103 protein-coding genes and 6 tRNA genes (2 of these 109 running past the window's edge) are annotated in these 114,573 nt (G+C 63.8%); 69 read left to right on the top strand and 40 right to left on the bottom strand.

Features of this window, described 5'->3' with window-relative positions; all coding sequences use genetic code 11:
- The 5 genes from ilvC to PSO31014_RS02885 all read left to right on the top strand — a co-directional run.
- A protein-coding gene (ilvC, locus tag PSO31014_RS02905; RefSeq protein WP_150550210.1) for a ketol-acid reductoisomerase crosses the window boundary here: on the top strand, positions 1–672 show its 3' portion. It extends 345 nt beyond the left edge of the window; only the last 672 of its 1,017 coding nucleotides appear in the window; the start codon falls outside the window, past its left edge; its stop codon occupies positions 670–672.
- Positions 673–1,046: 374 nt separating this feature from the next.
- Positions 1,047–1,682, top strand: coding sequence for a phosphatidylserine decarboxylase (locus tag PSO31014_RS02900; RefSeq protein WP_150550209.1), 636 nt, complete (start codon positions 1,047–1,049; stop codon positions 1,680–1,682).
- 157 nt (positions 1,683–1,839) lie between these two features.
- Positions 1,840–2,718, top strand: coding sequence for a CDP-diacylglycerol--serine O-phosphatidyltransferase (gene pssA, locus PSO31014_RS02895; protein ID WP_150550208.1), 879 nt, complete (start codon positions 1,840–1,842; stop codon positions 2,716–2,718).
- 194 nt (positions 2,719–2,912) lie between these two features.
- The gene (gene lysM, locus PSO31014_RS02890) at positions 2,913–3,395 is read left to right on the top strand and encodes a peptidoglycan-binding protein LysM (RefSeq protein ID WP_150550207.1); all 483 of its coding nucleotides are present in this window, start codon (positions 2,913–2,915) and stop codon (positions 3,393–3,395) included.
- Positions 3,396–3,818: 423 nt separating this feature from the next.
- A complete protein-coding gene (locus tag PSO31014_RS02885; RefSeq protein WP_150550206.1) occupies positions 3,819–5,363 on the top strand; it encodes a 2-isopropylmalate synthase in 1,545 nt (514 codons plus the stop codon).
- 107 nt (positions 5,364–5,470) lie between these two features.
- Here PSO31014_RS02885 and PSO31014_RS02880 read toward each other — a convergent pair whose 3' ends face one another.
- Positions 5,471–6,052 carry a hypothetical protein gene (locus PSO31014_RS02880; RefSeq protein ID WP_246176191.1) on the bottom strand — a complete coding sequence of 194 codons (582 nt, stop codon included), beginning with the start codon at positions 6,050–6,052 and terminating at the stop codon, positions 5,471–5,473.
- Between the two features lie 142 nt (positions 6,053–6,194).
- Here PSO31014_RS02880 and PSO31014_RS02875 point away from each other — a divergent pair, with 142 nt between their 5' ends.
- From PSO31014_RS02875 to PSO31014_RS02845, 7 genes are all read left to right on the top strand, one after another.
- A complete protein-coding gene (locus tag PSO31014_RS02875) occupies positions 6,195–7,469 on the top strand; it encodes a branched-chain amino acid ABC transporter substrate-binding protein (protein WP_150550205.1) in 1,275 nt (424 codons plus the stop codon).
- Between the two features lie 297 nt (positions 7,470–7,766).
- Positions 7,767–8,036: a 30S ribosomal protein S15 gene (gene rpsO / locus PSO31014_RS02870; protein ID WP_017233294.1), complete on the top strand. Its 270-nt coding sequence runs from the start codon at positions 7,767–7,769 to the stop codon at positions 8,034–8,036.
- A gap of 331 nt (positions 8,037–8,367) precedes the next feature.
- Positions 8,368–10,524 carry a polyribonucleotide nucleotidyltransferase gene (gene pnp, locus PSO31014_RS02865; RefSeq protein WP_150550204.1) on the top strand — a complete coding sequence of 719 codons (2,157 nt, stop codon included), beginning with the start codon at positions 8,368–8,370 and terminating at the stop codon, positions 10,522–10,524.
- 183 nt (positions 10,525–10,707) lie between these two features.
- Positions 10,708–10,783, top strand: a tRNA-Ala gene (locus PSO31014_RS02860).
- A 163-nt stretch (positions 10,784–10,946) separates the two neighbouring features.
- A tRNA-Glu gene (locus PSO31014_RS02855) sits at positions 10,947–11,022 on the top strand.
- Positions 11,023–11,120: 98 nt separating this feature from the next.
- A tRNA-Asp gene (locus PSO31014_RS02850) sits at positions 11,121–11,197 on the top strand.
- A gap of 99 nt (positions 11,198–11,296) precedes the next feature.
- Positions 11,297–11,373, top strand: a tRNA-Asp gene (locus PSO31014_RS02845).
- 253 nt (positions 11,374–11,626) lie between these two features.
- Here PSO31014_RS02845 and PSO31014_RS02840 read toward each other — a convergent pair.
- From PSO31014_RS02840 to wrbA, 7 genes are all read right to left on the bottom strand, one after another.
- Positions 11,627–12,976: an MATE family efflux transporter gene (locus tag PSO31014_RS02840; protein ID WP_150550203.1), complete on the bottom strand. Its 1,350-nt coding sequence runs from the start codon at positions 12,974–12,976 to the stop codon at positions 11,627–11,629.
- A gap of 35 nt (positions 12,977–13,011) precedes the next feature.
- Complete coding sequence (locus PSO31014_RS02835; protein WP_150550202.1) at positions 13,012–14,742, bottom strand: ArnT family glycosyltransferase; 1,731 nt, start codon at positions 14,740–14,742, stop codon at positions 13,012–13,014.
- A 307-nt stretch (positions 14,743–15,049) separates the two neighbouring features.
- Entirely contained in the window at positions 15,050–15,316 is a 267-nt protein-coding gene (locus PSO31014_RS02830; RefSeq protein ID WP_017233299.1) for a type B 50S ribosomal protein L31, read from the bottom strand.
- 186 nt (positions 15,317–15,502) lie between these two features.
- A complete protein-coding gene (locus PSO31014_RS02825) occupies positions 15,503–16,354 on the bottom strand; it encodes a M90 family metallopeptidase (RefSeq protein ID WP_150550201.1) in 852 nt (283 codons plus the stop codon).
- Between the two features lie 98 nt (positions 16,355–16,452).
- The gene (locus tag PSO31014_RS02820) at positions 16,453–17,874 is read right to left on the bottom strand and encodes an FAD-binding oxidoreductase (protein WP_150550200.1); all 1,422 of its coding nucleotides are present in this window, start codon (positions 17,872–17,874) and stop codon (positions 16,453–16,455) included.
- A gap of 65 nt (positions 17,875–17,939) precedes the next feature.
- Positions 17,940–18,323: a DUF2069 domain-containing protein gene (locus PSO31014_RS02815; protein ID WP_150550417.1), complete on the bottom strand. Its 384-nt coding sequence runs from the start codon at positions 18,321–18,323 to the stop codon at positions 17,940–17,942.
- 162 nt (positions 18,324–18,485) lie between these two features.
- Positions 18,486–19,073 carry an NAD(P)H:quinone oxidoreductase gene (wrbA, locus tag PSO31014_RS02810; RefSeq protein ID WP_150550199.1) on the bottom strand — a complete coding sequence of 196 codons (588 nt, stop codon included), beginning with the start codon at positions 19,071–19,073 and terminating at the stop codon, positions 18,486–18,488.
- Between the two features lie 349 nt (positions 19,074–19,422).
- Here wrbA and PSO31014_RS02805 point away from each other — a divergent pair, with 349 nt between their 5' ends.
- Positions 19,423–20,739 carry a YihY family inner membrane protein gene (locus PSO31014_RS02805; protein ID WP_150550198.1) on the top strand — a complete coding sequence of 439 codons (1,317 nt, stop codon included), beginning with the start codon at positions 19,423–19,425 and terminating at the stop codon, positions 20,737–20,739.
- Here the strand turns inward: PSO31014_RS02805 and PSO31014_RS02800 are convergent.
- Genes PSO31014_RS02800 through PSO31014_RS02790 form a run of 3 tightly spaced genes read right to left on the bottom strand, consistent with a single transcriptional unit; the run spans position 20,729 to position 23,204 of the window.
- Entirely contained in the window at positions 20,729–21,052 is a 324-nt protein-coding gene (locus PSO31014_RS02800; RefSeq protein WP_150550197.1) for an Mpo1-like protein, read from the bottom strand. The genes PSO31014_RS02805 and PSO31014_RS02800 overlap by 11 nt on opposite strands.
- Before the next feature lie 32 nt (positions 21,053–21,084).
- Positions 21,085–21,900: an alpha/beta fold hydrolase gene (locus PSO31014_RS02795; RefSeq protein ID WP_150550196.1), complete on the bottom strand. Its 816-nt coding sequence runs from the start codon at positions 21,898–21,900 to the stop codon at positions 21,085–21,087.
- Entirely contained in the window at positions 21,897–23,204 is a 1,308-nt protein-coding gene (locus PSO31014_RS02790; protein ID WP_150550195.1) for an O-acetylhomoserine aminocarboxypropyltransferase, read from the bottom strand. Before PSO31014_RS02790 ends, PSO31014_RS02795 begins: the two co-directional genes overlap by 4 nt.
- Positions 23,205–23,616: 412 nt before the next feature.
- Here PSO31014_RS02790 and PSO31014_RS02785 point away from each other — a divergent pair, with 412 nt between their 5' ends.
- The 3 genes from PSO31014_RS02785 to aroC all read left to right on the top strand — a co-directional run bounded on the left by PSO31014_RS02785 (position 23,617) and on the right by aroC (position 27,271).
- Positions 23,617–24,072, top strand: a complete 456-nt coding sequence (locus PSO31014_RS02785) for a CBS domain-containing protein (RefSeq protein WP_130026274.1) — start codon at positions 23,617–23,619, stop codon at positions 24,070–24,072.
- Complete coding sequence (locus PSO31014_RS02780) at positions 24,069–25,988, top strand: MFS transporter (protein WP_150550194.1); 1,920 nt, start codon at positions 24,069–24,071, stop codon at positions 25,986–25,988. Before PSO31014_RS02785 ends, PSO31014_RS02780 begins: the two co-directional genes overlap by 4 nt.
- Positions 25,989–26,167: 179 nt before the next feature.
- Complete coding sequence (aroC, locus tag PSO31014_RS02775; RefSeq protein ID WP_150550193.1) at positions 26,168–27,271, top strand: chorismate synthase; 1,104 nt, start codon at positions 26,168–26,170, stop codon at positions 27,269–27,271.
- A 93-nt stretch (positions 27,272–27,364) separates the two neighbouring features.
- On the opposite strand, the gene PSO31014_RS02770 is transcribed toward aroC, so the two are convergent.
- On the bottom strand, positions 27,365–29,035 hold the full coding sequence (locus tag PSO31014_RS02770) for an electron transfer flavoprotein-ubiquinone oxidoreductase (RefSeq protein ID WP_150550192.1): 1,671 nt from the start codon (positions 29,033–29,035) through the stop codon (positions 27,365–27,367).
- Between the two features lie 178 nt (positions 29,036–29,213).
- Here PSO31014_RS02770 and PSO31014_RS02765 point away from each other — a divergent pair, with 178 nt between their 5' ends.
- From PSO31014_RS02765 to PSO31014_RS02755, 3 genes are all read left to right on the top strand, one after another.
- Positions 29,214–29,990, top strand: a complete 777-nt coding sequence (locus tag PSO31014_RS02765) for an SDR family oxidoreductase (protein ID WP_150550191.1) — start codon at positions 29,214–29,216, stop codon at positions 29,988–29,990.
- A gap of 179 nt (positions 29,991–30,169) precedes the next feature.
- Positions 30,170–31,234 (top strand): TRAP transporter substrate-binding protein DctP, encoded by a 1,065-nt coding sequence (gene dctP, locus PSO31014_RS02760; RefSeq protein WP_150550190.1) that lies wholly within the window; start codon positions 30,170–30,172, stop codon positions 31,232–31,234.
- Positions 31,235–31,416: 182 nt separating this feature from the next.
- Positions 31,417–31,830 (top strand): acyl-CoA thioesterase, encoded by a 414-nt coding sequence (locus PSO31014_RS02755; protein WP_281349028.1) that lies wholly within the window; start codon positions 31,417–31,419, stop codon positions 31,828–31,830.
- 53 nt (positions 31,831–31,883) lie between these two features.
- On the opposite strand, the gene PSO31014_RS02750 is transcribed toward PSO31014_RS02755, so the two are convergent.
- Positions 31,884–32,429 (bottom strand): PAS and helix-turn-helix domain-containing protein, encoded by a 546-nt coding sequence (locus PSO31014_RS02750; protein WP_130026269.1) that lies wholly within the window; start codon positions 32,427–32,429, stop codon positions 31,884–31,886.
- A 228-nt stretch (positions 32,430–32,657) separates the two neighbouring features.
- Between PSO31014_RS02750 and PSO31014_RS02745 the strand changes: the two genes are divergently transcribed.
- The 17 genes from PSO31014_RS02745 (at position 32,658) to PSO31014_RS02665 (ending at position 51,192) form a co-directional block, all read left to right on the top strand.
- Complete coding sequence (locus PSO31014_RS02745; protein WP_017233315.1) at positions 32,658–33,356, top strand: CoA transferase subunit A; 699 nt, start codon at positions 32,658–32,660, stop codon at positions 33,354–33,356.
- 23 nt (positions 33,357–33,379) lie between these two features.
- Positions 33,380–34,018 (top strand): CoA transferase subunit B, encoded by a 639-nt coding sequence (locus PSO31014_RS02740; protein ID WP_017233316.1) that lies wholly within the window; start codon positions 33,380–33,382, stop codon positions 34,016–34,018.
- A 251-nt stretch (positions 34,019–34,269) separates the two neighbouring features.
- Complete coding sequence (locus tag PSO31014_RS02735) at positions 34,270–35,148, top strand: alpha/beta fold hydrolase (protein ID WP_150550188.1); 879 nt, start codon at positions 34,270–34,272, stop codon at positions 35,146–35,148.
- A gap of 66 nt (positions 35,149–35,214) precedes the next feature.
- The gene (locus tag PSO31014_RS02730; RefSeq protein ID WP_017233318.1) at positions 35,215–35,571 is read left to right on the top strand and encodes a RidA family protein; all 357 of its coding nucleotides are present in this window, start codon (positions 35,215–35,217) and stop codon (positions 35,569–35,571) included.
- A gap of 48 nt (positions 35,572–35,619) precedes the next feature.
- Positions 35,620–37,917 (top strand): RelA/SpoT family protein, encoded by a 2,298-nt coding sequence (locus PSO31014_RS02725; protein ID WP_281349027.1) that lies wholly within the window; start codon positions 35,620–35,622, stop codon positions 37,915–37,917.
- A 74-nt stretch (positions 37,918–37,991) separates the two neighbouring features.
- Positions 37,992–38,068 (top strand) — tRNA-Val (locus PSO31014_RS02720).
- Positions 38,069–38,305: 237 nt separating this feature from the next.
- Complete coding sequence (gene thrS, locus PSO31014_RS02715) at positions 38,306–40,213, top strand: threonine--tRNA ligase (RefSeq protein ID WP_150550187.1); 1,908 nt, start codon at positions 38,306–38,308, stop codon at positions 40,211–40,213.
- A 28-nt stretch (positions 40,214–40,241) separates the two neighbouring features.
- Positions 40,242–40,784, top strand: coding sequence for a translation initiation factor IF-3 (infC, locus tag PSO31014_RS02710; protein ID WP_150550415.1), 543 nt, complete (start codon positions 40,242–40,244; stop codon positions 40,782–40,784).
- 176 nt (positions 40,785–40,960) lie between these two features.
- Complete coding sequence (rpmI, locus tag PSO31014_RS02705) at positions 40,961–41,158, top strand: 50S ribosomal protein L35 (RefSeq protein ID WP_150550186.1); 198 nt, start codon at positions 40,961–40,963, stop codon at positions 41,156–41,158.
- A gap of 25 nt (positions 41,159–41,183) precedes the next feature.
- Positions 41,184–41,543, top strand: a complete 360-nt coding sequence (gene rplT, locus PSO31014_RS02700) for a 50S ribosomal protein L20 (protein WP_010806048.1) — start codon at positions 41,184–41,186, stop codon at positions 41,541–41,543.
- A gap of 151 nt (positions 41,544–41,694) precedes the next feature.
- Positions 41,695–42,708, top strand: coding sequence for a phenylalanine--tRNA ligase subunit alpha (gene pheS / locus PSO31014_RS02695; RefSeq protein ID WP_017233323.1), 1,014 nt, complete (start codon positions 41,695–41,697; stop codon positions 42,706–42,708).
- 86 nt (positions 42,709–42,794) lie between these two features.
- Positions 42,795–45,233: a phenylalanine--tRNA ligase subunit beta gene (pheT, locus tag PSO31014_RS02690; protein ID WP_150550185.1), complete on the top strand. Its 2,439-nt coding sequence runs from the start codon at positions 42,795–42,797 to the stop codon at positions 45,231–45,233.
- Positions 45,234–45,295: 62 nt separating this feature from the next.
- A complete protein-coding gene (locus PSO31014_RS02685; protein ID WP_150550184.1) occupies positions 45,296–45,688 on the top strand; it encodes an integration host factor subunit alpha in 393 nt (130 codons plus the stop codon).
- 78 nt (positions 45,689–45,766) lie between these two features.
- Positions 45,767–46,153: a MerR family transcriptional regulator gene (locus PSO31014_RS02680; protein WP_150550183.1), complete on the top strand. Its 387-nt coding sequence runs from the start codon at positions 45,767–45,769 to the stop codon at positions 46,151–46,153.
- Between the two features lie 306 nt (positions 46,154–46,459).
- Positions 46,460–48,688, top strand: a complete 2,229-nt coding sequence (locus tag PSO31014_RS02675) for a bifunctional diguanylate cyclase/phosphodiesterase (RefSeq protein WP_150550182.1) — start codon at positions 46,460–46,462, stop codon at positions 48,686–48,688.
- Positions 48,689–49,141: 453 nt separating this feature from the next.
- Positions 49,142–50,725, top strand: a complete 1,584-nt coding sequence (locus PSO31014_RS02670) for a sensor domain-containing diguanylate cyclase (protein WP_150550181.1) — start codon at positions 49,142–49,144, stop codon at positions 50,723–50,725.
- Positions 50,726–50,949: 224 nt separating this feature from the next.
- On the top strand, positions 50,950–51,192 hold the full coding sequence (locus tag PSO31014_RS02665) for a hypothetical protein (protein ID WP_240755986.1): 243 nt from the start codon (positions 50,950–50,952) through the stop codon (positions 51,190–51,192).
- 64 nt (positions 51,193–51,256) lie between these two features.
- Here PSO31014_RS02665 and PSO31014_RS02660 read toward each other — a convergent pair whose 3' ends face one another.
- The 3 genes from PSO31014_RS02660 to PSO31014_RS02650 form a co-directional block, all read right to left on the bottom strand.
- Positions 51,257–51,451, bottom strand: a complete 195-nt coding sequence (locus tag PSO31014_RS02660) for a rubredoxin (protein ID WP_150550180.1) — start codon at positions 51,449–51,451, stop codon at positions 51,257–51,259.
- A gap of 190 nt (positions 51,452–51,641) precedes the next feature.
- Positions 51,642–51,953: a hypothetical protein gene (locus tag PSO31014_RS02655; protein WP_017233331.1), complete on the bottom strand. Its 312-nt coding sequence runs from the start codon at positions 51,951–51,953 to the stop codon at positions 51,642–51,644.
- A gap of 447 nt (positions 51,954–52,400) precedes the next feature.
- Complete coding sequence (locus PSO31014_RS02650; protein WP_150550179.1) at positions 52,401–52,727, bottom strand: hypothetical protein; 327 nt, start codon at positions 52,725–52,727, stop codon at positions 52,401–52,403.
- Between the two features lie 869 nt (positions 52,728–53,596).
- Here PSO31014_RS02650 and PSO31014_RS02645 point away from each other — a divergent pair.
- A complete protein-coding gene (locus PSO31014_RS02645) occupies positions 53,597–53,830 on the top strand; it encodes a DUF3717 domain-containing protein (RefSeq protein ID WP_150550178.1) in 234 nt (77 codons plus the stop codon).
- 11 nt (positions 53,831–53,841) lie between these two features.
- Here the strand turns inward: PSO31014_RS02645 and PSO31014_RS02640 are convergent, their stop codons facing one another.
- From PSO31014_RS02640 to PSO31014_RS02620, 5 genes are all read right to left on the bottom strand, one after another.
- The gene (locus tag PSO31014_RS02640; RefSeq protein WP_150550177.1) at positions 53,842–56,472 is read right to left on the bottom strand and encodes a sensor domain-containing protein; all 2,631 of its coding nucleotides are present in this window, start codon (positions 56,470–56,472) and stop codon (positions 53,842–53,844) included.
- A 120-nt stretch (positions 56,473–56,592) separates the two neighbouring features.
- A complete protein-coding gene (locus PSO31014_RS02635) occupies positions 56,593–56,811 on the bottom strand; it encodes an RNA-binding S4 domain-containing protein (RefSeq protein WP_017233336.1) in 219 nt (72 codons plus the stop codon).
- 67 nt (positions 56,812–56,878) lie between these two features.
- Positions 56,879–57,460 (bottom strand): TMEM175 family protein, encoded by a 582-nt coding sequence (locus PSO31014_RS02630; RefSeq protein WP_150550176.1) that lies wholly within the window; start codon positions 57,458–57,460, stop codon positions 56,879–56,881.
- Positions 57,461–57,494: 34 nt separating this feature from the next.
- On the bottom strand, positions 57,495–58,586 hold the full coding sequence (locus PSO31014_RS02625) for a GGDEF domain-containing protein (protein WP_217424901.1): 1,092 nt from the start codon (positions 58,584–58,586) through the stop codon (positions 57,495–57,497).
- Between the two features lie 209 nt (positions 58,587–58,795).
- Entirely contained in the window at positions 58,796–59,362 is a 567-nt protein-coding gene (locus PSO31014_RS02620; protein WP_150550175.1) for a flavin reductase family protein, read from the bottom strand.
- Between the two features lie 302 nt (positions 59,363–59,664).
- On the opposite strand from PSO31014_RS02620, the gene PSO31014_RS02615 reads away from it, so the two are divergent.
- The 3 genes from PSO31014_RS02615 (at position 59,665) to PSO31014_RS02605 (ending at position 61,850) form a co-directional block, all read left to right on the top strand.
- Positions 59,665–60,681, top strand: a complete 1,017-nt coding sequence (locus PSO31014_RS02615; RefSeq protein ID WP_150550174.1) for a DUF72 domain-containing protein — start codon at positions 59,665–59,667, stop codon at positions 60,679–60,681.
- Positions 60,682–60,811: 130 nt separating this feature from the next.
- Complete coding sequence (locus PSO31014_RS02610) at positions 60,812–61,117, top strand: panthothenate synthetase (RefSeq protein ID WP_150550173.1); 306 nt, start codon at positions 60,812–60,814, stop codon at positions 61,115–61,117.
- A 241-nt stretch (positions 61,118–61,358) separates the two neighbouring features.
- On the top strand, positions 61,359–61,850 hold the full coding sequence (locus PSO31014_RS02605; protein ID WP_150550172.1) for a cupin domain-containing protein: 492 nt from the start codon (positions 61,359–61,361) through the stop codon (positions 61,848–61,850).
- A 79-nt stretch (positions 61,851–61,929) separates the two neighbouring features.
- On the opposite strand, the gene PSO31014_RS02600 is transcribed toward PSO31014_RS02605, so the two are convergent.
- Positions 61,930–63,057: an aminotransferase class V-fold PLP-dependent enzyme gene (locus PSO31014_RS02600; protein WP_150550171.1), complete on the bottom strand. Its 1,128-nt coding sequence runs from the start codon at positions 63,055–63,057 to the stop codon at positions 61,930–61,932.
- A 287-nt stretch (positions 63,058–63,344) separates the two neighbouring features.
- Here PSO31014_RS02600 and PSO31014_RS02595 point away from each other — a divergent pair, with 287 nt between their 5' ends.
- Entirely contained in the window at positions 63,345–63,983 is a 639-nt protein-coding gene (locus PSO31014_RS02595) for a glutathione S-transferase family protein (protein ID WP_150550170.1), read from the top strand.
- Positions 63,984–64,059: 76 nt separating this feature from the next.
- Here the strand turns inward: PSO31014_RS02595 and PSO31014_RS02590 are convergent, their stop codons facing one another.
- Positions 64,060–64,536 (bottom strand): OsmC family protein, encoded by a 477-nt coding sequence (locus PSO31014_RS02590; protein WP_150550169.1) that lies wholly within the window; start codon positions 64,534–64,536, stop codon positions 64,060–64,062.
- A 29-nt stretch (positions 64,537–64,565) separates the two neighbouring features.
- Positions 64,566–65,435, bottom strand: coding sequence for an IclR family transcriptional regulator (locus tag PSO31014_RS02585; RefSeq protein WP_017233345.1), 870 nt, complete (start codon positions 65,433–65,435; stop codon positions 64,566–64,568).
- A gap of 297 nt (positions 65,436–65,732) precedes the next feature.
- Between PSO31014_RS02585 and PSO31014_RS02580 the strand changes: the two genes are divergently transcribed.
- The 7 genes from PSO31014_RS02580 to PSO31014_RS02550 all read left to right on the top strand — a co-directional run bounded on the left by PSO31014_RS02580 (position 65,733) and on the right by PSO31014_RS02550 (position 72,660).
- The gene (locus PSO31014_RS02580; protein ID WP_150550168.1) at positions 65,733–66,833 is read left to right on the top strand and encodes an ABC transporter ATP-binding protein; all 1,101 of its coding nucleotides are present in this window, start codon (positions 65,733–65,735) and stop codon (positions 66,831–66,833) included.
- Positions 66,826–67,731, top strand: coding sequence for an ABC transporter permease (locus PSO31014_RS02575; RefSeq protein ID WP_150550167.1), 906 nt, complete (start codon positions 66,826–66,828; stop codon positions 67,729–67,731). The genes PSO31014_RS02580 and PSO31014_RS02575 overlap by 8 nt, the downstream gene beginning before the upstream one ends.
- A gap of 43 nt (positions 67,732–67,774) precedes the next feature.
- On the top strand, positions 67,775–68,569 hold the full coding sequence (locus tag PSO31014_RS02570) for an ABC transporter permease (RefSeq protein WP_150550166.1): 795 nt from the start codon (positions 67,775–67,777) through the stop codon (positions 68,567–68,569).
- 23 nt (positions 68,570–68,592) lie between these two features.
- Positions 68,593–68,988, top strand: coding sequence for a (2Fe-2S)-binding protein (locus PSO31014_RS02565; RefSeq protein WP_150550165.1), 396 nt, complete (start codon positions 68,593–68,595; stop codon positions 68,986–68,988).
- Positions 68,981–70,405: an FAD/NAD(P)-dependent oxidoreductase gene (locus tag PSO31014_RS02560; RefSeq protein WP_150550164.1), complete on the top strand. Its 1,425-nt coding sequence runs from the start codon at positions 68,981–68,983 to the stop codon at positions 70,403–70,405. Before PSO31014_RS02565 ends, PSO31014_RS02560 begins: the two co-directional genes overlap by 8 nt.
- Positions 70,398–71,534, top strand: a complete 1,137-nt coding sequence (locus PSO31014_RS02555; RefSeq protein ID WP_150550163.1) for an NAD(P)/FAD-dependent oxidoreductase — start codon at positions 70,398–70,400, stop codon at positions 71,532–71,534. Before PSO31014_RS02560 ends, PSO31014_RS02555 begins: the two co-directional genes overlap by 8 nt.
- 79 nt (positions 71,535–71,613) lie before the next feature.
- Positions 71,614–72,660 (top strand): ABC transporter substrate-binding protein, encoded by a 1,047-nt coding sequence (locus tag PSO31014_RS02550; protein ID WP_150550162.1) that lies wholly within the window; start codon positions 71,614–71,616, stop codon positions 72,658–72,660.
- A gap of 157 nt (positions 72,661–72,817) precedes the next feature.
- Here the strand turns inward: PSO31014_RS02550 and PSO31014_RS02545 are convergent, their stop codons facing one another.
- Positions 72,818–73,213 carry a BLUF domain-containing protein gene (locus PSO31014_RS02545; protein ID WP_150550161.1) on the bottom strand — a complete coding sequence of 132 codons (396 nt, stop codon included), beginning with the start codon at positions 73,211–73,213 and terminating at the stop codon, positions 72,818–72,820.
- Positions 73,214–73,323: 110 nt separating this feature from the next.
- Between PSO31014_RS02545 and PSO31014_RS02540 the strand changes: the two genes are divergently transcribed.
- A complete protein-coding gene (locus tag PSO31014_RS02540; RefSeq protein ID WP_150550160.1) occupies positions 73,324–74,073 on the top strand; it encodes a YoaK family protein in 750 nt (249 codons plus the stop codon).
- 35 nt (positions 74,074–74,108) lie between these two features.
- Here PSO31014_RS02540 and PSO31014_RS02535 read toward each other — a convergent pair whose 3' ends face one another.
- Positions 74,109–74,354 (bottom strand): hypothetical protein, encoded by a 246-nt coding sequence (locus PSO31014_RS02535; RefSeq protein ID WP_017233355.1) that lies wholly within the window; start codon positions 74,352–74,354, stop codon positions 74,109–74,111.
- Between the two features lie 284 nt (positions 74,355–74,638).
- On the opposite strand from PSO31014_RS02535, the gene PSO31014_RS02530 reads away from it, so the two are divergent.
- Together PSO31014_RS02530 and PSO31014_RS02525 are read left to right on the top strand one after the other, a co-directional pair.
- Positions 74,639–76,645, top strand: coding sequence for a DUF2849 domain-containing protein (locus PSO31014_RS02530; RefSeq protein WP_150550159.1), 2,007 nt, complete (start codon positions 74,639–74,641; stop codon positions 76,643–76,645).
- Positions 76,635–77,111 (top strand): DUF934 domain-containing protein, encoded by a 477-nt coding sequence (locus PSO31014_RS02525; protein ID WP_150550158.1) that lies wholly within the window; start codon positions 76,635–76,637, stop codon positions 77,109–77,111. Before PSO31014_RS02530 ends, PSO31014_RS02525 begins: the two co-directional genes overlap by 11 nt.
- Positions 77,112–77,332: 221 nt before the next feature.
- On the opposite strand, the gene PSO31014_RS02520 is transcribed toward PSO31014_RS02525, so the two are convergent.
- Positions 77,333–77,409: transfer RNA gene (locus tag PSO31014_RS02520), tRNA-Pro, on the bottom strand.
- A 234-nt stretch (positions 77,410–77,643) separates the two neighbouring features.
- On the opposite strand from PSO31014_RS02520, the gene PSO31014_RS02515 reads away from it, so the two are divergent.
- The gene (locus PSO31014_RS02515; RefSeq protein WP_150550157.1) at positions 77,644–79,332 is read left to right on the top strand and encodes an AMP-binding protein; all 1,689 of its coding nucleotides are present in this window, start codon (positions 77,644–77,646) and stop codon (positions 79,330–79,332) included.
- A gap of 62 nt (positions 79,333–79,394) precedes the next feature.
- Here the strand turns inward: PSO31014_RS02515 and PSO31014_RS02510 are convergent, their stop codons facing one another.
- Positions 79,395–80,168, bottom strand: coding sequence for a sulfite exporter TauE/SafE family protein (locus PSO31014_RS02510; RefSeq protein WP_150550156.1), 774 nt, complete (start codon positions 80,166–80,168; stop codon positions 79,395–79,397).
- 260 nt (positions 80,169–80,428) lie between these two features.
- Here PSO31014_RS02510 and gshA point away from each other — a divergent pair, with 260 nt between their 5' ends.
- On the top strand, positions 80,429–82,003 hold the full coding sequence (gshA, locus tag PSO31014_RS02505) for a glutamate--cysteine ligase (RefSeq protein ID WP_281349034.1): 1,575 nt from the start codon (positions 80,429–80,431) through the stop codon (positions 82,001–82,003).
- An 83-nt stretch (positions 82,004–82,086) separates the two neighbouring features.
- Here gshA and PSO31014_RS02500 read toward each other — a convergent pair whose 3' ends face one another.
- From PSO31014_RS02500 to PSO31014_RS02485, 4 genes are all read right to left on the bottom strand, one after another.
- Positions 82,087–82,410, bottom strand: a complete 324-nt coding sequence (locus tag PSO31014_RS02500) for an AzlD domain-containing protein (RefSeq protein WP_150550154.1) — start codon at positions 82,408–82,410, stop codon at positions 82,087–82,089.
- Positions 82,407–83,120, bottom strand: coding sequence for an AzlC family ABC transporter permease (locus PSO31014_RS02495; RefSeq protein WP_150550153.1), 714 nt, complete (start codon positions 83,118–83,120; stop codon positions 82,407–82,409). Before PSO31014_RS02495 ends, PSO31014_RS02500 begins: the two co-directional genes overlap by 4 nt.
- Positions 83,121–83,329: 209 nt before the next feature.
- The gene (locus PSO31014_RS02490) at positions 83,330–85,837 is read right to left on the bottom strand and encodes a penicillin-binding protein 1A (RefSeq protein WP_425494834.1); all 2,508 of its coding nucleotides are present in this window, start codon (positions 85,835–85,837) and stop codon (positions 83,330–83,332) included.
- 267 nt (positions 85,838–86,104) lie between these two features.
- Complete coding sequence (locus tag PSO31014_RS02485; protein WP_150550152.1) at positions 86,105–86,407, bottom strand: hypothetical protein; 303 nt, start codon at positions 86,405–86,407, stop codon at positions 86,105–86,107.
- 213 nt (positions 86,408–86,620) lie between these two features.
- On the opposite strand from PSO31014_RS02485, the gene PSO31014_RS02480 reads away from it, so the two are divergent.
- Both PSO31014_RS02480 and PSO31014_RS02475 read left to right on the top strand, forming a co-directional pair.
- A complete protein-coding gene (locus PSO31014_RS02480; RefSeq protein WP_150550151.1) occupies positions 86,621–88,243 on the top strand; it encodes a methyl-accepting chemotaxis protein in 1,623 nt (540 codons plus the stop codon).
- A 131-nt stretch (positions 88,244–88,374) separates the two neighbouring features.
- The gene (locus tag PSO31014_RS02475; protein ID WP_150550150.1) at positions 88,375–88,782 is read left to right on the top strand and encodes a hypothetical protein; all 408 of its coding nucleotides are present in this window, start codon (positions 88,375–88,377) and stop codon (positions 88,780–88,782) included.
- Positions 88,783–88,908: 126 nt separating this feature from the next.
- Here PSO31014_RS02475 and PSO31014_RS02470 read toward each other — a convergent pair whose 3' ends face one another.
- Both PSO31014_RS02470 and PSO31014_RS02465 read right to left on the bottom strand, forming a co-directional pair.
- Positions 88,909–90,633: an NADPH-dependent assimilatory sulfite reductase hemoprotein subunit gene (locus PSO31014_RS02470; protein WP_150550149.1), complete on the bottom strand. Its 1,725-nt coding sequence runs from the start codon at positions 90,631–90,633 to the stop codon at positions 88,909–88,911.
- Between the two features lie 89 nt (positions 90,634–90,722).
- Positions 90,723–92,564 (bottom strand): assimilatory sulfite reductase (NADPH) flavoprotein subunit, encoded by a 1,842-nt coding sequence (locus PSO31014_RS02465; protein WP_150550148.1) that lies wholly within the window; start codon positions 92,562–92,564, stop codon positions 90,723–90,725.
- 402 nt (positions 92,565–92,966) lie between these two features.
- Here PSO31014_RS02465 and PSO31014_RS02460 point away from each other — a divergent pair, with 402 nt between their 5' ends.
- The 4 genes from PSO31014_RS02460 to zapE all read left to right on the top strand — a co-directional run bounded on the left by PSO31014_RS02460 (position 92,967) and on the right by zapE (position 99,898).
- Positions 92,967–95,828: a 2-oxoglutarate dehydrogenase E1 component gene (locus PSO31014_RS02460; RefSeq protein WP_150550147.1), complete on the top strand. Its 2,862-nt coding sequence runs from the start codon at positions 92,967–92,969 to the stop codon at positions 95,826–95,828.
- 90 nt (positions 95,829–95,918) lie between these two features.
- Positions 95,919–97,181, top strand: coding sequence for a 2-oxoglutarate dehydrogenase complex dihydrolipoyllysine-residue succinyltransferase (gene odhB / locus PSO31014_RS02455; protein WP_150550146.1), 1,263 nt, complete (start codon positions 95,919–95,921; stop codon positions 97,179–97,181).
- A gap of 97 nt (positions 97,182–97,278) precedes the next feature.
- A complete protein-coding gene (lpdA, locus tag PSO31014_RS02450) occupies positions 97,279–98,706 on the top strand; it encodes a dihydrolipoyl dehydrogenase (RefSeq protein ID WP_150550145.1) in 1,428 nt (475 codons plus the stop codon).
- Between the two features lie 94 nt (positions 98,707–98,800).
- Positions 98,801–99,898 (top strand): cell division protein ZapE, encoded by a 1,098-nt coding sequence (gene zapE, locus PSO31014_RS02445; protein WP_150550144.1) that lies wholly within the window; start codon positions 98,801–98,803, stop codon positions 99,896–99,898.
- Positions 99,899–99,907: 9 nt separating this feature from the next.
- On the opposite strand, the gene PSO31014_RS02440 is transcribed toward zapE, so the two are convergent.
- Positions 99,908–100,234 carry a hypothetical protein gene (locus PSO31014_RS02440; protein ID WP_150550143.1) on the bottom strand — a complete coding sequence of 109 codons (327 nt, stop codon included), beginning with the start codon at positions 100,232–100,234 and terminating at the stop codon, positions 99,908–99,910.
- 219 nt (positions 100,235–100,453) lie between these two features.
- Here PSO31014_RS02440 and PSO31014_RS02435 point away from each other — a divergent pair, with 219 nt between their 5' ends.
- Together PSO31014_RS02435 and PSO31014_RS02430 are read left to right on the top strand one after the other, a co-directional pair.
- On the top strand, positions 100,454–101,104 hold the full coding sequence (locus PSO31014_RS02435) for a DUF2939 domain-containing protein (protein WP_150550142.1): 651 nt from the start codon (positions 100,454–100,456) through the stop codon (positions 101,102–101,104).
- Between the two features lie 176 nt (positions 101,105–101,280).
- Entirely contained in the window at positions 101,281–101,763 is a 483-nt protein-coding gene (locus tag PSO31014_RS02430; protein ID WP_150550141.1) for a DUF2147 domain-containing protein, read from the top strand.
- A 444-nt stretch (positions 101,764–102,207) separates the two neighbouring features.
- On the opposite strand, the gene PSO31014_RS02425 is transcribed toward PSO31014_RS02430, so the two are convergent.
- The 5 genes from PSO31014_RS02425 to PSO31014_RS02405 all read right to left on the bottom strand — a co-directional run bounded on the left by PSO31014_RS02425 (position 102,208) and on the right by PSO31014_RS02405 (position 107,607).
- A complete protein-coding gene (locus PSO31014_RS02425) occupies positions 102,208–103,440 on the bottom strand; it encodes a collagen-like triple helix repeat-containing protein (RefSeq protein ID WP_150550140.1) in 1,233 nt (410 codons plus the stop codon).
- 40 nt (positions 103,441–103,480) lie between these two features.
- On the bottom strand, positions 103,481–104,212 hold the full coding sequence (locus PSO31014_RS02420; protein WP_150550139.1) for a MarR family winged helix-turn-helix transcriptional regulator: 732 nt from the start codon (positions 104,210–104,212) through the stop codon (positions 103,481–103,483).
- 67 nt (positions 104,213–104,279) lie between these two features.
- Entirely contained in the window at positions 104,280–105,500 is a 1,221-nt protein-coding gene (locus tag PSO31014_RS02415) for a collagen-like triple helix repeat-containing protein (protein ID WP_150550138.1), read from the bottom strand.
- A 39-nt stretch (positions 105,501–105,539) separates the two neighbouring features.
- A complete protein-coding gene (locus PSO31014_RS02410) occupies positions 105,540–107,258 on the bottom strand; it encodes a collagen-like triple helix repeat-containing protein (protein WP_150550137.1) in 1,719 nt (572 codons plus the stop codon).
- A 28-nt stretch (positions 107,259–107,286) separates the two neighbouring features.
- Positions 107,287–107,607: a hypothetical protein gene (locus tag PSO31014_RS02405; RefSeq protein ID WP_150550136.1), complete on the bottom strand. Its 321-nt coding sequence runs from the start codon at positions 107,605–107,607 to the stop codon at positions 107,287–107,289.
- Positions 107,608–108,531: 924 nt separating this feature from the next.
- Here PSO31014_RS02405 and PSO31014_RS02400 point away from each other — a divergent pair.
- From PSO31014_RS02400 to PSO31014_RS02365, 8 genes are all read left to right on the top strand, one after another.
- Positions 108,532–108,717, top strand: coding sequence for a Flp family type IVb pilin (locus tag PSO31014_RS02400; RefSeq protein WP_150550135.1), 186 nt, complete (start codon positions 108,532–108,534; stop codon positions 108,715–108,717).
- Between the two features lie 142 nt (positions 108,718–108,859).
- Complete coding sequence (locus PSO31014_RS02395; protein WP_246176190.1) at positions 108,860–109,063, top strand: Flp family type IVb pilin; 204 nt, start codon at positions 108,860–108,862, stop codon at positions 109,061–109,063.
- 13 nt (positions 109,064–109,076) lie between these two features.
- Positions 109,077–109,556 (top strand): prepilin peptidase, encoded by a 480-nt coding sequence (locus PSO31014_RS02390; protein ID WP_150550134.1) that lies wholly within the window; start codon positions 109,077–109,079, stop codon positions 109,554–109,556.
- A gap of 220 nt (positions 109,557–109,776) precedes the next feature.
- The gene (locus tag PSO31014_RS02385) at positions 109,777–110,253 is read left to right on the top strand and encodes a TadE/TadG family type IV pilus assembly protein (protein WP_150550133.1); all 477 of its coding nucleotides are present in this window, start codon (positions 109,777–109,779) and stop codon (positions 110,251–110,253) included.
- Positions 110,254–110,411: 158 nt separating this feature from the next.
- Positions 110,412–111,434: a Flp pilus assembly protein CpaB gene (gene cpaB / locus PSO31014_RS02380; RefSeq protein ID WP_150550132.1), complete on the top strand. Its 1,023-nt coding sequence runs from the start codon at positions 110,412–110,414 to the stop codon at positions 111,432–111,434.
- Between the two features lie 128 nt (positions 111,435–111,562).
- Positions 111,563–112,897: a type II and III secretion system protein family protein gene (locus PSO31014_RS02375; RefSeq protein WP_150550411.1), complete on the top strand. Its 1,335-nt coding sequence runs from the start codon at positions 111,563–111,565 to the stop codon at positions 112,895–112,897.
- Between the two features lie 77 nt (positions 112,898–112,974).
- Positions 112,975–114,315, top strand: coding sequence for a CpaE/TadZ family protein (locus tag PSO31014_RS02370; RefSeq protein ID WP_150550131.1), 1,341 nt, complete (start codon positions 112,975–112,977; stop codon positions 114,313–114,315).
- Position 114,316: 1 nt separating this feature from the next.
- Positions 114,317–114,573, top strand: the start of a protein-coding gene (locus tag PSO31014_RS02365; RefSeq protein WP_150550130.1) for a TadA family conjugal transfer-associated ATPase. Its footprint extends 1,117 nt past the window's final position; only the first 257 of its 1,374 coding nucleotides appear in the window; the start codon lies at positions 114,317–114,319; the stop codon falls past the right edge of the window.

Raw genomic sequence — 114,573 nt, 5'->3', positions numbered from 1 at the left:
GTGATTCCGCGCGCTGACCTCGACGTCATCATGATCGCCCCGAAGGCCCCGGGCCACACGGTGCGCTCGACGTACTCGCAAGGCGGCGGCGTGCCCCACCTGATCGCCGTGGCACAGGACAAGTCGGGCGCCGCGCGCGACATCGCCCTGTCGTACGCTGCCGCAAACGGCGGCGGCCGTGCCGGCATCATCGAGACGAACTTCCGCGAAGAGACGGAAACCGACCTGTTCGGCGAGCAAGCCGTGCTGTGCGGCGGTACCGTCGAGCTGATCAAGGCCGGTTTCGAGACGCTGGTCGAAGCCGGTTATGCGCCGGAAATGGCCTACTTCGAGTGCCTGCACGAACTCAAGCTGATCGTCGACCTGATCTACGAAGGCGGCATTGCCAACATGAACTACTCGATCTCGAACAACGCCGAGTATGGTGAGTACGTCACCGGCCCGCGCGTCGTGACCGAAGAGACGAAGAAGGCGATGAAGCAGTGCCTGACCGACATCCAGACCGGCGAATACGCCAAGTCGTTCATTCTGGAAAACAAGGCAGGTGCCCCGACCCTGATCTCGCGTCGTCGTATCACGGCCGAGCACCAGATCGAGCAAGTGGGCGGCAAGCTGCGCGCAATGATGCCGTGGATCGCCAAGAACAAGCTCGTCGACCAGTCGAAGAACTAAGTACGACGCGCCGCAAGATGCGTACGCCCGGCGGCTTGCGGGCGTCGCGCCGGCGGCGCACGGCAGGCGGCTTGGGCGCGTCAAGCGCATCGCGCGTTTGATCGCCGGAACCGCCGCGCCTGGCCGCCCGTTTTGCTGTAGCTGTCGCTATGGCAAGGCGGGCGGCTTTTTTCGTTGCGCCCCCGTATCGACCGTGAACTGGCGCCGTGGCGCCTCCATGTGGCCGGTTTTGCCGTGATGATGGCGATCTGTCGATTGGGGAAAATGTGTCGCCGCGCCGCGCGCATTGCTACAATGCCGCCACGTCACGGTTTGGCCCAATGCAGGCCGACCCGCTCACTCAACCGTTTTACCAAGGACGCGAGTTCAATCGCATGAATTATCCTCACCCGATCATTGCCCGCGAGGGCTGGCCCTTCCTGGGTATCGCCGTCGCCGTGGCGCTCGTCGTGCACTTCATGGCCGGCGTGCTGTGGGCCGCGCCGTTCTGGGTGATCGCCCTGTTCGTCCTGCAGTTCTTCCGGGATCCGCCGCGACAGGTGCCGCAGCAGGCCGGCGCCGTGCTCTCGCCCGCCGACGGCCGCATCGTGGCCATCGAAACCACGCAAGATCCGTACGCCGGCCGTGAAGCGCTGAAGATCAGCGTGTTCATGAACGTTTTCAACGTGCACTCGAATCGTGCCCCGGTTGACGGCACGGTGACCAAGGTGGAATATTTCCCGGGACGTTTCTTCAACGCGGATCTCGACAAGGCATCGCTCGAAAACGAGCGCAATGCGCTGGTGATCGACGTGGGTGGCCAGATCGTCACGAGCGTGCAGGTCGCAGGACTCATCGCGCGCCGGATTTTGTGCTACGCAAAGGTGGGCGATACGCTTTCGCGCGGTCAGCGTTACGGTTTCATTCGTTTCGGTTCGCGGGTCGACGTGTACCTGCCGCTGGGCTCGCGTCCGCGCGTGACCATCGGCGAGAAGGTGTCGGCCACCTCGACGATCCTCGCCGAGCTGTAAGCCGGTCGAGCCCGCGGACCGTGGCCGTGTACGGCGGCGCGACCTCCTGTCGTGCTTCACCGTGTCGCGGCCTGCAACGGCTTTCGCTTCTTGCGTTCCAATAGCGGTGATCCGTTGCGGGTTCGCCCGCCGCCATAGCATCGTCCAGGAGGTCCGGATGCCGGAAAACCGTCGCGGCCGCTTGCGCAACAATGTCAGGCATCTCTCGGCGATCAGCCGTCATAACCATTCATCCATAGAGCCATTGATGAACGAAGACCACGACCAGGGTGTGGAGGACGATCTGCCGGTGCGCCCGCGCAATCGCGGCATCTACCTGTTGCCGAACGCCTTTACGACCGCCGCGCTGTTCTGCGGCTTCTTCGCGATCGTGCAGGCCATGAACGATCGTTTCGAGCAGGCCGCCATCGCGATCTTCTTCGCCATGGTGCTCGATGGCATGGACGGGCGCGTGGCGCGTATGACCAACACGCAGAGCGCGTTCGGCGAGCAATACGACTCGCTCTCGGACATGACCTCTTTCGGCGTAGCGCCGGCGTTGGTGATGTACGAATGGATTCTCCACGAGATCGGCAAGTGGGGCTGGCTCGCGGCGTTCGTCTATGTCGCCTGCGCGGCCTTGCGGCTGGCGCGCTTCAATACGAATATCGGCGTGGTCGACAAGCGCTTCTTCCAGGGGTTGGCGAGTCCGGCGGCGGCGGCGCTGATTGCCGGTTTCGTGTGGATTACGATCGACAATAAATTGCCGGTCAACGTTTTCTGGATGCCCTGGGTGGCGTTCGGGCTGACGATCTACGCCGGGATGTCGATGGTATCGAATGCGCCGTTCTATAGTGGCAAGGCGCTCGATGTGCGCCAGCGGGTGTCATTCGGTGTGGTGCTGCTCTTCATGGTCGGCTTCATTCTCGTGTCGTCCGACCCGCCGCTGGTGCTCTTCGGCATGTTCTGCCTGTACAGCGTTTCCGGCTATGTGCTCTGGGCCTTCCGCTTCCTGAAGGGGCGCCGGCAGCGCATTTTCGGCGACGTCGACGAATAGCGGTGGCAAAACAAGGGGCGTCTCGGTGCGCCCCTTGTCACATTCGCCCGTCAGGCTTTCCGGGCGATGCTTTGCACTGATGCTGTAGTCTTGCGTGTGCAGGCGCGGAAGTTTCCCCCTGGCCCGGGCGGGTCGTGGTAACGCTGAGCCGACCCGGTGCCGTTTCCATAGTTCGACGTGACGAAGGAGCAAGCATGGGCATTCTGGACTTTGTGAAAGAAGCCGGCGAGGCATTGTTGGGTGGTCAGGCGCAAGCCGAGGCGCCCGCGCCGGGGCCTGACGCGGACGAAGCCAACCGCAACGCGGCCGACGCCATTGAGGCGTATATCAAGACGCAGAACCTCGATGCGACCGGTCTGACCGTCACGTTCGACGGCGCGTCGCGCACGGTGACGGTGTTCGGCGTGGCCCCGGATCAAGCGACGAAGGAAAAGATCCTGCTGTGCTGCGGCAACGTGAAGGGCGTCGAGAAGGTGGACGACCGGATGTCGGTGTCGACGGCGTCGACCGAGGCGACGTTTCACACCGTGGAGAAGGGCGACACCCTGTCGGCGATCTCGAAGAAGGTCTACGGTGACGCCAACCGATACAACACCATCTTCGAGGCCAACAAGCCGATGCTCTCCAGCCCGGACCGAATCTATCCGGGACAGGTGTTGCGCATTCCGGTAGCCTGATCGGCACTTGTCTCGTGATAACCAGCCCGGCGCCGTGCCGGGCTGTTCATTTGCGTCGCGGGCGGGTCTCAGGCGCGCGAACGCCTGTCTGCATGCGGCTTGCAGGCCGCGCCGCGCGTTGCGAAATCACCCGATTGCGACTATATTGGCGCTCATGATTTCAGGCGCCACCCCGGCTTCGGGCCGTCCTCTCGCACCGCCCACGCTACGCCGTTGCCCCGTCCGCGGGCCGGCCATGCCTGCGCGCGTCGCGCGCTGATTCCCTCCCGGTAGTTGCCCGCCCGTTCGACGCTCTGTCTGCCCGTGTTGCCTGCTGCGTGAGCACAGTGTCGTGGGCGGCGAGGCGTCCTTCGGCATGCGAATGCGACGCCCCCGAACATCAAGAACAAACTGAACCCTACAAGATCCCCACAGGAGAAAGTCATGGCCGACAAGCTGATCATTTTCGATACGACCTTGCGCGACGGTGAACAGTCGCCCGGCGCGTCGATGACGCGTGATGAGAAGATTCGCATCGCCCGTCAGTTGGAGCGTTTGCGCGTGGACGTCATCGAAGCCGGCTTCGCCGCCAGCTCGAACGGCGACTTCGAGGCCATCCGGGACATTGCCGGCATCATCAAGGACAGTACCGTCTGCTCGCTTGCGCGTGCCAATGACCGCGATATCGCGCGCGCCGCCGAGGCCCTCAAGGGCGCGAACTCGTCGCGTATCCATACGTTCATCGCCACGTCGCCGCTGCACATGGAGAAGAAGCTGCGCATGAGCCCGGATCAGGTGTTCGAGCAGGCGAAACTCGCGGTGCGGTATGCGCGTCAGTTCACCGACAATATCGAATTTTCACCGGAAGACGGCAGCCGCTCCGAGCTGGATTTCCTTTGCCGCGTGCTGGAAGCCGTCATCAACGAAGGCGCGACGACCATCAACGTGGCCGATACCGTCGGTTATGGCGTGCCGGAACTCTACGGCCAACTCGTGCGCACGCTGCGCGAGCGTGTGCCGAATTCGGACAAGGCGGTCTGGTCGGTGCACTGCCACAATGACCTGGGCATGGCCGTGGCGAATTCGCTGGCGGGTGTGCAGTTGGGCGGGGCGCGTCAGATCGAGTGCACGATCAACGGTCTGGGCGAGCGCGCGGGCAATACCGCGCTCGAAGAAGTCGTGATGGCGATCAAGACCCGCAAGGATTACTTCGGCCTGGAACTCGGCATCGACACGACGCAAATCGTGCCCGCGTCGAAGCTCGTCTCGCAGATCACCGGCTTCAGCGTTCAGCCGAACAAGGCCGTGGTGGGCGCCAACGCCTTCGCGCACGCCTCGGGCATCCACCAGGACGGTGTGCTCAAGGCGCGCGATACCTACGAGATCATGCGGGCGGAAGATGTGGGCTGGACCGCCAACAAGATCGTGCTCGGCAAGCTCTCGGGCCGTAACGCCTTCAAGCAGCGCCTTCAGGAGCTGGGCATCGAGATGGCGTCGGAGCAGGACGTGAATGCGGCGTTCGCCCGCTTCAAGGAACTGGCTGACCAGAAGTCCGAAATCTTCGACGAGGACATTCTGGCGATCGTCTCGAACGAAGCACAGGCCGACAGCAGCGAGCATTTCCATCTCGTGTCGATGGCGCAGCACTCCGAGACGGGCGAGCGCCCGAGCGCCCGCGTGGTCTTCACCGCGCAGGGCAAGGAACTTATGGGAGACGCCGAGGGGAACGGCCCGGTCGACGCCGTGCTCAATGCCATCGAATCGCAGGTGCAAAGCGGCGCCGAGCAACTGCTGTATTCGGTGAACGCGATCACGACGGGTACGCAATCGCAGGGGGAGGTGACGGTGCGACTGTCGAAGGGCGGGCGCATCGTGAATGGCGTGGGCACGGATCCGGACATCGTCGCGGCGTCTGCCAAGGCCTATCTGTCCGCGCTCAACAAGCTGTATTCGAAGGCCGAGAAGCTCAACCCGCAGTTGACGCCGTAATTCGGGGCGCAGTGGCGCCCTTGACGACCGCGGCATTGACGTGAGAACGCCCGCATCCGGAAATCCGGCGTGCGGGCGTTTTGCTGTGGATGGCGTTTGAAGTACGATCAGAACAGGTCGTGGTTGAACTTCTCGTGCAGCGGATCGGGGCTGATCTGGGTGGTCTTGACGATGCCGTTCGCATCGAAGTAGAAGTTCATCATCGAGTACCAAACGTCGTCTTGCTTGAAGCGATAGGACCAGACTTCGCGCTTCATGAGCGGAAAGTACGACGTTTCGACCGGCTCGCCGAAGTGATGAAGCACGTCGGTTTTCGTCCACTTGTCGATCTCGACCTTGTTGAACTCTGGCGTCGAGAGTACTTGAGCGGTGCCGAGCAGACGGCCTTGTGCGTCGAAGTCGGCGGCGATCGTCTCTTCGCCGAACGGCTTGGTCGGGTAGAGCCAGCGGGTCACGCCGGGGGCGAGCGGATAGACTTCCCTCGGTTTGCCCAGCCTTGCCTGCACCTCGGCCTGCGACGTGTTGGGAGAAAATGTTTGCCACGGGGGGGTGTAGCAGCCGCTCAGCGATAGCGCGAGTGCACCGCCCAAGAGCCAGCGCAGTACTGCGGCGGGGCGTGAAGCGCCGGAAAATACGGAGGAGGTGTTCGGGGGGGCGATGCCCGCGCGTACCCGAGTCGAATCAGTCATGAATGGCCTCGCGTCAGAGGAAGACGGCCGCAGAGCGGCATGCCGATAGCATACCGCCGTGTGACGCGTCCCGGGGCAGGTCGGCTTGCCGGGGGCGGGTGGGGACGTTATGATTCGCGCCGACACAGTCTCAGAGGCTTCGATGAAAGTTCATGTCTTGCTGGCGCGCTTGAGCGCGGTGTTCTGCGCCGCCGGCCTGCTGGCCGCGACCAGCCTTGCTCACGCGGCACCGCCGATCCGGCTGGCGCTCATCGAGGGGATGAGCGGCCCCTTCGGCAATGCGGGCGCCATGGTCGAGCGCAATTTGCGCTTCGCGATCGAGCGCGTGAATGCGCGCGGTGGGGTGAAGTTGCGCGACGGCGCCCATCCGTTCGAGTTGACGGTGTTCGACAGCAAGGGTGGCGTCGAAGACAGCCTGGTGCAACTCAAGGCCGCCGGCGATCTGGGCATTCCGTTCGTCTTCCAGGGCAACAGTTCGGCCGTTGCGTCGGCATTGATCGATGCCATTAACAAGCGCAACGCACGCGAGCCCGGGCAGCGCATGCTGTTCTTCAATTACTCGGCCGTCGACACGGCGCTCACCAACGAGCAGTGCAGCTTCTGGCATTTCGCCTTCGACGCCAATGCCGCCATGCGCATGCAGGCGTTGACCGAGGCCATCAAGCAAGACCCGAGCATCCAGAAGATCTACCTGCTCAACCAGGACTACAGCTTTGGCCGGCAGGTCGCCGGGCTCGCCCGTCAGATGATTGGCGCGAAGCGCCCGGACGTGCAGATCGTGGGTGAACAGTTCAGCCCTGTGGGGCGCGTGAAGGATTTCACGCCCTATCTTGCGCGCATTCGCGCGGCAGGCGCCGATACGGTGGTGACGGGGAGTTGGGGCAACGACCTGACCTTGCTCGTCAAGGCCGCGCGCGAACAGGGGATGGAGCTCAAGTTCTACACGTTCTATGGCAACGCCCTCGGTGCGCCGGCCGCACTGGGCGAGGCGGGAGTTGGCCGCGTGTACGCCGTGGCCGAATGGCACCCGAACGTGGGCGGCGAGGCGTCGGATGCGTTCTACAAGGCGTTCCGTGCGCGTTATCCGGAGGCGCGCGACGACTATGCGCTGCTGCGCATGAGCGTGATGGTCGACATGATTGCCGCATCGCTCGAACAGGCCGGTACCACCGATGTGACGACCGTGGCGCGGGCGCTGCAGAATCGCCGGATTCGCGAGGCGCCGGTCGATGCATGGATGCGTCCGAACGACCATCAGATGATCGAGCCGTTATACGTGTCGGTCATGCGCCGCGCGGGCGAGCCGGGGGTGAAGTTCGACAACGAAGGCTCGGGCTTTGGATTCAAGACGGTGCTCGAGCTGCCCGCCAGCAAGGTGGCGTTGCCGAGCACTTGCCGGATGGCCCGCCAGCGGTGAGCGCCCGGGAAGGCAGGCAGGGCCGGCGTGATGGAAGTGAATAATTGGTCGAAATTTTCCGGATAATTCGTTGAAATATTCCAGATTATTCGGCTCGATTCCCGGTTTTTGGCGCGCAAAGCGTTCGCTCGGCCCCCGTCTGAAGCGGCGTGGCGAGGAAAAGTATGGCGCCCGGTGGGCAACTCCCGTATAATCGCGCACTTGCAGTTTTGTTTATGTGCGGCAATGCCGCGCATGTTTTTGTAAGTTCACGGCACGGCCATTCTTCCGTGACCGCGTGTATCCAAAGGAAAGCAAATGACTACCGCAATGACCAAAAAGTCGGACGTCGTGGCGCAATTCGCCCGTGCCGCTAACGATACCGGCTCCCCCGAAGTGCAAGTTGCGCTGCTCACCACGCGCATCAACGAACTGACGCCGCACTTCAAGGCGCACATGAAGGATCACCACAGCCGCCGCGGTCTGCTGCGCATGGTGAGCCGTCGCCGCAAGCTGCTCGATTACCTCAAGGGCAAGGACGCAGATCGTTACCGCGCCCTGATCGAGAAGCTGGGCCTGCGTAAGTAAGCGATTACGATTACGACGAGATGCCTGTATCAGCGTGCTGATGCAGGCATTTTGTTTTTGGGCGCTCCCTGACGGATGCTCTGAGAATGTCTGTCAGGGAGCGAACCTCACCGTTGGGCTGGGTTCTCCCGGTTCCCACAGTTCCCACTTTATGGGGCCTCGTCGATAAGCAGGGCTTGTGTCATTCCAGCGTCGCCCGAGCGATGCAAGTGCCTACGCGCCAAGGTGCCGGGCAACGCTGGAATGGCATAACACTCCCCCCTGCGAGGCGTCGGGATCACCCCGGCAGCGATATCGCGCCGCTGCTGCATTCGCGCGATTCGATATAGGAGTGCAAATGTTCAATAAAGTCGTCAAGTCTTTCCAATGGGGACAAAACACGGTTCGCATGGAGACGGGTGAGATTGCTCGCCAGGCATCCGGTGCCGTGCTCGTCGACATGGACGATACGGTCGTGCTGGCCACGGTTGTGGGCTCGAAGAGCGCCAAGTCGGGCCAGGATTTCTTCCCGCTGACCGTCGACTATCTGGAAAAGACTTACGCCGCCGGCAAGATCCCGGGTGGCTTCTTCAAGCGTGAAGGCCGTCCGTCGGAAAACGAAACGCTGACGTCGCGCCTGATCGACCGTCCGATCCGCCCGCTCTTCCCGGAAGGCTTCTACAACGAAGTCCAGGTTGTTGTGCAGGTCGTGTCGCTGAACCCGGAAGTGCCGGCGGATATCCCGGCCCTGATCGGTGCTTCGGCCGCGCTGTCGATCTCCGGTCTGCCGTTCAACGGCCCGGTCGGCGCCGCCCGCGTGGCCTACGTTGACGGTCAGTACGTGCTGAACCCGTCGCGTGAGCAAATCGCCCAGTCGAAGCTCGACCTCGTCGTTGCCGGTACGGAGCAAGCCGTGCTGATGGTCGAATCGGAAGCGAAAGAGCTGCCGGAAGACGTGATGCTGGGCGCTGTGGTGTTCGGTCACGATCAAATGCAAACGGCGATCAACGCCATTCACGATCTGGTGCGCGACGCAGGCAAGGCCGAGTGGGATTGGGCCCCGGCCGCGAAGAATGAAGCGCTGATCGCACAAGTGTCGGCACTGGCGGACGCCTCGCTGCGCGCCGCTTACCAGACGCGCGAAAAGCAAGCGCGTACGCAACAACTGCGTGCCGTGACCAGCGACGTCATCGCCAAGCTGGGCGAAGCGGCGAGCGCCAAGGGCGAAGCTGCGCCGGACAACATCGAAGTGGGCAACATCCTGTTCGATCTGGAAGCCAAGATCGTGCGTAGCCAGATTCTGGCTGGCGAGCCGCGTATCGACGGCCGCGACACGCGCACCGTGCGCCCGATCTCGATCCGCACTGGCGTGCTGCCGCGTGCCCACGGCTCGGCGCTGTTCACTCGTGGCGAAACGCAGGCCCTCGTGGTGGCCACGCTCGGTACCAAGAGCGACGAGCAGATCATCGACGCGCTGCAAGGCGAGTACCGTGATCGCTTCATGCTGCACTACAACTTCCCGCCGTTCTCGACGGGTGAAACGGGTCGCGTGGGTTCGCCCAAGCGTCGCGAAATCGGTCACGGCCGTCTGGCCAAGCGCGCTTTGGTGGCGTGCCTGCCGGGCGCCGACGATTTCGGTTACACCGTGCGTGTGGTGTCGGAAATCACCGAATCGAACGGTTCGTCGTCGATGGCCTCGGTGTGCGGCGGTAGCCTCGCCATGCTGGATGCCGGTGTGCCGCTGACCGCGCCGGTCGCCGGTATCGCCATGGGCCTGATCCTCGAAGGCAACAAGTTTGCCGTGCTGACCGATATTCTCGGCGACGAAGATCACCTGGGCGACATGGACTTCAAGGTGGCGGGTACGTCGAGCGGCGTCACCGCACTGCAGATGGACATCAAGATCCAGGGCATCACGAAGGAGATCATGCAGGTCGCCCTGGCGCAAGCCAAGGAAGGCCGTCTGCATATTCTCGACAAGATGGCGCAAGCGCAGTCGGGCGTGCGTACGGAGCTGTCGGAATTCGCGCCGCGCATGGTCACCATCAAGATCAACCCGGAAAAGATCCGCGACGTGATCGGCAAGGGCGGTTCGGTGATCCGTGCACTGACGGAAGAAACCGGCACGAGCATCGATATCTCGGACGACGGCGTGGTGACGATTGCCAGCCCGAGCGCCGAAGGCATTGCGGAAGCGAAGCGTCGCATCGAGTTGATCACCGTGGAAGTCGACGTGGGCCAGGTGTACGACGGTACCGTGCTGAAGCTGCTCGAGTTTGGCGCGATCGTGTCGGTGCTGCCGGGCAAGGATGGTCTGCTGCACATTTCCGAAATCGCCAACGAGCGTATCAAGGACATCAACGAGTACCTCAAGGAAGGCCAGGCGGTACGCGTGAAGGTGATCCAGCAGGACGACAAGGGTCGTCTGCGCCTGTCGCACAAGGCGCTGACGGACGAAGAAAAGCAGGGTAGCCCGGCGCTGGTCAAGCGCGAAGGCGACGTCCAGTAATTCCGGTGTCGGTATGAGGTTCGGCGGCGCGCGTTGGCGTGTCGCTGTGCCAACGAAGACGGCGACGCTTGCGCGTCGCCGTTTTTTTATCCATCGCACGGATCGGCAAAATAATGCGGAAAAAATGCGAGAAGGGTATTTACAGGAAATGGGTTTGTCTTTAGAATCTCACTTCTCTGTTCGGGGGGTATAGCTCAGCTGGGAGAGCGCTTGCATGGCATGCAAGAGGTCAGCGGTTCGATCCCGCTTACCTCCACCACGGATTCCGAGGCTTGATTTTCACGCGCATCGAACAAGCAAGATTCTTGCAAAAACGATGCAAATCACTTGAAAATAAAGCTTCACAAGCGAAGAAATGTTGTTTAGAATAGCGTTCTTCGCGAAATGCAGTAAAGCGGAACAGACAAGATTGTGACGATTTTGTCCCCTTCGTCTAGAGGCCTAGGACATCACCCTTTCACGGTGAGTACAGGGGTTCGAATCCCCTAGGGGACGCCAGAATTGGTGCCGGTAGCGAGTCGGTATCAGTTTGAAAATGCCATGCGGTTGGTGGCGTAAAGCCCGCTGAAAGTTTGGCGGGTTTTTTTGTCGGTTTTGGAGCGGTAGTTCAGTTGGTTAGAATACCGGCCTGTCACGCCGGGGGTCGCGGGTTCGAGCCCCGTCCGCTCCGCCAAAACCTAAGCAGTTCGGCAATCTGCGCGTAACAACGCTGCAGTGTCGAATCGCTAGCAGGAAAGCAAAGTGAATCACATCACGATGCTGCAGCAAGTTTGGAGCGGTAGTTCAGTTGGTTAGAATACCGGCCTGTCACGCCGGGGGTCGCGGGTTCGAGCCCCGTCCGCTCCGCCAAACGAAGAAAGCCCAGGCTGATGCCTGGGCTTTTTTTATCTCTCGACGTTCATCATTTCGAGTCCTGCAACGGGGCTTTCAGGGCGTTTCGATACCGTTTTCTTCCCATGTATGTCGCCCTGAAAGTGCGTGCGGATTTTTCGCGCGATTTCTCGAAAATGTGAAAATCGTGCGCATTGATGCTGGGCGTGGATCGCGTGCGGTAAGCCATCGTGCCGTGGCGATGTCCCGAGTTGGCCGGAGGCGAGTGGGATCAGCCTTTGACGCGTACGATCCAGCGCAGATAGAGCAGCAGGCCGAAAGCGGCGACCGCCAGGCTCGCGCTGTTGGCGAACCAGAATCCTGCGGCGCCATGTAGCCACGCCGGGGACAGTCCGCCGACATCGAAGCCCAGCACATAACCGCCCCCCAGTCCGACGCCCCAGAGCGATACGGCATAGATGACGGTCGGGATCACGGCAACTTTCCATGCGCGCAACACGAAGACGGCGCTCACCTGCAAGGCATCGAATACGTGATAGCAGGCGACGATGGCGAGCAACGGCGTCGCGACCGCCGCGACCAGTGGATCTGACGTATAAGCCGCCAACACCCACGGCCGGCAGAGTCCCATGACGGTCGCCAGCAACACGCCCAGCAGGCCGGCAAACTCGACGCCGCGGCGTCCGACGCGGCGCGCCAAGCGAAAGTCACGCTTGCCGATGGCCTGCGCGGTGAGCGTCGCCGTCGCAATCGCAATCGACATCGGCAGCATGTACATGAGCGCGCCGAGGTTCGCGGCAATCTGGTGACCTGCGAGTGTCACGTCGCCCAGGCGTGCAATGAAGATGGCCATGAACGAGAACGCCGTCACTTCGATCAGGTAGCTCAGTCCCATGGGGATGCCGAGTTTGAGCAGCGCGCGAATTGCTGGCCAGTGCGGCCAGCAGAATCGGGAGAAGATGGCGAAGTCACGCAACTTCGCGTGGCGCGCCATCAATGTGAGCCCGAGCGCACATGACACCCAGTTGATAGCGGTTGTGGCAATGGCGCAGCCGGTGCTGCCGAGTGCCGGGATGCCCAGCCGTTCGACGCCGTAAATCAGCGCCAGATTCAGCGGGACTTTCAAGGTCAGCCCCGTCACCTGAATGGCCATGACGATGCGTGGCTGTGCCACGGCGGTGGACAGCGAGGAGTACACACGAAAGAGCAGCGCGGCGGGCAGGCCGAACGCGAGAATCTGGAGATAGGCGCTCGCGCGCGCTTCGAGTTCGGGGGACGCTTCAGAGAGTCGCAGAATGAACTGCGGATGCGATAGCAGCAGGACACCCGGCACGGCGAGGAACCCGGCGAGCCAGAACGCCTGACGCACTTCCTCGCCGATGCTTTCGCGCTCTCCCGCCCCGAAGCGCTGCGCGGCGATCGGGGAGAGCGCCACGAGCACGCCCATCAGGCCGACATACACCGTGATGTAGATCGACCCGCCGAGTGCGAGCGATGCGAGATCGAACGCCGAGGCGCGACCAACCATTGCCGTGTCCATCACCCCGAAGGCGATGACGGCCAACTGGCCGATGAGCACCGGCCAGGCCAGTTCGGCAATGCGTTTGATGTCGTGCCACATGGCGTTGCGCGAGCGTCGCTAGGGATGGGGGGGGGTTAGCGCGGACGCGCCCCGCGTCGCCCCGGACGCTCCTGCAATACATAGAGGCGGAAGCGCTCGTCACGGTCGGCTGCGCGGCGGCCTTCCCAGAGCTGACGCCATTCGTAGGGCGCCAGCGACAGCGGTTCGCTGTAGTCCTGCGAGTCTTGACGCAACAGGACGTCGCAATCGTCGTTGGCCGTGCCGAAGCGCATCTTGCCGAAGTAGGCGAACGACGCGAGCTGCGCGTCGCCGACGCGGGCCGTACGAATGCACGTGTAATCGGCCGGCAGATGGGCGGCGATCTGTGCCGCCACGTCGCGATAGGTTCTGCCGTAGTTCACGACGGGCAGCCACAGCGTCATGAGCAATACCCACATGAGGGTCGTGCCGCCGGACGATAGCACCACGCTTCGCCACATGACTTTCGGGCTGCGCGACACGCGCCACGCCACCAGTGCGACCCAGGCGCCCGTGACGATCAGGGCGCTGATCAGCGTGACCCAACTGAACTCGGGGGCGAAGCCCGGGACCAGGCGCCGCAGATTGCGCGCCGTGGAGGCCGGGAAGCCGGTGATGCCGGCGAGCCAGACGATCCAGACGAAGCCTGCCAGCACGGTAAACGACAGCACGGCGAACCAGTCGATAGCGTTGACCGTGCCGCGCTTGAGGGTGGGCAGGCCGAAAGCGGCGATGATCGACAGCGCGGGCAGCGCCAGCATGAAGAGCTGATTGCCCTGATGCGCCTGCAGCACGATCAGCACGAGAATCACGACTGCAAAGGCCAGGGGAATCGCGATGTGCGGTGCGCGTCGCATGCCGCGCCACGAGTAGAGCGACCACGCGGCGAGCGGCCATGCGGGCCAGGCAAACAGCGCCAGGTTCTTGGCGATGTAGCTCAGCGAGGCGAGCGTCGGGCCGCTGAAGGTGTCCATGCCGATATCCGTCCACTCGCCGAGCCATTGGCGTGCGCCGCTGGCAAATTTGAGTGCCGCAAGCGGCCACGTGCACGCGATGAGCAGCGTCACCGGGGTGGAGATCAGCAGCAGCATGCGCAAGGGCAGGGCGCGGCAGACAATGGCTGCCGCAATCCCCGCGAACCAGAGCGAGAGCGTCATCAGCGGCGAGGACGCGAGCGCCATGCCACCCAGGGCGAGGCCGAACCAGACGGCGCCCTGGCGCGGTTTGTCGAGGCTGCGTACGAGGCCGTAAATCGCCATCGAGATGAGGGTGAGCTGTCCGACGGCGGCCGTAGTCTCGTGCCCGCGCTCGGCCAGCCCGAAGCAGGCCAGCAGAATCAGCAGGGCGCCGTCCGCGAGCGTGCGTCCATAGTCGCGCGGTTCTGGCTCGCCACCAAAGGCGTATTTGAACGGTTGCACTTCGGGGCGGCGACCCAGCAGATAGGTGCCGTACCAAATGAACGTGCAGGTGGCGTAGAAGCACAGCCCGGTGACAATGCGCGCGGCGTCGGGCGCGTCGAGCCACGAGAAGGCGCGTATGGCGAGCGCACCAAGCCACGAGACGAGCGGGCCGGTGTCGTAAATGGGTTTGCCGGCGATGTTCGGCAGTAGCCAGTCGGACAACTGACCGTGCGCCATCGTCCACATGACGCCGAAACCTGCGGCGTCTTCGTTCTTCCACGGATCGCGACCGAACAACCCCGCCAGCACATAGATGACACAAATGGCGATCAGCAGCGAACGCGGTAGCGCGCTGGTGGCGGAGGCGGTGATGCGAACTCGTTTCATAGGCCGGACGACAGGATCGGCACGGCGGCCGGATCGGGGAGACTCAGAGGGCGAGCCGGAACGGGCTCGAAGGTGAAACTCGGGGTGCTGCTCAGGGCGAAACTAAGGGAAAACTCGGGGAAATCGGAAAAACCGACAGTATGACAGTAACCCGTGCGGTGGCGCAGGCCAGACCCAAGAAAAAAGGGCAGCCTGAGCTGCCCCTTTCCAATGCTTTCTCCAACGCCGGGGTGTTGCCCCCGAGGTGCTGACCCGTCAGTGTCTGCCGGGCCCCGCATCGCGTTGTGTGGCGCGTCGCCGATAAAACTTAGGCGATCTTGCCGCCGGCGCGGTTGCCGAACTTCTGGCGGAACTTGTCGACGCGGCCAGCCGTGTCCATGATGCGTTGTTCGCCGGTGTAGAAGTTGTGCGAAGCCGACGACGTTTCGATCTTCACGAGCGGGTAGCTCTTGCCATCCTTCTCGGCCGTTTCCTTGGTGTGGATCGTCGAGCGGGTGATGAATTCGAAGTCGACGCCGGGCGTCATGTCGCGGAACAGGACTTCGCGGTATTCGGGGTGAATGCCTTCTTTCATGATGTACCTTGGGTTAGGTCGGTAGCCAGTCTGCGCGGGAGGAGGTTCGCCCGAGGTCGTTACCCCAGGAGGCACCCCGTTGGTCCGCTAACGCCATCGTCGCCATGCGACGGGAGGGACGTCAACCACTTTCCGGGTGAGTAAAACGCGCATTATGCCATGAAAACAATGACTTTCGCAACGTTTTCACGGGGCGCTGGCGGGCGTGGTCGCCGCTGTGTCGGGCGTAGCGTCGCCGGTGCCGGCGCTCACCGCCGGATCTTGCAGGAAATAGCGCGAGAACAGCGCGTACAAGGCGGGATAGGCGTCGCGGAAGGCCTCCGGGGCCACAAAGAACGCCTCGGCGCAAACGGCGAAGAACTCCGATTCGTGTTCGGTGGCGTAGGGGTCGAGCAGCGACGACGAGGCAAACGCGTCCCAGTGGGCATCGGAAACGTTGGATACATCGTGGCAGAACGCCTCGTATGCGGGATCGAAGACGTCACACCAGGCTTCGGGCGTGAGCTCGCCATGCACGCGCCGCAGCATCGGCGGCACGCCGTCGGCCTCGCCGCCTTCCATGTCGATCTTGTGGACGAACTCGTGAATCACCACGTTGTACGCCAGGACATCGCTCGCTTGCACGTCCTGCCATGACAGAACGACAGGGCCGCCTTCCCACGCTTCGCCGCTCGCCTCCTGAGCGATGTCGTGCACCACGCCTGCTTCGTCTTGCACGGTTTTACGAATCAGGAACTCGCCGGGATACAGCACGATACCCGACCAACCGCGATACAGCGCGCTCGGCAGATTGAGAATCGGCAGGCAGGCCTGCGCGGCCACCGAGACACACATCGCTTCGGTCAACGGCAGGTCGTGCGCCGTCGAAAAGTGTTTGCGGCCAAGGAAATCGGTCGCGAGCGCCCGCAGCTTGTCGAGGTCGGCCGCGCTGCGGCGTGTCAGGAATGGCAGGGCGCCGACCACCTCGTGCCAGACGGCATCGTCGATCGTGGGGCGTGCGCGGGCGCGTCGGAGGCGGGCGAGCAGGGTTCGGAGCATGAGGAGCGAAGTCGGATGTTTTGACGCAGTCGCGGTGAATGTCAGGACCGGTCGGCGGGGCGGTGGATGCCATGGTGGGCGACGCGCGGCGGCGGCACTCAGTCCGGCAGCACCTTGCCCGGATTCATCAGCCCGAGCGGGTCGAGGGCTGTCTTCAGCGTGCGCATCAGCGCGAGTTCGATCGGAGACTTGTAATGCGCCGAGGCATCGCGTTTGAGTTGCCCGAGGCCATGCTCCGCGCTGATGGTGCCGTGATGGGCATGCACGCTGTCGTGCACGGCGGCGGTGACGGCCGTCTGATACTGGTGAAGGAATTGGGCGGGATCGACGCCCTCGGGCGCCATCACGTTGTAGTGCAGATTCCCGTCGCCCAGATGCCCGAAGGTGACCATGCGGGCGCCGGGCGCCAGGCGCTGCACGATCGGGTCGGTGGCTTTGAGAAACGCAGGCACCTGCGACACCGGCACGGCGATGTCGTGCTTGATGTTCAGCCCCGTGGCCGACTGCGCCAGCGGAATGCTCTCGCGCAAGTGCCAGAGCGCATTCGATTGCGCCAGGCTGTTCGCGACAATGGCGTCGCGCACGATCCCCTGATCGACGGCCGCGCTCAGCAAGCGCTCCAGCAGATCGCGCGCGTGCGCTTCACTCTCGTTGTCCGACAGTTCGAGCAGCACAGTCTGGGCATGCGGTTGCGCGAACGGATAACGCTGCTGAGGGAAGACTTGCGCCACGAGTTGAAGGCAGAAGTGAGACATCAACTCGAAGCCCGTGAGCAGCGGGCCAGCCATGCGTTGCGCCAGATTCAGGAGGGCCAGGGCGTGCGCCGGGCTGTCCAGGGCGGCGAGCGCCGTCATGCGCGTCACGGGCTGTGCGAAGAGCTTGAGTGTCGCCGCGGTAATCAGCCCGAGTGTGCCCTCCGCACCGATAAACAGATCGCGGAGATCGTAGCCGGTGTTGTCCTTGCGCAGGCCGCGCAAGCCCTCCCACACTTCGCCTTGCGGCGTGACCACCTCGAGGCCGAGGCACAGTTCGCGCGTATTGCCGTATCGCAAGACGGCGGTGCCGCCGGCATTTGTCGCGAGATTGCCGCCGATCGTACAACTGCCCTCGGCGGCCAGGCTCAGCGGGAAGAGGCGCTCCGCGCTAGCGGCCGCTGCCTGCACGTTCGCCAGCAGACAGCCGGCCTCGGCAGTCAGGGTCATGTTCTCGGCATCCACCTGTCGGATGCGATCGAGACGGCGCAAGCTGATGAGCACCTGACGCCCGCTCGTGTCGGGCGTCGCGCCGCCGGCGAGGCCCGTGTTGCCGCCTTGCGGCACCATCGGCACGCCGTGCCTGACACACAGGCGCACGAGGGCGGCGACCTGTGCGGCGTCGGCGGGGCGAAGCACGGCGAGGGCGCGTCCGGTGTAGCGTTTGCGTTGATCGGTGAGGTAGGCGCCCGTGTCCGCGGCCTCGAGCAGAACGTGGTCACGGCCCAGCAGGTCACGGCACGCGGTGAGGAAGGAGGAGTCGTTCATGTCAAGGGGCGTCACACGATTCGCGCGATCCAAGGTTGGGTAACGCTGAGTCTCGCGGGCAGGCGCTAACGCGCGGCTGCGGCGCGGGCTTTCGCGGCTCGCTTGAAGGGCCGCAGATAAAAGATCGTCGAGAAGAAAAAGACGACGGACAGCGCCGTCTCGATCCACGCGAGCGAGGCCGACGCGCCCGTGTCCGTCATGCCGCGCACGACGCCTTCGGCAAGAAACAGCAGGATGAACATGCTCGACCACTGCAACGTATACAGGTTGCCGCGCAGCACGCCGCGCAGCGGCAGCAGCAACAGCAACGCCTTGAGTACCAGCCACGAGCCGCCGGGACGTAGCGGCGCGAGCCACAACTCCCAGGCGAGCGACAGTGCAATCAACGCCAGCAGGCTCGTTACGCTGGTCAGCCGCAACCCACGGGCCCCGCCGGAGGCGGCTGGCATCGGCGGTGACGTGCGTGGGGGCTGCGCGTGCGCACGCTGGGCATCGGTGCTTGGGGGCATGTCGGGCGGTGTAGCAGTCATGGGCTTGTCGTGAGGGCCGGCGTTACTGCGGGAAAGCGAGCTGCCGCGCGCCGGGGGCGGCGTGTTGCGCGGCGCAGTCTCTCATTCTGCCAGTTTGTGCGCGGCGCGGGCGAGTCGTGCGCCGAGCGCCGAGGCCAACTGACGCTCGTCGGCCGAGAGCGGATTGCCGTCATGCGCGAAATGGGTGGCGCCGTAGGGCGAGCCGCCGGTGCGTGTGCTGGAGAGCGCGGGTTCGGAATAGGGCAGCCCCATCAGCAACATGCCGTGGTGCAGCAACGGGATCATCATCGACAGCAGCGTGCTTTCCTGGCCGCCATGCAGGCTGGCGCTCGACGTGAACACGCAGCCCGGCTTCCCGGCCAGGGCGCCCGAGAGCCACTGCGGCGTGGTGCCGTCGAGAAAGTACTTCAGCGAGGACGCCATATTGCCGAAGCGCGTTGGCGACCCGAGCGCGAGTCCCGCGCATTCTTCCAGATCGCGCAATTCGACGTAGGGCGGGCCACTGTCGGGAATGTCCGGTGCACTCGCTTCGCATACCGTGGAAACCGCGGGGACGGTGCGCACTCGGGCCTGCGCGCCGGGCACGCTGTCAATGCCGGCCGCGATGCATTGGGCGAGTTGTGCCGTGGTGCCGTGGCGGCTGTAGTACAGGACAAGGATTTCAGTCATGAAGTCGAATCGGCAGGACGGTGGTGGTGGCCAGGGCGATGTCGCGCCGAGGACACCAGGTCGCGATATCAACGGGACTGGCTGCGCCTTGCGACATTGCACGTCGGCCGGTAAAGCGGGAACGCCGGCGTGCGTCGTAAGGCGGCAAACCTACCCGAGCCTTTGGCCTTGGGCGAAACTCGATTGAAAAAGGAACGAAAAAGGAACGAAAAAGGAACGGAAAAGTGCGGGTATTATAGGGCGTTCCTATTGGCGTAACGGCTTAACCGCTTAACCGCGTGACCCCGTAACGGATCGCGTGGGATGAACGGTGGTCAGCCTCGCCAGCCCTTCCCCTTAGGAGCCCGATTTGCTCAGACTGCCCCGCATCAACTGGAACAACGTTCGCCAACTGCTGAGATACGCGCTTGCGCGGGCGCAGGACGACCGGATTCCGCAAGTGGCGGCGAGCCTGACGTTTACCTCGATCCTCTCGATCGTGCCGCTGTTCGCGGTGACATTCGCGCTGTTCACCGCCTTTCCGATTTTCAACACGTTTCGCGACGCCTTGCAGGGCTTCCTGATCGAGCACCTGATGCCCGAGAGCGTCAATGCCCAGATATTCAATTACCTGAACCAGTTCGCATCGAAGGCGAAAGGCCTGACGGCGTTCGGTTTGATCGGGTTGCTGGTGACGGCGGTGCTTACGTTAATGACGATCGAGTCGGCGTTCAACGTGATCTGGCGTGTGCGACGTCCGCGACCGATCGCACAGCGTCTGCTGATTTACTGGAGTCTGCTCACGCTGGGGCCGCTGTTGATCGGTGTGAGTCTGTCGATCAGTTCGTACGTCTTCACGCAATCGATGTCGCTGGTGAGCACGCTGCCGCCTGTCGTTACGTCGTTGCTCAGCCTGATTCCGCCGGCGCTGACCAGCGTGGTGTTCATGCTGATGTACCTCTACATGCCGAATTGCAAGGTGGACTGGCGCGACGCGCTGGTTGGGGGTGTCGTGGCGGCGCTGGCGTTCGACCTGACCAAGCGGGGCTTCGGCATGTACATCCGGCAGTTTCCGACCTACACGGCCGTGTATGGCGCATTTGCGGCGGTGCCGATCTTCTTGCTCTGGATCTACCTGTCGTGGCTGGTGGCGCTGATCGGCGCGACGATCACGTCGGTCCTGCCCGCGCTGCGTCTGGGGCATTTCCAATACCCCCGCTTTCCGGGGAGCGATCTGCTCGACGGCCTGACGCTGATCCACTTGCTCAATCTGGATCGGGAAGCGGGCGGTACGGGGCGCACGATGGCGCAACTGGCGAGTACGATGCGCACGAGCCTCGATCATGCCGGTGACTTGCTCGCTCGGCTTGAGCGCATGGGTTGGGTCGGACGGCTGACGATGCAGCCACCGGTGGAGCGTTGGCTGCTGCTCGCGAACCCGCGTACGACGACCCTGGCGCCACTGGTCGCGCAACTGGCCCTCAACGTCGACGAGCTGGCGCGACAAATGGAGCGTCACGCGCTCGATGGCGCGCACGTTGCCGACATTCTGCGCGAAGGGAAATGGGACGTGCCCCTGGCCGACGCGCTACCGCGCGATGTCACACCGGACGACGACGGTGACGACGCGTCGCGTCTTGGCGTGGATCACGAGGGCCACGAGCCCGAAGCCGGCGCTAGAGCTTGATACGGCCGAGACAGATATCCCGAAACATGACCCAGTCGCCCATCAGGCTGTAGATCGGATGGCGGAAGGTGGCGGGCCGGTTCTTCTCGAAAAAGAAATGGCCGACCCACGCGAACGCGTAACCGCACACGACTGCCGCGAGCAGCCACCACGGGTTGCCTGTCAGGACGAGCGCTGCCAGCAAGGCGATCACGCCCCATGAGCCGACGAAATGCAGACGGCGGCAGACGGCGTTGCGGTGCTCACCGAGATAGAAGGGGTAAAAGTCCGCAAACCGGTGAAACGCCGGCGACTTATCGTGCCCAGGGGGCATGGCAAACCTCCTGCATTGGGAAGGTGACGTGCTCAGTCTCGCATGAATTGCACAAGCGCATCGAGCAGGGCGTCCGGCTGCTCGGTCATGATCGCATGGCCTGCATTGACGACCTTGACCGAGACCGGTGCGCCGGCGTCGCGCAACGCATCGAGCAGGGCGTGCGCCGCGCGCGGTGGCGTCATTTGATCGCGCTGTCCCAGCACGGCGAGCACCGGACATCGAACGAGCGCGGCCGCCTCCATCCCCCGATCGTAGCGATTGCACGCCTCGAAGTCGGTGAGAAACACCTTGGCGGGATTGCGTTGCGACACGCGCTCCATCAAGCGTTGATTGACACCCCATGTCCAGAAACCCGGGCCGGGCGCCGAGGGCTTGGCGGCCAGCGTGCTGTGCGACCAGGCGTTGACGAGGGCGATGGCCTCCGGCTCACGTTCGGCGGCGGCTTCGAGGAGGACGTCGGAGACTTTCATTGGGTAAGCGGTGCCCACCAGGGCGATACGGGACACCCGCTCGGGATGGCGGGCGGCGGCGTCCAGTGCAATCAGCGACCCCATGCTGTGCCCGACCCAGGTTGCTTGTCCGATGCCGGCGGCATCGAGCACGGCGAGCACGCGATCGGCCATCGCCTCAATGGTCTTCAATGGCGCGCCCGTGCTGCGGTGATGTCCGGGCAGGTCGAGCGCGAGTACGTTCATGCCGTGATGGGCAAGGTATCGGCTCTGCAACCCCCACACGCTGTGATCGTGCTGTGCGCCATGCACGAAGACGACCGTCGGCAGCGCGGGATCCATCGATTTGCCGGCGGTGTAGGCGTAGACGTTGTTGCCGTTGATGTCGAAGTTCATCGCGCGTGTCCCTTGGCCGTGGATTTGGTTGCCGCCTTCAGGCCACGTTTGAGATCCTGGATCAGGTCGTCGGGGTCTTCCAGACCGATCGACAGGCGTACGGTGCCTTCTCCGATGCCGGCCGCCGCGAGCGCCGCAGCGTCCATGCGGAAATGCGTGGTGGAGGCCGGGTGAATGACCAGCGAGCGTGCGTCGCCGACATTGGCCAGATGCGAGAAAAGCTGCAGCGATTCAATGAAACGACGCCCGGCCTCCCGATCTCCCTTCAGATTGAAGCTGAAGACCGCACCCGCGCCGCGCGGGAGCAGTCGCTTGGCCAATGCGTAGTCGGGATGCGACGCCAGTTCGGGGTAGGCGACGCTTGCCACGGCCTCGTGCCCCGCCAGGAACGCCACCACCCGACGTGCGTTGTCGACGTGTCGCGCCATGCGAAGCGGCAACGTTTCGATGCCTTGCAGCAGTTGCCATGCCGCCTGCGGATGCAGGCATGCGCCGAAGTCGCGCAAGCCTTCGCGTCGCGCGCGCAACAGGAATGGCGCGACCGAACTCTCCTCGGCGAAGACCATGCCGTGGAAGCCTTCGTACGGTTGGGTCAGTTCGGGAAATTTGCCGCTTCGCTCGAAGTCGAACGTGCCCCCGTCGATCAGAATGCCGCCGATGGTCGTGCCATGCCCTCCGAGGAACTTGGTGGCCGAGTGGTAGACGATATCTGCGCCGTGATCGAAGGGCTGGATGAGCCACGGCGTGGTGAACGTGCTGTCGACCATCAGGGGCACGCCCGCGTCGTGAGCGATCTCAGCGACCCGGGAGATGTCGAGGACGTCGAGCCCTGGATTGCCAAGCGTTTCGCCAAAGAACAGCCGGGTCTCGGGGCGCACGGCGGCGCGCCAGCCGTTCAGGTCGCCAGGACGCACGAAGGTGGTCTCGATGCCGAAGCGGCGCAGCGTGTAATGCAGCAGATTGTGCGAACCACCGTACAGCGCGCTGGACGCCACGATGTGCGAGCCCGCCCCCATCAGGGTGGCGATGGCCAGGTGCAGCGCGGCCTGGCCGCTAGCCGTGGAGATGGCGCCGACGCCGTTTTCCAGCGCGGCCATGCGCTCTTCGAAGACGGCATTGGTCGGGTTGGAAATGCGCGAATAGACATGGCCGGCGCGTTCCATGTTGAAAAGCGCGGCCGCCTGGTCGGCGTCGGAGAAGACAAACGACGTGGTCTGGTAGATCGGTGTGGCGCGTGCCCCGGTGGCGGGGTCGGGCGCGGCCCCGGCGTGCAGGGCAAGCGTGTCGAAGTGCGGGACTGACATGTCGGAGAGGGCCTCTCGGTTGGCTTGACGTTGACTTGACGGCGACTTGGCGCTGGCGTGTGATGCGGACATCACGTCTGCGGCAATCCTAGCACCACAGTCATGCAACTCGACAGGCGCTGCCGCTCTCGCCGGCAAAATGCCGGTGCTGTCTGATTTCTGAGGTGCGGCGATGTCCGATCGATCCCCGGAATCGGCCGAAAACCCTCGTCGCACGGACATTCGCGCGTCTTGTTCCTTTCCTTTTCAGACGCTTTCCGATAGCATCTTTCGAACATGATCTAATCACAATAACGAGGGGGACAGCGGCGCGCGCGCCGGCGATCCGTCTCGAACGCCGAAGTCTGGCAAATGCGTCCGGTGGCATCGTCCTGCCGCGGTTGCCCGAGCATCTCAACGAGGAGTGTGTGCCATGCGTGTGTCTGACATCCTGAAAGTAAAGGGCAACACCCTTTTCACCGTGACTCCGGAGACGTTGCTGGCCCAAGCCGTCGACACGATGGCGGAGCATGACATCGGTTCGCTCGTCGTGATGGAGTTTGGCGATCTCGTGGGGATGCTCACGTTCCGCGAAATCATCAATACGATCAGCGAGAACGGCGGTACGGTCGGCAGTTCCACAATTCGCAAGGTCATGGACGACCATCCGCTCACCTGCACGCCGGAGACGGATGTCGACGAAGTGCGGCGCATGATGCTCGAGCGTCACGCCCGTTATTTGCCGGTCATGGACAATCGCACGCTCATGGGCGTGATTTCCTTCTACGATGTGGCGCGTGCCGTCGTCGAGGAGCAATCCTTTGAAAATCGCATGCTCAAGGCCTACATTCGCGACTGGCCGGCCGAGGAAGCGGAAAATACCAAGTGAGTGAGGCCAGCCAGCGCGGGGCACGCGGCGAGGGCCACCAATCACGACTGTTGAAAGAGCGGCGCTTTGCGCCGTTCTTCTGGACGCAGTTTCTGGGTGCGATGAACGACAACGTGTTCAAAATCGCATTCACGTCGCTCGTCACCTATCACGCATCGCTTTTTCAGAACGTCGACGGCAAGACGGCGGCGTTCCTCATCTCGGCCATCTTCATCGCGCCCTTCCTGTTGTTTTCCGCGACCAGCGGCCAGATCGCCGACAAGTGGGACAAGGCGCGCCTGATCCGCTTCGTCAAGACGCTGGAAATCGCGATCATGGCGCTCGGCGCGGCCGGCTTCCTCTGGGCGAGTGCACCGTTGCTGTTCGTGTGCACCTTCCTGATGGGGCTTCACTCCACGCTCTTTGGACCAGTCAAGTACGCCTATCTGCCCCAGCACCTGGCCACGCGCGAACTGGTGGGGGGGAACGGCCTGGTCGAAATGGGCACGTTCGTGGCCATCCTGATCGGCACGATTGTCGGGGGCGAGCTGGCGGGTGCCGGGGCGGGCGCGCTGCCGTGGATCGGCGGCGTTTGCCTGGGGTTGGCCTGTCTTGGGCGGCTGGCGTCGACGTGGGTGCCGCAAACGCCCGCGGCGCAGCCGGATCTGCGCATCAATTGGAATCCGTTGACCGAGACGTGGAGAAATCTGTGCATCGCGCGTACGGACCGTGCGGTCTTCCAGAGTCTGCTCGGTATCTCGTGGCTTTGGTTTCTTGGGGCTACCTTTCTCGCGTCGTTTTTCAACTTCGCGCATGACGTGCTCGGCGCCGGTCCGGGTGTCGTCACGCTGCTGTTGGCCATGTTCTCCCTGGGCATCGGGATTGGGTCGCTGTTGTGCGAGCGGCTTTCGGGCGGCAAGGTGGAAATCGGACTCGTGCCGTTCGGCTCGATCGGCATGACCGTGTTCGCGGCCGATCTTTATTTTGCGAGCCGGGGCGGCGCGCACGGCGCGGCCTTGCAGACGGTGGCGCAGTTCGCGTCACAACCGGCCCATTGGCGCGTGCTGGCAGACCTGTTCCTGCTGGCGATGTTCGGCGGCTTCTACAGCGTGCCGTTGTACGCGCTGATCCAAAGCCGTAGCGCGCCGTCGCATCGCGCACGCATCATCGCAGCGAACAATATCCTCAACGCGTTGTTCATGGTCGTGTCGGCCCTCATGGCGATGGCGCTCACGAAAGCCGGGTTCACCATCGACCAGTTGTATCTCGTCACCGGCATTCTCAACGCGCTGGTGGCCGTCTATCTATACCTGCGACTCCCGGAATTCCTGATTCGCTTCGCGATGTGGATGCTGTTGCACACGCTCTATCGCATTGACGTCAAAGGGGCGGATCAGATTCCGGACGATGGGCCATGCCTGCTGGTCTGCAATCACGTCAGCTTCGCCGATGCCGTGGTGATTGGGGCGTCGATCCGGCGTCCGGTTCGCTTTGTGATGGACCACCGCATTTTCCGCATCCCGGTGCTGTCGTGGTTTTTCCGTACGGTCGGCGCCATTCCCATTGCCCCGGCACACGAAGACGCCGCCGCACTCGAGCGCGCCTACCAGCAGATCGCCGACGCGCTGGCGGCGGGCGACGTCGTTTGCCTCTTTCCTGAGGGTAAGCTCACGGCATCCGGCGAGCTGCAGGTCTTCCGTCAGGGCGTGCAGCACATCGTCGAGCGCACGCCCGTACCGGTGGTGCCGATGGCGCTGCGCGGGCTGTGGGGGAGTTTCTTCTCGCGACATGGCGGCGCGGCAATGTCACGCCCGTTCAAGCGCGGCATTCTGAACCGGCTCGAGCTTGTCATCGGGGCGCCGGTGGCGCCTGCGCAGGCCACGCCGGAAGCCTTGCGCGACAAGGTGCTCAAGCTGCGCGGTCCCTGGCCGGTGTGAGGGGCGTCGCCTCGTGAATCGCGACCGTGGCTCGGGAGGCTCCGACGTCACGCCCAAAAAACGCCCAAAATGCCGCCGGCCGGTCGTCTAGCGCTATCGGCTGCCGCACAGGGCGGCGCGGTGTGGCGGGATCGCTGGCATAATAGGGCCTTCCCGTCCTCCCCGAACCCGATCCCCGTATGTCTGGCAATACGCTTGGAACTCTGTTTACCGTCACCACTTTCGGCGAATCGCATGGCCCGGCCATTGGCTGCGTGATCGATGGCTGTCCGCCGGGAATGGCGCTCACGGAAGCCGACATCCAGGGGGAGCTGGATCGCCGACGTCCTGGCACGTCGCGCCACGTTACGCAGCGCAACGAACCGGACGCTGTCGAGATCCTCTCTGGCGTGTTCGAGGGCGTGACGACGGGGACACCCATCGCACTGCTGATCCGCAATACCGATCAACGCAGCAAAGACTACGGCAACATCGTCCAGACGTTCCGCCCCGGGCATGCCGATTACACCTATCTGCAAAAGTACGGCGTGCGCGATTACCGCGGTGGCGGACGCTCGTCCGCACGTCTTACGGCGCCGGTTGTCGCCGCCGGGGCCGTCGCCAAGAAGTGGCTGGCCGAAAAATTTGGCGTGCGGGTGTTCGGATGCATGACGCAACTCGGCGACATCGAGATCGCACAGACGGATTGGTCGCAGGTGTCGCAGAATCCGTTCTTCGCCGCCAACGCGGAAGTCGTCCCGCAACTGGAAGCGTATATGGACGACCTTCGCAAGGCGGGCGATTCGGTCGGGGCGAAGCTGCGCGTCGTGGCGACCGGCGTTCCGGTGGGTCTCGGAGAGCCGCTGTTCGATCGCCTGGACGCCGATATCGCCCACGCGATGATGGGCCTGAACGCCGTCAAGGGCGTGGAGATCGGCGCGGGTTTTCGCAGCGTCACGCAAAAGGGGTCGGAGCACGGCGACGAACTGACGCCGGAGGGCTTCGTCGGGAACAACGCCGGTGGCATTCTGGGCGGCATTTCGACCGGTCAGGACATTGACGTGTCGATCGCGATCAAGCCCACGTCGAGCATTCGCACACCGCGTCGCTCGATCGACGTTGCCGGTCACGCGTCGACGGTTGAAACGTTCGGGCGGCATGACCCTTGCGTGGGAATTCGCGCGACGCCGATTGCCGAAGCGCTGCTCGCGCTCGTGTTGATCGATCATGCGTTGCGTCACCGCGCGCAGTGTGGCGATGTGCAAGTGAATACGCCGGTCATCGCGGCACGCGTACCGGACTGACGACGCTGGACTGACGAGGCTCAAGGCGCACGCCGGGCGTCGTCATCGTCAGAGGGAGAAAAAACCGCCGGGCGAACCGGCGGCGAGGCAGCATTACATATTCGGGTAGTTCGGCCCGCCCCCCCCTTCCGGCGTGACCCACACGATGTTCTGCGTCGGGTCCTTGATGTCGCAAGTCTTGCAATGCACGCAGTTCTGCGCGTTGATTTGCAGCCGCTCGGAATCATCGTCGTTCTTCACGAATTCGTACACGCCTGCCGGGCAATACCGTTGCTCAGGCCCCGCATATTCGGACAGATTGATGCCAACGGGCACGCTGGGATCCTTGAGCGTGAGGTGCGCCGGTTGGTTCTCTTCGTGGTTGGTGTTCGAGATGAAAACCGACGACAGACGGTCGAACGTGAGCTTGCCATCCGGCTTGGGGTAGGCGATCGGCTGGCATTGCGCTGCCGGCAGCAGACACTCGTGATCGGCCTTCTTGCGGTGAATCGTCCACGGCATCTTGCCGCCGAGCAGCTTTTGCTCGATGCCGGTCATGATCGTGGCCACGGTCAGGCCCTTCTTGAACCACTGCTTGAAGTTGCGCGCCTTGTTCAGCTCTTCGTGTAGCCACGATTGCTCGAACGCGACCGGGTAGGCGCTGAGTTCGTCACGCTGGCGCTCGGCCACCAGCGCGTCGAAGGCGGCATCGGCTGCCATCATGCCGCTCTTGATAGCGGCGTGGCTGCCTTTGATCCGGCTCACATTGAGGAAGCCCGCCTCGCACCCGACCAGCGCACCGCCCTTGAAGACGAGCTTCGGCAGGGCCAGCAGACCGCCTGCCGTGATGGCACGTGCGCCGTAAGAGATGCGCTTGCCCCCTTCGAGGAAGTGACGAATCGACGGATGCGTCTTGTAACGCTGGAACTCCTCGAACGGCGACAGATAAGGATTGCCGTAGTCGAGCCCTACGATGAAACCGACCGCCACCTGATGATTCGGCAGGTGGTAGAGGAACGAGCCGCCGTAGGTTTGCGCATTGAGCGGCCAGCCAGCGGTGTGGATGACAAGGCCTTCCTTGTGCTTGGCGGGGTCGATTTCCCACAGTTCCTTGATGCCCAGGCCATAGGCCTGCGGATCTCGGCCTTCGTCGAGATTGAATTTGCGCATCAATTGGCGGCCCAGGCTGCCCCGTGCGCCTTCCGAGAAGATCGTGTACTTGGCATGCAATTCCATGCCCAGTTGGAAGTTCTCGGTCGGTTCGCCGTCCTTGCCGACGCCCATGTTGCCGGTCGCCACGCCCATGACCGCGCCGTTCTCGTCGTACAGGATCTCGGCGGCCGGGAAGCCCGGGAAGATTTCGACGCCCAGTGCTTCGGCCTGTTGGCCGAGCCAACGCACGACATTGCCCAGGCTGATGACATAGTTGCCGTGATTCTGGAAGCAGGCGGGCAGCAGCCACGACGGCGTGGGGGTCGCGCCAGTCTCGTTCAGGAACAGGAAGCGATCTTCGACGACAGGGGTGTCGAGCGGTGCACCAAGGGCTTTCCAGTCGGGGATGAGTTCGGTCAGCGCTTGCGGATCCATGACCGCGCCGGACAGGATGTGCGCCCCGATTTCCGAGCCTTTTTCCAGGACACACACGGAAATGTCCTTCCCCGACGCCTGCGCGCGCTGCTTCAAACGGATAGCCGTGGACAGGCCGGCCGGACCGCCGCCAACAACGACGACGTCGTACTCCATCGACTCCCTCGGGCCGTACTGCTCAAGCAGCTTGGGATCCATTGATGCTCCTGTTATAAACGTTAGAATTCGTGGGTGCGGCCATTTTCCGGGAATGGGGGGCACCTCGCAACCGCATATTAATAGCACGATCGTTCGATATGGTAGGTAAGCAACTCTAGCGGCATGCCATGCGGCGTCGCCGTTGTTCAATGGGTGTCCAGGCTCGAGGGAGAAGACGATGGGGCGTTCGCTGAATCTGGAAGGGAAAGTGGCGATGGTGACAGGGGCCTCGAGCGGACTTGGCATGCAGTTTGCCAAGGTGCTGGCCCAGGCCGGCGCAAAGGTCGTGCTGGCCAGTCGGCGTGTCGAGCGGCTTAAGGAGTTGCGCGCGGAGATCGAGGCGCAAGGCGGTGCGGCGCACGTGGTTCCCCTCGATGTGACCGACTACGACAGCATTCGCGCCGGGGTGGCCCATGCCGAGACCGAGGCGGGGGCCATCGACATTCTTATCAACAACTCTGGCGTGTCGACCCAGCAGCGCCTGGTCGATGTCACGCCCCAGGACTACGACTACGTCCTGAACACCAATACGCGCGGCACCTTTTTCGTGGCGCAGGAAGTCGCCAAGCGCATGATCCGGCGCGCCAAGGGTGACCCGCAGCGTCAGCACCGGATCATCAATGTGGCGTCGGTGGCCGGGCAGCGGGCGATTTCCATGCTCGGCGTGTACTGCGTGAGCAAGGCGGCGGTCATCCACATGACCCGGGCGATGGCACTCGAATGGGGGCGTTACAACATCAATGTCAATGCGTTGTGTCCTGGCTATATCGACACCGAGATCAACCACGAGCATTGGCACACCGACGCCGGTCGCAAGCTCATTCAGATGCTGCCTCGCCAACGCGTCGGCGAACCGAGCGATCTGGACGGGCTGATTCTGCTTCTCGCCTCAGACGATTCCAGGTTTATCAACGGTTCGATCATGACGATCGACGACGGTCTGGCCGTCGGCTGAGCTTCGTCAGGCCTTGTGCCACGGCGATTTGGCGAATTGCGCAGGCTCGCTGCAATGCGGCAATCCGGGATTGTCCGAGGCAGTCAGCGTAGCGGCGACAAGCGCATAATTCTCGGGTGCTAATGGGGTCGTGAAGGACGTCGCGCTGACGTCGGATCCCGAAACATCTTGAGGACAACATGTTGAATCAAGGCTGGCGGGCGCTCGTCGGCGTCGCGCTCGCCCTCGCCGCAATCGCGCTGCCGGTGGCCGCGCAGCCCTACAAGGCTGAATACTCGCTGTCGATCATGCCCGATGCCGGCACGCCCTGGGGCAAAGGCACGCAACTTTGGGCAGACATGGTGCGCGAGCGTACGCGTGGGCGCATCAACATTCGACTGCACACAGGCGCCTCGCTCGTGGGCGGAGACCAGACGCGCGAATTCTCCGCGTTGCGCCAGGGCGTGATCGACATGGCGGTCGGCTCGACGATCAACTGGTCGTCCGCGATACCCGAATTCAACGTTTTCTCCCTGCCATTCCTGCTGCGTGGCTGTCGTTCTCTCGACGCTCTGACCCAGGGCGACGTGGGGCGCGAGCTGTTTCGCCGCGTGGAAGAGCAGGGCGTTGTACCGCTGGCGTGGGGCGAGAATGGTTTTCGGCAACTGAGCAACTCTCGCCGGTCGATCCGTGCGCCTGAGGACATGCGCGGCCTGCGTTTCCGCGTCGTCGGGTCATTACTGTTCAACGACATCTTCACGGCATTGGGCGCCGTGCCGACCCAGATGACGTGGAACGATGCGGTGCGCGCGCTGCGAGCACGCAAGATCGACGGCCAGGAAAATCCGATCACGGTCTTCAACAATGTGCGGCTCGACACGTTGGGGCAGCGCTTCATCACGGTGTGGGATTACGTCGCTGATCCCATCGTGTTCTCCGTCAATCGACAGGTCTGGGATAGCTGGTCGCCGCAGGATCGCGACATCGTTCGCGACGCAGCGGTCGAGGCGGCACGATTTGAGGTGACGCTCGCAAGAGAAGATGCGATGCGCGGCGAGAATGCCGCGTGGGACGATCTGGCAGCGCGCGGCGTGAAGGTCACGCGACTCACGCCGGAACAACGCCAGCGCTTTGTCGACGCGACACGTCCCGTCTATGCGAAATGGAAAGTGCTGGTCGGGCGCGATCTGGTCGACAAGGCCGAGGCCGCCGTGAAAGACGAGGCGACGACCGCCAGGCCGCACGACGCCGGCGCGCGCAAGTAATGTTGCCGACTCGCGTCGGAGATGTCCGAGGCGGTGGTCTCGCGCGATTCTGAAAAGGCAGCCGCTCGTCGCCATTCGCCGAAGGTTGGCGCACGTCGAACCCGCCGAAGCGCTACACTTTCTCCCCATGACGTCCTGTCACTACGCGGCAGGGCGTCGCTTTTCAATATGGGGAATTTGCAGTGTCGTCAGAATACAAAGAAGTCTTTCGGATGAGCATGCCCATTCGCTGGGGCGATATGGACGCTTTCGGGCATGTGAACAACACCGTCTACTTCCGCTACATGGAGCAGGTCCGTATCTCGTGGCTGGAGTCGCTCAACATCGCGTCGGAAGAAAGCTCGACGGGGGAGGGGCCGGTGATCATCAACGCGAACATGACGTTCTTGCGTCAGTTGCGCTATCCCGGCGATATCGATTGCCGCATGTCGGTGGGCGCGCTGGGCCGAAGCAGCGTCGACACACGCTTTGAGCTGCGCCGCGCCGATACGCCGGAGGTCCTCGTCGCCGAGGGCGGTGCGAAGATCGTTTGGGTCAACTACAACGCGGAAAAGTCGGTGCCGCTGCCGGAGGCGGTGCGCGCATTGATGGCGTGAGGTATGTCCCTCTGTGAGGCGGGAAGGGGGCGCTGCCCGCCCCCTGGCGCGACTCAGTTGCCGAGCAGACGCTGAACGAGTTCGGTGGCGGTGCCTGCACCGTACTTCTGCATCAGGCGCGCGCGGTAGATGTCGACGGTACGCGGGCTGATGTCGAGAATCTTGCCGATCTGCTTGCTCGTCTTGCCCTGCACGAGTTGCGCCGCGATTTCGCGCTCGCGCGCGGTCAGTGCCACGGCGACGCGACGTGTGGCCGACATGTCCTCGAAGGTCCAGAGGCCGGCGGCGTGCGGGTCCTTCACGTCGAGAGAGCGCCCCGTCACGTGGCACCAGAACAGTTCGCCGCTGGCCCGGCGCATGATGCGCTCGTCGGCATAGACGCCCTGCGCGCTCATGATCGGCGGAATGCGCTCGCCAATGCGCTCGAACTCCTTGGGAGACGGATATAGCACCTGGAACGACTGACCGATCAGGGCCTCGGGCTCGTAGCCGAAAATCTTGCCGAGCTGTCGATTGCAGTCCTCGATGATGCGCTGGCGTGAAATGACCAGGCCGACGGGCGCGATGTGAAAGGCGGTCTGGTAGTCGAACGTCGGCATGGGGGAGCGGCGCAGATCCTGTCGGGGCGCGTGCCGGTGGGTCGCGTGTTGCGGCCCGGCGCGCAGGTAGATATGTAATTTCACGTATTGTGCCCGATTTGCCCGGCACCGTAAGCTCTATGATTGCATGGGGTGCGTGGCCCCGACGATTCGCGAGGCGGCGCAAGCCTCGCAACGCGCAAGCGCGCGACATAATTTCAATTCTCAACCGAGGGAAAGGGACAAACGATGAACAAGGTATACGCCAGCGCCAAGGAGGCGCTCGCCGATGTTGTCGCAGACGGGCAAACGCTCGCTGTCGGCGGCTTCGGCCTGTGTGGCATTCCTGAGGCCCTGATCGCCGCGTTGCGCGACTCGGGCGTCAAGGGGCTTACCTGTATCAGCAACAACGCCGGTGTGGACGGCTTCGGTCTGGGTTTGCTGCTCGAGACGCGTCAGATCAAGCGGATGATTTCGTCGTACGTTGGCGAGAACAAGGAGTTCGAGCGCCAATATCTGGCGGGCGAACTCGAGCTCGAATTCACCCCGCAGGGCACGCTGGCCGAAAAACTGCGCGCCGGTGGCGCAGGCATCCCGGCGTTCTTCACGAAGACGGGCGTGGGTACGGTGGTCGCCGAAGGCAAGGAAATCCGTGAATTCGACGGCGAGACGTACGTCATGGAGCGCTCGCTGCGCGCCGATATCGCGCTCGTGAAGGCCGCCAAGGCGGATCGCGCGGGCAACCTCGTGTTCAATCGCACCGCCCGCAACTTCAACCCGGTGGCGGCCATGGCCGGCAAGATCACCATCGTCGAAGTCGAGGAACTGGTCGACACCGGTTCGATCGACCCGGACGACGTGCATCTGCCCGGCATCTTCGTTCAGCGCATCGTGCTGAACGCGCATCCGGAAAAACGCATTGAACAACGCACGGTTCGTGCCAAGTAAGCGCCGAGATCAAGGAGATAACCATGGCATGGAATCGTGATGAAATGGCTGCGCGCGCGGCGCGAGAGCTGGAAGACGGCTTTTACGTGAACCTCGGTATCGGTTTGCCCACGCTGGTGGCAAACCATGTGCCCGACGGCATGGAAGTCTGGCTGCAATCGGAGAATGGCCTGCTCGGTATCGGCCCGTTCCCGACGGAGGACGAAGTCGATGCGGACATGATCAACGCGGGCAAGCAAACGGTGACGACGCTACCGGGTTCGTCGATCTTCTCGTCGGCGGACTCGTTCGCGATGATCCGCGGCGGCCACATCAATCTGGCGATCCTCGGGGCGATGCAGGTCAGCGAAAAAGGCGACCTCGCGAACTGGATGATCCCGGGCAAGATGATCAAGGGCATGGGCGGCGCGATGGATCTTGTCGCCGGTGTCGGTCGCGTGGTCGTGCTCATGGAGCACGTTGCCAAGGGCGACGCCCACAAGATCCTCAAGGCCTGCGATCTGCCGTTGACCGGCCTTGGCGTGGTCAACCGCATCATCACCGACCTCGGTGTGATCGATGTGACGCCGGACGGCCTGAAGGTGGTCGAGCTCGCGCCGGGCGTGACGAAGGAAGAAATTTCGCAGAAGACCGGGGCACCGCTCGACACGAGCGCTGTCTGACGCATCGGCGACGTGGCAGTCGTCGCCTGTGGCCTGAATGCCGGGGGCGTCTGACACGCAGGATTGCTGAGGGTTGCCGTGGCCGTTGAACCCGGTGACTGATGGAAGACGAAGCGGGCGGGGATTTCCCCGCCCGTTTTGTTTTGGCGGTGCCGGTGAGCCAGCCGCGCACCGGGGTGCCGGCATCGCTGCAAAGGTAGACGGCAAGCGCGGTAGAATTCGGTTCTGGAAACCGATCCGATGAGTCTGTCATGTCGAGCTACGCGCCGCGCCTGTCGAACGTTCAGTGTCTGAGCCCCTCCGGCTTGCATCATATGGCGTACACGGAATGGGGCGATCCGGAGAATCCACGCGTCCTGTTGTGCGTGCACGGGCTGACGCGATGCGGTCGCGATTTTGACGCGCTGGCGAAGACGTTCGCAAACGACTACCGTGTCGTGTGTCCCGACGTCGTCGGGCGCGGACAGTCATCGTGGCTGCGCAATCCCGCGGGGTATGTCGTGCCGCAGTACGTCTCCGACATGGTGACGTTGATTGCTCGCCTGGGTGTGACGTCCGTGGACTGGTTCGGCACGTCGATGGGCGGATTGATCGGCATGGGCCTCGCAGGCTTGCCCGATACGCCGATTCGCCACCTGCTGCTCAACGACGTCGGACCGCACATCGACGTCGCCGCGCTTGCGCGCATCGGTCAATATGTCGGCATGCCAAAGCGTTTTGCATCGATCGACGAGGGGGCTGACTACCTCTGGTCGATCTCGTCGTCATTCGGACCGCATACCCGGGAGGAATGGCGGGCGTTGTCCGAGCCGCTGCTCAAGGCCGACGGCGATGGGTATGTGTTGCGTTACGATCCATCGCTCGGGGCGGCATTTGCCGCGATTTCGCCCGAGGCCGTGGCGGCGGGAGAGGCCATGCTCTGGGCGTCGCTTGCGGCGTTTTCCGGGCGCGTGCTGATTGTGCGCGGCGAGCAGTCGGATCTGCTCTCGCGCGCGACACTCGAACAAATGCTGGCGCTCGCGCAACACGCGCGCGCCGTGGAAATACCCGGCGTGGGACACGCGCCGACGTTTGTGCATGCGGATCAGATCGAGATCGCACGCCGATTTTTTGAAGGATTTGCCGACTGACACTCGCCCCGGTGGCGGATTGCGGCGGCAAGTCCGACGTTCGAAGAACACGAGGAGTCTTACATCATGGCAGTACAACGTTTCTACGTCGAAAAGCGCTGGTCGGACATGGCTGTGCATAACGGCACGGTTTATCTGGCGGGCCAGACGCCGGATGACCGCACGCAGGACATGGTCGGTCAGACGCGTCAGGTACTCGCGCACATCGATCGCCTGCTTGCCGAGGCGAACAGCGACAAGTCGCTGATCCTTTCCTGTCAGATCTATATCTCGGACATGAAGTATTTCGGTGAAATGAATCAGGTGTGGGACGAGTGGGTGCCGGCCGGTAATGCGCCCCCGCGTGCCACCGTGCAGGCGTTGCTCGCCGACCCTGCCATGCTTGTAGAAATCGTGGTCGTGGCGGCTCAGCGCGAAGGCTGAGTGCCATAACCCGCATCATCAGGGGCGCGCGTCGCCCCATGTTCCGACATGAACCAACATCAAGCACCGACCTCCGCTGGCACGAATTCGACAACGGCGCCCGACGCCCGGAATTCGACCCCGGGCGTGGGTGATGTGCCCTTGCCCGCCACGCTCGACAACGCGCTCGCGTTCGCCACGACCCTGTGCGGCGAGCATGTGCTCTCGTCCGGCGAGCCGATCATGGCGCACGCACGCGGCATGCTCGCGATTCTCGATACGCTGCGCGTGGACGAGGCAACGCATCAGGCCGCGGCGCTCTTCTCCGCCGTCGAGTTCCTGCCGGATCCGCAAACCACGTTGACCCAAACGTTCGGCGCCGAAGTGGCTGCGCTCGTGATCGACGTGCGCAAGTTGCAGCGGCTCTCGGGCGCGGGTTCGCGTGCCGCGCAGGCCATGCCGTCCGACGGCCGCGATCGCGACGCCGCGGCAGAGCGCAAGTCGCAGGTCGAAGGGCTGCGCAAGATGCTGCTCGCGTTTGCGCAAGACATCCGTGTGGTGATGATCCGCCTGGCGTCGCGTTTGCAATCGCTGCGCTGGTACGCGGCGCAGAAGAAGGCGCCCCCTGAGGAAATGCCGCACGAGGTGCTCGAGATCTACGCGCCGCTCGCGAACCGCCTCGGTATCTGGCAGCTGAAGTGGGAACTCGAAGACCTCGCGTTCCGTTTTCTCGAGCCTGTTACGTACAAGCAGATTGCCAAGCTGCTCGAAGAGAAGCGCGTCGAGCGTCAGACGTTCATCGAAGGAGCGATCCAGCGGCTTCAGGACGAACTGGCGCGCGCGGGTGTCAGGGCCGAAGTGTCCGGGCGGCCGAAGCACATTTACAGTATCTGGAAGAAGATGCGCGGCAAGGCGGTCGATTTCGCCGAACTGTACGATGTGCGCGCGTTTCGCGTGATCGTCGACGACATCAAGGATTGCTACACGGTGCTGGGCATTGTCCACAACCTATGGCAGCCGATTCCGAAAGAGTTCGACGATTACATCTCGCGTCCGAAGCCCAATGGCTACAAGTCGCTGCACACCGTGGTGATCGGCGATGACGGGCGGGCATTCGAAGTGCAGATTCGTACGAACGAGATGCATCACTTTGCCGAGTACGGCATCGCGGCCCACTGGCGCTACAAGGAAGCGGGGCAGCGGGGCTACGGCGGCGCGTTTTCGGCGAACGAAGCCTACGACGAGAAGATTGCCTGGCTGCGCCAGTTGCTGGCGTGGAAAGACGATGTGGCCGATACGGTGGGTGCCGAGGGGGCCGCGCAGCCGTGGGCGCAGCTCAAGCGCGCGACGATCGACGATCATATCTACGTGCTCACGCCGCAGGCGCGCGTGATCGCGTTGCCGCAGGGCGCGACGCCGGTCGATTTTGCGTATCACCTGCACTCGGAGCTGGGGCATCGTTGCCGTGGCGCGCGTGTCGACGGCGCGATGGTGCCGCTCAATACGCCGCTGCAAAACGGGCAGACGGTCGAAATCGTGACGGTCAAGCAAGGCGGCCCGTCGCGCGATTGGCTCAACACGCAGTTGGGGTATTTGCAGAGTCATCGGGCGCGCCAGAAGGTGCGTCAGTGGTTCAATACCATCGATCTCGAAGAGACGATTGCTCATGGCCGAACGCTGATCGACAAAACGTTGCAGCGCGAGGGCAAGACGTCGGTCAATCTGGAGGAACTGGCGGCTCGGCTCGGATTCCGAACGCCGGACGACCTTTACGCGTCGATTGCCAAGGATGAGTTCAGCCTGCGCCATGTCGAGCAGGCGCTGTCGGGCAACCTGCCGGGGCCGGAGCCGCGCGACGAGGACACGCTCGTCGCGAAGAAGAGCCTCGACACCAGCGTCACACAGGGGGCCAAGAGCGGTGTGCTGGTCGTGGGCGTTGGCGCGTTGCTCACGCAACTGGCCAAGTGCTGTCGTCCGGCGCCGCCGGATCCGATCGTTGGGTTTGTCACGCGAGGCAAGGGCGTATCGATCCACCGCCAGGATTGCACGAGCTTCCACGCCATGAAGGCGCGGGCGCCGGAGCGAGTGATTCAGACCGCGTGGTCGGCCGATGTGCTCGAAGGGCGGGGCGTGGCGGCGTATCCGGTGGATATCCAGATCGAGGCGACGGATCGTCAGGGATTGCTGCGCGACATCTCCGAAGTGTTCTCGCGGGAAAAGCTCAACGTCACCGGTGTCAGCACGCAGTCTCGGGGGGCGCAGGCATTCATGCAGTTCACCGTGGAAGTGCGCGATGGCGGACAGTTGCAGCGCGCGCTGGCGCAACTGGGCGGGGTGACGGGGGTGGTGTCGTCGCGTCGACGGTGAGCGGTGTTATCGGCAGGCACAATATTCGCTTGGCGACTCGCTGAAATGTTGCTAGAATCTCGTTCTCTTGTAGTAGGCTCGTAGCTCAGCTGGTTAGAGCACCACCTTGACATGGTGGGGGTCGTTGGTTCGAGTCCAATCGAGCCTACCAACGAATTTGATGCATGACAGTCCGCGAGACCCCGCAGACACAGGCGCTGGAAAACACTCATGTTGAAGACGACCCGAACTTTCACAGTGGTGAAGGTGCGACGTTAAGTCGAGGGTGTTTTTCGTCTGGATGCAAGGAATGAAGAGACGGCCTCGACGACAGTCGAGGCCGTTTTTTTTCGTGGTTTTGCCGCGTGGCGTTGGCCGCGCGTGATGCTTTTGCGCATGGGAGTGCGACATGATTTCGGTACGTTTGCCTGACGGCTCGCAACGCCAGTACGAAGCCCCGCTCACGGTAGCGCAAGTTGCCGGCTCGATCGGCACGGGGCTGGCCAAGGCTGCCCTGGCCGGCCGCGTCGACGGCAAGCTGGTCGATACGTCCTATCTGATCGAGCGCGATGTGAGTCTCGCCATCGTCACGGACAAGGACGCCGATGGCCTCGACGTCATCCGTCACTCGACGGCTCACTTGCTGGCATACGCCGTCAAGGAGTTGTTCCCCGAAGCGCAGGTCACGATCGGCCCGGTCATCGAGAACGGCTTCTACTACGACTTCGCGTTCCACCGCGCCTTCACGCCGGAAGATCTCGACGCCATCGAGAAGAAGATGCACGAGCTGGCCAAGAAAGACGAGCCGGTCACGCGTGAAGTGCTTTCGCGCGACGATGCCGTGCGTCTGTTCCTGTCGATGGGTGAGAAGTACAAGGCCGAGATCATCGAATCGATTCCGGCGACGGACGAGATCGGCCTGTATCGCGAAGGCAGGTTCGTCGATCTTTGCCGGGGGCCGCACGTGCCGTCGACGGGCAAGCTCAAAGTCTTCAAGCTGATGAAGGTGGCAGGCGCCTACTGGCGCGGCGACGCCAAGAACGAGCAGCTTCAGCGCATTTATGGCACGGCCTGGACGAAGAAGGAAGACCAGGACGCCTATCTGCACATGCTCGAAGAGGCGGAAAAGCGCGATCACCGCAAGCTCGGCCGCGCGCTGGACTTCTTCCACATGCAGGAAGAGGCGCCTGGCCTCGTCTTCTGGCACCCGAAGGGCTGGACGCTCTGGCAGCAGGTCGAGCAATACATGCGCCGCGTCTATCGCAATCACGGCTATCAGGAAGTGAAGGGTCCGCAGATTCTCGACCGTGCGCTCTGGGAGAAGTCGGGCCACTGGGAGAACTACAAGGACAACATGTTCACGACGGAATCGGAGAATCGCGCGTACGCGCTCAAACCGATGAACTGTCCGGGTCATGTGCTGATTTTCAACTCGGCGCTGCACAGCTATCGCGACCTGCCGCTGCGCTACGGCGAGTTCGGTCAATGTCACCGCAACGAGCCGTCGGGCGGTCTGCACGGCCTGATGCGCGTGCGCGGTTTCACGCAGGACGACGGTCACATTTTCTGTACGGAAGACCAGATTCTCGACGAGTGCGTGAATTACACGGCGCTGCTGCATGCCGTGTACAAGGATTTCGGGTTCACGGACATGATCTACAAGGTCGCTACGCGCCCTGAGCATCGTGTTGGTTCGGACGAGAACTGGGACAAGGCTGAATTTGCGCTGATGGAGTCGCTGCGTCGTTCGAACTGCGAATTCGTGATCGCCGAGGGCGATGGGGCGTTCTATGGCCCGAAGATCGAATACACGCTCAAGGACGCGCTTGGCCGACAGTGGCAGTGCGGCACGATGCAGGTCGATTTCTCCATGCCTGAGCGCCTGGACGCCGAATATGTGGCGGAGGACAACAGCCGCCGCCGTCCGGTCATGCTTCACCGGGCCATCCTGGGGTCGCTAGAGCGTTTCATCGGCATTTTGATCGAGCACCATGCTGGTGCAATGCCGGTCTGGCTCGCGCCGGAGCAGGTCATTGTGCTGAATGTGTCCGAAAAAACGGCCGAATACGCCCAGGCAGTAACGAAAAAGTTGAAAGAACAAGGGCTTAGGGCTCGTAGCGATTTGCGCAACGAGAAAATTAGCTATAAAATACGCGAGCATTCCTTGCAGAAGGTTCCCTACCTTGTTGTCGTAGGGGACAAAGAGCAGGAAGCGAATACGGTAGCCGTGCGTGCCCGTGGCGGCGTGGATCTGGGTGTGATGCCCGTTGACGCGCTCATCGAACGCCTTGCGCAAGCGTGCGCAGCGTTCCAATAACGCCTGTCGGACAGCGCGGCTAAATTTTTTGTTTTTTTCGAGGATAAGCAACATCGCTACCGATAAAGCGCATCGCATCAATGGCGAAATCACTGCGCCTGAAGTGCGTCTAACCGGGGTCGACGGTGAGCAGCTCGGCATTTTGAAACTCGCTGAGGCTTTCCGTCTGTCCGAAGAGGCCGACGTCGATCTGGTGGAAATCGCGCCGCAGGCGCAGCCGCCGGTGTGCCGCCTGATGGACTATGGCAAGTTCAAGTATCAGGAACAGAAGAAAGCGCACGAGAACAAGCTGAAGCAGAAGGTTGTTCAGATCAAGGAAGTCAAATTCCGGCCTGGCACCGACGACGGCGACTACAATGTCAAGTTGCGCAATTTGAAGCGGTTCCTCGAAGAAGGCGACAAGACCAAGATCACGCTGCGTTTCCGCGGCCGTGAGATGGCTCACCAGGAAATCGGCGCTCGTATGCTGGAACGTCTGAAGTCCGATCTCGAAGAGGTCGGCCAGCCGGAACAGATGCCGAAGATGGAAGGCCGTCAGATGATCATGGTCATCTCGCCGAAGAAGAAGTAACGCCGTGGCGGTATCGATCGATACCGCCGGGCGGCAAGGAATTGCCGCCGTGGCCCGCAAGGCCATGGCAGTGATGCAGGGTGTTGTCTGACCCTGAATACAAGTGATCCCGGGTTCTACAAGGGGCGCGATTTTGGCGTCACACCTGTGATCATGTTAAAAACTCGGAGTTTTTCATGCCTAAGATGAAAACCAAGAGCGGTGCCAAGAAGCGCTTTCGCGTGCGTCCTGGCGGTACCGTTAAGCGTGGTCAGGCTTTCAAGCGTCACATTTTGACGAAGAAGACCACCAAGAATAAGCGTCACCTGCGCGGTGCCGTCGGCGTTCATGAGTCTGATATGAACTCCGTACGCGCAATGCTGCCCTTCGCTTAAACCCCGACTTAGATAGGAGAGAAACATGCCTCGAGTCAAACGTGGGGTCACCGCACGGGCCCGCCATAAGAAAGTCATCGCTGCTGCCAAGGGTTTCCGCGGCCGCCGCAATAACGTCTTCCGCATCGCCAAGCAAGCGGTCATGCGCGCCGGGCAGTACGCCTATCGCGATCGCCGTAACAAGAAGCGCGTGTTCCGCGCCTTGTGGATTGCGCGTATCAATGCAGGTGTGCGTCAGCACGGTATGACCTACAGCGTGTTCATCGCTGGTCTGAAAAAGGCCTCGATCGAACTCGACCGCAAGGTGCTGTCCGACATGGCCATCAACGACAAGCCGGCGTTTGCCGCGATTGTCGCCCAGGTGAAAGCCGCCGTCGCAGCCTAAGCTGTAGTTAGCGTATCGCGCGTTTTACCGCGCGCCATTCGCCAGGAGGGGGCTCTCATCGGAGCCCCCTTTTGTTTTTCGCTTGCCTTTTCGCTGGTTTTTTCGCTGGCACCTGCGGCCATTCCGACCGCCTAACTTGAGTCTGTAGCATATGGATCTGGAACTTATCGTCAGCGAAGCGCAGCGTGCGTTCGCCGCCGCTCCCGACGCCGCCGCGCTGGAAAACGAGAAAGCCCGCTTTCTTGGCAAGACCGGCCAACTGACCGAGTTGCTCAAGGGCCTCGGCAAGCTTGATCCCGACGCGCGCAAGCATGAAGGCGCACGGATCAACGCGGCCAAGCAACAGATCGAAGGCGCCCTGCAGGCGCGCCGCCAGGCCATGGCCGACGCGCTGCTCGACGCGCGCTTGTCCGCCGAGGCCGTCGACGTCACGCTGCCTGGCCGAGGCCTGGGCGCTGGCAGCCTGCACCCCGTGCTCACCACCTGGGAGCGCGTTGAACAGATTTTCCGTTCCATTGGTTTCGACGTGGCCGACGGCCCCGAAATCGAAACCGACTGGTTCAACTTCACGGCGCTGAACAGCCCGGAGAACCACCCCGCGCGCTCGATGCAAGACACGTTCTACATCGAAGGGAACGACGACGCCGGCAAGCCGTTGCTGCTGCGCACGCACACGAGCCCGATGCAGGTGCGGTACGCGCGCATGAACAAGCCGCCGATCAAGGTGATCGCGCCGGGCCGCACATATCGCGTGGACTCGGACGCCACGCACTCGCCGATGTTCCACCAGGTCGAGGGCCTGTGGATTGCCGAAGACATCAGCTTCGCCGACCTGAAGGGTGTGTACACCGATTTCCTGCGCAAGTTCTTCGAACGCGACGACATTCAGGTGCGTTTCCGCCCGTCGTATTTCCCGTTCACGGAGCCGTCCGCCGAAATCGACATGCAGTTCGAAACCGGCAAGAACGCCGGCAAGTGGCTGGAGATCTCGGGCTCCGGGCAGGTGCATCCGACGGTCGTGCGCAACATGGGACTCGACCCGGAGCGTTATATCGGCTTCGCGTTCGGTTCGGGCCTGGAGCGTCTGACGATGCTGCGCTACGGCGTGCAGGATCTGCGCCTGTTCTACGAGAACGACCTGCGCTTCCTGCGCCAATTCATGTAATCGATGCCGACGGCCCCGGACAGGCGCGCGAAGCCGCTGCCGCCGGGCTCTCGGAAGTGAAGACTTAACTGCGAGCGAACTGATCCATGCAATTCTCTGAATCGTGGCTGCGTACCCTGGTCGACCCGGATTTGTCGACGGACGCGTTGGCGCATGCCCTGACGATGTCCGGGCTCGAAGTCGAGGAAACCGACCCGGTTGCCCCGCCGTTTACCGGTGTGGTCGTGGCCAAGGTGCTCGACGTCGCCCGGCATCCGGACGCTGACCGTCTGAACGTCTGCCAGGTCGATGCCGGCACCGGCGAGACGCTCACCATCGTGTGTGGCGCCCCCAACGTGGTGCCGGGCATCAAGGTGCCGTGCGCGACCGTGGGTGCGGCATTGCCCCCGGCCGAGGCCGGCGGCGCTCCGTTCCAGATCAAGATCGGCAAGCTACGCGGCGTGCAGAGTTTCGGCATGCTGTGCTCGGCGCGCGAACTGAAGCTCTCGGAAGACCATGGCGGTCTGATGATCCTGCCGGACGACGCGCCGGTCGGCATGAGCATCCGCGAGTATCTGGATCTCGACGACACGGTGTTCGTCGTCAAGCTCACGCCGAACAAAGCGGATTGCCTGTCGCTGCTGGGCATCGCCCGCGAAGTCTCCGCCATTACCGGCGCACCGCTCAAGGACTTGCCGGGGCAGGGCGCTCAACCCGCGACAATCGCCGACACGCTGCCGGTGCGTATCAGCTCGCCGGAAGGTTGCGGGCGCTTCGGCGGCCGAATCATCCGCAATGTGAACGCGGCTGCGGCGTCGCCGCGCTGGATGGTCGAGCGCCTTGAGCGCGCTGGTCAGCGCAGCATCTCCGCGCTGGTCGACATCACCAACTACGTGATGCTCGAATTGGGCCAGCCGCTGCACGTCTACGATCTGAACCGCCTGCAAGGGGGGATCGACGTGCGCTTCGGACGGGCGGGCGAAACGCTCAAGCTGCTCAACGAACAGACCGTCACGCTCGACGAGAACGTGCTCGCCATCACCGACGCCAGCGGCCCGATCGGGCTCGCCGGCATCATGGGCGGCGACTCGACCAAGGCGGGTCTGGACACGCAAAACATCTTCCTCGAAGGCGCGTTCTTCTTTCCGCAGGCGATTCAGGGCCGGGCACGCAAGTACAACTTCACGAGCGATGCTTCGCATCGCTTCGAGCGCGGCGTCGACTTCGCCGGCAATGGGCGCGCACTCGAGCGGGCCACGCAACTGGTGCTGGACATCTGCGGGGGCCAGGCCGGTCCGCTTGAAGACCAGATCGCACAGCTGCCCGAGCGTCAGCCCGTGGCCCTGCGCGTCGCACGTGCCGTCAAGATTCTGGGCGTGCCGGTTTCCGAGGCGGAGATGAGCGCGATCTTCACGCGCCTGGGTCTGCCGTTCACGTTGCAGAATGGCGTGTTCAACGTCACGCCGCCGTCGTATCGCTTCGACATCGAAATCGAAGAAGATCTGATCGAAGAGATTGCGCGCATCTACGGTTTCGATCGCATTCCGGCCAATCCGCCGGTCGCCGCGAGCGAAATGCGTCCGACGCAGGAAGGCCGCCGCTCGCAGCACGCGGTGCGTCACGCCGTGGCGGCGCGCGATTATCACGAGACCGTTGGCTTCAGCTTCGTCGATGTCGAGTGGGAAGCCGATTTCGCCGGCAACGATCACCCCATCAAGCTGCTCAATCCGATCGCCAGCCACCTGGCAGTGATGCGCTCGACGCTTATCGGCAGCCTGATCGCGAGCACGCGCTACAACCTGAATCGCAAGGCGTCGCGTGTACGCGTATTCGAAATCGGCCGCACCTACCATCGCGACAATACGGTCGCCTCGGGCGAGCTGAGCGTTGGCGGTTACCGTCAGCCGCTCACGGTCGCGGCGCTGGCCTACGGCCCGGTGCTCGACGAGCAGTGGGGCGCGGCAACGCGTCAGGTTGATTTCTTCGACGTGAAGGGCGATCTCGAAGCGCTGTTGTCCCCGCGCACGGCACGCTTCGTGAAGGCCGAGCACCCGGCGTTGCACCCGGGGCGCAGCGCGGCGATCGAAGTCGATGGCAAGCGTGTCGGGATCATCGGCGAGCTGCATCCGCGCTGGCAACAGAAGTACGATTTGCCGCATGCGCCGGTGTTGTTCGAGATCGAAGCGGAAGCGCTTCTGGTGCGCGATGTCGCAAGCTACGAGGATATCTCGAAGTTCCCGCCGGTCACGCGCGACATCGCGCTGGTGGTGGATCAGGCGCAGCCGGTGCAAGGGCTGATCGACGCCATGCTGGCCGCGCGTGACGACGATCCGGCATGCAGCGTGGTGCAATCGGTGCGCCTGTTCGACGAGTTCCGTCCGAAGGCCGGCGCAGCCTCGGGCTCGCTGGGGGCGCAGGACAAAAGCGTAGCGTTTCGTGTTACTCTGCAGGACCCCTCGGGTACGTTGCAAGACGAGACGGTCCAGGGCGCCATCAACGCACTGGTACAACGGGTAGAAGGGTTCGGCGCACGTTTGCGCGCCTGAAACTCAGTCAACATCCGCTTGCGAGTTGGTTATCGCACTGTCATCGCCATCGCGTGGGACGTATGAACGAAATGAATCCTGGTGAATTTGAAGCCATGCTCGCGGCGCAGCGCATCGCGCTGGGTCGCAGCGACACGAACGAGGTCTCGACCGAAGCGCCGACGCTGACCAAGGCCGAACTGGCCGAGTTGCTGTTCGAGCAAGTCGGTCTGAACAAGCGCGAAGCGAAGGATATGGTCGAGGCCTTCTTCGAATCGATCCGCGATGCGCTTGAGTCTGGCGACAGCGTCAAGCTCTCCGGCTTCGGTAACTTCCAGTTGCGCGACAAACCGCAACGACCCGGCCGGAATCCTAAAACCGGCCAGGCGATTCCGATTGCCGCGCGTCGGGTGGTGACCTTCCACGCTAGCCAGAAACTCAAGTCGATGGTGGAATCAGGCGTACTGGACAAGTAATTCCCTGCCGCCGCATTCTGTGGCGGCTACTGGTTTTCCTCCGCAATTTAACCGTCGTCCCATTCCGCTAACGCCGCGATGGATCACGTTGCCTTGCCGCCGATTCCCGCAAAGCGTTACTTCACCATCGGTGAGGTGAGCGAGCTGTGTGGCGTCAAGCCACATGTACTGCGCTATTGGGAGCAGGAGTTCACACAACTGCGCCCCGTCAAGCGGCGCGGTAATCGACGGTACTACCAGCACCATGAAGTCCTGCTGATCCGGCGTATCCGGGAGTTGCTCTATGAGCAGGGCTTCACCATCAATGGTGCGCGTAACCGCCTCGATGCCGACACGCCGCGTGGCGGCCGCGCGGCTGCGGGGCACGCGGGCGAGTCGGCAGCATTGACCGAACCCGAGACGATCCTCGACGTGGTTGACTTGCGCCACCGCCTGGAGGCGGTCATCGATTTGCTCAAGTCCTGAAGAAGGCGTACGCATCGGTGGCGGCGGTCGCCGAAATATCCGTAATCCGACATATGGCACGCCGCAGGGTGGGGCGGTGTTCGCGCTCACCCCGTCCCCCTGCCGGAGCGCGGAAACGCCAAACGACTTCCGGGGGCACCGCGATTGCCTTACACTTGCCGGAAACCATGGCGTCCGTTGGCGACGACCGCTGGAGCCTATTGACGACCGGGCCAACACCGATCTTTGCGCGTTTTGGCACAAAGGCTGAAAGGATCTCCCCCTATGGCGGAACCGAGCACAACGGGAGCGCGACACGGGCGTTGGATGACGCCCCATCGCTCGATCGCCGCGATTCTGATTTTCGGTCTCCTGATTCTGATTCTCGTCTGGACGGCGGTGCTATGGCGCATCGCCATCGAGCGTCAGGCAATTCTGCGCGACGCGGCCGCCTCGGCGTCGACCGTGACGACCGCACTCGAGCAGCATACGTTGCGGGCCATCCGTCAGGTCGATCAACTGACGCGTTTCGTGAAATACGAGTACGAGCGACGTCACGGTCACTTCGATTTGAAGCAAGCGCTCGCCGAAGGAACGGTCAAAGATCCCTTCATGGTGCAGGTCAGTCTGGCCGATGCGAACGGCAAGATCGTGGCCACGACGATCGCCGGCGGCGTTGGGATCAGCATTGCCGATCGCGAGCACTTCCGGGTGCATCAGGAACTCTCGAACGACAACCTGTTCATCAGTCATCCGGTGCTTGGGCGCGTGTCGCGCAAGTGGGTGCTTCAGTTCACCCGGCGGCTCAATCATCCCGACGGTAGCTTCGCCGGTGTGGTAATCGTGTCTCAGGCGCCAGACTACTTCACCACGGACTTCTACACGAACGCCGTGCTGGGCCAATACGGCGAGGTCGCCATCATTGCCGACGACGATGCCATGCTCGCGCGCAGCACCGGCGCCGGCGTTGCCATCGCCGGCACGGGGGAATTGCCGCCGTTCTCGGCAGCGCAACGCCGTTCCGGTATCCAGCGTGATCCCATCGATGGCATCGAACGTATCGTGGCTTACCGCCATTTGCGCGACTATCCGCTGGCGGTTCAGGTCGGTCTGTCGGTGGATGAGGCGCTGACCGAGCATCGGCATGTCGCGCGGGTCTATTTGACGATGGCCACCTTCGTGTCGGTCGCGCTCATCGTGTTCTTCGTGCTCATCGCCTACCTGATGCAACGGCTGATCGGACGGGATCAGCAGCTTACGCGATTGATTTCGTTCGACGCGCTCACCGGACTTCCCAATCGCTACGCGCTCATGGAGGCGTTGCGGCGCGCGCTGTCCGTGCCCGAGCAGGTCGGCAAGGTGGCACTGTTGCACATCGACCTCGATAATTTCAAGAGCGTGAACGACACGTTGGGTCATACGCAGGGTGACGAGATCATCCGTCAGGTGGCCGAGCGCTTTGCCCCGCGCATGCCACCAGAGGCCATGCTGGCGCGTTTTGCCGGCGATGAATTCATGGTGCTGCTCACGGGCAACGGCGCAACCGACGCCGCCGAGCCGCTGGGCGAGACGCTGCTCGGCACCCTCAGGTCGCCGATGGTGGCGGACGGCACGTCGTTCGCGCTGCACGCGAGTATCGGGGTGACCTTCTGGTCCAAACCGGAGGAAACCGAAGCCGACCTCATCAAGAAAGCCGATCTAGCCATGTACTCGGCGAAAGAGGCTGGCAAGAGCGTGGTGCGCGTCTATACACAGCAGATGACGTATCAGGCGCATCAGCTCGTCGTGTGGGAACGCCAAATGGAGCAGGCGTTGGCCAATGGCGAGTTTTTCCTCGCCTATCAACCGATCGTCGCGCTCGAGTCCGATTGCGTGCGCGGCATGGAGGCGTTGATTCGCTGGCGCCACCCGGATCGGGGCGTACTGAGCGCGGGCGAGTTCATCCCCCTGGCGGAGACGACGGGGCAGATCGTGGCCATCGGCGAGTTCGCGCTGACGCAGGCGTGCCGTCAACTGGCGGCGTGGCGAGGCACGCCGATGGCGTCGCTGCGACTGGCCGTCAATGTCTCGTCGGTGCAGTTCTGGCGCGGCGACATTGCCGAACTGGTCGAGCGTCTCATGAGGGCGTACGCGATCGAGCCGAATCGACTGGAGCTGGAAATCACCGAGTCGGTCATGGTCAAGAATCCGGCGCTCGTGGAGATGAAGATCAAGCAGTTCAAGCGCGCCGGGGTGCGCATTGCGCTTGACGATTTTGGTACCGGATACTCGTCGTTGTCCTACCTGACACGTTTTCCTGTCGACACGCTCAAGGTCGATCGTTCATTCGTGGAGTCGATTCCCGACTCGTCACGTTCATGCCTCATGATTTCGAACATCGTCAACATTGCGCGCTCGCTGGGTATCGAGCTGATTGTCGAGGGCGTGGAGAATGCGCGGCAACTGGATTGGCTGCGTCATTTCGTGCCGCTCTGCGCACAGGGTTACTTATTCTCCCGTCCGGTGGAAGTCGAACAGATTGATTCGGTCATCGCGCGTTTGGGTATTTGCGAATAAAGCGGACTAATGGAACAACGCGAACAAGCGACGTTTTTGGCTAATTAATAGATTAAATAGGCGATCGTAGTAAATTCGCGATTTGATGTTTGTCGGTGCGAGTTTATTGTTGGCGTGCGATAAAATCAGTCGTTGTCATGATGAAATCGAGCGGCATGAATGGATGACTGTGCGCCGCGCACTACGCTGGAAAGCGAGGGCTGCTGCCATTGTCGGGGTGGACAATGCAGGGCAGTCAGGGTCCGAAGGCGCGTGGCGCGACACGCCGTGGATCGAGAATAGAGGAACGAATTCGACGCGCAGACCAGACTTGGCGGCAATTCGCTGACACTAAGGATGTCAGTCGCGATCAGAACTTCTGTCCGGGGAAATGACAGAAACGCGACACGAATGCGGTGGATACTTCGCCAACGTAAGAAGTGAATAATATTAGAACGAGCGTTTGATTTTCGGATGAGGATAAGGCATTGGCTTTATGCTGCCAGCGTCTCGCTGGGCGTGCTGGTCGTCTGCTGGATGGCGGCGGACAGGACTGCCACGTCGCTGGTCGGCGACAAACTCGCTCAGAGCGTCGACGCGGGGCAGAGGGTGGCCGAGCGCGTTGCTGACGGCATGATTCACGCCATCAACACGGATCTGGCGATGGTGCGCGCCATCCCCGCCACGTTGGCGGAAGTCGGTTTGCTGCGTGACGTGCTGCGGCCGGCGGGGGGTGACGCCCCGGCGCCCGAGACCGTGGATCGTGCCAACGAATTTCTGCAAGGGGCTCAGGGCTACTTCGGCGTTGACCGGGTGTGGCTGATCGATGCTAATGGCGTGTGCGTGGCCGCAAGCAATTTCCGCGATGAGCCGTCGCCGATCGGGCAGTCCGTGGCCAACATGCCCTATGTCACCAATGCCTTGTTGGGCGGACGTTTCGAGAGTTATGCCGCAGGCTGGGAGCATCAGGCGCCCGGCCTTTATTTCAGCGCCCCGGTGTATCGCAAGGGCGCGCTGATCGGTGTCGTGATGACCAAGATCGGACTCACGCGATTGCGTCATTGGGTGGGCAGCGGAGAGTCGTTCATCGTTGACGGCAATGGCGTGGTCATCATGGCGAACGACCCGCGTTTCGAGGATCGTTTCATGCTCGATGGCAAGCTGGGCACGCTGTCTGAGGCCGAGCGCATGGCGCTTTACCAGCACGACGACTTCGCGCGCATGCCCATCTCCCCGTTCAAGCGCGCCCCCGGTCGCTCGAACGCCTGGGTGCCTCAGGAATTGCTCGAGCGGATGTCGGCATTCGACGAGTCCCGGAAGCCGTTCGTGATCACGTCGCGTCCGAGTTCGAGCAATGACCTGACCGTCTACGCGGTGGAGGGTGTCGACGCCTGGGAGGCGCTCACGCGCGAGCATGCCAAGGACCTGATGTTATGTTTCTTGCTGTATCTGGGCGGCGTCATCATCGTAACGCTCGCCGGCTGGACTTATTGGCGTGAGCGTGTGAAGCATCGCGAAGCGCGTCAGTCGAACGAGGTGCTGCGCGCCGCCAATCATCAACTGGCGTTCGAAGCCAGTTATGACGAATTAACGGGCAGCCTGACGCGACGCTACTTCTTCCATCGCTTCGAGCGGTTGCTGGAGAGTACGCAACGCAAGAACGAGCCGATGAGTCTCATCGTGGCCGATCTCGATCTCTTCAAGTCCATCAACGACACCTATGGGCATGCCATCGGCGATCAGGTGCTGTGCCGATTTGTGCTGGTGTGTTCGTCGACGCTGCGCGGCGACGACCTGATCGGCCGCATCGGCGGCGAGGAGTTCGCGATTCTGCTGCCGGGGGCGAGCGAGCGCGATGCGCTGCGCGTGGCGGACCGCATTCGCGAGCGCTGCAAGCGCGAATCGGTGGAAGGCAGTGAGCCCCCGCTGCGTTTCTCGGCGAGTTTCGGCATCACGGAGTGGCAGGACGACGACTCGCCGACAACCATGGTCGAGCGTGCCGACATGGCGTTGTACCGCGCCAAACGCGCCGGTCGCGACCGCTGCTGGGTTTTCTGATGGCGCGGGCGCCGACGCTCGTCGAGCGCTCTGCCCGCGCCATATGCCCGCACGGTTACCGGTGTCACATTTGGTAACCAAAGATGATGTCCCCCGCGCGCATTTCGCGGGAACATACATGTCTAACGAGTCAAACGGGTGCTACGAAGTTCGACGAGCCGTTGAAGGGCTGGCGTCGATCCGCTTCGCGCACGACTCGAACAGCTCATGCGGGAGACTTCATCGTGAAACGCTTACTTTGGCTGGCGGGCGGCGCTGCCGTCGCCGTGATGATGGCCGGCTGCGTAGCCGTGCCTTATGGCGCGCCAGCGTACGGCAACGCCTATTACGACGGTTATGGCTATGCGCCGGGCTACGCGGTTGCGCCCGCGCCGGTCGTGACGTTCGGGATATCGGGTGGCTATTACGGCGGTGGATATGATCGCGGATGGCACGGCCGGGGCCGCGGATGGGGCTGGCATCATTGAGCTTGCACCGATCCGGCGGACGTCGCGCCCGGCCTCGGCGCCCCGTGTGCGGGCGCTACCAAACTCAGAACTCGGACAGCGCGAAATCCGCCTTGGCCACATCGCATTCCGGGCAACGCCAGTCGGCGGGCACGTCGGCCCAGCGCGTACCGGCCACGAGGCCGTCGTTCGGTGCGCCTTCGGCTTCGTTGTAAATCCATCCGCAGATCAGGCAGATCCAGTTCTTGAATTCGGTCGGGGTGTCCAGCGTGGTCGTCATGGTGTCGGGTCAACAGGAAGCGCTTAAGCGACCCGCATTGTAAGGCACACACGGCGCAACATCCCGCTCACCCACCAGGGTGTCCGCAAGCAACGTTAATCCAGATCAATGAATCGGCGCGGCAAGCGTGCAAATCAGGATTGAAGCGAAAGAAGGCGCATCGCGCCGGCGACGGCCGGCGCGACAACCATCACCAGTGAATCTGGTTCAGAAAGATCGGCGCCATCTGCGCGAGCGAATTGATCAGCGAAATGGCGGTGTCGCGGTGCGACACTTCCCGCCACAAGCGGCTTTCCTTGACGACCCGATCACGGTCTTCCGCCGTTTTCACTTCAGGCGAGCGCAACTCGTTGATCAAGTCGATGACGGACGCGCGGTCGACCGTTTCCGTGACCGAGTGACGCGCGAGCAAATCGTCCAGATGGACGCGCTCCGCTTCGGTCGTGGACGCGTCGACAGGCGATGAGGCGGAGGTAACGGACGGCTTGTCGGATTGGGTCATACGAGACGTTCTCCCGGGGTTACTGGAAAGCGAAGCGGCCACTGAAGTGTGGATCCTGCGAGGATCCCAAGTCATGCATGGCGAGGTATCGCGCAATTCCATCATAGGCCGATTCGCTTGTGCTGCGAACCCTTCCATGCGTGCGGGGACCCCGCTTTTCACACGAATTGCGGCGGGATTTCCCGCAGGCTTGCGTCACGTCAAAGGGTTTTGCCTGCGCACAGATGCGCGGTGAAACGTCAAGCTTAAAAAATTTATCCAATGCTGACGCCGAAACGGGCAATCCTCTTGACAGCGTGTAACGGCGGGCGTCTCGGCGGGCGAGTGCCCGGTTATCCAGTGGGTTATCCACAGAAGCTGTGGGTAACTCATCGGTCGTTGAGTGTGTAACGAGAAGGGCGCGCCGGTCACGACTTGCGAGCCACACGAACACTTGACAATACGTTGTCAACGAAGCAGCGGCCGCAACATCAACAACGCGAAGAACAGGGCGACGCCAACGGGGAGCAGGCCTGTGAAGAAGGCGGGCCATGCCTTGCGTCCGCGACGACGTGCGCCGAACGATGAGATCAGGCCGGCGCAAAGACACATCACGCCGACGGCCCAGGTGGGATGTGGGCTTTTGAGCACCCAGGCGGCCGCGCCCAGCAAGCCGATCCAGGCGAGTGGCAGCGCGCCCGGCGGGGGCATGGCATCGGCGGGCGAGCGGTGGGTGCCGCGCGACTTGTCGGATGCGTTGGTGGTGTCGGGCCTGTCGGGTGTGTTGGTGGGCATTGAGGTTCCGGAAACTCTGGGGGCGCAACGACGTGGGCGTGCGAAAGACGCAGGATAGCAAACGTCGTGCGGCGCCGCTCAGAACGCGAGACCGCGCAAGGCGCGCGTCCCGGAAGGCTTGGCGGCCGCGTGCATGTCACCTGCCGGGGCGTCTACATGCCAAATGGAGGTTGAGTCGACGTCGCGTGTCGGCGCGAACGCGGGCGGTGTTGCGCAGCGGTTGTCGAGGTCGACGTATTGCTTTCGTACCAGGTACCCTGCGGCGGGTGTCGTCGCGATGCTCCGAGGGGCGGCCACGCCGTGGCGCATACCGCGGCTCCCCGACGAGGAAGCTTCCGGCGACGCGCGCACGGCGACACACGGTTGATGAAAGGGGTCGGTGGGTGTTGCGCCGGCTGGCGGCATCGATTGGGCATGAACCCGTGGCGCGCCGGATGCCACCACCACACAGAGTGCGACGACGCCAAACCGAAGCAACGTCACACGTCGGACGGCGGACGGGAAAACAGGTGGAACCTGTGGCGTAGCGTGTCTCGGCGGCATGGCGGGCTCCGTCGGGGCGATCGTTGGGGACGCGAGCAGCGCGAGCATGGCAAGCGGTTGCACGGCGTTTTCACGAACCTGAAGCCAATATCGTGCCGGAATTGATAAGTGGATGATTTTGCGAGGATTGTCGAGGTACGCGGGCACGTTTGCCGCGACGGCCCCTCATCAAGTGTTGCAGTTCCGAAACGCGAGCCCGAGAATCGACGCGTGCGCGGACCCGAACCGATCCGGATCGATTCCGGTCATGACATGAGCAATTTACCGATTTCCGGTCCACTGTATATAATCACAGTATTCCACTTCGCGGCGAGACAGAACCTCTCATGAAAGCCAACTATTCCATCGCCGAAATCGAGCAGGCGATCAACTACTGGACGGGCCGTCAGGCCGCCGACAGCCACTGGTCGCTGTGCCAGTCGGCACGCGCGCTGGCCAACGTCTACGGCGAGATGATCTACCGCCGTGAGACGAGCATTGCCTCCGACGCGCTCGACGCCGAGCAAAGCCAGGCCATCGAGACGGCACTGCATCAGATGGAACTTGGGCTCGCGCCGTGACGCCGGAAGTTTCAGGCGGGTGTGGGGTTCGGTGAGGGGGGGCGTGCCGACCACTGTTCGAGCCAGCGTTCGACGTCGACGGCCGACAGGGCGGGGGAGAACAGATACCCTTGCGCGACACGATACCCTTGCGCGACGAGCAGCGCTCGCTGGGCTTCGTCTTCGACCCCTTCGGCCACGACCGTCAGGTGCAGATTGCGACCGATGCTGATGATGGCATTGGTCAGCGCCTGCACCGTTTCGTCGCGAGTGATGTCATGGACGAAGCTGCGGTCGAGTTTCAACTCCGAGACCGGCAGGCGGCGCAGATAACCCAGACTCGAGTAGCCGGTGCCAAAGTCGTCCATCGACAGGCGCACGCCCATGCCGTGAACTTCGTCGATGATGCGCAGCGTGGTCGGATTGTGGTCCATCAACACGCTTTCCGTGATTTCGATGGCGAGGCACGACGGTGGCAGATCGTGATCGGCCAGCGCGTCGGCGATCGTACGCGGCAGGTTGTGATCATGGAAGTTGGTGGGCGACAGGTTGACCGACACATTGCCGATGCCCACGCCTCGCCGGCGCCAATCCGCCAACTGGCGACACGACTCGCGCAGCGTCCAGGTGCCGAGTTCCCCGATCAGGCCGCACTCCTCGGCCAGTGAAATGAAGCGCGACGGCGACACGTCGCCGTACTGCGGATGCGTCCAGCGCGTCAGGGCCTCGGCGCCGTAGACCGAGTCGTCGGACAGATCGACCTGCGGCTGATAGAAAAGCGCGAGCTTGCCCTGCCGCAGGGCGTCGCGCAGGGCGGTCTCCAGCTCGAGCCGCTCCTGCGCGTGGATGTTCATGTCTTCGTGATAGACGCGTACGCTGCCCGGGCTGGTCATCTTCGCCTGATACATCGCCATGTCTGCACGCTGCAAAAGAATGTCGAATTCCTTGCCGTGATTCGGATACAGGCTGATGCCGAAGCTGCCCGACGGTGCGAGCGTCACGCCATCGATCTGGCATGGCGCGCGCAACGCGCTGCGCATGCGCTCGAGCGCAATATCGAGTCGCTCGGGATCGCACTCGGTGAGCATGGCCACGAACTCGTCGCCTGACAGACGGGCGACGATATCGGCGCCGCGCAGCGAGCGTCTCAAGCGCTGGGCGATCGTGCGCAGCAGGGCGTCGCCTGCCTGGTGGCCGAGCGAGTCGTTGACCTGCTTGAAGCGATCCAGGTCGATGAAGATGACGGCCATGCGCGCGTTCAACTCCGCCGCGCTGGCAATGGCTTGTGCCGCGAGCACGCCGAGCATGCTTCGATTGGGCAGGCCGGTGAGGTTGTCCGAGAACGCCAGTTGGCGGATGCGCGTGCGCGACTCGTCGCGCTCGAAGGCCAGCTTGCACAGATGCACGCAGACGTCGACGAGTCGTTCATGCAGGGTGTCAGGGCTGCGCGGCGTGCGGTAGTAGAAACCGAGCACCCCGAGGACCCGCCCGTCGTTCGCGATGATGGGCATGGCCCACGACGCGGCCAATCCGAATTCGGCCGCCATGTCGCGGAAATCGGCCCAGCGCGGGTCGTTCGCAATGTCGGTCACGATCACCGGGCGCGCATGAAACGCCGCCGAGCCGCAGGTGCCTACGTTCGGTCCAATGGCCAGGCCTTCGATGTTCTTGTGATACTGCGCGGGCAGGCTTGGCCCCGCTTGCGGGCGCAACCGGCCTTCCGAATCGACCCGCACCACCGAGGCCACGACCTCGGGCGCGATCTGCTCCAGTTCGCGGCAGATGAGCGTGAGCACTTCGACGAGGGGCGCATCGCGCACCATCGCGGCGAGCGCCTTGTGTTGCAGCACTTCCTGAATCTTCGATTGCGTGATGTCGGTGAACAGCACCACGGCGTTGAGGAGTTTGCCGTTCGCGTCGAGCATCGGGTTCGTCACGACGGATACCCACAGCGGCTGGCGCTGCATTGTTCGCACGAGCATTTCGCTATGGCAACTGCGGCCGTCGCGGGCGGCCTCGAGGCAATGGGCAAGGGCCTCCTTGATATCGACGGCCGATGCACTGTCGGCGAAGTCGCCCGTCGCGGCTTCGCCCGACGGCAGGCGAGTGGACTGGCCGACGACCTCGCTGGCGGCGTAGCCGAACATGCGCGTGAACCCGGCGTTGACGTAGCACACGCAACCCTGTGCGTCGGTGATGAGCACGGCGTTGTCGGTCTCGTCGACGCCGAGCGAGAGCAGGTGCAGGCGGGCGTCGTCGGCCGCCTGGCGCTCCACGCGCGCGGTCACGTCGACGGCGAGCTTGATCACGAAGGCGAGATTGCCGTCGTCGTCGATGACGGGGTTGTAGGTGGCTTCGAGCCAGATCGGGCGACCGTCGCGGCGGCGACGGCGAACTTGTCCCGTGTGCGAGCGCCGGGTGCTGGCGACGTGGGTCAGGGCGTTGCCGCACGTGGGATCGCCGGGTTCGCACAGCAGGGCGTGCGGCTGGCCGATCAGGTCGGCGCGCGCGTAACCGAACATGCCGAGCAGCTTGTCGTTGACATCGACGACGATGCCATCCGGCGTGAGCGCGAGCATGCCGAGCGACTGGTCGAGCGCCGCGAGCAGCGCCTCGCGCCCCGGCGCGGTGCCGGCGACGGACGGTGAACGGGGCACGACCATCGCAACGGCCTCCTCGGACGTCCTGTGGACATTGTCGGGTGTGACTTGGGCTGACACGCCAAAACCGCTTTCAAGTATAGGGGCCTGCGGGGGCAGGCTCACATGGGGGGAAACCGGGTATCAAGCCGCCTTGACGCGAATGCGAACACCATCGACCGAAACGGTCTGACCGGCGCGGATCTTGCAGGTCTTGCGGGTCTCCTGCCGGCCGTCGACGCTGACCGCGCCGCTGGCGACCATGACCTTGCCCGCGCCGCCCGAATCCACGAGGCCGGCGAGCTTGAGCAAGTCGTTCAGGGCGACGAATTCGCCCGTCAGTTCAAAGGTTACGTTTTGCATGATGGACCGGATACTACGTAAAAACGCGATGCGCGTCGACTGCCACCGTGCTTGCGAGTCCGCGGCGCTATGACTCGATCACCTGTTCGATCCGGCGATCCGGGATCAGCCAGACGGCGGCGACCAGGGCATAGAGCGCGAGCGAGAGTGCCGGCATCACGAATGCCAGTCCGATCGCCAGCGCGTAGGCCACGACCGACAGCTTGCCCTTGACGTCGCGCCCCACGGCGGCGGCGAGCTTTGCGTTTCCTCCTGCGCCATGCACGGCGAGCAATGCTCGCGTGAGGAGGTAGTACGCCACGGCCGCCATGAACAGCACCACGCCGTATAGCGCCGTCGGCCAGGCGGTGAAATGGTTATCCCCGAGCCAGTGCGTGACGAACGGCACCAGCGACAGCCAGAACAGCAGATGCAGGTTGGCCCACAGTACGCTGCCCGAGACTCGCTGAACCACATGGAAAAGGTGGTGATGGTTGTTCCAGTACAGGCCGACGTAGATGTAGCTCAGGATGTACGTGAGGAACGTTGGGGCGACCGGCAGGAGATCGGACAGTTCGCTGCCGTGCGGTGCTCTCATCTCCAGCACCATGATCGTGATGATGATGGCGATCACGCCATCGCTGAAGGCTTCCAGTCGGCTCTTGCCCATTGTGTCCGTTGTTGTTGTCAGTCGCGGGTGGGGGTCACATCACGGCCAGGCGGTTGCGCCCGGACTGTTTGGCCGCATACAGTGCGCGGTCGGCGCGTTGCAGCAGGGTGCCGAATTCGGCGTCGTCCGGGGTGAGGCTGCCGATGCCGATGCTGGCGGAAAAGCGGACGGGCCCGCTGGATCCGCCATTGGGTCCGGGCACGCTGGCGCTGCCGATCGCGACGAGCAGGCGTTCGGCGGCCTGCATGGCGCGTTGGGCGTCGGCCTCGGGCAGCAGCACCGCGAATTCCTCGCCGCCCAGACGGCCGATCGGCGTTCCCTTGCGCAGGGTGGTGCGCAATACCTGCGTCAACTCAACGATGACGCGATCGCCGATGGCATGGCCCCACGTGTCGTTGATCCGCTTGAAGTGGTCGATGTCGAGCATCAGCACGGATAAGCGACGTTGCTGAGCGCGTGCGGCGCAAAACAGGCGCTCGGCCTGCATCAGGAAGGCGCGGCGATTGAGTGCGCCGGTCAGGCCGTCGCGCATGGCCATGTCGCCGAGCACTTGGTTGACGCGACGCAGCTCGAGCGCATCGACGACGAGCGCCGACAGATCCGCGAGTAGCGCACGTTTCTCGTCGTCGAGCGTGCGGGGGCGGCGGTCCATCACGCACAGGGTGCCTAACCGATGCCCTTCGGGCGTGCGCAGCGGCGCGCCCGCGTAGAACCGGATGTTGGGTTCTCCCGTGACCAGCGGGTTGTCGGCGAAGCGCCGGTCGGCACGAGCGTCGGTCACGACAAACACATCGTCGCCGAGAATCGCATGCGCGCAGAAGGCCATCGAGCGCGGGGTCTGCGGTGTGTCGATGCCCTGGCGCGCCTTGAACCACTGGCGCGACTCGTCGATCAGCGAGACGAGCGACATCGGTGCGCCGAACAAATAAGACGCAAGGCGCACGATGCGATCGAACGCGGGCTCGGGGGGCGTGTCGAGAATTTCGTAACGACGCAGCGCCGCGAGGCGTTCGGTCTCGTCAAGGGGCTTGCCGGATATCGGGTCGTGCCGCGGCGCGGAAGCGGGGGCATGCGATGCGTGGTGGTCGGCTTCGGATGCGGTCATGTCGCGACGGGTGGTCGGCAAAGGCGACTCTCGATCGATGATGTCTGTGACGGCGTCAATTCTGCCCGGCCTGCCGTCACTTGGCAAATGCGACGATGTGGAACCCGTCGTGCCGTGTGTGCGCCAGAGCGCGTGGGCGGTCTGCGCGATCGCATTGGTGACCTCATTGGCCCCTTGATGGGGGCTGTCGTGCGGCGTGTCGACGTCACGCGAGGCTGGCAAGGCGTGGCTCATGGCTTGACTTCGAACGCGTCGCCGGTTTCGAAGAAGTGGCCGCCGGCAATGTAGTGAAGACTGCGCGCCGCCCCAGGCTCGGCCTGCCAGTGTCCGTTGCGGAATGCGCGCGGATCGGCCCAGGCGGCCACGACCTCGCCGAGGAACAGATCGTAGCGATCCTGGTTGTGGGGTTCCGGAATTACGCGGCACTCCAGCCACGCGAGGCATCCGTCGATGAGCGGTGCGGCGATGTGCGAGCCGTTGAAGGCCTTCACGCCTGTGCCGTCGGCGAATTTGTCGATATCTCGGCCCGACGCCGAGCCGACGGCGAGCGTTTCGCGCGCGATGAGGCGTGTGGGTACGTTCAAAGAAAACTCGCCCGAGGCCTCGACCAGTTCGCGCGTGAGCGTGTTGCGGTCGATGACGACAGCGACTTTGGGCGGTGAGAAATCCAATGGCATGGACCAGGCGGCGGCCATGACGTTGCGGCGCGCGTCATGCGCACTTCCCACGAGAACGGTCGGGCCGTGATTGAGCAAACGATAGGCTTTTGAGAGTTCGACGGGCAGGCGTTCGGTCATGGCGGGCACTCGGCAGGCGTAACGGGATGGCAGGCGTGATGGCAAGTGGCCCATGATAGCGTGGCTGATGACCTGTCGATGGCACCGGTGGCGAAAGCGGGGATCCGAAAAAGGCGGCCCGCAGGGTGAGCTGCGGGCCGCATAAACGGCACGGTGCGGGGAACGCGTGCCGGATCAGATCAGCACGCAGTATGGCAGTCGTTCGTCCCAGTCCAGTCCCCATCCCCGGCATGCGCGCTCGCCCTATACTGGCGCGACGCGACCCAATGAACACAACGCTTGCCGCCACCGGAGGATTTGGCATGAGCCGAGTGAAATTGCCCAGTGCGGGGCAGGCTGATTGGCTGACGCCCGACGTTTCCGATGCCGCCAACGCCGTCGATGACCCGACAAACGCCGCGACGGCCGGCCAGAATGTGTACGTCGGCACGGCGTCGTGGACGGACAAGTCGCTGATCGCATGCAAGCGGTTCTATCCGCCGGGCCATACGTCGGCCGAGGCACGGCTTCGCTATTACGCGAGCCAGTTTCCGATGGTCGAGGTCGATAGCAGCTACTACGCCATGCCGTCGGCATCGAACGCGCAGCTTTGGGCGGAGCGCACGCCGCGCGCGTTCGTCTTCAACATCAAGGCATTCCGTCTGCTCACGGGGCACCAGACGCCCCGCATTGCGTTTCCCCGGGACTTGCAGGCCGAGCTACCGCCGGGGCCGCGCGCGAACGTGTACTACAAGGACCTTCCCGATACGCTCAGAGACGAGATCTGGCGGCGCTATCTCGAAGCGCTCGCGCCGTTGCGGCAGGCGGGCAAGCTCGGGCTGGTGCATTTTCAGTTTCCGCCCTGGCTGACGGGGAATCGCGAGAGCCGCGCGCACGTCGAGGCGTGCGCGCAACGGATGCAGGGTTACGGTGTGGCGGCGGAGTTTCGTCACCGCGGCTGGTTCGAGGGGGCGCACGGCGAGGCCACACTGGCGTGGCTGCGCGAGTTGGGCTGGGTCAACACCGTGGTCGACGAGCCGCAGGGCTTCGCGAACAGCATCCCGATGGTCTGGGCGACGACCACGCCGCTCGCCGCTGTCGTGCGCCTGCACGGGCGCAATCAGGCGACATGGAATGTGCGGGACAGCACCGCCGCGTCGGATCGCTTCAACTACGATTATCGCGATGCGGAACTGGCGGCGCTGGTCGATCCGATTCGCGTCATCGCCAAGGAAGTCGCCCGCGTGTACGTGGTGTTCAACAATAATTACGAGGATCAGGGGCAGCGCAATGCGAGGTCGTTGATGAGCATCCTCGGCTCCGATGCCGTCGCGCCGTGAGGGTGTCAGTCAGCGATGGGTCATGAACGCCCCCGATGGCACTTTGCTTGCTCGTTGAATAACGGAGCCAATAACGCGACGAACTCCTATCCTTGAAGCGTCCTTTCGGACACACTCAAGGAGAAAGACTATGCGAATGCTTCTCAATATACGAATACCTCACGAGCCATTCAACGGTTTTGTGCGCGATGGCTCCATCGGAGAATTAATAGAGAGGATTCTCGCAGAGATGAAACCGGAAGCAGCCTACTTCACCGAGCAGAACGGTACACGCGGAGCAATCCTCGTCGTGAACCTTGAGGAGCCGTCGCAGATTCCAAAATTCGCGGAGCCATGGTTTCTTACGTTCAATGCCGACTGTGAGTTTCGCGTGGTGATGGTGGCAGATGACCTCAAGAAAGCCGGACTCGAAACGCTTGGCTCGAAGTGGAAATAGGGAGTGCGGCACGGCGTGCAAGTGAGGCTACCCGCTCCATACCGTGCTGCCGCCCGCTTCAGTCGGATGAGCGCTTGACCCCGAGTTATTGCCATTCCCGCGCGCCTGCATAAAATGCAAGCGCCGGCCTTAACTGTAAGAGGCCAGAATCTTGGGGGGGGCTCAGTGTGCCCGGGCCGTGGTGTTTTATCCCGGTACAGGCACAATGGAACACCACGGTCCACAATGAGGCGCTACTGCAATGAGCACGTACTTGATCAAAAGCGAAGACATCGCCAGGATGGATGGCGTCACGAAAACGCATTTCCGGAACCCGAATGCAATACGTACCAACAAATCGCTGGGCGACGCGACCGGGCTTAGTGGGTTCGGATTTCATATTGTCGAGGTCGAGCCGGGCCGTGAAACGACGGAGTACCACCTCCATCATCACGAAGACGAGTGCGTTTATGTGTTGAGTGGAACGGCAACTGCTGTGATCGGGGATGAGGAATTCGCCGTCCGCCCGGGGGATTTCATCGGTTACCGGAAGGGCGGTCTGGCGCATTCCATCAGGAATACCGGTTCTGGGACCTTGCGTTGTATCGTCGTCGGCGAGCGACTTCCCCACGATGTTTGCGACTACCCCCGCCAGAACAAGCGGATGTTCCGCAATCCCGGCATCCGGATGCCCTCGAATCTCGTGGATCTTTCAGCGATTGAGGTGGTGGGCGGTAGCGTCGGCAAGAAATGACGCCGTCGGCCGGTCGCCATAGGTTGGAGACCGGCCGATGCGGGGGCGGCTGGCGCCCCGCATGCGCCGGCGAAGCACCCTACACAATACTCGTCAACGCCTTGGCGAACCGGGCCACCGCGCCGTCGATGTCATGCAGTTTGTCCAGGCCGAACAATCCGATACGGAAGGTCTTGAAGTCGTCGGGCTCGTCGCATCGAAGCGGCACGCCGGGGGCGATCTGCAAACCGGCATCGGCAAATTTCTTGCCGGATCGAATGCCGTCGTCGTCGGTGTAGCTGACCACGACCCCCGGCGCCTGAAAACCTTCGGCCGCCACGCTCTTGAACCCATGTTCCGTCAGGAGTGAGCGAATGCGCGCACCGAGTTCAAGCTGCTCCGCCTTCACTTTGTCGAAGCCGTACGCCTCGGTCTCTTTCATGACGTCACGCAATGTCGCAAGACTGTCCGTGGGCATCGTGGCGTGATACGCGAATCCACCGTTCTCATAAGCTTCCATGATCTGCAGCCATTGCCGAAGATCGCAGGCGAAACTGGTGCTCGTGGTGGCGTCGATGCGTTCGCGGGCAAGCGCACTGAGCATGACCATCGCGCAGCAGGGCGGCGCACTCCATCCCTTTTGCGGCGCACTGATCAGCACGTCGACGCCGCACGCCTGCATGTCGACCCAGACCGTGCCAGACGCGATGCAATCCAGGACCAACATGCCGCCGACGGCATGAACCGCGTCGGACACCGCGCGCAAATAGGCATCGGGCAACATCATGCCGGAGGCGGTTTCGACATGCGGGGCAAAGACCAGATCCGGCTTGTGTTCCCGGATTGCCGCGACCACCTCGTCGATCGGGGCCGGTGCGTAGGCCGCTTGCCTTCCCGGTTCGACGGGACGCGCCTTCAAGACCGTCGATTCGGACGGTATGCCGCCCATGTCGAAAATCTGCGACCAGCGGAAGCTGAACCATCCGTTACGAATGATGAGGCACTTCTTGTTCGTTGCGAATTGCCGGGCCACGGCCTCCATGCCGAACGTCCCGCTTCCCGGGACGATGACCGCCGACTTCGCGTGATAGACGTTTTTCAGCGTATCGGAAATATCGCGCATCACGCCTTGAAAGCGCCGCGACATGTGATTGATGGAACGGTCGGTATACACGACCGAATATTCGAGGAGTCCCTCGCGGTCGACATCGGGAAGTAGTCCTGGCACGTCCGCCTCCGACAATAGACGAGTATGAAATTCAAGAACAGGGGCTCGCGAAAGCCACCTGCAGGTGAGCGGGAAGCCGATTTGCGTCGCTTCAGCGGTATCAAATCATAAATGCGGCTCGCCCGGGGAACAGTTTCGTTCGTTATCTTCGCACGCGAGCGCCGGACCTGCCGGCCAGCGCCCGACGCGATGCAGTAAGATTTCCCGAAATCCGACGGCGGTCGCCTGGGCCCTTGGCCGACCCGGACATGCCGCTCCCCCCCTGGCGCTGGACTGGAGACACGCCCATGACGTCTGACCGACGCATCACGTTCTATCACGCCCCCAACACGCGCTCGTCAGGCGTTTTGGTGCTGCTCGACGAACTGCAGGCCGAGCATGATCTTCATCTGCTGCGTTTTGCCACCGGCGAGCAACGCGGCTCGGAGTATCTGGACGTCAATCCGATGGGCAAGGTGCCGGCCATCCGTCATGGCGATGCCGTCGTCACCGAACAGGCGGCTGTCTACATGTATCTCGCCGAACTGTATCCGGAGAAAGGACTCGCGCCGATGCCGGGCGATCCGCGTCGCGGCGCCTATCTGCGCTGGATGGTGTTCTACGGCTCGTGTGTCGAGCCGGCCGTGGTCGACAAGTCGCTGGGGCGCGACGGTGCCGAGCGCTCGCGCTCGCCGTATGGCGACTACGATGCCGTCATGTGGACGCTGGAGCGGCATCTGGCGCAGAACGACGGTCCGTGGTGGCTGGGCGAGTCGTTCACGGCGGCCGATGCATTGTGGGGCAACGCCATGCACTTCCTCACGCAATTCAAGCTCGTGCCGCCGACCCCGGCCATGATGGCCTACGTGGAACGCTTTCGCGCCCGCGACTCGTTCGTGCGGGCGCAGCAGCGCGATGCCGAACTGGCGAAACAACTCGCGGCGTAACTGCTGGCCGAGCAGGGGGGGCGACTCATCACCCCATCACCCCATCACCCCATCACCCCATCACCCCATCACCCCATCAGTCGGACAACACGTCGATGCGCGGCTCGCACTCGATGGGGAAGTTGACCGAGTTGGCGATGTAGCACTTCGCGTGGGCCTGATGATGCAGTTCGGCCGCCAGCGCGGCGTCACTGCCCGCGCGGAGCGTCACGTGCGGGCGCAACACGATGCGCGCGAAGCGGCCTTCCTGTGCGGTATCGATCATGGTGCCGAGGGCGTGGTCGGTGTATCGCTCGACGATCACCCCCGCTTCGGCACACAAATGTAGATACCAGAGCTTGTGGCAGGCGCTCGCGGACGCGACCAGCAGGTCCTCGGGATTCCAGCGCGCGGCGTCGCCACGGAAGGCGGGGTCGGCGGAGCCGGCGATCGTTGGCTTGCCATTGGCGCGAATGTCGTGATTGCGTCCGTATGCGCGGTAGCCCGACGTACCGCTACCCTGATTGCCGGTCCACTCGACGTCGACCTGATATTGATGTTCGCCTGATGCCACGAAGTGTCTCCCTGGTAGGCCAGCGTGAGTTACGCCAGCGGTTCTGTCGTCAGCGCCCGCGTGAGGCCATGCATCGGGCGGCGCATCGCGACGTCGAAGGGGTTCGTTTGCGGGCCGATCAATTCGGCCTGACGCCGCAGCAATTCCACCACCATCGGCAGACGATCCTGCGACAGCCGAGCGGCCAACGTGCCCACGCTCAGCGCGGCCACCGCGTGCCCAGTGCGGTCGAACACAGGCACCGCCACCCCGGCCATGCCGTCGAGTACGCCGCTGTTGCTGCCCGCATAGCCCAATTGGCGCACACGCTCGATCTCGGTGCGCAAATAGACCTCGTCGAGCACCCCATACCCGCGCAAACGCGGCACGTTAAAACGAATGATCTCTTCGCGCTCGGCTTCCGGCAGGAAGGCGAGAATCGCCAGACTCCCCTGGCCGACGCCCAACGCCACGCGCCCGCCGATATCGCCGGTGAACGAGCGGATCGGGAAGGGTCCTTCGCACATGTCGAGGCACACGGCATCGAAGCTGCTGCGCACCAGCAGGAAGATGGTGTCGCCGAGGCTCGCGCAAAGCCGCAGCAGCGACGGACGGCACAGCGTGCGCATGCCGCTCGGGTTGCCGGCCTGCGCCGCCATCGCGAAGAAGTCGATGCTGAGCCGGTAGAGCTTGGAGGTCTCGTCCTGTTCCACGACCTGCTCGGCGATGAGCGCATGCAGAATTCGGTGCACCGTCGCCTGACTGAGGCCCACGGCCTTGGCGAGGTGGGTGACACGCTCGCCCTCGGGCTTGGCGTCGCCCAATGCGCGGATGACGGCAAAGGTGCGTTGCAGAATGCCCGCGCCAGCCGCGTCCGACGACGGCGACGTCGGCGTGCGGGGTGAATCGATGGTGTTCATTGCTGTCTCGAATATTCCGTCAAACGGAATACTAACGTAAGCCAATACCTCTTGAAAACAGGTGCGATTCGCCGAGGCCGTAAAAAACATCCAATATTCTCGGTAGCTTAGGGATTGTACCGAGGCGTTGACGCGAAATGAATTCATGTGTTCATTCGTCAAATATTCCGTCAAACAAAATAATTTGAATATTTATCTCATTTCACGGAATCGTTATCTTGCGGCGGGCAATTTGGCTCGCTACTGTTCGATGCAATTGCATTTCTTGCGGCGCGCAAGTGCCCGAAGGTCGTAACCATGTCATTTCTGACTTTGACGGATGTTTCCAAGACGTTTGGCGAGCTGAACGCCGTCTCGAACGTCAACCTCTCGGTGGAGAAGGGCGAGTTCGTCTCGCTGCTGGGGCCCTCGGGCTGCGGCAAGACCACCACCTTGCAGATGATCGCGGGCTTTGTGGAAACCACCACCGGGCACATTACCCTCGATGGGCGCGACATCACGCACATGCGTCCGAACAAGCGCGGCCTGGGCATTGTGTTCCAGAGCTACGCGCTGTTCCCGCATATGACCGTGGCGGATAACGTCGGCTTCGGCCTGGAGATGCGCGGTATCGACAAGGCCGAGCGTCAGGCGCGCATTCGCGAGGCGCTGGCCCTCGTGCGCCTCGATGCGCTCGGTCATCGCTTCCCGCGCGAACTCTCCGGCGGTCAGCGCCAGCGCGTGGCAATCGCGCGCGCGGTCGTGATCGCGCCGCCCGTGCTGCTGCTCGACGAGCCCATGTCGAACCTCGACGCCAAGCTGCGCGAAGACATGCAGTTCGAGTTGCGCGCCATTCAGCGCAAGATCGGCACGACCACGATCATGGTCACGCACGATCAATCCGAAGCGCTGTCGATCAGCGACCGGGTCGTGGTGATGGAGGCCGGGCGCATCACCCAGGTCGACACGCCGTATCGTGCCTACGAGCGTCCGCAAACGCCGTTCGTCTCGAAGTTCATCGGCAAGGCCAACATGCTGGCCGGCCGTGTGGCGGCGCGCGACGACGAGCACCTGCATGTCGAGATAGGCGCGCAACTGACCCAGCGCGCGCGGCTGTCCGACCTCTCGCCACGTGAGCGCGCGATGGCCGTGGGGGACGCAATCACGCTGTGCCTGCGTCCCGAAAAGGTTCGTCTGTGCGCACCCGCCGACGGCCGGATGGCGGCCACGGTAACGAGCCGCTTCTTCCTCGGCAGCCAATGGCTGTACCGCGTGGACAGTCCGCTGGGCGAAGTGCTCGTGTGCTGCCAGAACGAAGGTGGCGAGCCGCTCTCCGAAGGCGCGCCGGTCGGCCTCGACTGGCAGGCCGAGGCCGTGCGCTTCATTACGCCGAACGCGGGAGAGCACGCTCATGGCTGAGACATTGCAAGTGGTCAGCCCCGAGACGGCGCCGGCGACGCGTGCGCCCTGGCATGCGTATCTGCCGATGTGGTTGATGAGCGCCCCGGCCATGCTGCTGTTCGTGGCGCTGGTGCTCATTCCGCTGCTCATGACGCTCGCGCTCACGTTCTATCAGTTCGATCCGTCGAGCGGCCCGATCGCGGCGTTCCAGTTCGGTAACTACGCCGAGGTACTGTCCGACGCGTACTTCCACACGATCTTTCTGCGCACGTTCGGCATCTCGCTCACTGTGACTGCGGTGTGCGCCGTGGTGGGCACGTTCGAAGCCTATGTGCTCTCGCGCATGGGCGACCCGTGGCGTTCGCTCTTCCTGCTGGTGATTCTCTCGCCGCTGCTCGTGTCGATCGTGGTGCGAGCGTTCGGCTGGAGCATGCTGCTTGGCTCGGGCGGCCTGATCAATCAGACGTTCGGCCTGCTGGGCATGGGGCCGTACAAGCTGGAGTACACCCACTTCGCGATCATCGTTGCGCTGGTGCACGTGATGCTGCCGTTCATGGTGATTCCCGTCTGGACGTCGCTGCAACGGCTCGACCCGCAGACCGAGAACGCCGCGCTGTCGCTGATGGCATCACCGGCCACGACGCTGCGCCGCATTGTGCTGCCGCAACTGGTGCCGGGCATTCTGTCGGGCAGTCTGATGGTGTTCGGCCTGTCGGCGAGTGCATTCGCGATTCCGAGCTTGCTGGGCGGACGCCGCCTCAAGGTCGCCGCGACCGCCGTGTACGACCAGTTCCTGAGTTCGCTGAACTGGCCGCTGGGCGCGACCATCGCCGTACTGCTGCTCGTGGCGAACCTGATCGTGATGCTGACGTACTACCGCCTGCTCGATCGCCGCTATTCGCGCAGCATGGGCTAAGGCCAGGACACGGTCTCCCGCAGAACAGAACCCACTCGCCATCATGCGTAAAAACAGCCCCCTGGCGCTCGCGTTCCATACGCTCGTCATCCTCTTCGTCCTCGCGCCGATGATCATCGTCGTGCTGGTCGCGTTCACGCCCGAGCAAACGCTCTCGCTGCCCACGCGCGGCGTGTCGCTGCGCTGGTTCCGCGCGATTCTCGACTACCCCGACTTCATCGCGTCGTTCTTCACGAGCCTGAAGCTGGCGTTCCTGTCGGCAACGCTCTCGCTGGTGATTGCGTTGCCCGCCGCCCTGGCCATCGGCCGCGCGCGCTTTCCGGGACGCAACTTCCTCAACGGTTTGCTGCTGTCGCCGTTGGTGATCCCGGGTCTCGTGCTCGGCATTGCGCTGCTGCGCTTCTTCGCCATGCTGGGCGTGAGCGGCTCGTTCGCGGCGCTGACCTTCGCGCACATGATCGTCGTGACGCCGTTCATCATGCGCCTCGTGCTGGCGTCGATCAGCGGGCTCGATCGCAGTGTCGAGCATGCGGCAGCGTCGCTCGGCGCGGGCGCATGGACGACCTTCCGCCGTGTGACCATGCCGATGATCCTGCCGGGCATTACCGGCGGCTGGCTGCTCGCCTTCATCAACAGCTTCGACGAGCTGACGATGTCGGTCTTCATCACCTCGCCGCAGACGGTCACGCTGCCCGTGCGCATGTATATGTACGCGACCGAGTCGATCGATCCGATGATGGCGTCCGTCTCGGCGCTGGTCATTGCGGTGACGCTGGGCGCGATGCTGCTGCTCGACCGTGTCTACGGCCTGAACCGCATCCTGATCGGTCAGCATTGAACGTGCGCTCCAAGACGAATCTCATGCCTCACTCTTCCCATGCTTCCCGCGCGTCGCAAGAGACCTGCGCGCCGGGGCATCCGCAACTGGCGCGCCTGGCCGAAACGGCGCGCGCGCCCGTCACGTTCTATCTCGACGGCGCCCCGGTGCAGGCGCTCGCGGGCGACACACTGCTCACGGCCATCCTCATGCACCAGCGCCATGTGCGCATCAGTGAATTCGGCGGCGCACCGCGCGCGGGTTTTTGCCTGATCGGCGCATGCCAGGATTGCTGGGTGCGCTGCGAGACGGCGTCTGGCGCCGGTGGCGATGCCCAACTGACGCGTCTGCGCGCCTGCTCGACACCGGTGCAAGCCGGCATGCGGATTCTCACGCGGGCGGCCGATGCCGACGAAGCGCACGGGGGCTCGCATGTTTGAGCACGCTGAGATCGTGATCGTCGGCGCCGGTCCTGCGGGCATTCGCGCTGCGCAGACGCTGGTGGCAGCGGGGCAGCGTCCGGTGGTGCTCGACGAAAACATGCGCTGGGGCGGACAGATCTACCGACAGCCGCCGGTCGGCGCGGGCTTTACACGGACCAAGCAAGCGCTGTATGGCTTCGAAGCGGCCAAGGCCGATGCCATCCACGGCACGATGGCCGCGCTGTTGCCTCAGGTCGACTATCGACCCGAGACCCTCGTGTGGGCTTGTGATCCGGCGCGGCTCCATACGATCCACGACGGCCGGGAAAAACCCGTGCCGTTCACGCATTTGATCATTGCCAGCGGTGCGACCGATCGCGTCTTGCCGCTGCCGGGCTGGACGCTGCCGGGCGTGTACACGCTGGGCGGCGCGCAAGTCGCGCTCAAGGCACAGGGGTGTGCGATTGGCGAGCAGGTGGTGTTCGCGGGCACGGGGCCGTTGCTGTATCTCGTGGCCTACCAGTACGCGAAAGCGGGCGCGAACGTGGCCGCGGTGCTCGACACGAGCGCGTTTGCCGGCCAGGTCAAGGCCACGCCGCAGCTGCTGAATCAGCCGGCTACGCTCGCCAAGGGGCTCTATTACGTGGGATGGCTGCGCGCGCATGGGGTGCGCATCGAGCATGGCGTCACGCTCGACGGCATTGACGGCACCGCCGGGGTGCGCGCGATTCGCTGGCGGCGCGACGGCCGCGAACACACGCTTGCGTGTAGCGCCGTGGGGCTGGGCTTCGGCCTGCGTCCCGAGACGCAACTGGCCGATTTGGCCGGGTGCCGTTTCGTCTTCGACGACCTCAATCGTTGCTGGCTACCTGAGCGCGACGCCGCCGGTCGCAGTTCGCAACCCGGCATCTATGTGGCGGGAGACGGCGCGGGTATCGCCGGCGCCGACGCGGCGGAACTCGCCGGCCGTCGTGCAGCGCTTGCTTTGCTCGAGGATCTCGGCATCGCCGCCCCGGCAATGCCCGACGCGCCCGACGCCGACGCCATCGAGCGCAAGCTCGCGAGCATTGGGCGCTTTCGTGTGGGGATCGAGCAGGCGTTTGCGGCGCCCGACGATCCGTCGGCGCGCTGGCCAGACGACATGATCGTGTGTCGATGCGAGGAAGTCGATGCGCGCTCGCTGCGCGACTGCGTGCGGGAGGCCGGTGTGACCGACATCAATCGGCTCAAGGCGCTCACGCGTGTCGGGATGGGACGCTGCCAGGGCCGCATGTGCGGCGAGGCGGCCTGCCATCTGCTCGCGCGCGAGAGCGGCCAGACGCTGGCACAAGCGGGGCGTCTGCGGGCACAGGCCCCGATCAAACCGATTCCGATCGCGCCGATGTTGTTCGATGAAAACGTTGCGGCCATTCCCGAGGAGGCGCGCGATGAGTGAGACCCTGCATTACGACGTTGTCGTCGCCGGTGGTGGGCTGGTCGGCGCCTCGGCGGCGCGTGCGCTGGCCGAGCGTGGTTTGCGCGTGGCGTTGTTCGAGCGGCGTTATTGCGGGGCGCAGGCCAGCGGCGTGAACTACGGCGGCGTGCGCTGCCAAGGCCGCCCGGAAGAACAACTGCCGCTCGCCATGCGCGCGCGCAAGCTATGGGATCGCCTGCCCGAATTGATCGGGATCGACGGCGAATTCGTGCGCTCTGGGCACTTGCGCCTCGCTCGTCGCGAGAGCGATCTCGAACCGCTCGACGCCTGGTCGGCCATGGCCAGCCGCTACGGTCTCGCCTCGACCGTGTTGCGCGGGGCGGCGTTTCGCGAGCGCTTCCCGTGGCTGGGCGACGGCGCCGTCGGCGGCTCGCTGTGTCTGAGCGACGGCCACGCGAACCCGCGTCTCGTATCGTCCGCGTTTGCGCGCGCCGCCCGTGCGCTCGGCGCGGACGTGCGCGAACGCACGCCGATCACTTCGGTGGCGCACGATGGCGTGCGCTTTCAACTCACCGCCGAGCCCGCCGAAGGCGAGCCGTTGCACGTGAGCGCCGACTGGCTGCTCAATACCTCCGGCGCGTGGGCGAATCACATCGCGGGCATGTTCGGCGAGCGGGTGCCGATGCATGCCATCTATCCGAACATGTGGGTCACCGAACCGCTGCCGAAGTTCATCGGCCATAACCTCGGCGTGTACGGCGGCGGTGTGTATGCGCGGCAAGTCGAGCGCGGCAACTGTGTGATCGGCGGCGGACGCGGCACCGGCGACGGCGAATACGCGCAGCCGTCGGCCGATACCACGCGCGCCGTGATGCGCGAGGCCTGCGCGTTGCTGCCGGCGCTGCGCCACGCGTTGCTCATTCGCACCTGGAGCGGCGTGGAGGGCGAGACGCCCGACAACAATCCGATCATCGGCATGAGTCGCACCACGCCGCGTCTGGTGCATGCCTTCGGCTTCTCCGGGGGCGGCTTTCTGCTGGCGCCCGGCGTAGGCGAAGTACTGGCGGATCTGGTCACGCACGGCGAGACGGCGACACCGATCGAGGCGTTTGCCGTCGACCGATTCGCGCCCGTCACGGCCGACGCGTGATCGCCAAATGAATCCTGTACGTCCCGAGTTCGTCACAACACTACCTTCCTCACACCCAGGAAACACAAGGAGAACCACGATGAAGCTATCCCGAAAGGTCGTTATGTGCGCTGCGGCGCTGGCATTGGGCGCGAGCAGCGCGGCCTGGTCGCAGTCCAAAACGCTGTACGTCGGCATGAATGGCGGCTCGATGGAAAAGGCCTACACGACGCAGATCTTCCCCGAGTTCGAAAAGGCCAACAATGTGAAGGTCGTGGTGGTGCCGGGAACGTCGTCCGACGTGCTGGCCAAGCTGCTCGCGAATCGAAACAGCCCGCAGATGCACGTGGTGTTCCTGGATGATGGCGTGATGGCCCGCGCGATCAGCATGGGCGTGTGCCAGAAGCTCGACGATTCGCCCGCGCTCAAGGAACTGTATCCGTTCGCGCGCGTGAAGGACGACATGGCCGCTGGCGTGCAACTGGGCATGACCGGTATCGGCTACAACACCAAGATCTTCAAGGAAAAGGGCTGGGCCGCACCGACGTCGTGGAGCGATTTCGCCGATCCCAAGTACAAGGGCAAGGTTGTGTTCCAGTCGGCGTCGAGCAGCACGTTCGGCTTGCATGGTTTCCTGGCGCTGAACCGCATCTGGGGCGGTAGCGAGACCAACGTCGAGCCGGGCTTCAGCAAGTGGGCGACTACCGTGGGCCCGAATGTCGTCGAGTACATTCCGAACTCGGCCAAGCTCTCGGAAATGATCCAGACCGGCGAGGCGGCGATCTTCCCGCTGACGCCGACGGCTGTGAGCGAGTTGCAAGACAAAGGCATTCCGGTGGCGTACGTGGCCCCGAAGGAAGGCGCCGTGCAGTTGCTGGTCGACCTGTGTGTCGTGAAGAACAGCCCGGATAACGCCATGGCGCAGAAGCTCGCGCAGTTCCTGCTCTCGGCCAAGGGGCAGACCCTTGCCGCCGCGGCGGGCGCGTATATCCCGACCAATCCGCATGCCACCATGCCGCCGGCGATGCAGAAGCGTCTGGGCAAGATCGACGAACTGGTGAAGAACATCACGACCGTGGATTGGGACGCCATCAACCAGCGTCGCGCCCAGTGGGATCAGCGCTGGAACCGTCAGATCGAGCAGTAATCTCGATGTCATGACCCTGGCGCATGTCCAGCATGCGCCGGGAAGACGGAAAACGCCGGGCCGCTCATGAAGAACACCCGAAGGTTGGATGGATGTCCGACTTTTGGGGGAGTTCATCAGGGCGCCCGGCGTTTTTTTTGCTCTGGAGCCAGATGGGTTACATCGCGTCCGACTTGGCAGCGAGTTCGGCGAAGGCGCCGACAAGGTCGGCGTGGTCGGCGGGGATCATCAGGGCCTGCAGCGCGTGCGCGGGCCGGTCGAGCATCAGGTAGCCCAGGCTCCACGTCGGAAACGCGCCGGGCACGTGCGGCGTGCCATCGAGCAACACCTGGATGTCACGATGGTGGCGCGATGTCTCGATGCGCTGGCGTGCATCGGCAAGCGGTTCGCTCGGTCCTTCGATGTATTGATAGAACATCGTGCCATCGTAGAGCAGCACGCCGGTGATGCCGTAGGTGGCGTTGAACCCGCGTGAGTTGACGATGATCTTGGCGAGCTCCCGCAGATCGAGATCGGGCAAGGCTCGGCTCAAGTACGCGTAACACTCGATCATGCTTCGTTGTCTCCGTCATACAGGCTGGGCGTCGGCGCGCGATATTGGCGTGGACGCTGCGTCAGCGCGCATTAGAATACCGCATGTGCGAAGCCTGAGACTCACGCGTCATGCCGATCAAATTTCTACGTGGATTCACCCAGCCGGTGCGCACCGATGCCGCGAACCGGCGTCTGGGCTGCTCGCTGGCTTTCGTGGCGGGGGGCGCCAACGCGGGCGGTTTTCTTGCCGTCGGTCAGTACACGTCGCACATGTCGGGCATTGTTGCCTCGCTCTCCGACAATCTGGCGCTCGGGCAGCTCGTGCTCGTATTGGCCGGATTCAGCGCCTTGCTGGCGTTCCTGCTCGGTGCCGCAACCTCGTCCATCCTCATTCATTGGGGGCGGCGCCATCAGACGCACAGCGAATATGCGGTACCGCTCATGCTCGAAGCGTTGCTCCTGCTGGCGTTCGGCGTGATGGGGGCCAATCTTGAAAACCGGCGGCTGTTATACGTGCCGGGCACCGTCGGATTGCTGTGTTACGTGATGGGGCTGCAGAATGCCATCATCACCAAGATCTCCCGGGCCGAGATTCGCACGACGCACGTTACCGGTCTGGTCACGGACATCGGCATCGAACTGGGCAAAATGAGCTACTGGAATCGGCCCGGGGTGGCGCGCCATCTGCCGCGCGTAGCGGGGGATCGTCAGAAGCTGCGTTTGCTGTGCGCGTTGCTGGGCATGTTCTTCCTGGGCGGGTTGGCCGGGGCGCTGGGATTCAAGCACCTCGGCTTCGTCGCGACGGTTCCGCTTGCAGGGATACTGATCGTGCTGGCCATCGTGCCGCTGCTCGACGATCTCGCACGAAGCCCCCACTGATCTCTGCGCCGACGAACCCTGACGCTGGTCAGCGCTCAGTCGGCCATGGCGGGAATGGCCCCGTCCTGGAAGAGCACGCGCGGTGCATCCATCGTGCCGTCTTCTTCGTCGACCAGCACTTCGTAGGCGGCAATGCCCGCGAAGCCGGACGCCATCGATTGCGCGATGCGCACGGCGCCGAATTCGGTGCTCGCCTGGCGCAACTCGCCGGGCTGCAAGACGCCGTCCTTGTTCTTGCGATAGGGCACGACGATGAACTTGATGGATTTGGCGTCGCTCATGGTGTCACTCACGATGAAATGGCATGATCGGGAATGTAGCACGAGTACTGTATAAAAATACAGTGTATTTTTGAAGTCATTCCAGGGCCCTTAGCCCTTGGGGCCCGTGCATGCCTCGACGGGCTGTCCTCTGCCCCGTCAGGTCCGGCGGGGCGGCCGAGTCCAAACAACATCCCGTAATGTCTACATAACTAGTAAATGGTCGTATCTTCGCGTGCGTCTTGATAGCCTGCGGGTCGAATCGCGAGTTGCGACCAAATGATGACAAGCATTGAGAGCGTTGAATGAATGCAGGCAATCTGATTTCGGCAAACCGGCTGCAGGACGGCCTGGTCGTTTGGCTGGACAAGCAACATAACTGGGTCGATGACCTGGCGCAGGCACACGTGTTCGACGCGCAGGAACTCGAGCCGGCGCAAGCGGCTGCGAAAAGCGCGCTGGCCGCCAATCTGATCGTCGATCCCATGCCGCGTCCGGCCCAACTGAGCGACGCCGGCCCGGTGCCGGAAGATTTTCGCGAGCAACTGCGCTCGCGTGGGCCATCGGTACGCGAAGATTTGGGCAAGCAGGCCGAGCAGGGCGGTGAGCCGGCGGCGCTGGCGCATGCGCCGGCATTGACCGTTGCCCCGGAGCACGCCGGCATCTATCGCTACGACCCGTCGGAGCGCGAGTTCCTCAAGGACCGCGCCAACGAGTTCGGCCAGAAGGTGGCACGACGTCTGTCCGGCGAACTCAGCGAAGACGATTTCAAGGTCTATCGCCTGATGAACGGCCTGTACCTGCAACTGCATGGCTACATGTTGCGCGTTGCCATTCCGTACGGAACGCTGAGCGGCATTCAGATGCGTCAGCTCGCCTATGTGGCGACGCGTTACGACAAGGGCTACGGCCATTTCACCACGCGCCAGAACCTTCAGTTCAACTGGCCGACGCTGTCGGACTCGCCCGAGATCCTGTCGGCGTTGGCCGACGTGGACCTGCACGCGATCCAGACGAGCGGCAACTGCATCCGCAACGTGACCACCGACCAGTTCGCCGGTGCCGCGAAGGATGAAGTCATCGACCCGCGCGTGTATGCCGAGATCTTGCGTCAATGGTCGACCGACCATCCCGAATTCACCTACCTGCCGCGCAAGTTCAAGATCGCGATCACGGGTGGCCAGGCTGACCGTGCCGCCGTGCGCTTTCACGACATCGGCATTCTGGCGCGCACCAACGAGCGTGGCGAAGTGGGGTTCCAGATTTACGCGGGCGGCGGACTGGGACGCACCCCGATCGTCGGCACGCTCGTGCGCGAGTGGCTGCCCGAAGCGGATCTACTGCGTTTCGTCGAGGCGATTCTGCGCGTGTACAACGCACTGGGTCGACGCGACAACATCTACAAGGCGCGCATCAAGATCCTCATCAAGGAAATGCAGCCCGCGAAGTTCATCGAGATGATCGAGGAAGAGTTCGCGCGCATTGCGCTCACGCATCGGCCGTTGGGCGATGCCGTGGTCGAGGGGATTCGCGAGCGTTTCATCGTGCCCGAGTTCGAAACGCTGCCGAGCGAGTCGACGGCGTTTGCGCAATCGTACGAGCGCGATATCGCATTCCGTCACTGGGTCGATACCTGCACGCACGAGCACAAGGTGCCCGGCTATATCAGTGCGGTCGTCTCGCTCAAGCCGGCCGGCGGTATTCCGGGTGACGCCAGTGCGCAGGAGATGCTGGTGCTGGCCGATCTGGCCGAGCAATATTCGTTCAACGAATTGCGTGTGACGCACGAGCAGAACCTGGTGCTGCCGCACGTCAAGCGTGACGAACTGCACGCGCTGTGGTCGCGCCTGAAGGCGGCCGGTCTGGCGACGGCCAACATCGGGCTGATTTCGGACGCGATCGCTTGCCCGGGGCTGGATTATTGCGCGCTTGCCAATGCGCGCTCGGTGCCGGTGGCGCAACGCATTGCGCTGCGATTCTCCGAGGCGCAGCAACGCGATATCGGGCCGGTGACGCTCAATGTGTCCGGCTGCATCAACGCCTGCGCGCATCACCACGTCGCGCACATCGGCATTCTCGGTGTCGACAAGGCGGGCAAGGAAAACTATCAGATCACGCTGGGCGGCTCGGCCGACGAAAACGCGGCCGTCGGCAAGATTCTTGGCCCGGGAGTCAGCTATGAGGACGTGCCGCAGGTGATCGAGAACATTCTCGGACGATATCTCTCGCTGCGAAACGAGGGCGAGCGCTTCATCGATACGCTCGGACGCGTTGGGGCAGAAGAATTCAAGGGAGCTTTGCATGTTGATTGATCGAAACGGACTGCCGGCGGCAGACGTCTGGACTTATCACGGCGCCGACGCGTCGGTCACGGCGGCGCAGCCGGGCAACAAGGACGTGTTGCCGCTCGACACCTGGCTTGCCGCGAACGAGAAGGGCGTGGCGCCGGCCGGTCTGCGCGTGCAGGGGCACGACGATGCGGCACGTATTGCGCCGCTGTTGCCGCAACTCGACCTGATCGTGATCGAATTCCCGAAGACGCGCGACGGGCGGGGGTTTACGCTGGCGAAACTCTTGCGTGACAAGTGGCAATTCGAAGGGGCGATTCGCGCGGCGGGTCCGTTGCTGCCGGATCAACTGGCGATGTTGTGGGCGTGCGGCTTCGATAGCCTGCTCTCGCCGTCGGACGTGCCCACGGCACGCTGGCATGAGGCCGCTCAGGCGGCAGTGGGTCGCGCCTCGCGTCCCCGCACGCTGCTCGAGCGTCTGTCGGCCTGAAGGCCACTCTCTGAAGTTCCTGCGGCCGGCACCGTCCGGCCGCGGTCCTTGATAGCGGACGTGCGCCGCCATCGAACACCTAAAAATTCTTCCCTGAGTAGGACTCCTACAAGACACACCGAGTCAGATATCGAGCGTCGTCGACTGTCCGGGTGCGTTACACCATCCTCGGGGCCCAAACGACAAAACCCGCACAGTCAATGACTGTGCGGGTTTTAATCTGGTCGGGGCGAGAGGATTTGAACCTCCGACCACCTGCACCCCATGCAGGTACGCTACCAGGCTGCGCTACGCCCCGTGAGAAATGCGTCGTCTAGATGCATTGCTCGAAAGAAGGCGAGTATAGCAGAGCTTCGCGCGGGAAAGAAAGAGGGCGTGCGTGTCGAACGCACATATTTTTGCATCCGGCGCGCGCAGCGCGACGTCTACCGTTGGCGAAACCCCATGATGGTTATCCCGAATGTTGCATTCGGGGGGCCTCACGATAATGGAATTCTGCCTAATCCTGCCCTTCGAGGCTCGGAGACAAGCGATGCCGCAAATCCTGGGATTCGAGGCCGCGCGCGACCTGCTGCTTGCCCAGCGGGTCCACTACGACGTGGCGTACCGTGATTTCCGTTGGCCCGTCCTCTCGCATTTCAACTGGGCGCTGGATTTCTTCGACCCGCAAGCCCAGGGCAACGACCGTCCGGCCCTCTGGGTCGTCGAAGAAGACGGACGCGAGGCACGGCTATCATTCGCCGAAATGGCCTCGCGATCCAATCGCGTCGCCAATTTCCTGCGAGCGCAAGGCGTGTCGCGCGGTGACCGCGTGTTGCTCATGCTACCCAATCAGGTCGAACTCTGGGACCTCATGCTCGCTTGCATGAAGCTCGGCGCCGTCATGATTCCCGCGACCACCTTGCTCGCCGCCGGCGACCTTGCCGACCGGCTCGAACGGGGCCGTGTGCGCCACGTCGTCACCACCGCACGCGATGCCGTCAAGTTCGCCGCCTTGCCCGGCGACTATCGGCGCATCGCCATCGGCGACAACCCGCCCGAAGGATGGACGCCCCTCGGGCCCGCCTATCAAGCCTCAGACCGCTTCACCCCCGACGGTGCCACACTCGCGACCGATCCATTGCTGCTCTACTTCACGTCCGGGACCACGTCGCGCCCGAAGCTCGTGCTGCACACGCACCAGAGCTATCCGGTCGGCCATCTCGCCACGATGTATTGGCTTGGCCTGCAACCCGGCGATATCCACTGGAACATCAGCTCGCCAGGCTGGGCGAAACACGCGTGGAGCTGCTTTTTCGCGCCGTGGAACGCGGGCGCCACCATCTTCGTCTACAACTTCTCGCGCTTCGACGCGCGTGCCGCGCTGGAGACGGCCACGCGTTGCGGCGTCACGACGTTGTGCGCGCCCCCCACCGTCTGGCGCATGATGATCCAGGAAGATCTCACGCGCCATGCAGTGAAATTCCGTGAACTGATCGGTGCGGGCGAGCCGCTCAATCCCGAAGTGATCGACCAGGTCAAACGCGCCTGGCACATCACGATTCGCGATGGCTATGGTCAGACCGAAACCTGCTGCCAGATCGGCAACTCGCCCGGGCAGCCCGTCAAGGCGGGGTCGATGGGGCGCCCCATGCCGGGCTATCGCGTCGTACTGCTCGATCACGACGGCGCCGAAGCCGACGAAGGCGAAATCGCGCTCGTGTTGTCGTCACGCCCGACGGGCTTGATGCAGGGGTACGAGGACGACAGCGAGAAGACCGCCGACGCCATGCGCGAGGGCTACTACCATACGGGCGACGTGGCGATGCGCGACGAGCATGGCTACTTCACGTACATCGGTCGTGCGGATGACGTCTTCAAGGCGTCCGACTATCGCATCAGCCCGTTCGAGTTGGAAAGCGAGCTCATCAAGCACCCGGCCGTCGCCGAAGCCGGCGTGGTGCCGAGTCCCGATCCGGTGCGGCTCGCCGTACCGAAGGCCTTCATCACCCTGCGCGCCGGTTTTCACGCCGACGAACAGCTCGCCCTCGACATCCTGCGCTTCTGCCGCGATCACCTCGCCCCCTACAAACGTATCCGACGCATCGAGTTCTGCGATCTGCCGAAGACCATCTCCGGCAAGATTCGCCGCGTCGAGTTGCGGCGCACGGAAGCGGGGCGCACTCTGGAAAGCCGCCGCGACATGGAGTTCTGGGACGTCGATTTCAGCGACCTCAAGTAATGCCGTAATGCCGCGTGGCTTTGGCCTGCACGACCCCGCGAAGGCCACGCCGACCACTGCGCTCAGCGCAGGTGCTGAATCACCAGTTCGGCACCGAGCATGGCGAGGCCCACGAAGAAGCACCGGCGGAAGACGGGCGCACTGACACGCCCCCGCACCCACTGCCCGAAGTACATCCCGCCCAGCGCGGGGGCCAACGCCAGCAGTGACACGCCAATCGCATGGCCGTGGAAGATGCCGTCGCGCGCCAACCCGGCGGCAAGCGCCACGGTCGACACGGTGAACGACAGGCCGAGCGCCTGCACGAGATCGTCGCGCTCGAGATCAAGCGCCTGGAGGAACGGCACCGCGGGAATGACGAACACCCCGGTCGCCGCCGTGACCAGTCCGGTCACCACGCCAATGCCGCCGCCGAGAGCGCTCACGCGCGCGGCGGACCAACGCTTCGGCACATGCAGCCGCACCGCCGCCAGCCCCAATGCCGCATAAACGAGAAGCGCGATGCCCAGCGCCATGCCCGCAACGTTGCCGCCGTTGGCCAGCCATCCGCCACCGGCCCATGTGCCGACGCAGATGCCGGCGAGCATCGGCCACAGACGCCTGGCCAGCGCGGCAAAGCGCGGCCCCGCCAGCAATTGCCAGACATTGGTCACGAGCGACGGCACGATGAGGAGCGCCGCGGCCTGCGCCGTCGGCATCGCCAATCCGAGCAGCCCCACGGCCACCGTGGGCAGGCCCAGCCCGATCACGCCTTTGACGAAGCCCGCGAGCACAAAGGTGGCAAGCCCCAGGAAGAGCAGAGGGACGAGGTCGGCGAGGTGTTGAGTATTCATCATGGCGTCAGTATCGATGTGCCATGCTGGAACGCCAATGCGGCATTCGCGCAGGCGGGCTCAGGCAGGCGCTGAGGCTGCCGTGTCAGGCCGAGGTGGCGTCCGGCGCGCTTTGGCGTTTTCAGTTATGCTCAGGCCAAATTCACGCCGTGCCAAAGCACCGCGCCAGTCCAGAGGGATGGAAGTTGGAAAAACAGAATCGTCAACACGAACACACCGAACGCACCGGGCCGCATGCCGCTCACGGGCCGCTTGACCGGCGTCTGGCGCTCATCATGCAGCCCGATCACCTCGCGCTGCTCGGCGAAGGTCTGTCGGGCATCGAACGGGAAACCCTGCGCGTCGAAGGCAACGGCGCGCTCGCGCTGACGCCGCATCCGCACGCGCTCGGTTCGGCACTGACCAACGAAGAGATCACCACCGACTATTCGGAATCGCTGCTCGAATTCATCACGCCGCCGCAGCGCGATGCGGCCGACGTCATCGCCCGCCTGGACGAAATTCATCAGTTCGCCTACCGCAAGCTCGGCACGGAACTGCTATGGAGCGATTCGATGCCGCCCGCGCTGCCGCCGGAAGCGGTGATTCCGATTGCCGACTACGGCACGTCGAACATCGGCAAGCTCAAGCATGTCTATCGCCGCGGCCTCGCGCTGCGCTATGGCAAGCCGATGCAGTGCATCGCAGGCATCCACTACAATTTTTCGCTGGCCGAACCGTTGTGGGCACTGCTGCGCGAGCAGGAAGGCGCGACGCAGTCCGCACGCGATTATCAGTCGGCGCGCTATGTCGCGCTCATTCGCAATTTCCGCCGCTATAGTTGGCTGCTCATGTATCTCTTCGGCGCGTCGCCGGTGCTGCACGCCGAATTCCTGCGTGGACGCGAGCACGGCCTCGATGCCTTCGACGACGGCACGCTCGGTCTGCCCTACGCGACCAGCTTGCGCATGAGCGACCTGGGCTACCAGAACAGCGCGCAGTCCGAAGTCTCGCCTTGTTACGACTGCCTGCCCAGCTATATCGATGCCCTCACGCAAGCCGTCAGTCAGCCGCATCCTGCCTACGAGGCACTCGGCACGCAGCGCGATGGCGAATGGATTCAGCTCTCGACCAATCTCCTGCAAATCGAGAACGAGTTTTACGCCACGATCCGACCCAAGCGGGTGACGTATAGCGGCGAGCGCCCGGTGCAGGCCCTCGCGCGTCGCGGCGTGCAATACGTGGAAGTCCGTTGTATCGACATTGATCCCTTCCAGCCGGTCGGCATCGACGTCGACACGGCCCGCTTCATCGACGCCTTCCTGCTGTTCTGTGCGTTCGACGACAGCCCGTCGTGTTCGGACGCCGAGAACCGCGAGAATCGCGACAACTTCGCTCACGTGGTCAAGGAAGGCCGGAAGCCGGGGCTCGTGTTGCATCGCGGTGGCGAAGCGATCACGCTGTTCGATTGGGCCGAGACATTGCTCGATCGCATCGACCGGACGGCGGCCGCATTCGACCTGCAGCGTGGCGGAGCGCACTACGCGCATACGATGGCGCTGCAACGTGCCAAGGTGCAGGACGTGTCGCTCACGCCGTCCGCCCGTGTGATGGCCGCGCTCGAACCACTGCGGGGCACGACCGGGGGCGCGTTCCAGGCGTTCGCGCTCGCGCAGAGCCAGCGTCATGCACAGACGCTGCGCGACATGCCGCTCGATGCGCGCGTTGTCGAGCACTTCGAAACGTTGGCTCGGAAGTCACTCGACGCCCAAGCCGAACTGGAACGCACGCAGGTCGGCGACTTCGATGCATTCGTTGCCGATTACCTGGCAGGCACGCTAGGGCCGGCCACCGCCTGACGCAGAGCCCGCCCCAACACGAAAAAGCGCCTCATGCGAGGCGCTTTTTTCATGGACGACGCGAATGGCGCGAGCGGTGCCTGTTAGCCCAATACGCCTAACTGCCACGTAAAGAAGATGGCCAGCCCGGCGCCGATGGTGAGCAACTGGTGACGCGTCGCGGCGCAGACGGCGATGGCCACGAGGGCGGCGATGAGTTGCGGATTGCGCCACGTCAGCTCGAGACCGTTACCATGCGGCGCCAGCGTCATCGGCACGATGATTGCCGTGAGCACCGTCACCGGGACGAACGACAACGCCTCACGCAGCCACTCGGGAAATCGCACGCGGTCGCCCAGCAGAAAGATCCCCGCCTTGACGGCAAACGTGACCGCCGCCATGCCGCCAATCGCCAGTACATAATTCATTGCACACCCCCGCGACGCTTCGCGTGCAGCGCCACCATGCCCGACGCAATGCCGAGCGCCACGGCCACGAGCAAGCCGAGCTTGTACGGCAAACCATGACACAGGTACGCGGCCACCCCGGCGACGATCGTCGCGATGGCCCACGGCATGCGGGCCATTTGCGGCACGATGATCGCGATGAACGTGGCGACCATCGCGAAGTCGAGCCCCAGCGTTTGCAGACGCGGAAACGCTGCGCCGAACAGCAACCCGGCCAGCGTCCACACCTGCCAATTCATGTACATCGACAGGCCTGAGCCCAGGAAGTACCAGTGGCCCATCGGATCGTCGGGATGGCGATGGAAATGGCTGCTGGTCACCGCGAACGTCTCGTCCGTCAGCAGGAATCCCAGCAGGGCACGCCACCGCAAGTTCAGCTGCCCCACATGCGGCAACAGGTTGGCCGCGTACAGCATGTGTCGCAGATTCACGATCAACGTCGTTGCCCACAGCACGAGATAGCCCACGCCCGTGGCAAAAAGGCCGGCGGCGATGAACTGGCTGGATCCGGCGAAAACGGTGAGCGACATGAGCTGACCGTGCCACGTCGCCAGCGGCGTGGTCGCCACCAGGGCGCCGAAGATCAGGCCGAACGGGGCCGCACCGACGATCATCGGCAGGGTGTCACGGGCACCTGCGGCAAAACTAGCCGCACGGGTCGGAGCCAGCATGGAGGCGCTTTCCTGAAGGTAAAGAGTTGAAGACGGAAACGGGGAAGGCGTGAGCATAGCCGCTATGCCGGGCTGCACGCTTGTACGTTCTTGCGCTCTGGGCAGGAAGGCGGCTCGGCGGTGAAAAACGGCCACCCGTTGGGTGGCCGTGCATTGTGGCGGTGCTGGCTCGCGTCAGCCGCTTGCGCGGGCCGACGTCGAGCCAAGCGTCACGGGTGCTTGAACATGTCGAGAATGCGCGCTTTCTCGCGGGCGTCGACACCGCCCGGCGACGGGGGCTGACCCTCGGCGGGCGGCGGGGCGGCAGGCGAGGGCGAATTGCTCCCGAAGAACGGCAACGAGAATCCGCTGCTGCTGTCGTCGATCCCGATGCTCGCGACAAACCCGTTGCCCGGCATTTTGCTGGACTCATACAGCTCGCCGTTCACGACGCTGACCCCGTCAGGCATCGCCATTTGTTGCTCAGGCACGCCGTTGAGCGCCACGCCCATGTACTTGGTCCACACCGGCAACGCCAGTTGCGCGCCGAATTCGCGGCTACCGAGCGTCTTGGGTTGGTCAAAGCCGAGCCATGCCACGGCAACGAGCGAATGCTGGTAGCCGGCGAACCAGCCGTCGAGGGCATCGTTGGTCGTGCCGGTCTTGCCGGCCAGATCGGTGCGCTTGAGCACGTTCGTGCCCGCGCCGGTGCCGCGTTGCGCCACCGATTGCAGCAGGCTGTTCATGATGTAAGCGTTCGGGGCGGAAATCGCGCGGGCGGCGTTCACCCCGGCGACCACCGGCGTGGCCTTGTTGAGCAAGTTGCCGCGCGCGTCGCGAATCTCGCTGATCAGGTACGGGGCGACGCGATACCCGCCGTTCGCGAACACCGCGTAGGCGCCAGCCAGTTGCAGCGGCGTGGTCTGCCCGGCGCCCAGCGCCATCGGCAGATACGGCGGCACCTTGTCGGCGTCGAAGCCGAAGCGCGTGGCGTAATCCTGGGTGTACTGCGTGCCGGCAAACTGCAGCAGACGAATCGCCACGAGGTTCTTCGAGCGCTGCAGCCCTTCGCGCACGGTCATCGGGCCGCTGAAAGCGTCGTCGTCATGCGGATCCCACGCCTGCCCGCCGGTCTGCGCGGGCGGCAGGTTGAGCGGGCCGTCCATTACCATCGTCGCCGGGCTCACGCCTTTCTCGATGGCTGCCGAGTACACCACCGGCTTGAACGTCGAGCCCGGCTGACGCCATGCCTGCGTTGCCCGGTTGAACTTGCTCTGATTGAAGTCGAAGCCGCCGACCAGCGCGCGGATGGCGCCGTCGTCCGGCGAGAGCGAGACGAGCGAGCCTTGCACTTCCGGCAACTGCGTGATGCGCCACTTGCCGCGTGCATCTTTCATCACACGGATGATCGCGCCCGGACGGATGCGGATCTTTTCGCTGGCCCTCGCCGAGAGCGCCGACGCGGCAAAGCCGATGCCGTCGCCGTTGACGACCACGGTGTCGCCCGAGAGCGGCACGGCCGTGACCTGAGACGTACTGGCGGCCACCACCACGGCTGCAACCAGATCGCCGTTGTCGGGATGTTCGAGCAGTGTGTCTTCGATCGCCTGCTGACGATCGGGCATCGCGGCGGGCAGTTCCACGAAGCCCTCGGGGCCCCGATACGCATGACGGCGCTCGTAGTCGAGCACGCCCATGCGCACGGCTTCGTACGCGGCCTGCTGCTTCTTCGAGTCGAGCGTAGTGATGACGGTCAGGCCGCGGGTGTAGGTGTCTTCCTTGTATTCGTCGTACACGGCCTGACGCACCATTTCGGCGACATACTCGGCATGCACGTTGTACTCGTTGCCGGACGTGCGCGTGCGGATCGACTCGTGCAGGGCGTCTTCGTACTGACTGCGCGAAATGTAGCCCAGATCGAGCATGCGCTTGAGAATGTATTCCTGACGAATCTTCGCGCGTTTCGGATTGACGATCGGGTTGTAGGCCGAAGGCGCCTTGGGCAGGCCGGCCAACATGGCGGCCTCGCCGAGCGTGATGTCCTTCAGATCCTTGCCGAAATAGATGCGTGCAGCGCTCGCGAAGCCGTAGGCGCGTTGACCCAGATAGATCTGGTTCATATACAGCTCGAGAATCTTGTCCTTGGACAACGCCGACTCGATCTTGTACGCCAGCAGCATTTCGTAGATCTTGCGCGTGGCCGTCTTCTCGCGCGAGAGGAAGAAGTTGCGCGCGACCTGCATCGTGATCGTACTGGCGCCCTGCGCGGCACCGCCGTGCAGTACGTCTGAAACACCGGCACGCAGAATGCCGATGAAGTCGACGCCGCCGTGATCGTAGAACCGATAGTCCTCGATCGCGAGCACGGCCTTCTTCATGACGTCCGGAATCTGATCGATGGTGACCAGGCTGCGGCGCTCTTCGCCGAATTCGCCGATCAGCACGTTATCGGACGTATAGACCCGCAGCGGTACCTTCGGCCGGTAATCGGTGATGACGTCGAGCGGCGGCAGGTTCGGGCGCATGACGATCAACGCATAGCCGACGAGCAGCGCGCCCACGAGCGCCAAGCCTACCAACGTGGTAAAGATGGCGGCGAGGGTGCCGAAACCGCGTTGACGACCTGGGGCGAGCTGCGAGGCGGAGAGTGCAGACGGCGCCTGGGGCGTGACGACGGGGGACTTGGAAGGCGCCGAATGAGACGGCGCACGAGGCGGCAAACAATGCTTCAAGGACATACCCAACGAAAATTGCAGGATGGGAACAGGCCAGCCGGCCTAGCGCTGCGTGGATCCCCGCCGCGCGGCGAAATCGGAGCAGTATGCCACGCCCGGCGCGAACACGCGCGTTTCGGGCGCTCACCCACTCGCCAACGACACCACGGTGCGCTTCGGCGATCCTGTGCGGGTCCGGCGCACCCAGCGCACCGCTCACCCGCCAGGCCGCACCATACCACGCTAACCGAGGACCCGCCCGAGGTGTGACATCGGGCGGGCGATACAACGTCAACCCAACCGTTTGAGAAAGACCGTCATTTCCTTTTCCGCCTGACGGTCGCCGTGCGCCTGTGCGGCGGCGATCCCACGCGTCCACGCGTCGCGGGCGCCCTCGAGATCGCCCGCGCCGTGTCGCGCTTTCCCCAACAGCTTCCACGCGGCCGTGTAGGCCGGATCGAACGCCACGCAGTGCGTCAGGTGATCGGCCGCGACCGGGAAGTTCTGTGCATCCAGATAGGCCTTGCCGAGCCCGAAACGCAACAGCGCGTTGTCTTTGCCGGCCGCCAAAAGCTTTTCGAGTCCCTCGATCATAATTCGAATATATCGGATGAATATATAAAAAGTGTCATAAGATCATGCCCGGTTCCCACGTCATCGGCTTGGCGCGCAAAAGGCTCGGCAAAAGGCTCGTATACCCGCAGGACGCTCAAGTCGGGGGCTCGCCACGCCGATGACATAAATAATACCGGCCCGACAGAGGCCGTACAGGGACCCGAACCCACGACACAAGACGGAGACGACAGTATGTTGCGTAGCTTTTCCATCAAGGCGCGCCTCGGCATCACGATGGCGCTGTTGGCGGCGTTACTGATTCTGTTGGGCGCGCTCGGCATTGCGGGCATGACGCGCACGGGCAACGCGCTTCGCGAGACGTACGCCAATCACCTCGCCGCCACGGTGGCGCTCGGCAAAGACAACGCCACGCTTGCGCGCACCCGCGCCATTCTCGATCGCGTGGTGCTGCATCCGGAATCGCCGGATGGCGACAAGATTGCCAAACGCGCACGCGGCATGATCAAGGATGCGAATGCGGCATGGGCCGCCTATCAGGCGTTGCCGCGCGGCCCCGAGGAACAGCGGATGGCCGACGAGGTCGCCGCCCGACGCGCCACGTTCTTCGAGCAGGGCATGAATCCGATGCTCACCGCCATCGACGCGCGCGATCGCACGGCCATGGACGAGATCACGATGAACGTGCTGCCCAAGCGTTACGCCGAGCTTACGAAGGCCAGCGACGCGCTGGCCGCGTATAAGCTGAAGCTCGGGCACGACACATACGACGCGTCGATGGCGGAGCTGGAGGCATTCCGCTGGCTGAGCATCGGCGCAACGGCGCTGGGCGTGCTCATGGCCATCGCCTGCTACTTCTCGCTGCGCGGCGCGATCATGCGGCCGCTTGGCGACGCGCTGGCGCACTTCGAGCACATTTCGGCGGGGCAACTCGACAATCCGGTGCACGCGCGGGGCAAGGACGAAATGTCGATGCTCATGCGCGGTCTCGAGGCGATGCAGTCGCGTCTCGCGGACACGATTCGCGGCGTGCGCCGCAGTTGCGATGCGATGGCGACCGCCACGGCGGAAATCTCGGCGGGCAATACCGATCTGTCGGCGCGCACCGAAGAGCAGGCCGCCTCGCTGGAGGAGACGGCCTCGTCGATGGAGCAACTGACGGCCACGGTCAAGCAGAACGCCGACAACGCGCGTCAGGCGAGCCAACTGGCGGTCAATGCGTCGGATATCGCATCGCGCGGCGGTCAGGTGGTGGCGCGGGTGGTGGACACGATGCAGGGCATCTCGACGAGTTCGTCGCAGGTCGTGGACATCATCGGCGTGATCGACGGGATTGCGTTCCAGACCAATATTCTCGCGCTCAACGCTGCCGTGGAAGCGGCCCGCGCCGGCGAGCAGGGCCGCGGTTTCGCCGTGGTGGCGGGCGAAGTGCGCACGCTGGCACAGCGCAGTGCCACGGCCGCGCGCGAGATCAAGGCACTCATCGAGACGTCGGCGCAGAAGGTGGCCGACGGCTCGACGCTGGTGGCCGAAGCCGGGCGCACGATGAACGATATCCTGCAAGCGGTGCAGCGCGTGACGGACATCATGGGGGAGATCTCGGCGGCGTCCGACGAGCAGAGCAGCGGCATCGAGCAGGTGAATCGGGCGGTCACGCAAATGGATGCCGTCACGCAGCAGAATGCCGCGCTGGTGGAGCAAGCGGCGGCGGCGGCCGCGTCGCTGGAGGATCAGACGCAAGCGCTTCGCGAGGAAATGGCGCGCTTCCGATTGGGCGACGAAAGTCAGGCGAGCGGCGCGGCAAGACGTCCGGCCTTGCATGCCGTGGAGACATCCCCGCTTTCCCTGGTGGCTTGAGCGGCGTGGCCGGTCACCGTCAATCAGCGCGATAGGGGCGTGGCGTGGGCATGGAATGGGTGTGTTCGTGGCGGCAGTGGGCCGAACCGGGTAACATTGCCCATCTTTTGCTCAGTTGAGGGTGGCGAAGTATGAAGCGAGTGGCGCTGATGGCAGCGGTGGCCGTGCTGGCCGGGGGAATGGCAGGGTGTGGCCCGGTCAACCAGATGAGCGTGCCTGATCCGGCCGCGGGACGACTGCTCGATCAAGGGACCGGGGCCGATCGCTTCATGGTGCTCAACTGCATTTATCACGGCTGGAGCGAGCTGTCGCCGAACGTCGAATCGACGTCGTACGCCCGTCAGGGGGCCGACCGTGTGCGTGTCTATCGCGGTCAGGGCGCCGACGGCAAAGCCGTCTACAACCCGTACGTCGACGTCATGCAAGGCGGCTTCGGTGCGCGTTTGCAATACTTCGAAATTCCCGGCAGCCACCTGCCCCGCGACTACGAGAAGACGGTCAGGCGCTGCATGGTGCCGTATTCGGGCAGCAGCGACTGACGTTCGGCCGCTTGACGACGATCGCTCGAGCGCGATCATGAAAAACGCCACGGGAGACCGTGGCGTTTTCGTTGGTGCCGGCGACGAGGCCGGCGAGTGCCTGCAACGGGGCCGCGATGACGGCGCTTAGCCGTGGAAGTCCTCGCGCGCTTCGACGACGGCCTTGACCACACCCCGACGCACCAGGAAATCACCGAATTTCTCACCGGCATCACGCGTCTGCGCGTATTGCGCGAAGAGCGGCGTGAGTTCGGCCACGATCTGGTCTTCGTTGAGCGACTCCTTGTACAGCTTGTTCAAACGCTGGCCGTGGAAGCCCGCGCCGAGGTACAGGTTGTACTTGCCGGCCGATTTGCCGACCAGGCCGATCTCGGCGATGTATGGACGGGCGCAGCCGTTTGGGCAGCCCGTGGTGCGAATGGTGATCGGTTCGCCCGCGAGTCCCGCTTCGTCGAGCACCTTCTCAAGTCGAGTGACCAGGCCGGGAAGGGCGCGTTCGCTCTCGGCCAGCGCGAGACCACACGTCGGGAAGCCGACGCAGGCCATCGAGTGGATGCGCAGCGCACTTTGATGCTTGCCGTCGAGCAGGCCGTATTCCTTCACGAGGGCGTCGATCTGCGGCTTGTCGGCGTCGCTCACGCACCCAATGATCAGGTTCTGGTTGCCCGTGATGCGGTAATCGCCCTGATGGACCTTCGCGATTTCGCGCAGCCCGGTCATCAGACGGTAGTCGTCCCAATCCTTCACGCGACCGTTCTGGATGAAGAGCGTGAGATGCCAAAGATCGTCCGCGCCCTTGAGCCAGCCATACTGATCGCCGTTGGTCGTGAACGCGAACGCGCGCTCGGGCGCCAGATCCCAACCGAGATATCGGTTGAGGGTTTCCTTGAACCACGCCACGCCACGGTCGTCGAGGGTGTATTTCAGACGCGCATGCTTGCGATTGCCGCGGTCGCCGAAGTCGCGTTGCACGAGCAGCACCTTCTCGGCGACGTCGACGATGCGATCGGCCGGCGTATAGCCGATGACGGTCGCCGTGCGCGGGTACGTCGCGGCGTCGCCGTGGGTCATGCCCATGCCGCCACCGACCGTCACGTTGAAGCCTTCGAGCTTGCCGTCGTCGCCCACGATGGCGATAAAGCCCAGGTCGTTGGCGTAGAGATCGACGTCGTTGTTCGGCGGAATCGCGATGGCGATCTTGAACTTGCGCGGCAGATAGTGCTTGCCGTAGATCGGCTCGTGATCCTCCTGGCCCGCGCCCAGACGTTTGTCGCCCAACCAGATTTCGCGATACGCCGTGGTCTGCGGCAACAGGTGCCGATCGATCTTCAGGCACCAGTCGAGCGCCTCGGCGTGGGCGGGCGAATGGTGCGGATTGTTCGAGACGAGCGTGTTGCGGTTGACGTCGCCGCACGCGGCAATGCTCGTCATCGCGACTTCGTCGATGCCCTTGATGAGGGGGCGCAACTGGTGCTTGAGCACGTTGTGATACTGCACCGTCTGCCGCGTGGTCAGGCGGATCGTGTTGCCGCCGTACTTCTGGGCGAGATCGTCGAGCTTGAGCCATTGCTCGGGCGTGCACACGCCGCCCGGCATGCGCAGCCGGATCATGAACTGGTAGGCCGGTTCGAGTTTCTGCTTCTGCCGTTCGCCGCGCAGGTCACGGTCGTCTTGCATGTAGGAGCCGTGGAACTTCAGCAGTTGGGCGTCCTTCTCGAAGATCGCGCCAGTGAGCGGGTCGGCCAGACCTTCGGCAATCGTGCCGCGCAGATAGTGGCTGGCGTCCTTGATCTTCTCGACTTCGGAGCGCGGCGCCGTCGAGGCGTCGCCGGCTTGCGTGGGTTGCGTCATGTGAGCGGCTCTATCGGTCAGCGCGGGGTGCCGCGCGGGTCTTGTCGGGGTGGACGGCGAAACGCGTTCAGAATTCGCGGCAATCGCGATCAGTACACATCGCGCTGGTAACGCTTTTCGCGTTGCAGCGTCTTCACGTACTCGGCGGCGGCGTCCGGCGTCAGCCCGCCGTGTTCAGTCACGATGTCGATGAGCGCGGTGTTCACATCGCGCGCCATTGCGTCGGCATCGCCGCATACGTACAGGTGCGCACCTTCCTGCAACCACGCATACAGTTCCTTGCCTTGTTCGCGCATGCGGTGCTGTACGTAGACCTTGTCTTCTGTGTCGCGGGAGAACGCGAGGTCGATCTTCGTGAGCGCGCCGTCCTTCACATAGCGTTGCCATTCTCGCTGATAAAGGAAGTCGGTGCGGAAATTCCGGTCGCCGAAGAAGAGCCAGTTCTTGCCCGGTGCGTCGAGCGCCTGACGTTCCTCGACGAACGCCCGGAACGGGGCGATGCCGGTGCCCGGTCCGATCATGATGACGGGTGCGTGGCTATCCTGCGGCAGCTTGAAGTTACGGTTGGGTTCGATATAGACCGGCACCGTCTGTCCTTCGCGGGCGGTGTCGGCGAGGTAAGTCGATGCAACGCCGCGACGCGCGCGGCCGTGACTGTCGTAGCGGACCGCGCCCACGGTGATGTGCACCGCGCCCGGATTGGCCGCCAGACTCGACGCAATCGAGTACAGACGCGGCTGGAGCGTGCGCAGCGTGCCGACGAACTCGGCCGCCTTCACCTTGCGGGCCGGGAACTGGCGCACGACGTCGATCACGTCGCGGCCATGGAGATAGTCTCGCAGTGCCGTTTCGTTGCCGGCACCAAGCAGCGCCTTGAGTTCGCTGGATTCCGCCAGCGCCGCGTATTTTTCAAGGAATGCGCGTGAGAGCGTTGTGATGTCGTACGCGCGCAGGAAGGCGTCTCGCAAAGACAGCGTGCTGTCCTGCGTCGTCGTGGTGGCCTGCGGGTCGAGGGCCAGCGTGTCGATCAGCGTGTCGACGAGCGCCGCGTCGTTCTGTGCGACCACGCCCAACGCGTCGCCCGGCTCGTACGTGAGGCCCGAGCCTTCCAGCGAGAGTTCGACGTGATGGACTTCCTTGGACGAGCCGCGTCCGGAGAGCGTGACGTTCTCGATGACGGTGGCGTCGAACGGGTGCTTGCGGCCGTATGGGCTCGATGCCGCAGTCGGTGCGATGCTGCTCGCGAGCGCGGCGAGGTTGAAACCTTCCGTCACGCCGGCGCTCTTGCCCGCGGCGGCGGGGGCCGCCACCCGCGACAGCGCTTCGACGGCCTCTTCGATCCAGCGCTCGGCCGGCGCGTCGTAATCGACGTCGCTGTCGACACGGGGGACGAGCCGTTGCGCACCCAGCGCAGCCAGCCGTGCGTCGAAGTCCTTGCCGGCCTGACAGAACTTCTCATAACTCGAATCGCCCAGGCCGAGGACCGCGAAGCGGGTGCCTTCGAGTTGGGGCGCTTTCGCACCGTGCAGGAAATCGTAGAAGTCGCGCGCGTCGTCAGGCGGCTCGCCTTCGCCTTGTGTCGAGACGGCAACGAGCAAGAGCTTGTCGTTCTTCAGGCGCGAGGCCTTGTAATCGCCCATCGCGAACAGGTCGACCTTGAAGCCCGCGGCAACAGCGCGCGCCTTGGCGTGCTCGGCGACTTCCTGGGCGTGACCCGTTTGCGACCCATACAGAATCGTCAACGGCGGCGCGGCAGGCCCGGCCGTTGCCGCGATCGGCGCCGGCGCACCCGCGTGTCGCACCGAGTGATTGATGCCCGCGAGAAACCCTCGCACCCAGGCGAGTTGCTCGCCGGAAAGGCCGTCGACCAGTTGGCTGAGCATCTGGGCTTGCTGAGCGGAAAGCGGTGTCGTCTCTTGCATGTCGTTCATGACTCCAGGGGCCGGACCTGGACGGACACTCTGGCGGGGCATACCCGTCGAGCCCCCCAGACGGACCGGCAAGGGGATACTCAACACGATATCGGCCGGCTCTTAGAAATTAAAATAATAAAATTTAATTTTCATATATCTAATTGAAATATAGGCATAAGGCGCAGGCGGGCCGGCGCAGTGCAAACCTGCGACGCATGCTGCGGTTACGCCGCAAGTCCCCGTGCAACGGCTTTCCGGGTCGGTGGGCGCTGGGAAAACGTGCTATGCTCCTCGCCGTGATTTATCAGGTCCTTCCAAGCACCACTTGATTCTCGCAATCCGCTAATCGGTCAGGCCGTGTCGCGGAAGGTTTCGTAACCCGCTATTTCTCGAGACACTCGTAGAAAAGGTGAGCGCAAAATGAGTTTGATGGAACAATTCCAAGCGAACTCGTACCTCTTCGGCGGCAATGCCCCCTACGTTGAAGAACTGTACGAATCGTATCTAGACAATCCGGCTTCCGTGCCGGACAACTGGCGTCAGTATTTCGACGCGCTGCAAAACGTTCCCGCTGTTGATGGTTCCAACGCCAACGACGTGGCTCACGCCCCGATCGTGGAGTCGTTCGCCCAGCGCGCCAAGGCCAATGCCTTCGTGCCGCACGCCGGCGCCTCCGACCTGGCCGTGGCCCGCAAGCAGGTGCACGTGCAGTCGCTCGTCGCCGCCTACCGCTTCCTGGGCGCCCGCTGGGCCAACCTGGACCCGCTCAAGCGTCAGGAACGTCCGGCCATTCCGGAACTGGAACCCGCGTTCTACGACCTGACCGAAGCCGACATGGACAGCGTGTACTCGGCCGAGAACACGTACTTCGGTTTCGAACAGGCCAGCTTGCGCGACCTGCTCAAGTCGCTGCGCGACACGTACTGCGGCTCGATCGGCGCCGAGTACATGTACATCAGCGACCCGGTGCAAAAGCGCTGGTGGCAAGAGCGTCTGGAGAAGGTGCGTGCCACGCCCAACTTCACCGCTGAAAAGAAGAAGCACATCCTCGAACGCCTGACCGCCGCTGAAGGCCTCGAGCGTTACCTGCACACCAAGTTCGTCGGCCAGAAGCGCTTCTCGCTCGAAGGCGGCGAATCGTTCATCGTGGCGATGGACGAACTCGTCCACCACGCCGGTGCCAAGGGCGTGCAGGAAATCGTGATCGGCATGGCCCACCGCGGCCGTCTGAACGTGCTGGTCAACACGCTGGGCAAAATGCCGGCGGACCTGTTCGCCGAATTCGAAGGCAAGCACGTCGACGATCTGCCGGCCGGTGACGTGAAGTACCACAAGGGCTTCTCGAGCGACGTCTCGACGGGCGGTGGTCCGGTCCACCTGTCGCTGGCGTTCAACCCGTCGCACCTGGAAATCGTGAACCCGGTGGTCGAGGGCTCGGCCAAGGCGCGTATGGACCGTCGTGGCGAAGCCGACGCGGCCAGCGTGCTGCCGGTGCAAGTTCACGGTGACGCCGCGTTCGCGGGTCAGGGCGTCGTGATGGAAACGCTGAACCTCGCGCAGACGCGCGGTTACGGCACGCACGGCACGGTGCACATCGTCATCAACAACCAGATCGGCTTCACCACGTCGGATCCGCGTGACGCCCGTTCGACGACGTACTGCTCGGACGTGGTCAAGATGATCGAAGCGCCGGTGCTGCACGTGAACGGCGACGATCCGGAAGCGGTCGTGCTGGCCATGCAACTGGCCCTGGACTTCCGTCAGGAGTTCAAGAAAGACGCCGTCGTGGACATCGTTTGCTACCGCAAGCTGGGCCACAACGAGCAGGACACCCCGGCGGTCACGCAGCCGCTGATGTACAAGAAGATTGCCCAGCACCCGGGCACGCGCGCGCTGTACGTCGAGAAGCTGGTCACGCAAGGCGTGATTACGGCCGAAGAAGGCAACGGCTTCGTCGCGGCCTACCGAAAGGCCATGGACGACGGTCACCACACTGTCGACCCGGTGCTCTCGAACTACAAGAGCAAGTACGCGGTCGACTGGGTGCCGTTCCTGAACAAGAAGTGGACCGATGCCGGCGATACGGCCGTGCCGCTGAACGAACTCAAGCGTCTGGCCGAGCGCATCACCACGATCCCGGCGAACTTCAAGGTTCACCCGCTCGTCGAGAAGGTCATCAACGACCGTCGCAAGATGGGCGCGGGCGAGCAGCCGCTCGACTGGGGCATGGGCGAGCATCTGGCCTTCGCCTCGCTGGTCTCGTCGGGCTTCGCTGTGCGCCTGACCGGTCAGGATTCGGGCCGCGGCACGTTCACGCACCGCCACTCGGTGCTGCATGACCAGAACCGCGAGCGTTGGAACGACGGCACCTACGTGCCGCTGCAACACGTGGCCGACGGTCAGGCCACCTTCACGGTGATCGACTCGGTGCTCTCCGAAGAAGCCGTGTTGGGCTTTGAGTACGGTTACTCGACCGCCGAGCCGAACACGATGGTGCTGTGGGAAGGCCAGTTCGGCGACTTCGCCAACGGTGCGCAGGTCGTGATCGACCAGTTCATCTCGAGCGGCGAAGTGAAGTGGGGCCGCGTGTCGGGCCTGACGATGCTGCTGCCGCATGGCTACGAAGGCCAGGGTCCGGAGCACTCGTCGGCGCGTATCGAACGCTACCTGCAACTGTGCGCCGACACGAACATGCAAGTGGTCCAGCCGACAACGCCGGCACAGATCTTCCACCTGCTGCGTCGCCAGATGATCCGCCAGCTGCGCAAGCCGCTGATCGTGTTCACGCCGAAGTCGCTGCTGCGTCACAAGGAAGCCGTGAGCGACCTGTCGGAACTCGCCAAGGGCGGCTTCCAGACGGTGATCGGCGAAACCGATGCTTCGATCGACGCGAAGAAGGTCAAGCGCGTCGTCGCCTGCTCGGGCCGCCTGTACTACGACCTGATCGCTCGCCGTCGTGAAGACAAGTCGACCGACGTCGCGATCGTCCGTGTGGAACAGCTCTACCCGTTCCCGCACAAGGCGTTCGAGAACGAACTGAAGAAATACGAAAACCTCACCGAAGTGGTGTGGGCCCAGGACGAGCCGCAAAATCAAGGTCCGTGGTTCTACATCGAACACCACCTGATCGAAAGCATGAGCGCCGGTCAGAAGCTGGCTTACGCGGGTCGCGCGGCTTCGGCCTCGCCTGCCGCGGGCTACTACGCCAAGCATTACGAACAGCTCAAGCAGCTGCTCGATACGGCTTTCGGTCGCCTCAAGGGCGCGACCGTGGTGCAGTAACCGGTTAGGTCTTACAGCGGTCGTCCTCCCCCTGGGGACGGCCGCTGCCGTATTTCCGAATTGAACGTTTATCGAATCCAGGATCCAGAAATGGCCATTGTTGAAATCAAAGTCCCCCAATTCTCCGAGTCGGTTTCCGAAGGTACGCTGCTCGACTGGAAGAAAAAAGTCGGCGAAGCCTTCGCCCAAGATGAAACCGTGATCGAAGTCGAAACCGACAAGGTCGTGCTGGAAGTGCCGGCGCCCGCCGCCGGCGTGCTCGTCGAAGTGACCGCCGCCGCCGGCGACACCGTGACGTCCGAGCAAATCATCGCCAAGATCGACACGGAAGCCAAGGCAGGCGCCGCGGCACCGGTCGCCGCCAAGCCGGCAGAAGCCGCCGCACCGGCCGCTGCTGCCTCGGCCGCGGCGCCCGCCGCCGGTGGCGCATCGGGTGGCATCGCCAGCCCGGCCGCAGCCAAGGTGCTGGCCGAGAAGAACCTGTCGACCACGGACGTGGCCGGCTCGGGCCGCGACGGTCGCGTGACCAAGGGCGACGCCCTGGCCGCTGGCGCCAAGCCGGCTGCCCCCGCACCGTCGATCCCGGCACCGGCCCAACGCGCCGCGCTGCCGTCGGTGGCCGCTTCGGTGGGCCGCGACACGTCGCTGGAAGGCCGTCCGGAACAGCGTGTGCCGATGTCGCGCCTGCGCGCCCGTATCGCCGAGCGCCTGCTGCAATCGCAACAGACCAACGCCATTCTGACCACGTTCAACGAGGTCAACATGAAGCCGGTGATGGATCTGCGCAACAAGTACAAGGACAAGTTCGAGAAGGAGCACGGCGTGAAGCTGGGCTTCATGTCGTTCTTCGTCAAGGCCGCTGTCCACGCGCTCAAGAAGTACCCGGCCGTGAACGCCTCGATCGACGGTAACGACATCGTCTACCACGGCTACTTCGACATCGGTATCGCGGTCGGTTCGCCGCGTGGCCTGGTGGTGCCGATTCTGCGCAATGCCGACCAGCTGAGCCTGGCCGACATCGAGAAGAAGATCGCCGAGTACGGCAAGAAGGCGGCCGACGGCAAGCTGTCGATCGAAGAAATGACCGGCGGTACGTTCTCGATCTCGAACGGCGGTGTGTTCGGCTCGATGCTGTCGACCCCGATCATCAACCCGCCGCAGTCGGCCATTCTTGGCGTGCACGCCACGAAGGACCGCGCTGTCGTGGAGAACGGCGAGATCGTCATCCGCCCGATGAACTACCTGGCCATGAGCTACGACCACCGTATCATCGACGGTCGCGAAGCCGTGCTGAGCCTCGTCGCCATGAAGGAAGCGCTGGAAGACCCGGCTCGCCTGCTGCTCGACCTGTAAGCGTTAGCGCGCACTGCGCGGCGTCGCCCGGTCATCTTCGCATGGCCGGCGCGCCGCGCCTCCCCCTGCCGTCTGCCTTCAGTGAGTCACAATCAAAATGGCAAAAGAATTTGATGTAGTCGTAATCGGCGCCGGCCCCGGTGGTTATATTGCCGCCATCCGCGCCGCACAACTCGGTTTCTCGGTCGCTTGCGTCGAGAAATGGACCAACCCGACCGGCAAGATGGTGCTCGGCGGGACCTGCCTGAACGTCGGATGCATTCCGTCGAAGGCGCTGCTCGCCTCGTCGGAAGAGTTCGAGAAGATCGGTCATCACCTGGCCGATCACGGTATCACCACGTCGGACGTCAAGATCGACATCGAGAAGATGCTCTCGCGCAAGCAGGGTATCGTCGACAAGATGACGGGCGGTATCGAATACCTGTTCAAGAAGAACAAGATCACGTGGCTCAAGGGTCACGGCACGATCATTGCCAAGAACGACGGCGGCTATCAGATCGATGTGAAGGGTGCCGAGGCCGAGTCCGTCACGGCCAGGAACATCATCATCGCTACCGGTTCGAAGGCGCGTCATCTGCCGGGCATGCCGGTCGACAACAACCTCATCTCGGATAACGAAGGTGCGCTCTCGTTCGACACCGTGCCGAAGAAGCTGGGCGTGATCGGCGCCGGCGTGATCGGTCTGGAACTGGGTTCGGTGTGGCGCCGTCTGGGTGCCGAAGTCACCGTGCTCGAAGCCATGCCGGAATTCCTGGCGGCGGCCGATGCCGGCGTTGCGAAGGAAGCGGCCAAGCAGTTCAAGAAGCAAGGTCTGGACATCAACGTCGGCGTGAAGGTCGGCGAAGTCAAGACCGGCAAGAACAACGTCACGATCAACTACACGGACAAGGACGGCAACGCCAAGACGCTCGACGTCGATCGCTTGATCGTGTCGGTTGGCCGCGTGCCGAACACCGACGACCTGGGCCTGGGCAACATTGGTCTGGCGACCGACGAGCGCGGCTTCATTCCGGTGGACGATCACTGCCGTACCAAGCTGCCGAACGTGTACGCGATTGGCGACGTGGTGCGTGGCCCGATGCTCGCGCACAAGGCCGAAGACGAAGGCGTGCTGGTGGCGGAAGTCATCGCGGGCCAGAAGCCGCACATCGACTACAACTGCATTCCGTGGGTGATCTACACCTCGCCGGAAATCGCCTGGGTCGGCAAGACCGAGCAGCAATTGAAGGCCGAAGGCCGTGAGTTCAAGCCGGGTCAGTTCCCGTTCGCGGCCAACGGCCGTGCGCTGGGCATGGGCTCGTCGGATGGTTTCGTGAAGGTGCTGGCCGATGCCAAGACCGACGAGATCCTCGGCGTGCACGTGATCGGCCTGAACGCTTCGGACCTGATCGCCGAAGCCGTGGTGGCGATGGAGTTCAAGGCGGCGTCGGAAGACATCGGCCGTATCTGCCATCCGCACCCGTCGCTGTCGGAAGTGATGCGTGAAGCCGCCCTCGATGTCGAGAAGCGCGCGCTGAACAAGTAAGTCGCTTTACGCTGACAGGTATGACCAAAGGCGAGGCAACTCGCCTTTGTTTTTTCCCCGATTTCCTCTGCCCCCCGGCCGGTCGCCGCACTGCATGAACGTTCGCGAATACTATCAACAGGAACTGGCCGCGCGCGGCTACGAGCCCGATGAGGCGCAGGAGCGCGCCGTCGAGCGTCTGCAACAGTGCTACGACGAATGGGCGGCATACAAGGCCAGGCGTTCGAGCACCCTCAAAAAGTGGCTCGTGCATCCCGATTTGCCCAAGGGCGTGTACCTGTGGGGCGGGGTAGGCCGTGGCAAAAGCTTCCTGATGGACAGCTTCTACTCGGTGGTGCCGCTGCAGCGCAAGACGCGTCTGCATTTCCATGAGTTCATGCGTGAGGTGCATCACCAGTTGCAAGCGCTCAAGGGGCAGCCCGATCCGCTCGACGAATTGGCCAAGCGCATCGCCAAGCGGTATCGCCTGATCTGCTTCGACGAATTCCACGTCTCCGATGTAGCCGATGCCATGATCCTCCACCGACTGCTTGCCGAGCTGTTCAAGAACGGCGTGCAATTCGTGATGACGTCGAACTATCGTCCCGACACGCTGTACCCGGACGGTTTGCATCGTGACCGCGTGCTGCCCGCGATCCGGCTGCTCGAAGAGAAGCTCGACGTGCTCAATGTCGACGCCGGCATCGACTATCGACGCCGCACGCTGGCGCAGGTGCAGGTCTATCACTATCCCCTTGGCAACGAGGCGAATCGTGCGCTGCGTGCGGCGTTTGCCGAGATCGCCGGGGTTCCCGACGAGAGCCCGCTGCTGCACATCGAGCAGCGCGAGCTGAAGGCCCTGCGTCGCGCGGGCGGCGTGGTGTGGTTCAACTTCCATATGTTGTGCGGCGGACCGCGTTCGCAGAACGACTATCTCGAACTGGCCAATCGCTTCCACACCGTCGTGCTGTCGGACGTGCCGAAGATGACGCCGCGCATGGCGTCGGAGGCGCGTCGCTTCACATGGCTCGTCGACGTCTTCTACGACCACAAGGTCAAGCTGCTGATGTCGGCGGAAGTGCCCCCCGAGGAGTTGTACGTGGAGGGCACGCTGGCTAACGAGTTTGCTCGGACGGTATCGCGTCTCGTGGAAATGCAGTCATTGGAATATCTCGAAGCGCCGCGTCGCGTGGTGGATACGTCGCTCACCTGAGCGTTGCGCTCAACGCGAGCGCGCGCCGCGATCGCCACGACCGCGCCCACGCGGGTCGGCAGCGGGCGGTGGCGCGGGCGCTTGCCGCTGTTCGCGCAGATGGTTGTAGATGTCGCCGCGCAAGTCGCCCTGCGGCCGTACGGCCTGCGGCGGCGGCCGTGACGGTCCAGGCCGTGCGCCACCGCGGTGATTGCCGCGTCCGTCGGGACGCTCGGCGCCCTGTGCAAACCAACTCTGGAAAAACCGGCTGTTCGACCACGGTTGTGCCGTTGCGCTCAGCGCGGTGACGGCCAGCATGACGCAGCACGTCATCCGGACAAGTCGGACGAGCCGCATGGTGCCACCTCCTTGTCGGTTGAACTGCCGCGTACCTTGCACGTACCATGCCTTGCCGAGTGGGCCAGCGCCGGAACGTGCCGCGCATTTGCGGCTACGTTTCCAGAGTAAAAGGGCGCGGCGTCGCTTGCTGTAAAGATTTGTAAAGCAATGTAAGCCAGCAGGGGCGAGTTGCCGTACGTCGCCTACCATGCGCAGTTTGATCGACGGAGTTTTGCCATGCGTAAGCTGTCAACGATCGCGATGTCGCTCGGGGCACTGGTTGTCGTGCTGGGTCTACTTTTCGGCACGCCGTATTACACGTTGTGGCGGGCGCGCGACGCGGCCGATGCGCGCGATGCGACGGCGCTGTCGTCTTACGTCGACTATCCGGCCGTGCGTGAAAGCCTGAAAACGAGTCTTCACGACGAACTCTCGCGTCAGATGGACAAGCAGCGCGGCAACGCCTTCGGGGCACTTGCTCTCGCGCTCGGTGGATGGGTGTCGGATCGCGTTGTCGAGGCGTTGCTCACGCCCGAAGCGGTGGCGGCCATGCTGCGGGGGGACAGTACCGGATTGCCGCCCGCGCCCGGTGCGCCCGCGCCGCGCGATGCGGCACCGCAGGCGCAGGACAGTGCCCCGCCGGCGCCGCCGCCGGCCGCAGCCGACCCCTATGCCGCCAACACGCCCGACGCGCGCTCAGGTGATGCGTCGCCGTCGTCGGGCAACACACCGCCGCGCACCACCACGCGGACCGAGTTTCAGGACTTCAATCATTTCCTTGTCCATGTTTCGCGCAGCGACCGCCCGACGCGCATCGTGACGTTTACGCTGACGCGACGCAATCTTGTGCAATGGCGTCTGACCGCGATTGCCTTGCCGCCGTTGTAATCGTCGACGGCGGCAAGACGCCCGGCGTGCGCGGCGATTTCGGCTAGAGGACTTCCTCAGCACGGCGTTACGCCTTTGGCGTAATCTGCAAAGCGACTCGCGCGAGTGGCGGTGCGGTGATGACCGCTATCGTGAGTCCTACGAAAATCAATTCCGTATCCGGGAGGATGACAATCATGAAGCAAATTTCGAACGCGACGTCGTGGCGACGTCTGGGTGCACACGCGCTCGTTGCAGTGGCATTGTTGGGCGGCGTTGCCAAGGCGGCCGTCGCGGCCAACGACATGTCGCCGGTTGGCGTGTGGAAGACCATCGACGACAATACCGGCAAGCCCAAGGCGCTTGTCACGATCTCGGAGAAGGATGGTGAATACGTGGGCGTCGTCACCAAGGGCCTAGGCGAAAACGACGATCCGGCGCGTGTCTGCACGGCCTGCACCGACGCGCGCAAGGGACAGAAGATGCTGGGCATGCAGATCATTCGCGGCATCCGCAAGGACGGCGAAGTGTATGACGGCGGCAAGATCCTCGATCCGGAGAACGGCATGGAGTACAGCTGCAAGATCACCGTGATCGACGGCGGCAAGAAACTCGACGTGCGTGGCTACCTCGGGATTTCGCTGCTCGGTCGCACGCAGACCTGGATCCGAGACCAGTAATCGGCTTCGGCGGCGCGTCGGGGGCGTTGCTACGATCCGTCTGCGCCGCCAATGCGCGATAGGCATTCCCGCAAGGATGCTCAAAAGGCAAAAAGACTCGGACGAATGCTCGTCCGAGTCTTTTTTGTTGGCGTGCGAGCGCAACGTTAAGGCAACGCTCAGGTAACGTCACCGCAAAGGTGTCGCGACGTGTCGCGTGATCACGCCGACGTCGACGGCCTCGATCACGTTGACAGCCGTCTGCCGGAATGATCGATCGCTCGACGCCAGACACGGCAAAGCCCGGCCAGTGTCGCTTCACTGGCCGGGTTTGCCGTCGTCATTGGGCCTGCACCCCGCCGACGTTCCCCCTCTCGCGATCTTGCGACGCTTCGGTACGTCGCGCTACTCTCCCATCCCCTGTCTCATCACTGTCCCGCTTCCGTCTAGCTTCCGTCCCGCTATTTATTTGGCCACGCCGCCCAACAGTCCCGTCACCGGCGCGAGCAGGCCGCTCGCACCGCCCGTGCCGCCGGTGCTACCGGACCCGACGCTGGCCAGCGTCGCGAGCGGTGCCGTGACCGTGTTCAGCAGCGTCGTGACGGGGGCCAGCGCCGAGCCAGCACCGCCGCTGCCGCCAGAGGAACTCGTCACACCACCCAACAGGCCCGTGACGGCCCCCAGCGGACTGCTGCCGGAGGCGCCCGTTGAACTCGACAGTCCGCCGAGCAAACCGGTGAGGGCGCCCAGTGGATTGTTGCCGCTCGCCGGGGTGGGCGTCACCGTGGTGTTCCCAACGTTGGCGAGCACGTTACCGAGCGCATTCGGTTGCGTCGTGCTGGTGGTTCCCGACAACAGGCCGCTCGCGCTCGTGACCGTGTTGCCCAGCGCCATGAGCGGATTACCGAGGCTTGCGACAACGGCGTTCGGTGCGGCTGCCTTGACTTGCGCGCCGGTCGAGTTCAACGCGCCGCCCAGTGTGCCGAGCAGACCGGCCGCCGGTGTGCCCAGACCGGTGGTGTTGCCGAGCGTCTGCGTTGTCGTCGTGAGCGTATTCGTGATCGGTGTGATAGCTGACGAGAGGGCCGTCGTCGCTTGAACGACAGGGGCGCTCGTCAATGCCTGAGTGAGCGCGGAACCGCCTTGCACGCCCCCCTGGCCGACGGTCGCGACGGCGGTGCCCAGCACGCCCGTGAGCGTGTCGATCGGTGTGTTCGCCAGCGGGCCGCTCTTGCCGATGCCGGCAATGCCGCTGCCGAACAATACCCCGGCATTGCCGAGATCGGACACGACACCGCCCGTGCTCGCGAGCGTGGTGCCGACCGGGTTCGTGCCGGACGTGCCGAGCTGGCCCAGTCCGCTACCCACGCCTTTGCCCAGGTCCGTGACGGCGTTGCCCGTTTGCGTGAGCGCTCCGCCGAAACCCTGCGTGGCTTGCGTGGATACACCCGGCACCGTCGCGCCGGCGACCTGATTGCCGAGCGCGCTCACCACCGAGCCGACCGAACTGACCACACCGGCGCTGCTCGTGGTCGGATTCGTGGGGTTGGTCGGCGTGACGGGATTCGTCGGGTCTGACGGGTTGGTCGGCGTGCTCGCCGTGGCGCCGCTGCCGCCGCCCGAACTGGAGCAACCGGTAACACCGACGATGCTCGCCACCAGCACGGCAAGCATCGTGGGACGCAAAATCTTCGACATGACGTTTCTCCTCGTTGGGGTCGTGGTCGTCGAGGCGCGCTCAGACCTTGGTCGACGCGCTTCGGCCATTGGAGACCAGACCGGCGATGTCCTGATCGGCCTCGAAGCGAAGACGGAAGGTTTCGCTCTTCAGGGTGCGGATGCTCTGCACCAGGAAATCGTGAATCGCGGCGAGTTCGCTCTGGTCGTATGCCGCGCTGACCGCCGTGAGTTCGCGCGAGACTGAGGACAGGAACTGTTCGATCTGAGCGCAACGGTCTTCGATGGGGTGGATCATCACCATGCGCCGGTCGTGGGGGTTCTTCTCCCGCTCGACGAAGCCCGCGCGCTCGAGCCGGTCGATGACCGTGGTGATGCCGCCCGAGCTCACGCCCATGAGTTCGGCGAGCTGGCCCGCGGTAATCGATTCGATTTCAAGGATCAGATCGAGCGCGTTCAGGTCGGTGACGTTCAGGCCAAGCTGCTCGGCAAGCGCTGCGTGATACAGCGCCGTGTACACGGCGAGCCGGCGTCCGAGCGAGCGGACGATGCCGGCGACGAGATCGTTACGGTTCGTGTGTCGGTCGCTCATGGTGCCGTGCGATGTGTTGAGCGGGGAGGCCGTCGACGTCGCCCCGGAGGCGGCGCCCGAATCGACGCCGTATGTGTTGTGGCGATGGCCGGCGGCGAAACCGTTGCCGGTGTCGCGCATGGCCACGGGTTCGGAAAGTTGCGGGGCGTTATCGCCATGACCGCGCATCAGAACGCTGGTGTCGGGAATGAAGCGGGCCATGGCATCTCCTTATCGATGAATCACGTGGTGCGCGCGCGAATCGCGCGACGCACCATTGGACGGGCGATTACTTGCCGACGCTGGCCACACTGCCGAGCAGGCTGGTGACCGGTGCGAGCAGTCCCGTCAGACCGCCCGTTGCGCCGCCCGAGCTACCGCCAGCCGTGCTCGTCACACCGGAGAGCAAGCTCGTGACCGGGGCCAGCGGGCTGCTGCTGCCGCCCGACGTGGCCCCGCTCACCCCGCCGAGCAGGCCCGTGACCGGCGCGAGCGGGCTGCTGCCCGAACCGCCGAGGCCGCCGAGCAATCCCGTAACCGAGCCGAGCGGGTTGCCGCTGCTCGATCCGCCAAGTCCGCCGAGCAGGCCGGTGACCGAACCGAGCGGGTTCGATGAACCGCCTGCGGTCGTCGTGCCCAGGTTGCCCAGCAGCGACCCGAACGGATTCGCCGAGCCGGTGGAGGTGCTGCCGTTCAGGAACGTGCCGACGCCACCCACGGTGTTGCCGGTGGCAATCACCGTGTTGCCGAGTGCGGTGACGACCGGGTTCGACGACGTTCCCTGCATCGTCTTGCCGACCGAGGCGACGCCGCCGCCGACCGTCTGCAGCAAACCCTGTACCGGACTGCCCAGGCCCGTGGTCATGCCCACGGTGCGGGTGGTGTCGGACACGACATTGGTGATCGGTGTGATGGCCGACGAGAGCGCCGTGGTGGCCTGAACCACCGGGCCGCCCGTGAAGGCCTGTTTCAGGATCGCACCGCCCGCGATGCCACCTTGGCCGACGGTCGCGACCACGTTGCCAAGTGCTCCGGTCAGCGTATCGACGGGCGTGCCTGCCAGCGGACCGCTCTTGCCGATACCGGCCACGCCGCTGCCCAGCGAGACGCCTGCCTGACCGAGGTCGGTCACGACATTGCCGGTGCTCGCGAGCGTGGTGCCGACCGGATCCGACGAGGCGCCGACTTGGCCGAGACCGCTGCTCACGCCGTTGCCGAGGTCGGTGACGGCGTTGCCGGTCTGCTTGAGCGCACCGCCGAAGCCCTGCGACGCTTGCGTGGACACGAGCGGCAACTGGGTGCTGGCCACTTGGTCGCCCAAGGCGCTGACGACGTTGCCTGCGGAACTCACGACGCCGCCGGCGCCGGTGGCGGTCGTGCCCACGGCATTCGGGGTGCCCGAGGTGCCGCCCGAAGCGCCGCTCCCGCCGCCGCCGCTGGAGCAGCCGGTCAGGGCGATGAGGCCGATGGCGGCCGAAGCCAGGAGGGTGCGTTGAAGTGCGTTGGTCATGATGTCTATCTCCCTAGATCGTTCTGGATGAATGCCTGGTTACTTCTTCGCGCCGAGCAAGCCGCCGAGCAGACTGGTCACCGGCGCGAGCGGGCCGCTGCTGCTACCCGAGCCCGTGGCTCCGCCGACCGTGCCCGTTACGGAACTGAGCAGCGCCGTCACCGGGGCCAGGGCACCGCCTGCTGCCGTGCCACCCGTTCCCGTAGAAGCTCCGCCGGTGGCGCTGCCGAGGGCACCGGTCAGGCCGGAGACGAGGCTCGTGACCGGGGCGAGCGGGCCGCCGGTCGACGTACCGCCCGTGGCACCGCCGAGCGCGCCGGTCAGGCCAGAGACGAGGCTCGTGACCGGGGCCAGCGGGTTGCTGCCCGAGGCGCCGCCGGTGGCACCGCCGAGCGCGCCGGTCAGGCCAGAGACGAGGCTCGTGACCGGGGCCAGCGGGTTGCTGCCCGAGGCACCGCCAGCGGCGCCACCGAGCGTGCTCGTCAGGCCAGAGACGAGGCTCGTGACCGGGGCCAGCGGGTTACTGCCCGAGGCGCCGCCCGTGGCACCGCCGAGCGTGCCGGTCAAGCCAGAGACGAGGCTCGTGACGGGGGCCAGCGGATTGCCGCCCGAGGTGCCCCCAGTGGCGCCGCCGAGGGTGCCGGTCAAGCCGGAGACGAGGCTCGTGATCGGTGCCAGCGGACCGGCGCCCGCGCCACCCCCGAGGCCACCCGGCAGCCCGCCAAGGACCGAGGTGAGCGGGGCGAGCGGGTTGGTGCTCGTCGGGGTGCCGTGGACCGCGCCGCCCAGGCTGGCCACCGTGTTACCCACGCCCGCCACGATGCCGCCGACATCGGTTGCGACCGGATTGTTGAGCTGACCGGCGATCTGCGTGCCGACACCGGCCAGGCCGCCGCCGATTTGCGCCAGCAGGCCGGAAACCGGTGTGCCGAGGCCTGTCGTGTTACCGACCGTTTGCGTGGTATTGGTCACGACGTTCGTGATCGGCGTGATGGCAGACGAGAGCGAGGTGGTCAGTTGCTGCACCGGGCCGCTCGTGATCGTCTGCGTCAAACCGCTGCCGAGGCTTTGGCCTGCCATGCCTACCGACGTCACGACACCGCCAAGCAGCGTGGTCACGCCATTGACCGGCGTATTGGCAAGCGGGCCGGTTTGCCCGAGGCCGGCGACGGCGCTACCCAGTTGCGTGCCGGCAGTGCCGAGGTCGGTGACTGCACCGCCCACGCTGGCGAGCGTCGGATTGAGCGGATCGCTCACCGAACCCAGTTTGCCGAGACCGTTCGTGAGGCCATTGCCAAGGGTCTGCACGGCGTTGCCGGTCGAGACGGCGGCGCCGGCGAGCCCACTTTGCGTTTGCGTGCTGACCAGCGGCAGTTGGGTGCCGGCCAGCGTGGTGCCCAGATCGCTGACGGTCTTGCCAACTTGTGTCACGACTCCCGTGCTCGCGGTGGCGGCTACGGTGCCGATCGGGTTGGTTGTGGCGCTGCTGCCGGTGCCGCCGGTCCCGCTGCCGTCTCCACTGCCGTCTCCACTGCCGCCGCTCCCGCCGCCACTGCCATTGCCGCCGACGCCCGAACCGTCAGTCACCGTGCCGGCGCCCGTGCCGCCCCCGCCGCCAGTGCCGGCGCTGGTGCCGCTGGTGCCGCTGTCGCCGAGCGACCCGCTGGTGCCGCCGGAGCCGGAACTCGCGCAGCCGGTCATCGTGACGATCGCGAGCAGGCAGGCGGAAGCGAGAAGATGGCGTTGAATGTTTTTCATGATGATGTCCTCTGGTCTGTATCGGTGGTCAGGCGAGCGCGTCTTGCGCCGCCAATCGGCTGTTCATGCGTTGTGCGATGAGTGCGAACAGGAGCGCGTTGACGACTGCGCTATCGGGGCCCGTCATCGCGTGGGCCGAATGCGTGTGGTCGGCGCGAGCGGCGTTGGGCGAATCGGTCGGTGTGGCGGTGGCGCGTACGCCACCGCCTTCTGCACCGCCCCTCCCTGGGCTTGCGCCTCTACGATCGTTCTCGGCAGCAGCGCTTCGCTGCGTTGCCGCGATGCGTTGCTGAGCGCCAGACAGGGCGGCAGGGCGCGGCATCGTTTGATTGGTATTGCCAATGATCATGGTGTCCCCCGGTGATCTTCAGCGTTGCGATGCAGGGATATGCGCAAGAGCCGTGCCAATCGCCAAGGCCGGGTTTGAATAAAACTTCTAGTTTTTCCGGAGGCGGGCTGAAAAGCCTGTATTTACTTGCGTTTCGGAAAACAAGAATCTTTCGGATCGAGAGATCGACCGACTTCGGAAGGGAGGTGGGGCAGGGTTAACGCCATCGGAAAATGACGCGTTTTCGTCGAAATGCCGTTCCCGTTACGGGGGGTGTTACGGGGAACGTTACGTAACGTTCCCGGCGAAACGGATGTCGGTGTCGTGTAGAAATACGAAGTAAATTGCCAAGCCATGCGACGCTTGAGCATGGAAGGCGCGCAAAGGCTGGATGTTGGCGTGTCGCGGCGCTGGCGAGCCGAATCTCGTTTCCGGGCGAGGCGCGAGTCGGGGGATGTCGGGAGGCGGGGGTGTTGAGCGAAGCGCAACCGTGATCAACAGCGACAACACGAGGTGAATCCGTTGAATCAGATGAATCGCTATTTAACGGCGTGCTACAGGTATTGCGCGTGCACGTGTGGCGTGACACCAATCATGGTTTTCCCTCGCGGGCGTTGTATTACCTGGATTTGGAGTATTGTTTGATCCATCGATGTAACGCTTTCTTACATTCTCCAGGGTGATTGGAAGCAAGGCTCTAGTTTTTGTTTGCAGGTTTAAATTAGCATCGAAAAAAACGTACGCCGCGACAAAAGCGATATCGACAAGCTCAGAAATGTTGGCGTACAACGCAAAAGAGGTTCGCAAGCCCGATGGCGCAACGAACCCGAGGCCGAACTCAAGCATTGATAAGCGATATGGCGCACGTGCGTCGGCGACCGAGAGGCCGTTGATGTCCCGTTGTGTCCGAACGGGCGCTTGGCGCCTTTTTAGTGGGAGCGTGATATGAAACTTGGCAATCGCATTCGACTGTTTGCTCGCGACGAACGTGGGGTTACGGCACTGGAGTACGGCATTCTCGCCGCGATCGTGGCCGTGCTGATCGGTGGCACGGTTTTTACGAACCTGTCAGGGGTATTCACTTCGGTATTTACGAAAATCACGTCGGTCGTCACGAACGTCGGTTCATGACGTTCCGGCAACGCGACCCGTTTGTCGCCGGCGTGAGCCTGGCGGCACCGGTGTCACGGTTGTGGTTGGAAAAATTGGGAAGGACACCGTAATTGTCTGGCGTTCTTCAGGGCCGTGGGCGGCAGTATTCGCGAGGGCGCGAATGATGCGGGCAAAGCGAGCAGGGAGGGGCGGACGGCAGCGCAGCCTGTTCCGGCAGTCTGGGGTCACGGCGCTTGAGTACGGCATTCTGGCCGCCATTGTCGCCCTCTTGGTCGGCGCGACGGTGTTTACCAATTTGACGACCGTGCTCACCAATGTGTTCAGCAATCTCACGTCGGTCGCAACGTCCGCTGTGAACCACTGACGCGAGACGTAACGTGCTCACCTTGTTGTGGCTGTTGTGCTTGCCGATTGTGGTCACCGACCTGGTCGCACGCCGTATCCCGAATGTCTGGCTGTTGGTCGTCGGGGCGCTGGCACTGGTCTGGATTGCGTGGAGAGCGTGGCATGGCGAGCCTCGGGTCATGTGGGTTCACGGGCTCGGCGCGCTGCTCGGATTGATCGCACTGCTACCTTTCTGGTGGCGCAACGTGATGGCGGCGGGCGACGTCAAGCTTTTCGCGCTGATTGGGCTGGTGGCAGGGTATTCCGCGCTGCTGCCGGTATGGTGCCTGGCCAGCGTGGCGGCTGGGGGGCATGCGCTGGTGTTGTTGACCTTGCGGTTGAAGTGGCTGTCGCGATGGTGCGATGGTCTGAGCGCTTCCACCGCCTGGCAACGCGTTCTGCAGTGGCGGGCAGGACGCATCGGATTGCCCTACGGGGCCTATCTGGCAGCGGCGGCGCTTGTAGTGCGGTAAGTGCAGTAAATGCGGTCGTAACATAGGTTGCATTGAGCCAGGCAGAGGCAAGTCGTGCGAGTCTCCACGACCCATGCCATAGGCAAAGACAGGCGATGACGAGTGCGGCGGCAAGCGGCACCGAAATAACGAGAGGCGCGGGCGACGCCGCGCAGATTAGTATGACCAATGCGTCGCCAAACACGGCCACACAGTGCCGTGAGCGACGGGGAGCATCGTCATGAAGCGGTATGGGGCACGGGCAGGGTCAGGTTTGCGATGCACGCGCTCGCGTGGCGTCGCCGCGCTGGAATTCATGCTCATCCTGATGATCCTGCTGCCCGCGTTCTATGTTGCCGTCGCGTTCTCCATCACCATTCTTGCCCGGCAGATGCTGACGCAGGCCGCCTCCGAGGCCGGCCGCGCCATGCTGCGCGCCGGCACCATGGCGCAACGCCAGGGGTACGCCACGCAGGCGATCAACACCACGTTGACCTGGCCGTCGGCCTCGGCGGTGAGCTCCGGTTTTACGCCCGACGCGACTTACCCGTGTCCGGCGTCGGGCACCAGCGCCAGCTCGCAATGCATTGTTCACGTCACGTTGACGCTGACCCAGCCGATGACCGTCAACTGGCCGGGGCTGGGGGCGCTCGTGCCACAAAACATTGTCGGGACGGCCGCGATCACGCTCGACACATCGACATTGGGCGGCAGCTAAATGAGGGACGAGAGCGTCACAGGAGAGGCGCGGTGCGCAGGTGCCGCGAACATTCACCCCGAGCGCACAAAAGAAATGTGCGGTTATGCCAGGTTGTCATGCCGCCGGTTCGCCGGCGTCCCGCAAGTTGTGACTGAACGGCCGTCAGGCCCCAAGCCATGAACAAAGCCACCAAGATTCTTGCTGCTGTGTTGGTTGTCGCCGGTGTGTTGCTCGCGCTGTTCGCGCTGCGTCTCGGTACGTCCAACGCGCCGGCGCCGACCGCGACGCCTTCGCCGGTAACCCAGACGCTCACGCAGCGCTATCCGGCCGTGGTGGCGGCCAAGGCGCTCGCGCCGGGCCAACCCATCGCAGCGGACGGCGTGAAACTCGTATCGTTCGATAGCCAGACCGCGGGCGGCTTCGCCAACCCGGCTGACGTCGTGGGGCGCGTGCCCCTCGTCGCCCTCGCGGCCGGTGTGCCCGTTACGCAAAACGCGCTCGCACGCGGCCTCGCCCTGCAGCTCGCGCCGGGCGAGCGTGCGGTGGCCATTCCGGTCTCCGAGACCGTTGGCGTGAGCAACCGCATCCGTCCGGGGGATTACGTCGACGTCTTCTTCACGATGAAAACCAATCGACCGGCAGGACCGGCCGTGGGCCTGGTTGATGACACGCAAGCGCGTCTGCTGGCCTCCCGCGTGCGGGTGCTGAGCTATGGCAGCGCATCGCTCGACGACGTGTCACCGCCGCCGGCCACGCCGAGCGTGGCGTCCAGCGTGCAAGCCGCCACGGCGCCCGCCCCGGCCCCTGCGCAACCGGCCATCAATGCGCAGGCGCCCATGCCGGCGACGGCCGCGGTCGTGGCCGTGCCGGTGGCCGACGTCAACCGGGTGGTACTCGGCACACAGCAGGGCAAGATCACGCTGGCGCTTCGCAACCCGGGGGACGATGCCACACCCGACCCGTCGCTGTTCCCGGCGCCACCGCCCGTGCTCGCGGGCAAGGCTGGGCTCAAGGCGGACGACAAGGCGGCGCTCGAGACGCCGGAGAACCAGGCCTATGCCGGCATTGCCGCGACCGGGCTGGCAGGTGCGCCCACGCGCGCGCCGGCGGGGACCCCCCATTTGCCGGGTGCACGGGGAAGCGGCGGCGCGACGATCGAAGTCGTTCGCGGCGCGCAGCGAAGCACCGCCGCCTATTGAAGCCGCCGATGCCTAGAGGTTCGACCCGAAACGCTACGCCAATCAACCCACACAGTGACCGATACAGCCACGCCATGATCAGAAGCCAGGTTCGCACTGCCAGACGACAGACCCGACGCGTGACGGGCATGCTGTTGTGCTTTGCCGCGCTGCTCGCGTGCGCTGCCACAGTGTCGGTGCGTCTGGCCGACGCAGCCGACACCGGCTCGGGCGCCGGATCGCGCTCGCTGACGCTGGGGGTTCACGAGCAACGCGAGCTGCCAGTGCCGGGCGCGCTCGAGCGCGTTGCCGTGGCCGATCCGGCGGTGGCGGACGTCGTCGTGCTCAAGGGTTCGGGCGGACGACGCGGCTCGGTGCTGGTCGTCGGCAAGCAGGCGGGCACCACGCAGATCGCCGCGTGGCCGCGCGGCGGCGAACCGGTGCGTTGGGAAGTGCATGTGAAGGGCAGTCTGCAGGGCGCCCTGGGCGATACCGGCACGGCCAGCGTGGACGCTCGTGGCAACGCGGCGCTCATCAAGGGGCACGCGAATACCGTCATCGAACACAGCGCACTGCAATCGGCGGCGCTCGATGCGGCGGGCAAGGGCGGCGTCGTCGTCGATCGCTCGACGGTCGGGGATACCGGGGTCGTGCAGGTCGACGTGAAGATCGTCGAGATCAATCGCAATATTCTCAACCAGCTGGGGGCGCGCTTCGGCGCGTCGAAAAAGACCGGCTCGGGCACCTTCGGCGTGAGTTCAGCGCTTAACTCCGCCTTCGGTGGCGCGGGCGGGACAAGCTCCGTGCCGAACTTCGGTTCGTTCTTCGGCTCGATCACCCGCGGCGCGTTCAGCATGGCGGCGGAGATCGATCTGCTGCAATCGAACGGGCTCGGCCGGGTGCTCGCGGCGCCGACCCTGGTGGCGCTCTCGGGCCAGAGCGCAAGCTTCCTTGCGGGTGGCGAGATTCCGGTGCCTCAGTCGGGTGGCCTTGGCACCACCACCATCGTCTACAAGCCGTTCGGCGTCGGGCTCACGGTCACGCCGACAATTCTTGCGCCGAACCGCATTGCGCTGAAGGTGGCGCCCGAGGCGTCGGACATCGACTATACGAATGCCATCGTGACCGACTCGACGCAGATTCCCGCTATCACGACACGTCGCGCGGACACGACCGTCGAGTTGGGCGACGGCGAGAGCTTCGTCATCGGCGGCCTGATTTCGCGCACCACCACGGCTGCCGTAGACAAGGTGCCGCTGCTCGGCGACCTGCCGCTCATCGGCGCATTTTTCCGCAATCTGAAGTACAACAGCGCCGAGAAGGAGCTGGTGATCGTCGTCACCCCCCATCTGGTCAAGCCGGTGGCGAAAGGGGTGGCGATGCCGTTACCGGGCGATACGCGCGAGCGTCGCCCGGGCCCCGTGTGGGGCGCCTACTTGATGGGTGTAGCAAGCGACAGCGAACTGCCGGGTTTTTCGAAATAACGTCGACGCGGGTACGAAGGCCGTATCGAGCGACGCAAAGGCGAGAGCCGCGGGGCAGGGAAGTCAGGAGTGCATAAATGAACGCACCGACGCGAATACTGGACACCATGACAGAGTTGCATCGCTTCCTCTTTTGCAGCGCGCATGCGGGCCACGGTCAGTGGCTCTCGGCGGCGTTGCGCGAAGAGGGCGTGGTGTTGCAGGAGGCGGGCCGTCCGGCGCAATTGCAGCAGCGCATTGGCGATCTCGATCCGCAGGTCGTGCTGCTCGATTTTTCCGGCGAACCGACCGGCCATGCCGACGACGCCGACGACGGTGGCTTCGCCGGCGCCATCGAACTCGCGCACATGCTCAAGCGCGTGGCGCCCAAATTGCCTCTGGTCGCGGTGGGCTCGATGGTGCGGGCCGATGGCATGAAGGCGGCCATTCGCGCCGGGGTCCACGATTTTATCGATATGCACTCGACGCCCGAGGAGGCGCTCGACGTCATTCGCCGGGTGGTCGATCAAACGCCACCGCCCAGTGTCGTCGCGCCTCAACGTCACGGGCGCTTCGTGGTGCTGCTCGGCGCGCGCATCGGTGTGGGGTGCAGCACGCTCGCCGCGCATCTCTCGCAACTCGGGCAGGAGATGGTCGTGGGCGCGCATCCCGACAAGGCGGTCCGGGCGGCGAAGGTGCCAGCGAACAAGGACGATAAGTTCGATGCCTCGCTGCTCGGTCATGTGGCGCTGCTCGATCTCGGTTTGCCGTCCGGTGACGGCCTGCTGTATCTCAATATGCAAAGTCAGTTCAGCTTCGCCGAAGCGGTGCAGAATCTGCGTCGCTTCGACGAGACACTTGTCCACACGGCCGTCTCGCATACGCCAAGCGGCCTCGCGGTGTTGCCGCTGCCGCTCGATCTCGGCGACATGCGCAGCGTGGCCGCGGCCGATGCGCTGGCGCTGACCGACCGTCTGCGGGCGTTCTTCGATCTGATCGTGGCCGACCTCGGCGGCTTCTCGAATCCCGCGTTTGTCGCGAGCCTCGTGCGCGCGGCCGACGAGGTCTGGCTGGTCGTCGACCAGAGCGTGGGCGCGATCGTCTCGCTCGCGTCGATGTTGCGCGATCTCGAAGAGAAGAGCGTGGAACGCCATCACCTGCAGCTCGTGCTCAATCGCTATGACCCGCGTTACGGCATGGCGGCCGATCAGATCGCCAAGCGCTTCGAGATTCCGCTGCTCGCCACACTGCCCGATCGTCCCTTGGCCATGCTCTCGGCCACCAATCAGGGCAAGCTGATTCTCGATACCGCGCGCGGCGATCCGTACGTGCGCGCGTTGCAACCGCTCGTCGAACGACTGCTCAGCGCGCAACACGCGGGGGCGGCAGCACAACGTCATTCGTCGGGCTGGCTGGGCCGATTCATTGGAAAGCACTGATATGACCGACTCCATCGAATTTGCCGACGACAAGCGCGCGTTTGCCAATTCACAGCAGTTTCAGGACATCAAGACCGCGGCGCACGAACACCTGCTCGCGCGGATCGAGGAACTCGGTGCGGAATTCGGACGCTGGAGTCGCAGCGCGATTCAGCAGTTCGTCGATCTGGAGATGGACGGCTTCGTGCGTCTGCGTCGCATCCCGATCAACGAATCGGAGTTGCGCCAGATCTCCGATGCGCTCACGAAAGAGCTTGC

It is taken from the genome of Pandoraea soli (genome assembly GCF_902459595.1).
In the GTDB taxonomy this organism is placed as follows: domain Bacteria; phylum Pseudomonadota; class Gammaproteobacteria; order Burkholderiales; family Burkholderiaceae; genus Pandoraea; species Pandoraea cepalis.
This window is presented reverse-complemented; position numbering and strand designations above follow the sequence as displayed.

Coding starts and splice junctions, on each gene's coding strand:
- lysM (WP_150550207.1), top strand. CDS start 2,913: ATGGGCATTCTGGACTTTGTGAAAGAAGCCGGCGAGGCATTGTTGGGT.
- aroC (WP_150550193.1), top strand. CDS start 26,168: ATGTCTGGCAATACGCTTGGAACTCTGTTTACCGTCACCACTTTCGGC.
- PSO31014_RS02560 (WP_150550164.1), top strand. CDS start 68,981: ATGTTTGAGCACGCTGAGATCGTGATCGTCGGCGCCGGTCCTGCGGGC.
- PSO31014_RS02555 (WP_150550163.1), top strand. CDS start 70,398: ATGAGTGAGACCCTGCATTACGACGTTGTCGTCGCCGGTGGTGGGCTG.
- PSO31014_RS02840 (WP_150550203.1), bottom strand. CDS start 12,976: ATGTGGCACGACATCAAACGCATTGCCGAACTGGCCTGGCCGGTGCTC.
- PSO31014_RS02615 (WP_150550174.1), top strand. CDS start 59,665: ATGAGCCGAGTGAAATTGCCCAGTGCGGGGCAGGCTGATTGGCTGACG.
- PSO31014_RS02785 (WP_130026274.1), top strand. CDS start 23,617: ATGCGTGTGTCTGACATCCTGAAAGTAAAGGGCAACACCCTTTTCACC.
- PSO31014_RS02490 (WP_425494834.1), bottom strand. CDS start 85,837: ATGTCCTTGAAGCATTGTTTGCCGCCTCGTGCGCCGTCTCATTCGGCG.
- pheS (WP_017233323.1), top strand. CDS start 41,695: ATGGATCTGGAACTTATCGTCAGCGAAGCGCAGCGTGCGTTCGCCGCC.
- PSO31014_RS02495 (WP_150550153.1), bottom strand. CDS start 83,120: ATGCTGGCTCCGACCCGTGCGGCTAGTTTTGCCGCAGGTGCCCGTGAC.
- zapE (WP_150550144.1), top strand. CDS start 98,801: ATGAACGTTCGCGAATACTATCAACAGGAACTGGCCGCGCGCGGCTAC.
- PSO31014_RS02475 (WP_150550150.1), top strand. CDS start 88,375: ATGAAGCGAGTGGCGCTGATGGCAGCGGTGGCCGTGCTGGCCGGGGGA.
- PSO31014_RS02565 (WP_150550165.1), top strand. CDS start 68,593: ATGCCTCACTCTTCCCATGCTTCCCGCGCGTCGCAAGAGACCTGCGCG.
- PSO31014_RS02420 (WP_150550139.1), bottom strand. CDS start 104,212: ATGGCCCGCTTCATTCCCGACACCAGCGTTCTGATGCGCGGTCATGGC.
- PSO31014_RS02510 (WP_150550156.1), bottom strand. CDS start 80,168: ATGATGAATACTCAACACCTCGCCGACCTCGTCCCTCTGCTCTTCCTG.
- PSO31014_RS02800 (WP_150550197.1), bottom strand. CDS start 21,052: ATGCCCCCTGGGCACGATAAGTCGCCGGCGTTTCACCGGTTTGCGGAC.
- PSO31014_RS02620 (WP_150550175.1), bottom strand. CDS start 59,362: ATGACCGAACGCCTGCCCGTCGAACTCTCAAAAGCCTATCGTTTGCTC.
- PSO31014_RS02440 (WP_150550143.1), bottom strand. CDS start 100,234: ATGCGGCTCGTCCGACTTGTCCGGATGACGTGCTGCGTCATGCTGGCC.
- PSO31014_RS02410 (WP_150550137.1), bottom strand. CDS start 107,258: ATGAAAAACATTCAACGCCATCTTCTCGCTTCCGCCTGCCTGCTCGCG.
- PSO31014_RS02645 (WP_150550178.1), top strand. CDS start 53,597: ATGAAAGCCAACTATTCCATCGCCGAAATCGAGCAGGCGATCAACTAC.
- PSO31014_RS02875 (WP_150550205.1), top strand. CDS start 6,195: ATGAAAGTTCATGTCTTGCTGGCGCGCTTGAGCGCGGTGTTCTGCGCC.
- PSO31014_RS02610 (WP_150550173.1), top strand. CDS start 60,812: ATGCGAATGCTTCTCAATATACGAATACCTCACGAGCCATTCAACGGT.
- PSO31014_RS02530 (WP_150550159.1), top strand. CDS start 74,639: ATGAATGCAGGCAATCTGATTTCGGCAAACCGGCTGCAGGACGGCCTG.
- rpsO (WP_017233294.1), top strand. CDS start 7,767: ATGACTACCGCAATGACCAAAAAGTCGGACGTCGTGGCGCAATTCGCC.
- PSO31014_RS02580 (WP_150550168.1), top strand. CDS start 65,733: ATGTCATTTCTGACTTTGACGGATGTTTCCAAGACGTTTGGCGAGCTG.
- PSO31014_RS02570 (WP_150550166.1), top strand. CDS start 67,775: ATGCGTAAAAACAGCCCCCTGGCGCTCGCGTTCCATACGCTCGTCATC.
- PSO31014_RS02595 (WP_150550170.1), top strand. CDS start 63,345: ATGACGTCTGACCGACGCATCACGTTCTATCACGCCCCCAACACGCGC.
- PSO31014_RS02795 (WP_150550196.1), bottom strand. CDS start 21,900: ATGAACTTCGACATCAACGGCAACAACGTCTACGCCTACACCGCCGGC.
- PSO31014_RS02550 (WP_150550162.1), top strand. CDS start 71,614: ATGAAGCTATCCCGAAAGGTCGTTATGTGCGCTGCGGCGCTGGCATTG.
- PSO31014_RS02575 (WP_150550167.1), top strand. CDS start 66,826: ATGGCTGAGACATTGCAAGTGGTCAGCCCCGAGACGGCGCCGGCGACG.
- PSO31014_RS02585 (WP_017233345.1), bottom strand. CDS start 65,435: ATGAACACCATCGATTCACCCCGCACGCCGACGTCGCCGTCGTCGGAC.
- PSO31014_RS02650 (WP_150550179.1), bottom strand. CDS start 52,727: ATGCCCACCAACACACCCGACAGGCCCGACACCACCAACGCATCCGAC.
- PSO31014_RS02470 (WP_150550149.1), bottom strand. CDS start 90,633: ATGACGCAACCCACGCAAGCCGGCGACGCCTCGACGGCGCCGCGCTCC.
- PSO31014_RS02430 (WP_150550141.1), top strand. CDS start 101,281: ATGAAGCAAATTTCGAACGCGACGTCGTGGCGACGTCTGGGTGCACAC.
- PSO31014_RS02830 (WP_017233299.1), bottom strand. CDS start 15,316: ATGAAAGAAGGCATTCACCCCGAATACCGCGAAGTCCTGTTCCGCGAC.
- PSO31014_RS02900 (WP_150550209.1), top strand. CDS start 1,047: ATGAATTATCCTCACCCGATCATTGCCCGCGAGGGCTGGCCCTTCCTG.
- PSO31014_RS02540 (WP_150550160.1), top strand. CDS start 73,324: ATGCCGATCAAATTTCTACGTGGATTCACCCAGCCGGTGCGCACCGAT.
- PSO31014_RS02605 (WP_150550172.1), top strand. CDS start 61,359: ATGAGCACGTACTTGATCAAAAGCGAAGACATCGCCAGGATGGATGGC.
- PSO31014_RS02500 (WP_150550154.1), bottom strand. CDS start 82,410: ATGAATTATGTACTGGCGATTGGCGGCATGGCGGCGGTCACGTTTGCC.
- PSO31014_RS02655 (WP_017233331.1), bottom strand. CDS start 51,953: ATGACCCAATCCGACAAGCCGTCCGTTACCTCCGCCTCATCGCCTGTC.
- PSO31014_RS02660 (WP_150550180.1), bottom strand. CDS start 51,451: ATGACGACCACGCTGGACACCCCGACCGAATTCAAGAACTGGATCTGC.
- PSO31014_RS02835 (WP_150550202.1), bottom strand. CDS start 14,742: ATGAAACGAGTTCGCATCACCGCCTCCGCCACCAGCGCGCTACCGCGT.
- PSO31014_RS02745 (WP_017233315.1), top strand. CDS start 32,658: ATGAACAAGGTATACGCCAGCGCCAAGGAGGCGCTCGCCGATGTTGTC.
- PSO31014_RS02825 (WP_150550201.1), bottom strand. CDS start 16,354: ATGCTCCGAACCCTGCTCGCCCGCCTCCGACGCGCCCGCGCACGCCCC.
- PSO31014_RS02880 (WP_246176191.1), bottom strand. CDS start 6,052: ATGACTGATTCGACTCGGGTACGCGCGGGCATCGCCCCCCCGAACACC.
- PSO31014_RS02725 (WP_281349027.1), top strand. CDS start 35,620: ATGAACCAACATCAAGCACCGACCTCCGCTGGCACGAATTCGACAACG.
- PSO31014_RS02640 (WP_150550177.1), bottom strand. CDS start 56,472: ATGGTCGTGCCCCGTTCACCGTCCGTCGCCGGCACCGCGCCGGGGCGC.
- wrbA (WP_150550199.1), bottom strand. CDS start 19,073: ATGACTGAAATCCTTGTCCTGTACTACAGCCGCCACGGCACCACGGCA.
- PSO31014_RS02635 (WP_017233336.1), bottom strand. CDS start 56,811: ATGCAAAACGTAACCTTTGAACTGACGGGCGAATTCGTCGCCCTGAAC.
- PSO31014_RS02525 (WP_150550158.1), top strand. CDS start 76,635: ATGTTGATTGATCGAAACGGACTGCCGGCGGCAGACGTCTGGACTTAT.
- PSO31014_RS02385 (WP_150550133.1), top strand. CDS start 109,777: ATGAAGCGGTATGGGGCACGGGCAGGGTCAGGTTTGCGATGCACGCGC.
- PSO31014_RS02750 (WP_130026269.1), bottom strand. CDS start 32,429: ATGCCGACGTTCGACTACCAGACCGCCTTTCACATCGCGCCCGTCGGC.
- PSO31014_RS02465 (WP_150550148.1), bottom strand. CDS start 92,564: ATGAACGACATGCAAGAGACGACACCGCTTTCCGCTCAGCAAGCCCAG.
- dctP (WP_150550190.1), top strand. CDS start 30,170: ATGTTGAATCAAGGCTGGCGGGCGCTCGTCGGCGTCGCGCTCGCCCTC.
- PSO31014_RS02790 (WP_150550195.1), bottom strand. CDS start 23,204: ATGTCAGTCCCGCACTTCGACACGCTTGCCCTGCACGCCGGGGCCGCG.
- PSO31014_RS02400 (WP_150550135.1), top strand. CDS start 108,532: ATGAAACTTGGCAATCGCATTCGACTGTTTGCTCGCGACGAACGTGGG.
- PSO31014_RS02480 (WP_150550151.1), top strand. CDS start 86,621: ATGTTGCGTAGCTTTTCCATCAAGGCGCGCCTCGGCATCACGATGGCG.
- PSO31014_RS02685 (WP_150550184.1), top strand. CDS start 45,296: ATGAACGAAATGAATCCTGGTGAATTTGAAGCCATGCTCGCGGCGCAG.
- rpmI (WP_150550186.1), top strand. CDS start 40,961: ATGCCTAAGATGAAAACCAAGAGCGGTGCCAAGAAGCGCTTTCGCGTG.
- PSO31014_RS02515 (WP_150550157.1), top strand. CDS start 77,644: ATGCCGCAAATCCTGGGATTCGAGGCCGCGCGCGACCTGCTGCTTGCC.
- PSO31014_RS02885 (WP_150550206.1), top strand. CDS start 3,819: ATGGCCGACAAGCTGATCATTTTCGATACGACCTTGCGCGACGGTGAA.
- PSO31014_RS02415 (WP_150550138.1), bottom strand. CDS start 105,500: ATGACCAACGCACTTCAACGCACCCTCCTGGCTTCGGCCGCCATCGGC.
- PSO31014_RS02815 (WP_150550417.1), bottom strand. CDS start 18,323: ATGCCAGCCGCCTCCGGCGGGGCCCGTGGGTTGCGGCTGACCAGCGTA.
- PSO31014_RS02680 (WP_150550183.1), top strand. CDS start 45,767: ATGGATCACGTTGCCTTGCCGCCGATTCCCGCAAAGCGTTACTTCACC.
- PSO31014_RS02545 (WP_150550161.1), bottom strand. CDS start 73,213: ATGATCGAGTGTTACGCGTACTTGAGCCGAGCCTTGCCCGATCTCGAT.
- lpdA (WP_150550145.1), top strand. CDS start 97,279: ATGGCAAAAGAATTTGATGTAGTCGTAATCGGCGCCGGCCCCGGTGGT.
- PSO31014_RS02535 (WP_017233355.1), bottom strand. CDS start 74,354: ATGAGCGACGCCAAATCCATCAAGTTCATCGTCGTGCCCTATCGCAAG.
- PSO31014_RS02370 (WP_150550131.1), top strand. CDS start 112,975: ATGAACGCACCGACGCGAATACTGGACACCATGACAGAGTTGCATCGC.
- PSO31014_RS02375 (WP_150550411.1), top strand. CDS start 111,563: ATGCTGTTGTGCTTTGCCGCGCTGCTCGCGTGCGCTGCCACAGTGTCG.
- PSO31014_RS02395 (WP_246176190.1), top strand. CDS start 108,860: ATGATGCGGGCAAAGCGAGCAGGGAGGGGCGGACGGCAGCGCAGCCTG.
- PSO31014_RS02405 (WP_150550136.1), bottom strand. CDS start 107,607: ATGATCATTGGCAATACCAATCAAACGATGCCGCGCCCTGCCGCCCTG.
- PSO31014_RS02435 (WP_150550142.1), top strand. CDS start 100,454: ATGCGTAAGCTGTCAACGATCGCGATGTCGCTCGGGGCACTGGTTGTC.
- PSO31014_RS02820 (WP_150550200.1), bottom strand. CDS start 17,874: ATGAACGACTCCTCCTTCCTCACCGCGTGCCGTGACCTGCTGGGCCGT.
- pheT (WP_150550185.1), top strand. CDS start 42,795: ATGCAATTCTCTGAATCGTGGCTGCGTACCCTGGTCGACCCGGATTTG.
- PSO31014_RS02740 (WP_017233316.1), top strand. CDS start 33,380: ATGGCATGGAATCGTGATGAAATGGCTGCGCGCGCGGCGCGAGAGCTG.
- PSO31014_RS02675 (WP_150550182.1), top strand. CDS start 46,460: ATGACGCCCCATCGCTCGATCGCCGCGATTCTGATTTTCGGTCTCCTG.
- PSO31014_RS02770 (WP_150550192.1), bottom strand. CDS start 29,035: ATGGATCCCAAGCTGCTTGAGCAGTACGGCCCGAGGGAGTCGATGGAG.
- thrS (WP_150550187.1), top strand. CDS start 38,306: ATGATTTCGGTACGTTTGCCTGACGGCTCGCAACGCCAGTACGAAGCC.
- PSO31014_RS02735 (WP_150550188.1), top strand. CDS start 34,270: ATGTCGAGCTACGCGCCGCGCCTGTCGAACGTTCAGTGTCTGAGCCCC.
- PSO31014_RS02730 (WP_017233318.1), top strand. CDS start 35,215: ATGGCAGTACAACGTTTCTACGTCGAAAAGCGCTGGTCGGACATGGCT.
- cpaB (WP_150550132.1), top strand. CDS start 110,412: ATGAACAAAGCCACCAAGATTCTTGCTGCTGTGTTGGTTGTCGCCGGT.
- rplT (WP_010806048.1), top strand. CDS start 41,184: ATGCCTCGAGTCAAACGTGGGGTCACCGCACGGGCCCGCCATAAGAAA.
- PSO31014_RS02670 (WP_150550181.1), top strand. CDS start 49,142: ATGAGGATAAGGCATTGGCTTTATGCTGCCAGCGTCTCGCTGGGCGTG.
- PSO31014_RS02460 (WP_150550147.1), top strand. CDS start 92,967: ATGAGTTTGATGGAACAATTCCAAGCGAACTCGTACCTCTTCGGCGGC.
- PSO31014_RS02765 (WP_150550191.1), top strand. CDS start 29,214: ATGGGGCGTTCGCTGAATCTGGAAGGGAAAGTGGCGATGGTGACAGGG.
- pssA (WP_150550208.1), top strand. CDS start 1,840: ATGCCGGAAAACCGTCGCGGCCGCTTGCGCAACAATGTCAGGCATCTC.
- odhB (WP_150550146.1), top strand. CDS start 95,919: ATGGCCATTGTTGAAATCAAAGTCCCCCAATTCTCCGAGTCGGTTTCC.
- PSO31014_RS02485 (WP_150550152.1), bottom strand. CDS start 86,407: ATGATCGAGGGACTCGAAAAGCTTTTGGCGGCCGGCAAAGACAACGCG.
- PSO31014_RS02425 (WP_150550140.1), bottom strand. CDS start 103,440: ATGTCGAAGATTTTGCGTCCCACGATGCTTGCCGTGCTGGTGGCGAGC.
- PSO31014_RS02630 (WP_150550176.1), bottom strand. CDS start 57,460: ATGGGCAAGAGCCGACTGGAAGCCTTCAGCGATGGCGTGATCGCCATC.